The sequence below is a fragment of the Delftia sp. JD2 genome, assembly GCF_001682645.1.
GTDB classification, from domain to species: domain Bacteria; phylum Pseudomonadota; class Gammaproteobacteria; order Burkholderiales; family Burkholderiaceae_C; genus Comamonas; species Comamonas acidovorans.
This window is the reverse complement of sequence record NZ_LFJT01000008.1, coordinates 1-112,501: the sequence shown is the minus strand read 5'-3', so window position 1 is coordinate 112,501 and position 112,501 is coordinate 1. Positions and strand designations below refer to the sequence as shown.

The following is a 112,501-nucleotide window of genomic DNA, read 5'->3' as shown; positions in this document are numbered from 1 at the left end:
GCGGCGCTGATTGCGCGGGCGCAGGAGCATTCGATGCCGCTGCTGCCTGCCGCCGACCATATCGATGCCGCCTGGCACGGCGTGCTGGACCGCATGCTCGATGCCCTGTCGGGCGCCGATGGCCTGCCTGCGCCGCTGCAGCCGCTGCTGCAGGAGCTGCGCGCGCTGGACACGGCCGGGCGTGACGAGATCGCGCAGCGGCTGCTGCAAAAGGAAGTGGCGGCCCGCCACGTGGGCATGGCGCCTTTTGTGATGGCTGCGCTGCAGGTGGTGTTTGCCACGCGCGCCAGCGGCCTGAGCGCACGCGACGTGCCCTATACCGATCCCGCCTCGATCTGCCCCGTCTGCGCCAGCGAGCCCGTGGCCAGCGTGCTGCGCATTGGCGGCAAGGCCGCAGGCCACCGCTACCTGCACTGCGGCACCTGCTGCACGGAGTGGCACATGGTGCGCGTCAAGTGCTCGCACTGCGAGTCGACCAAGGGCGTCGAGTACCAGGGCATCGATGGCGCAGGCGATACCGTGCTGGCCGAGACCTGCGAGGAATGCGGCAGCTACCGCAAGGTGGTCAACCAGGAAAAGGACCCGATGGCCGAGCCCCTGGCCGACGACCTGGCCTCGCTGATGCTGGACCTGCTGATGGGCGAGGAGACGCGCTTTCAGCGCGCCAGCGCCAATCCCCTGCTCTACGTGGCCTTTGCCGAGGAGCAGGACGAGGCCGGCGACGCGCTGATCGACCCCGCCACGCCTGCTGCCTGAACCTTTCGCACGCCATGACCGATACCGCCGCCACCTCTGCCGCATCCCCTGCCGCCTCCCCTGCCCCGTCCGCGCTGCGCCTGCCTGCCGTGGACAAGGTGCTGCTGAGCGCCGACATGCTCGCGCTGCGCGAGCGCCACGGCCTCGATGCCTGCACCCAGGCCGTGCGCGAATCCCTGGCGCAGATGCGAGCCGATGCGCAGGAGCGGCTGCGGTCGGGCGAGCCCGATGCAGGCGCGCCCGGCATCACTGAGGTGGTCCAGGCGGCCGGCCTGCGCCTGGCGCGGCGCTTTGCGCCCCGGCTGCGCACGGTCTTCAACCTCACGGGCACGGTGCTGCACACCAACCTGGGCCGCGCCCTGCTGCCGCAGGAGGCGGTGGACGCCGTGGTGGCCGCCATGACGGCGCCGGCCAACCTGGAGTACGACCTGGAAGACGGCGGCCGTGGCGACCGCGACGACCTGATCGAATCCCTGGTCTGCGAACTCACGGGTGCCGAGGCCTGCACCGTCGTCAACAACAATGCCGCCGCCGTGCTGCTGACCCTGGCCACGCTGGCGGCCGGGCGCGAGGTCATCGTCTCGCGCGGCGAGCTGGTGGAGATCGGCGGCGCCTTCCGCATTCCCGACGTGATGACGCGCGCAGGCGCCACCCTGGTCGAGGTGGGCACCACCAACCGCACCCATGCGCGCGACTACGAAGGCGCTGTCGGCGAACACACAGGCCTGCTCATGAAGGTGCATTGCAGCAACTACGCCATCACCGGCTTCACCAAGGCCGTGAGCGACGCGGAGGTGGCATCCATTGCCCATGCGCACGGCCTGCAGATGGTGGTGGACCTGGGCAGCGGCACCCTGGTCGATCTGCGCGAATGGGGCCTGCCCTACGAGGTCACGGTGCGCGAGACCATCGAGTCGGGCGCCGACATCGTCACCTTCAGCGGCGACAAGCTGCTGGGCGGCCCGCAGGCCGGCCTGATCGTGGGCCGCAAGGACCTGATCGCCCGCATCAAGAAACATCCGCTCAAGCGCGCACTGCGCGTGAGCAAGCTCACCCTGGCCGCGCTGGAGCCCACGCTGCGCCTGTACCTGCACCCCGAAAAGCTGGCCGAGCGCCTGACCACGCTGCGCCTGTTCACACGCCCCCAGGCCGACATGCAGGCCCGCGCGCAGGCCCTGCAGCCGCTGGTGCAGCAGGCGCTGGGCAGCCGCTATGTGGTGGAAACCGCCGAGATGAACAGCCAGATCGGCAGCGGCGCCCTGCCCGTGGAAAACCTGCCCAGCTGGGGCCTGCGCCTGCATCCGGCCGACGGTCGCCAGGCCGGCCGCCAGCTCACCCGGCTTGAAGCAGGCCTGCGCGGCCTGCCCCGCCCCGTCATCGGCCGGCTGCATGAAGACGCTCTGTGGCTGGACCTGCGCTGCCTGGAGGCAGCCGACGAGCCGGCCTTCACCGAACAGCTGCCGCTGCTGCACATCGCCTGAGGACGAACGCATGATCATCGGCACCGCCGGCCACATCGACCACGGCAAGACCACCCTGGTGCGCGCGCTCACGGGCGTGGACACCGACCGACTCAAGGAAGAGAAGGCGCGCGGCATCTCCATCGAGCTGGGCTATGCCTACACGCCGCTGCCCAATGGCGAGGTGCTGGGCATCATCGACGTACCCGGCCACGAAAAATTCGTGCACACCATGGCCGCAGGCGCCGTGGGCATAGACCACGCCCTGCTGGTGGTGGCGGCCGACGACGGCGTCATGCCGCAGACGCGCGAGCACCTGGACATCCTGCAGCTGCTGGGCGTGCGCGAAGCCACCGTGGCGCTGACCAAGGCCGACCGCGCCACGCCCGAGCGGCTGCAGCAGGTGCGCGCCGAGATCGGGGCCCTGCTGGCCCCCACGCCGCTGGCCGGCGCGCCGGTCTTCCCTACCGCGGCAGCCCTGCCTGACGACGCAGGCGTGGCGCAGTTGCGCGAGCACCTCATGGCGCGCGCCCAGTCCATTCCCGCGCGGGCCAGCGACGGACTGTTCCGCCTGGCCGTGGACCGCAGCTTCACGCTGCCTGGCCAGGGCACCGTGGTCACGGGCACCGTGTTCGGCGGCCAGGTGAAAGTGGGCGACACGCTGGTGCACTCGGCCTCGGGCACCGAGGTGCGCGTGCGCAGCCTGCATGCCCAGAACCAGGCCAGCGAACAGGGCCTGGCCGGCCAGCGCTGCGCGCTCAACCTGTCGGGCATTGCCAAGGAAGCCATCACGCGCGGCGACTGGATCGCCGACGCACGGCTGCTGCAGGCCAGCGACCGGATCGACGTGCGCCTGCAACTGCTGGCCGATGCGCCATCACTGGCCCAATGGACGCCTGTGCATGTGCACATCGGTACGGCGCGCTGCACGGCCCACGTGGCCCTGCTGCAGGACCAGCCGCTGGGCCCGGGCGAACAGGCCATCGTCCAACTGGTGCTGGACATGCCCGTACATGCCCAACCAGGCGACCGGCTCATCGTGCGCAATGCCCAGGCCAGCCGCACCATTGCCGGCGGCAGCGTCATTGATCCCTTTGCACCCGCACGCAAGCGCCGCAGCCCCGAGCGCACGGCCTATCTGCAGGCGCTGGAATCGCTGATTGCCACCGGGGACGCCAGCGCGCTGGTGCAAGGCGCGGCGCACGGCATTGCCACGTCGCAGCTCATGCGCCTGACGGGCCGCGCATCGGTGGCCACGGATGCCCGCCTGCACCGCCTCCCCTTGGCCGAGGGCGATACGCTGCTGCTGGGCGAGGCACGCTTGCAGCAGCTGCGCAACCAGGTGCTGGACAGCATGGCGCGCTTCCACGACAAAAGCCCCGACGAGCCCGGCGTGAACGCCGCACGCCTGCGCCGCATGGCACTGTCGGGCCTGGTGCATGCAGGGCATGACGCGCTGTGGAAGGGCCTGCTGCAAGCCCTGCTGCAGGACGGCAGCCTGGCCGCCAGCGGCGCCTGGCTGCACCTGCCCGGCCACAGCGTGCAGCTGTCGGACAGTGAAAAGCAGATCGCCCAGAAACTGCTGCCGGCCATCGAGGCCGGCCGCTACGACCCTCCCTGGGTGCGCGACCTGGCCCGCGACAGCGCCACCGGCGAGGAAACCGTGCGCCAGCTGCTGCGCAAGCTCGCACGCCAGGGCCAATTGTTCCAAGTCACCAAGGACCTGTTCTACACGGCAGCCCGCATGGACGAACTCGCGGCCCTGGTCCGCGAGCTGGCCTCCTCCACCCCCAACGCCGAAATCCAGGCCCACGCCTTCCGCGACGCCACCGGCCTGGGCCGCAAACGCGCCATCCAGATCCTCGAATTCTTCGACCGCATCGGCTACACCCGCCGCCTGCGTGACGCCCACCTGCTGCGCCCCGATGTGCAGTGGACCACTGGTGCCACAGCAAGAATTTGAGGCAAGGGGCCGCTACAATGGCGAGCTTTGCTTCGCCACGGCGCCAGCAACCGGCGCGGCCCAAGGCGAGAGACACCGAGCAAGGGCCGCCCCGCCGCAAGGGTGTCGTCCCCCTCCCCCGCGAAGCGGGTAGAGAGGGGGAAGCGGCGTAAGCCGCTCAGGGGGAGCTTCAAGCCAGAAGGAAAGCATACGCACCCGGTGGTGCGCCCGGGCTTCAAACCCGGTCAGGGGCGTCAGCCGCTCCTGGGTAGGTTCGACTCCTGCTGCTTTCCGCCAATCCCCCGACTCTGATTCCAGCCAGGTTCCGGCTATTGCAAGGGCACGACGATGGCCACGCGGCGGTTCTCCGCCGCATCGCTGGGCACCACGGGCATGGCGCGGCCCAGGCCCTTGACCTCGATATCCTGGCGCGCCAGGCCAGCTTCGGCCAGCACATCGGCCACGGCCTCTGCGCGGCGCAGCGACAGGCGCATGTTGTAGGCATCGCTGCCGCGATCGTCCGTATGGCCTTCCACGCGCAGCCGCTCGATGCCCACGCCCTTGAGGGCACGGCCCAGCTCCAGCACCTTGGTACGCGCCTGGGCGCCGACTTCGGCCGAATCAAAGCCGAACAGCAGCTTGCCCGACATCTGCAGCTCCCAGCCCTGGTCTGCCTGCGCAAAGCCCTGGCTGCGCAGCAACTGCTGCTGTTCTTCGGTCAGCCCCGGTGCCTTGGCCGGCGCCTGCGGCACCGTCTGGCAACCTGCCAGCGCAAGGGCCAGCACTGCGGCCGCACCTGCGCCGCACATCCGGATCCAGCTCCGTCGTTTCAACATGTCATCCTCCTGTGATTCGCTCGGCCTGGCGCATGGCCTTGGCCTGGTACATGGCCTGGTCTGCATGGCGCATCAGCGTCTCCATGCTCTGGCCATGCTTGGGAAAAAGTGCGACGCCCGCGCTGACCGAAGGCTGCAGCACCACGCCGTCGCCAACGACCAGGGGCTCGCGCATGGCGGCCTCTATCTTGTCCTGCACCATCTGCGCGTCGCCACCGCCGCCGATGGGATAGAGCAGGATGGCGAATTCGTCGCCACCCAGGCGGGCGACCAGATCGGTCTCGCGCACCTGCGAGCGCAGCCGGGCACCCACCGCCTTGAGCAGCACATCGCCCACGGCATGGCCGTAGGCATCGTTGACCTGCTTGAAGCGGTCGTTGTCCAGAAACAGCACGGCCAGCTTCTGCCCGCTCTCCGCCGCACTGTCCAGCGCCTGCTGCAGTCGCTGCTCGAAATGCAGGCGGTTGGCCAGCCCCGTGAGGCTGTCGCGCGAAGCCTGCCGCTCCAGCGCCGAATTTTGCTGCTGCAGCCGCTCATGGCGCGTCTGCAGCTCGGCCAGCAGGGCGTTGAAGTTGTCGCCCAACTCCCGCAGCTCGGCAATGCGCGCCAGCGGCACGCGCTGGTCCATGGATCGGTCATGGCGCACGGCCCGGGCCACGCGCGCCAGCTGCTGCAGCGGCTCGGCAATGTCGCGCAGCATGCGGCGCGACTGGCGCAGGCCCACATAGCCGCTGACACCCACGCACAGCACCAGCACGATGAAACCTGCGCCCAGGAAGCGGACCAGGCCCACGCCATCGCTGGCCAGCTGCACACTGCCGACCAGCCTGCCGTCCTGGCGCACATCGGCCTCGGCGCGCGGCAGGCCAATGCCCACGGCCAGCAGCTCCCCGATGCTGGACAGCGCCGAGCCACCATGGCCCGACCACCGCACGAACGGGCGGCCCTCGGCATCGAAGACCTCGGCATGGGCCACGCCTTCGCCACGCAGCAGCTGGTCCAGCACGCGGGCGGCCTCGTCGCGGTCACCGAAGACCAGCGATGCCTCGACCGTATAGGCCAGCGAACGGGCCACCAGATGCAGGTTGTTGGACAGGTACAGACGCAGGGTGGCCACGCCGACGATAAGCAGCAGCGCCCCCGCCAGCGCGATGGCCACCGCCGCCATGCGCAGGTGCGCGCGGCGGATCACGTTGCGCAGGGAGGCATTGCCGGACAGGGACAACTTCATGGCAAGGTCCTGTGGCGCGCCAGTTGCAGCACCTTGGGATTGACACGCAGGCCGCTGCGGGCCACGGAGTCGAGGCTGACCTCGAAGCCCGCGCCCTCGCCACGGCGGCGCAGGCAGAACATGGCGCCGATGCGACACAGCTCGCCCCGCTCGCTGATGGTCAGCAGCGGCCGCCCCGCCAGTTGCTCCATGAGCTTGCGCCAGGCAGCCTCATCGAGCTGGCCGGCATAGATGCCCTCGCATTCGACCAGGGCGCGCGCATCGACGGGCACCACACGCCGCACCTCCAGCCGCTGGCTGCCCACGGTCTGCGGTGCGCCATTGAGCAGGTCGTCGGCATATTCGGTGGAGCCCACCACGCACAGTCGCAGCACGGGGCTTTCCGTGGGCCAGCGCGTATAGCCCAGGATGCCTACGACGGTGCGGGTCACCCCCAGCTCATGCTCATCGGCCGCCGGCTCCGCATGTGCCTGCCCCACCAGCCCGGCCTGCAAGGCCAGCAAGCCCACGACCAGCCAGGCCCGGGCAGACAGGCCTTTGATCCTGCAATCCATGCCCCACCTGCGGTGTGTTTGATGTATGCGATGTGTGCGAGCTGCCAACCAAGGCTCCTTGAACGGAATATCCATGCATTGCGCCACGCTGGCGCACTGAAGCATTTTTTCACATATCGACCCCATCGGGCCGCCGGGACTGTCACGCCGGGGCGCCCGTGATGGGCCAATGCGGCAACGCATCAAAGCGCAGAGGCAGGCAGCCGGTAGTGATAGCCGTAGAGTGCCTGAAAGCCCAGGCTTTCATACAGCCCGCGCGCCACCATGTTGGGCGCACGCACCTGCAGTTCGGCCCATTGCGCTCCCTGCGTCTGCCCCCAGTGCATCAGGCCATGCACCAGCGCCCGGCCCAGTCCCTGGCCGCGCAGCGCAGGCGTGATGAAGATGTCATACAGGCCCACGCAGCCGCGCTCCACGACGGCCAGGCCAAACCCGACCACCTCGCCGCCCACTCCACTGCCCGCTTGCAGCGAAGCAAATGCGGCGGGCCAGGCAATGGACTGCAGCATATGGTGGTGCGCCTGCCTGTGCTGATCCGGCACGGCGCCGGCCTGGGCAAAGCCCTGCAGCCAGGCCGTGCCAGGCTGGGCTTGAATGGCAAGGGTCCAGCCCTGGTCGTTCGCTGGCGGCGCCATGTCCGTCAATGCAGCACGCATCACCAGGGAGGGGTCGGCCAGCAGGTAGCCGGCCTGCGCCAGCTGCGCATCCGCATCGGGACTTGCCAGGGGCGAGAGACGAAAGATGGCAGGCAGGCCCTGGCGCTCGTAGAAGGCCTCGATCTGCGGCAGCAAGGCGCCAAGGCGGGCGCCGGGCTGCTGGGCATTGGCCGAGTTGGCGCGCTTGGTATGGCCCTGCGCGGCGCGCAGCAGCCAGTCGCCGCAGAGCACGGTGCGCTGGGCCGGCCAGGCGTTGAAGCCGCGCTGCTCCACGCCCACCACCGTCTCGGGATCGCATTCCACGGATGCGCGGTCATGAGTGAAAGACTTGGACATGCCCGCTTGTACCATGGCCGCCCGCCGTGCCCGCCCATAATATGGCGCGCCGCCGCGCTGGCGGCAGGCACTCTTTCCCACTACTGCGATCGCCGCCGATCGCCGGATTGCTCCATGACCACAGACACCTCCCAAGCCCCCCGACTCACCTCGCTGTCCCATGGCGGCGGCTGCGGCTGCAAGATCGCGCCGGGCCTGCTGGCGGAGCTGATCGGCAAGAGCGCGCTGCCCAAGCAGTTCTTCCCGGACCTGCTGGTGGGCACGGAGACCGCCGACGACGCCGCCGTCTACCGCATCAACGACGAGCAGGCCATCGTGGCGACCACGGACTTCTTCATGCCCATCGTGGACGACCCGTATGACTTCGGCCGCATCGCCGCGACGAATGCGCTGTCCGACATCTACGCCATGGGCGGCCAGCCCCTGATGGCCCTGGCCATCGTGGGCATGCCCATCAATGTGCTGCCGCACGACACCATTGCCAAGATCCTGGAAGGCGGCGAATCGGTCTGCCGCGATGCCGGCATTCCGCTGGCCGGGGGCCACTCCATCGACTCGGTCGAGCCCATCTACGGCCTGGTCGGCATCGGCATCGTCAACCCCCGCCAGATGAAGCGCAATGCCGACGCCCGGGCCGGCGACGTACTGATCCTGGGCAAGCCGCTGGGCGTGGGCATTCTGTCGGCCGCACTCAAGAAGAACCTGCTGGACGAGGCCGGCTACCGCGCCATGGTGGAAGCAACCACCCTGCTCAACCGCCCCGGCACGGCGCTGGGCAAGATGGACGGCGTGCACGCGCTGACCGATGTGACGGGCTTCGGCCTGCTGGGCCACGGCCTGGAACTGGCACGCGGCGCGGGTCTCACGGCACGCATCGACAGCCACAGCCTGCCCGTGCTGCCCACGGTGCAGGGCTTTGCCGAGCAGGGCGTCATCACGGGCGCCTCGGGCCGCAACTGGGCCTCTTATGGCGCGCAGGTTGCGCTGGGCGCCGGCATCACCGATGCGCAGCGCGCGCTGCTGACCGATCCGCAGACCTCGGGCGGCCTGCTCGTGTCCTGCACGCCGGATGTTGCCGATCAGGTGCTTGCACTGTTTGCCGAGCAGGGCTTTGGCAGTGCCTCCATCGTCGGCCGCATGGAGGCGGGAGAGCCGCGCGTCATCGTGGACTGACGGCCAGCGCATTCCAAAAGCAACGGGGGCCTCGGCCCCCGTTGCTTTTTGCACTCCCGGCGAGCCGCCAGCGAACCGGCGGCCCGTCACCGGGTCACAGGTTGCTTCACTCGCTCACGGTCTGCGTCTTGTAGGCCGGGCTGGCCTGGATGGCGCTGTCGGTGAACGGCAGCTTGAGCCATTGGCGCGCGCCGTAGGCCTTGGTGTAGTCCACGTAGTGGGCCGAGGCCGGGTCGTCAGACAGCGAGAAGGTCAGGAAGGTATGGGCCTCCACACCGGCCGACGGGAAGCTCACAACCTGCATGTAGCTGTTGCCATGCGGCTGGCCATCCATGCTGTAGCCGCCCTGCTCAATCTTGTTTTCCGAGCAGGTGATGGTGAAGTAGCCCACCTCGCCGCAACCGCCATACAGCGCGATCTTCTCGCCGCCGCGCTGCGAGAACAGCACGGTGCCGCGCGCCGCATCCATGGCAAAGCCGCTGGCCTGCACGGCCTTCACTGCTTCGGCGAGCGCCTTTTGCAGCGCCGCCTTGGCCGTGGGCTTGATGCCACGCGGCGTGTTGACGGGGTCGGCCGCATCGAAGGGCACGGCATACAGGTCGGCCGATTTGATCTGGCTGGCCACGCGCTTCCAGAACTCATCCCACACATGGGAGCCCCTGGATGCCGCCGTGCCCGTGCCGTCCCAGGCCTGCAGCGCCGTGCAGGCAGCCGATACGTCCACCGTTTCACCCGCCGAGGACACGGGGCCCGGACAGACCTGGGCCAATGCCTCGTCCTTGAAGCGCGCGCTGTAAACACGGCTGTCCAGCACCATCTGGCGAACGATGTCGCTGGTGGCCAGCTTGCCCGGATAGCCGTCCGTGCCCGCCAGCCGCTGCAGCGCCATGGTGTGGCCCAAGCGCGTGCGCAGGCTCTGGGCCGACGAAGTGGAGCCGAAGATGGCCGGATAGCCGGTCAGCGGCGCCGAGGCATTGGACAGCCAGTAGCTGTCGTTCATGTTGCCCACGTAGTCGCTGCGCAGCAAATTGGGCATACGTGCGGGGCCGATGGCGCCCGCCTGCACCGAATCCGCATCCGAACTCCAGTCGCACTGGCTGCTGCCACCGGCCAGCACCGGCACCTGGGGCAGCGCCGCGTTGATGGCGGCCGAGGCCGGCGTGGCACAGGCCTGCAATTGCGCGGGCGGCACGTTGGGCACGGCGCCTATGTCGGCATACCAGACCTGGGCATTGCCGCGCCCTGCGGCGACGGTGTTGACCCAGGGAATGGCCGACTCCTCCTTCTGGATGCGGATGAACTCGTCCAGCGACTTGGCCTGGTTCCAGCGCAGCCAGTTGCGGAAGGTGCGGTAGTTGTAGGCGTTGATGTCGCGGATGGCGAACACGCTCTGCGTGGTCCAGCCCAGCGCCGGGTCCATGGCGCCCAGGTTGACCACGGGGCCGTGCACGGTCTTGTACAGCGTGCGCGTGACCTGGTCCTGCCCGCCGGAGGCATTGCGCACGCTCACGGTGATCTTGCTGGCCTGCATGGCCTCGGTCTTGCCGTCACGCACATAGCGGGTCGGATCATTGGGCGCCAGCTGGTACATGAACAGGCCGAAGCGCCGCGCCGTGGACACGGTATGGCTCCAGGCCACGTCGTTGTTGAAGCCGATCAGCACCATCGGGATGCCCAGAAAGCTTGCGCCGCTGACATCGATCTCGCCGGGGATCGTGAGCTGCGATTGATAGAAGCGGTCCGGCCCCTTCCAGTACCAATGCGGATTGCCGAACAGCACGCTGCTGCCGCCGCCCGTGGCCTGCTGGCCAAAGCCGTACATGTTGCTGCCGATGCCCGTGGTGCCGCCCACCTGCAATGATGGCGCCACCACCTGCCCCGGCTTGAGCGCGGCCAGCTGCGTCGCGGCCGCCCGGGCCTTCGCCGGCCTGGCCGAGGCCGTTGCTGCCGCAGCCGCTGCAGGTGGCACGGCATTGGCGATCTGGGCCACGAAGTTGCTGTAGCCGCCGGCCAGATTGGCCGTGTACATGCGCCGCCAGATGTCCTGCGCGGTAATGGCCTGCACCCAAGGCTGGCCCGCGCAGGCCGCATTGGTCTTGGCCCCGGCCGGGGTCTCGCGCACCACGCGGTTGTAGCCGGCCACGAAGCCATCGACAAGTTGCTTGAGCTTGTCCGGCTGGGCCTGGATCATGGCGGCCACGGCGTCATCGGAGACGACATGGCGGAAGAAGAAGTCCGAGTCGAGATTGCGCGGCCGGTCGATGGTGCTGTCGTAGACGGCCTGGGCATCGCCGCCCAGGTAGCGCGAGCGCTCCCCGCGGTACGTCAGGAAGGAGTCGGCCATGGTGCACAGGTTGTCCTGCGCCTGGGCATAGCCGGCGCCATAGCCCAGGCCCGTCCAGTCCTTGGCCTTGATGTGCGGAATGCCCATTTCCGTGCGGCGGATCTCCGCGCTGTACTTGCTGCTGGAGCCGTCGCCCGAACCGCCGCAGGCCGCCAAGGCGGCCAGGCAAATCAATGACAGGGGCTTCCATCCACTGCGAACCGCTGGGTACATGCTTTGTCTCCTAGTGTTATGCGTACACAAAGAAAGGCCCCTGTTTGTACGGGGGCCCACAACAGCATAGGAGGGCCGCAAGGGACTGCCTACCCGGCAGTTTCACTAGCAGATGTCAGAGACCCGACAGTGGTTGCGAGGGCTGCAGCGCGCCCCTCAGGCAGCGGATTCGCCCGGCTGGCTCAGGGCCGCCGTCGTGCGCCGGTCGATCTTGCGGCTGAGCACCACCGAGGTGTAGGTCTGCTGAATGCCGTCGATCAGGCCGATGCGGTCCAGCAGCGCATCGAGCTTTTCATTGCTCTCGCAGCGCACGAACACCATGTAGTCGTACTGGCCGCTGACGGCAGAGACCTCCTCGACCTCGGTGAAGCGGTTGAGCGCCTGCATGACCAACGTGGCCGTCTTGGGCTGCACGCGGATGCCGCAATACGCCCGCACGGCAGACTGCTCCACGCGTGCGCCCAGGCGAACGCCGTAGCCGGCGATCACGCCCTCTTGCTCCAGCCTGGCAATGCGCGCCACCACCGTGGTGCGCGCCAGATTCATCTGCCGAGCCAGATGTGCGGTGGAAGCCCGTGCATTGGTCTGCAGCAGACGCAGCAGCTGGCGGTCGGTTTCATCAAGACGGTATTCCATGCGGTTCCCTGGATTTCAACGGCAAGCACTTATGGAGGCTGCCCGGATGTGGTTCCACATTTCGGCAGAGATTCCCCCCAATCCGGCGATTTTATGCGTTGCGCATCGTCGTTCTATCGACAGGAGTTGCACTTTTCCTGGTACCGCGGCGGCAGGAACGGCTCTCCAACCCTCGCCGACCAGCAGCCGCCTCAACTGGCACCACCAGCTCTTGGGATATTCATCAGAAACAAAAGTAACTAATTACAAATTGTTGGTGCAACAGGAAGCAGGGACCACGCAGGGACCTGACTACGGAACCGCATGAATCCTTAGCATGCATCCCATCTTTCCTTCGCAAAAGCTGCTCCAAGCGCACCGCTGCCACTTGCGGCAGTGCTGATCGGGCGTACCGGCGCCTGCGAAACGCTTTCATAGCGTGCTGTATGCAAGATGGATCAGTACTTGCAAATACATGCATTTCCGCTAGATTGATCCCGCAGGCGTAAATTTTGTGTACTCAAGTTACCCCGCACCTCTTGTCTGATCTGCCCCGAGGAGGATTTCCTGTTCCCGCTGCCCGCCGGGCCGCTCGTTCACCACCATGACAAGGGCATGGCCGCCATGCCCGACGAACGCGCGCAGAGTCCGGTGCCTCCATTCGGTCTCCACAGGGGAGACATATGTCACATCGCGCCGCATCCAGAGATCCGTGGAGCCTTCCACAAGCTGCAACGCCCTGGCGGGACAGCTTTGTGCTGGGCGGGGTGCTGTTCCTGTGCTCGGCCGTGGCGCTGGGCCTGCGCTCTCCGGGGCATCTGTCGTCCCTGTGGCTGTCCAACGCCCTGCTCCTGGGCTGGATGCTTCGCAGCCCTGCCTACAGCCATAGACACGGCTGGACGGCTGCCGCCGTTGCCATGGCACTGGCCGAATGGCTTTCCGGCAGTCCGCTGGACCAGACCCTGTGGCTGACCTTTGCCGACCTGGCCGCCGTGGCCTGCGGCTGGGTGATGATGCGGCGCCTGCCGCAGCGGGTGCAGCAGATGCGCTCTCCTTCCTCGGTGCTGCATCTGGTGATGTGCAGCCTGCTGGTGAGCGTGGTCGGAGCCGTGCTGGGCTCGGCGGGCATGCACCATCTCCTGCATTGGCCCTGGCAGCCCATGATGGCCATGTGGTTCAGCAGCGAGTTGATGCACATGACCCTGTTGCTGCCTGTGCTGCTGAGCCTTCCGGCAAAGCTGGAGCCGCTGTCCTGGCGCAGCCAGCCATTCAAACAAACGGCGCAGGCCTTGCTGCCGCTGCTTGCCCTGGCGATTTCCGAATCCATTGCCATCTACCTGGGCGGACCAGGCGCGCTGTCGCTCACCATGCCGGCCATGCTGCTGTGCGCCATGCGCTATCGGCTGTTCGTGGTCGCCCTGCTCAACCTGGTCAGCTGCGCCATCAAGCTGGCCACGTTTTCCCATGTGTTGTTCAGCTCGCCCGGCACCGAGCTGGAGACGACGTTCTCCTTCCGCCTGGGTCTGGCCATGCTGTCGATCGGCCCGCTGGCCGTAGCCTGCACGCTCATGGCTTTCAAGGACATGCTCAGCAAGCTGCGCCATGCAGTGAACCACGATGCGCTGACGGGACTGCTGGCACGCACCAGCTTTCTGGAGCGCGCACAGCGCACGCTGGAGCGCCTGCAGCGCGAGCGCCAGTCAGGCGCCATGCTGATGCTCGACCTGGACCATTTCAAGCATATCAACGACCGCCATGGCCATGCCGCCGGCGACCGGGTGCTGCAGGAAGTCTCGGCCCGCCTGTCGCAGGCGTTGCGCCCGCATGAACTCATAGGCCGCCTGGGCGGCGAGGAGTTTGCGGTGCTGCTGCCCGGTGCCGACTGCGTCACGGCCAGAGCCGTGGCCCAGCGGCTGTGCGAGGCCACGCGCGAAATTCGCATCGACATGAACGATGGCGCAGCCATCTGCCCCACGCTGAGCATTGGCATAGGCTGCACGAACATGGCCTACCCACCGCTGGGTTTGAGTGCCTTGCTGCGCATGGCCGATACGGCGCTGTACCAGGCCAAGGCCAGCGGCCGCGACCGCTACTTCGTGGCCGGCGAGCGGCCGGGCGAGGCCGGTACACCGGCCTTTGCCTGCGAGCATTCCGGGGGCGCCAAGGCGGCCTGACACCAGGCGCCGCCTCGGCGTTTTGCCAGCGCTCAGCGCAGGCGGCGGGCGCCGTTTCCTTCGTCGAGCTTGAAGCCCGCCACGGCCTGCGCCAGCTGCACCGCCTGCTGCTGCAGCGACTGCGCTGCGGCCGTGACCTCTTCCACCAGGGCAGCGTTCTGCTGCGTGACCTGGTCCATCTGGCCGATGGCGCTGCCCACCTCGGCAATGCCACGGCTTTGCTCCTGGCTGGCGTTGCTGATCTCGGCCACCAGCGTGCTGAGCTTGCGCACGCCGTCCACGGCCTGGTCGATGGTGGTGCCCGCATTGCGCACCAGGCGGCTGCCCGTGTCGATCTGGCCCACGGAATCATCGATCAGCGCCTTGATCTCCCTGGCCGCCGTGGCGCTGCGTTGCGCCAGCGTGCGCACCTCGCTGGCGACCACGGCAAATCCCCGACCCTGCTCGCCGGCGCGCGCCGCTTCCACCGCCGCGTTCAGCGCGAGGATGTTGGTCTGGAAGGCAATGGAGTCGATCACGCCGATGATGCTTTCGATCTTGCGGGCCGAGGCCTCGATGCCGCCCATGGTCTGCACCACTTGGCCGACGGCCTCTCCGCCCTGGGTGGCGATCTGCGAGGCGCTGGTGGCCAGCTCGCTGGCCTGGCGCGCATTGGCCGCGTTCTGCTGCACGGTTGCCGTGATCTGTTCCATGGCGGCTGCCGTCTGCTCCAGCGAGCTGGCCTGCTGCTCGGTGCGTGACGACAGGTCCTGGTTGCCACCCGCAATCTCTGCGGACGCCATGCGCACCGATTCCGACGACTCGCGAATGCGCAGCAGCACCGTGGCGATCTTGTCCACGAACTGGTTGAAGGACTGGCCGATCTGCGCCAGCTCATCGCGGCCGGCAGAGGTGAGGCGGCGGGTCAGATCGCCTTCGCCCGAGGCGATGTCCTGCAGCGCATCGCGTGCCACGGCCAGGCGGTTGAGCATGCGGCGCAGCGCCACGGTCAGCAGCACCGCCGCGCCCAGCACGGACAGCACGGTGATGAGGGCGGCCACCTGCAGCAGCGCCCGCACCGAATCCGTGGCCTGTGCGCGGTCGATCACCACGGCCAACGTCCAGGGCGTGCCCTCGACCTTGGCGGCGTAGAGCATCTGCGGCTCGCCATCGAGCACCAGATCGGCGCGGCCGCCCTGCTCGGCCAGGCGCTTGATCAGCGCGGCATCGAGTTCAGGGGCAATCGCGGAAGCGGGCTTGAGCGCCAGCTCGGGCTTGGCGTAGGCCAGCAGGCGGCCTTCGCCATCAATCAGAAAGGCAAAGCTTTTTTCCTGGGGACGGATGGCGGCCACTTTCCTGGACATGGCGGCCAACCGCACATCAGTGCCGACAACGGCCGTGATGGCGCCCGAGCTGCCGACCGGATCGACAAAGCTGATGGTCAGCTCGCCGGTGCTGGCATCGACATAGGCCGGCGTCACGCCTGGCCGGCCTTCGCGCACGGCCTGCTTGAACCAGTCGCGCTGGGTTCCGTCGTAGTTCTCCGGCATGGGATGGGTGAACACGGCGCGCTTGTCGGCATGAACGAAATAGGCGTCATCGAAGCCGCCAGCCTGCTGGCCGGCCAGCAGGAAGGGGATGGGGTCCGGCTGGTCCACCGCCTTCTTCAATGAGCCGGTGATGCGCTGCTTGTCCTGAACCCAGTCGGTCAGTGTGGATGCATGGGCTCGCGTGAGCTGGCCGATGTTTTCGTCGATATCGGACAGCGTGCTGCTGCGCGCCGTCCAGAAGGTGGCCATGGACAGCGCGAACAATGCGGCCACGGTGATTGCTACGCAGATGAGGATCAGGCGGGCACGAAGTGTTTGAAACATGATGCGTAGTGAAGGCAAAACGAGGGCTGTGAATGCCCACCGAGCCTATCCGAGACGCATCGGCCGCCAGAGCTCGAAGAGTGCGTACTTGCCCTTGTAATTGCCTGCTTCTTGCTTGCGAAGAAGCCCGCTGGTTAGCCTCTTCGTGCAGGCACTGCATTGCTGGCAGCGCCGCCCAAACTGCAGTCGTCAGCCTTTTGCAAGAACCAGTCACAAGCTTGAAGGATGCGTGCTATAGTGTCAATTTGTAACACAGACACTTACCGCCCTGGCTGCGGGATTTTTCTGTCGCAAACGCCAGCGCCTTGATTCCAGGACCCTGCCGTTTGCGCCGCGCACCCTGTGTTTTTCCCTCCCTCATATTTTTGGGGTGCACCACGCGGCCTTTTCTTCCCTTGCATGGACTGCCATTGATCGAGAGTGGCTTCCCATCGGGGGCCGGCAGGGAGCCGGGCAAGAAAGTGTTTCACCTTGATACAAAAATGCCGATAAGAAGGCAGATCTGTCATTCAAGGGAAGAGAAACATGAAGCGATGCATCATCAAAGTGGCCGGCGCCTGCTACACAGCCCTGTTCCCCAGCACCTGCGCCGCTGTGGCAGACGCGATGGCCCGGTTTCCATACGCTACAAAAATCAGCGTCCGACTCGCCTAGACTCGGGCAAGATGGGAATCCGTTCTCAGACGGGTTCCAGGCAATACGCCTGTCGTCGTCCGGGTGTTGCGCGGCAGTGTAGGCTCACTTTGCCAAAAGTCTCCTAAGATTCCTTTATATTGGCAGATCAACATTCATTGATATACATGACTACCGACTACAAGACACTGCTGCAGCAGAAAGCCCATCTCGAAGCCCAGATCGCCGAAGTGCTCAAGACCGAGAAGTCCGGAGCCATTGCCCAGGTGCGCACCATCATCGACCAATACGGATTGACCGAGGCCGACGTCTTCCCTTCGTCCAAAGCCAAGGCTGGTGGCGGTTTCCGCGTGGTCGGCGTCCCCAAGTACCGCGACCCGGCCACGGGCGCGACCTGGACCGGCCGTGGCAAGCAGCCCCGCTGGATCGAAGGCAAGGACCGCACTCCCTTCGCCATATGAGGTCCGGCGCAGCCCGCCCCCTGGCAGCCGCCAAGCTGCGACAGAGCCCGCCAAGTGCGGGCTTTTTGCTGCCAGAAGCAACGGGTTAACCCTATTGCTCAGAAGTTACAAATTCTTCAATGTAGTGTAGATGCGTGAACCGATGGGTGCCGGCATGTTTCGGTACCCAAGCAATCACAACAAGGGAAACAGCAGGTATCACACAGGGAACTGTCCTACAGCCCTGCTCTCCAAAATCATGTTGGCCGCGCCTTTGCAGCAAGCGCAAGCCATGTGGATGCAACCACGCAGCTACAAAGTCCAGGCGGCCACTGGAGCGATCCGCAGCCACTACGAACCATTTTCCAGCCGGGCCAGGGAGACTATCTCCTCCCTCCCCTCTCACTGACTTACCCTGGCAGGCCCGCAAGGGCACCGGCTTTTCTCTTCAAGGACCGCCCTCGGGCGGTCCTTTTTTCTGCGTGTGTTATTGCGCCTTGGTGCTGGTCAACGCAAGGCTGGCACGGCATGGCCCACCTTGAACACGGCCACCATGCCCGACAGGCGCTGCGCCTGGTCGCTGAGGGCGGCGGCGGCCGCTGCGGACTCCTCCACGAGGGCCGCGTTTTGCTGCGTCATCTGGTCCAGCTGGCTGACTGCCTGGTTGACCTGGCCAATGCCGTCGCGCTGCTCCGTGGAAGATGCCGTGATCTCGCCGATCATGTCCGAGACCTTGCGCACGCTGCCCACGATGTCGTCCATGACCTGTCCGGCCTGGGCCACCTGGGCCGAGCCTTCCTGCGCGGCATCGACCGAGGTGCTGATCAGCACCTTGATCTCCTTGGCGGCCTCGGCGCTGCGATGGGCCAGGGCCCGCACTTCACCGGCCACCACGGCAAAGCCGCGGCCCTGCTCGCCTGCGCGGGCCGCTTCCACGGCAGCGTTCAGCGCCAGGATGTTGGTCTGGAAGGCAATGGAGTCGATGACACCGATGATGTCGGAGATGCGGCGTGCGCTGTCGCCGATGCGATCCATGCTGGCCACCACATGGCCCACCACGGCGCCGCCGCGCTCGGCGGCCTGGGCGGCGCTGCCGGCCAGATGATTGGCCTGGCGTGCGGTGTCGGCAGCCTGGCCCACGGTGGCGGTCAGTTGCTCCATGCTGGCGGCCGTTTCCTCCAGATTGGACGCCGTCTGCTCGGTGCGCGAAGACAGGTTGTGGTTGCCCGCGGCAATCTCGGTGGATGCGGTGGAGATGGAATGCACGCTGTCACGCACCTCCGTCACCAGCCCGCGCAGCCGCGCCGCCATGCCCGAGACCGAGCGCAGCAGGTGGCCGAACTCGTCCTTGCGGCTGTCATCGGCCGACACCGTGAGGTCGCCCTGGGCGATGGCGTCCGTCAGCTGCACGGCACGTTCCAGGGGGCGGGTGATGGCCCGCGTCAGCACCAAGGCCAGCGCCAGGCCCGCCAGAAGGACCACGCCCTGGACGATCCAGGCCAGCACGCTGGCCTGCTGCCGGGCGGCCTGGGCCTGCTCGCGGGCTGCATCGCGCTGGCTGCGCTGCAGCTGCACGAAGACTTCCAGCGAGTCCACGTAGCGGCCAATGGCGCCCAGGTACTGCTGCTGGACGAACTCGCGGAATGCCGCTGCATCGCCGGTCAACTTGATCTCGCGCGCCCGCTTGTTCAGTGCCAGCACCTCGGTGCGGATGGCTGCAATGCGCTCCAGCGCCGCCTTGTCGGCATCGCTGGCGCCCTTGACGATCTCGGCCTGCAGCTTGGTGATCAGTGCCGAGCCTTCCTTGACCCGGCCGTCGAGCAGGCGGGTCAGTTCCTCATCGGTGGAGGCATTGCTGGCCAGAACCCGCTCGCCCGTGGTCTCCGTTGCGCCCTTCCATTGAATGGCCAGGCTGATGCGACTCTCGTACTCGGACAGCGTCTGCATGCCGTGGTCCATGGCGCGGGCCGCCGCAAACTGTGCCCAAAGCGATACCGCAAGCATCATCGCCAGCAAGCCGCCCAGCGTGCCCCAAAGCTTGGCGGACACGCTCCATTGATCAAATTTCATTCGTAGCACTCTCGTCGGAAAAACCGAATACAGGAAAGGTAAAACAACAGGCCGCGCACATCAGCGGCGACCGTTTTCCGGCGCAACGCCTTGCCATATCGGCATAGGCCACCAATCCGGAAAAGATGACCTGCTCTTTCGTCACAAATGCCCGGGACTTGAGGCCGCCGCACGGGTAGGCCCGATATCGCCAGCCGTGCACAACGCGGAACATGCGCCATGCGGCCGCAAGCGCCGTGGCAACGGATGCAAAATGGACCGGCGCTTCGGAATGCAGCACCATTCAATGCCGCAATCGCGAAGCTGTCGCCACCCGCACCTGCAAGTGCATAACACGCTGTGGATGTGTCACTCGATACCGATCGCCTCTATGTATTGATTGCGCCGCTGAGCATTCTGCTGCTCAGTTGCACGCTGGCCGTGTGCTGGCTGGTGCAGCGGCGCCAGCGCTACCTGCTGTGGATTGCGGGCGGATACGCCCTGGTTTCTCTGGCGCTGGCCTGGCAAAGCCTTGCACCCCGGGAAGAACTGCACCACTGGGCCGTGTTCACGGGCGCCATGTATCTGTTCGGCACCTGGTGCTTCGCGCGCTGCATGGCGGGGCGCTATGGCGTCTCGGCCCATCCCTTGCTGGGGCTGCTCATAGGCGCCGTCGTCCTGGCTGCGCTGTACTACTACAGCCGGGTCCAGGTCGATCTGTGGGTGCGCGTGCACTGGCTCAACACCGGCCTGGGCCTGCTGCAGATGCTGCCGGCGCCCGCCATGCTGCGGCGCCGGCCGCCTCAGGACTGGCTGGAGAGAATGCTCTACTGGTCCTACGTGGTGTTTGCCGGCTACACCGCTGCCCGGCCGCTGCTGGTGCTGGCCCTGGGCAGCACCGATCTCAATGAGATTGCACGCTCCACCTACTGGCTGGTCACCCTGGTCAGCACGCTGTCGTTTGCGCTGCTGTTCACCCTCATGCTGCTGGCATGCACGGTGCGCGATGTCTTCACCGCGCTGCGCGAGGAGCGCAACCACGACTCGCTGACCAACCTGCTCAACCGCCGCGCCTTCCAGGAGGCAGCCGAACTGCGCCTGACCGATCCGCACATGGCCCCGATCTCCGTGCTGATAGGCGACATAGACCACTTCAAGCGCATCAATGACAGCTGGGGGCATGACTGCGGAGACCGTGTATTGCAGGTCGTGGCCCAGACCCTGCAGCAACACGTGCGCAACGACGATCTGGTGTCACGCTTTGGCGGCGAGGAATTCGTGCTGCTGCTGATGCGCACCACGCCCCAGGAGGCCGAGCGCGTGGCCCAGCGCATACGCGCCCAGCTCAGCGCGGACGGCTATGTGCTGGCGGCCGGCCAGCGGGTGACCATCAGCTTCGGCATCGCACCCGTGGCCGCCAACACCGCCTTGACCGATGCGCTGACACGCGCCGACGGCCTGCTGTATGCCGCCAAGCAGGCGGGCCGCGACCGCGTGCATGTGGCCACGGACGCTGCCCGCAGGGTGCCGCAGGCCGTCTGAAACAGGAAGCGCGCAGCACCTTCTTCGCACGCCCATTCGTCGAAATCCGTGGAAAAGAAAAAGCCCGCCAGGGTGTGGCGGGCTTGTTCGCAAAGGCAGGGTGAATGCCTTATTTTTTCGCGTCCTTCAAGACTTCCTTCACATCACCCAGCTTCTTCTGGGCCGTGCCTTCGACCTGCTTGGCAATGCCCTTGGCCTGTTGCTCGGGGCTGTCGATCAACTCGCCAGCCTTTTGCTGCACCTTGCCTGCGGCATCCTTGAGCGTGCCCTTGATCTGATCCGTGTTCATAGTTGCGTCCTTTGCTGCAAGAGCCTTCAAAAAGGGATAGGTTGTTTAACACCCAACGCAACGATACGCGTGGCAAACCGGGGCGCGCGACAGCGCGCTGCAACGATACGCGTGGTCTGAGGCCTACAGCCTCAGGTCTTCTTGCTGGTGCGACGGGCCTGGACGCTGTCCCCCGTGGCCTTGGGCAAAGACGCAGCCTCACCCGCTTCGGCGCGCAGGCGCTTGAGGGCTTCGGTCACCACGGCCTCCTTGTGCGCCTCGAACAGGCCTGCAGCGGCGTCCTTGTGTTCTTGCAGCAAGCGGCACAGGCGCGCGATTTCCTTTTTCAACTCCGCCACATCCAGGTCCGGGCCGGCCTGGGCCGTGTCGCCGGCTTCATCCAATTCGAAGCTGCGCCGTATGCGGGCAACGATTTCGGCATTCATGGAACGGTGGCCTGCCTTTGCCACTTCCGAGATGCGATCGCGCATTCCATCCGGGAAACGGACGATGAAGCGCTCCTGGGTTTCGCTGGGAAAGGGTTTTCGTTGCATTGGGCGATGGTACCTGCCAGATGCAAATTCAGATTCATGCCTAGTTGACATGATTCCAAGTTGGCATAACATTTGAATCGGCCCGACCCAGGCCTGGGCAAGCCAGCACCCATGCCTATGCCCGTGCCGATGCTCGTGCGTACGAGCACTGAACCCCAGACCTATTGCGCAAGAACAGAACCATGCCGGACACAGACATGCCCGCCTCCGCGCGCCTTGCGCAGGCCCTCGCCAGAGCGCCCGATCCGGAGAGCCTGGCGACCGATGCGCTATGCCACATCAGCGCGGCGCTGAGCGTGCTGGAAATGCATGTGGAAAGATCCAACCGCGCCATGGTGGTCGGTGTCCACGACCTGCTGCGCAGCTACCACCTCAAGGCAGACCGTGCCGCTGCAGAGCAGCCGGTCGAGGCGCTGGCCAGCAACGTGCTGCCGCAGATGTCGGCCGACCTTCAAGGCCTGCTGGAAATCATTGACCGCGTGAACGACGACGAGATGGACGACCCCATCCTCTATGCCGTGAGCTACCTGCTCAGGGCGGCCAAGAGATTCTCGGATGCGGCGCCGCAGGCATAGCGGCCTGCGCATCGCCGCCTGACCTCACTCCTCGTTGGTCCACTCCACCCGCGCGCCCAGGCTGCGCAGGTTCTCGACAAAGTGCGGATGCGCACGGCGAATCGGCGTGGCGTTGCGGATCTCCGATCGACCCTCGATGCTGCTGGCGACCATGAACAGCGCAATCGCCACGCGGATGATGTAGGGGCTCTCCACCACGGCCGGCGTCAGCGGATTGCCGCCAAAGGTGACCACGCGGTGCGGGTCCGAAGAAAACACATGGGCACCGAACTTGGACAGCTCGCCCGTCCAGCCCAGCGCGCCGTCATAGATCTTGTTCCAGAACAGCGCATTGCCCTGCGCATGCACACCCAGAGCAATGAAGATGGGCAGCAGATCCACCGGAAAGTACGGCCAGGGAGCGGCTTCCACCTTGGTGAGCACATTGCTGGTGAAAGGCGTCTGCACCTTCAGCGGCCCCGAGCGCAGCGCGCGCGACCAGCCGTTCTTGTGCTCCACCTGCACGCCAAACTTGGCGAAGGTGCGGTCGATCAGCGGAAAGTTGTCCGGCGTGCTGTTGCGCACCTCCACATCGCCGCCCGTGATCGCGCCCAGCGCGAGAAAGGTGGTGATCTCGTGGAAGTCTTCCTCGAAGGTGAAATCGCCGCCGCCCAGCGGCGCACCGCCGCGCACCGTCAGCCGCGAGGTGCCGATGCCGTCAATATCGGCACCCATCATCACCATGAAGCGGCAGAACTCCTGCACATGCGGCTCGCAGGCCGCATTGGTCAGCATGGACTCGCCCTGCGCAGCCACGGCGCACAGCACGAAGTTCTCCGTGGCCGTGACCGAGGCGTAGTCCAGCCAGTGGCGCACGGCCTTGAGCGGCGCGGCACTGTGGATCAGCAGGGAGCCGCTGGCGCGCTCCACCTCTCCGCCAAAGGAGCGAAAGATGTCCACGTGCGGATCGATCTCGCGCACGCCCAGCGTGCAGCCCTTGACGTTGTCCTCCAGCCGCGCCACGCCAAAGCGCGCCAGCAGCGGCGGCACCAGCATGATGGAAGAGCGCATTTCCTCGGGCAGGCGGTGCGAGGACGCGTCAAAGCGCGTGTCGCGGTGGTGCAGCTGCAGCGTGCGCGTGGCCTCGTCCAGTTGCACCTCGCTGCCCAGCGTGCGGAAGATGTCGAGGATCTTGCGCACATCCGTGATGTCCGGCACGCCATGCAGCCGCAGCGGCTGATCGGTCAGCAGCGTGGCGCACAGAATCGGCAGCACGGCATTCTTGTTGGCGGAGGGAACGACGCGGCCGCGCAAAGGCGTGCCGCCGTGGACGATGAGATTGGACATGGGGTGCAGCGCTAGCAGCGATAGGACAACGCGTGATTCTAGGGTTGCCGGGCTGCCCGCAGGCCTTGCAGCGGCAGCACACGCCCGCTGTTTCAACAGGTTTCGTATCCAGGCCGCCTACCCGACAACAAAGCGTCAGCCTCAGCCCTGCACTTCGTGCCCGTAGACGATGAAGCCCCGGTGCTCGGCCACCTGGTCATACAGCGCGCGGCCCGCCTCGTTGGAGGACTGCGTCTGCCAGTACACGCGGCGCGCTCCCGCCTGCGCAGCCTGCGCATAGACCGCACGGATGAGCGACTTGCCAATGCCCTGCTTGCGCCGCCGCGCATCGGCAAACAGATCCTGCAGATAGCACACCGGCTCCAGCCGCGTGGTGCTGCGATGAAACAGGTAGTGCGCCAGGCCGACCAGCTCACCCTCGCTCTCCGCCACGAGCGCAAACACCGGCTCCAGCGGATTGAGGAAGCGCTCCCAGGTGGCCTGTGTGATGCCTTCGGGCAGCGCCGTCTCGCCAGCGCGCCCATAAAAGGCGTTGTAGCCCTGCCAGAGAGGAAGCCATTGGTGGTGATCCGCCTGTGTGACAGGCCGGATCTGAAGCGGAGGAACAAGGGACGACATGGAACTCCTGGCAGACAAATGAAATGGGGACCAGGAATTCTAGGCACGGCAAGCCGCCGCAAAGAGGCTTGCAGGCCACTCCTCGCACCTCTGCGAGGCCTGAGGACGCAGCGCACAGCGCGTCCGCAAAACACATACACGGCGTACAGGCGCGGCCTACATGCGACCTCAGCCTTGGCCCGCACAGAAACACCGCGCAACCAATTGAAATAGAGCCCGTAGGAGAGCACGTACCCAGAAACCTCTCCAAATCATGTGACGGAGATACAAGATGAGTCGAGTCGTTCCGACAGAAAGCTTCAACCCGGACCCGGATGCCCGCTACCACCGCAGCCTGCTGGAAGCCTTTCCCGTGTGCGGCAGCCAGCCTTTGCTGCTGCGCATGGAGCCACGCTCGCCCCTGGGGCGCCTGTACGCGCGGGGCTTGCGCGCCTTGCGGGCCGCATTCGCCACCGAACTGCCGAGAACTTTCTGATGCGACACCTCTTCCTCGTTTTTCTGTGGTCCGCCATCTGCGCCATTTCCTTTGCCGTGGCAATGCTGGCCAGCCCCATGCTCAGCCACGCCATCTGACCGTGCTGCCAGCGCGCGTGCCGTTGCCTGCACCACGCCCATAAAACCATCGGCCATCGCCTTGTCCGTCTCCAATGCGGCTTTATCCGACTCTGGATGCAAATGCCTGCCGCCTACACTGCGCCAGTCCATTTGCTTACAAAGGAATTGCCCGTGAAGAAAAGCACATTGCAGATTCGTCCCGTCGTGGGCGCATTGCTGGTGGGATTTGCCGGGCTTGCAGCCCTTTCCAGCGCCTGGGCCTGTACCCGCCTTGTCTATTTGGGTGCGAATGGCCAGGTCGTGACGGCGCGCTCCATGGATTGGAAAAGCGACATCCTCAGCAATCTATGGGTACTGCCGCGCGGCATGGAGCGCAGTGGCAAGGCCGGCCCCAATTCCCTGCGCTGGACTTCCAGGTACGGCAGCGTTGTCACCTCGGGCTATGACGTGTCCACCACCGATGGAGTCAATGAGGCCGGCCTGAATGCCAACCTGCTATGGCTCGTGGAATCCCAATACCCCGATTTCGGCGCAGGCAGCAAACCCGGCCTGACCATTGCGGCCTGGGCGCAATATGTGCTGGACAACTTCGCCACCGTGAAGGAAGCCGTCGCGGCCCTGGAGAAAGAGCCCTTCACCATCGTCTCGGACAACGTGCCCGGAGAGAACCGCCTGACGACGCTGCACCTCTCGATGTCCGACGCCAGCGGCGACAGCGCGATCGTCGAATACATCAACGGCCAGCAGGTGATACACCACGGCCGTGAATACCAGGTCATGACCAACTCGCCGACCTTCGATCAGCAGCTGGCCCTGAACGCCTATTGGAAGCAAGTGGGCGGCACCACCATGCTGCCCGGCACCAACCGGGCCGCCGACCGCTTTGCCCGAGCATCGTTCTACGTCAACGCCATCCCCAAAAGCCCGGACCCCAACAAGGCGCTTGCCAGCGTCTTCAGCGTGATCCGCAACGCCTCGGTCCCCTACGGCCTGAATACGCCGGAGGAGCCCAATATCTCCTCCACCCGCTGGCGGACCGTGTTCGATCACCAGCGCAAGCTCTATTTCTTCGAGTCGGCCCTGACACCGAATACCTTCTGGGTGGACCTCAAGGCACTGGACTTCAGCAAGCAAACAGGCAAGGTGCTCAAGCTAGACCTGGGACCGGATCAGGACCACACATTCTCGGGCGATGCCACGCGGAATTTTCAGGAATCGGCACCGTTTGAGTTTCTCGGATTGTGAGAATCAACTTCAGGCACAGGCCATGGGCTCGCGCACTGCTGCCTCAATGTTGATTTCGCTTTGTGCTTTGCATAGGAAAAGGCCTCGCATTAATTCGAGGCATTTTTCCATTGAAAATCAAAAATAGCAGAGCTAATTTCCATTGATTAATACCATGATGGTTTATTGACATTCAACTGGAAAAATAAAATCCAATAATCTCAAGCTCAATACATTTGAATTTTCTATTGATTTATTTATATCAATATATAAACAACATCATAACGGTTCCTACAAGCCTAAATCAAGCAATTCATCAATAGACAATATTCAAGCCATCACATAGCATCGCGCTCGCAAAATATATTCATCAAGGGATGAGGAAAAATGCGAGCAACAACATCGAATCAACAAAGATGGATCACGCCTGGGCCTGAACTGCGCAAGGGCATATTGAATGCGCGTCTTCTGGCAGCTTGCGCTGCGTGTCTGGCCCCTGCGGCCTGGGCGGCGCCCTGCGTCAGCGGAACGGTGTACACCGCCGCTGGCGGACCCCAGGTTTGCACCGTACCTGCAGGCATCACGACCATGACCGTCACCCTCATCGGCGGTGGCGGCGGGGGCGTTCTCAGCTCATCCATGGTGACAGGAGGAAACGCCGCCGTTGGCACAGGCAGCTTGGCAGTGACTCCTGCCAACAACCTCCTGATCAGCGTCGGTGGCGGAGGCGCCACTGGAGGGCCTGTCGGCGCAGGGGGCGGTGGAAGCAGCAGCATCATCGACGCATCCGCCCTCACCGTTCTGGCCGTGGCGGGCGGCGGAGGCGGCGCCGGCCGCAACGACACCGCTGGAGTTTCCGGTGGCAATGCGGGAGTGGGCGTCGGAGGTGGCAACGGCAGCAACGGAACGATGGGCAACCCGGCACACACCGGTGGCGCAGGCGGCACGGTGGCTGGCACGGGCGGGGCCGGTGGCATTGGCACCGATGGCACGGGAGGCGCTGGCGGCAGCACCAGCAGCAGGGACGGCAGCACGGCCACAGGCAATGACGGAGGCGGCAGCGGCAGCGGTGTGGGTCCTGCAGGACCAGGAGCCAGTGGCGCCAGCGCCGGCAGCATGGGCCCCGGTTTGGGCGGTGGCGGCGCTGGCGGCGGAGGAGCCGGCGGCTACAACGCCGGTGGCGGCGGCGGCGGCTACGGGGGTGGCGGCGGCGGCGGCGGGAACGCAGGCAACGCTGGCGACATAGGCGGCGCTGGCGGTGGAGGCAGCAGCTACGGCGCCGGAATCACATTCGCAGCAGCCACCAGCGGAGCCGGCATGGGCGGCGCAGGAAATTCGAATGGTGCGGACGGATCCGTTCTGATCACCTTCGCTCCCCCAATCGCGTCAGCCCAGGCCATCCCCACGCTTGGCGAATGGAGCCTGCTGCTGCTGTCGGGCCTGCTGGCCTTGGTCGGCGTAGCCAGAACGCGGCGCCAGCACTGAGGCATGCGCGCCGCCAGCGTTGATGCAGCCCCGACTCAAAAAACAAGGCCCGCAACTGCGGGCCTTTTCTTCGTCTGCCTGTCTACAGGCGGCGCGCGGCGATCTGCAGGCGCTCGGCCAGCGTGGGCTTTGCAGCCAAACGCTCTGCCGTTCCCAGCACACCATCGCGGCCCGTTACCGCCCGCGCTATCAGTGCCGTGCCCAGCGCACCACTCACAACACGGCCCATGCCACTTTCCGTCCGCCGGGCGTGGCGCAGAGCCAATAGGCCAGCACCGAGCACCAGCCAGTGCTCTCCCGTGAATCCCTTGCGAGAGTCATCCCACTTGCGCAGGTCCTGGATCTTTTCTGAAATCGCCATTCATTGCTCCTGTTTCTTCAGAGCTTGCATGGTGCCCCGCCAGCGGGCTGCAGGCTGTCGGTCCCTGAGCAAGATTCCGGTGGCGAGAGTCCTACGGGCGCGTTGTGGGGGGGCCAGCCCCTGTAGTCCAGCTCAATGCGCTCCCACTGGGGGGCTTGCTTCTGTTCCTTGCTCATCCTGCCGAACGTGGCAGGCTTGGGACGGCACCGTCATCTCTGCGGGGCGGCTCGTCGGGTGCTGTCGCACAATGCGCCCGATCGTCTGGTAGCCTGTATGCGAACGGGGCGATATGCGCCTCCTAGAAAGGACCTGCATGCTTTCCAGAATTTGCACAGCTGCATTTGTCGCCTGCCTCACGGTCGTGCAAGTGCCAGCGATGGCTCAGGCGGATGTTCCCTCTACTGCGGTGAACTTCAAGAAAGGCACGTCGAGCGCCACCGTCCAGGGCAAGCTCCAGGGCAACAAGGTGGAGACGCGCGACTACGTGGTGCGCGCGGGCGCCGGGCAGACGATGACCGTGCAGATGGAGACGAAATCCACCTCGACCTACTTCAACGTGCTCCCACCTGGCAGCGATGAAGCGCTGTTCCGCGGCGAAATGGCAGACGCGCCCACTTGGACCGGCGCCTTGCCCGCCAGCGGTGACTACCGTGTGCGAGTCTTCCTCAATCGTGCGGCCGCCCGGCAGGGCAAGTTGTCCGCGTACACGCTCAAAATTTCAGTCGTGAATTGAAGTGGCGCCGCGCCCGCAGACAGCGCGGGCACGCAGCACTATCTGCGTATGAAAAACCTTCCTCGCATCGCACTGGCGGCTCTGCTCGCTCTGCCGATTGCCTCCTTTGCCCAGTCGAGCGTGCAGGTAGGGTTCTCACCCGAAGGTTCCGCCCGCAAGTTGGTGCTGGACACAATCGCCAGCGCCAAGACAAGCATTCAGGTGCTGGCCTACGCCTTCCAGGCTCCTGACATCGCACAGGCACTTGTGGCTGCTCAACAGCGCGGCGTGGACGTGCGCATCGTCGTGGACAAGAAACGCAATGAAGGCAAGACGAGCAAGGCCGCGATGGACCTGGTCGTGCGCGGCGGCGTACAGCTGCGCACCAACGATCATTTCCACATCCACCATGACAAAGCAATGATTGTGGATGGCGATGCAGTAGAAACCGGCTCCTTCAACTACGCGCCGTCAGCCGAGACTGCCAATTCCGAGAATGTAGTGGTCATTCGCGGCATGCCTCAGGTCTCCCTGCAGTACGTGGCGCACTGGCAGTCTCGATGGGATCTTGGCGTTCCCTACAAGCCACGCTGAATGTCAGGTGGCGTGCTGCCCAGTCTTAGCCGATACCGCAGCACTGGCTTACGAGCTGGCAGCCCCGTGAGCCGACTTTCCACCTGGCCCTCACGCACTAGGTACTGCAATGCCCAATCAATTTCCCCCTTGCTGCGGCCCAGAAAGGACCCGCTCGGAATGGAAAACCCATCGCCCGGGGGCCTGGCGCAGAAACCGCAGCAGCACGTCAGTGCCACTGCCCGGGCGACTGACGCCTTGAGGGCGCGGATTGCTGCGCCGCGTGCCCTCTTCCTGCTGCCGGCCTTCCAACTGGCCAGCCATCCAATCCGTGCAGTTCAAGCGGGGCCACCTTCTTGTTTTTGCATGTCGCCGCGGCTCATCTTCGCGGTCTTTATTTCCAAGATGGTCATCTTTCAAACATCCAGAATTGGCGTGGCATTGAGCAGGCCCAGCGTCCACAGCGGCGCGGTCGTGGGCATCGATGTTGACCACCTGGGCCATCGAGCGCGACCGCGCTCTGCAGGCGCAGATGGATGTGAAGCTGGAACTGACCAAGGCGCGCAAGCGCGGGCTGCGTTGGGCCACGGTCTTCGGCTCGGGCACGACCTGGTGCTGGTCGATGACCGCCACAGTGGCTGAGCGCGGCCTTGCCTCGGCCAGCGCGGGCCTCCAGGCGCTGCTCGCGCCAGCTCGTGGGCAGCGTGGGGCCCATGCCAAGGCCTCCCCACCCATCATGATCCTGCGCCCGGCCGGGCCGGCCATCGGCGGTGCTCTGGGGGGTCTGGGGCATGCATTACCTCACGGATGGAGCCCCGTCGAGGCTGTCAGGCTTGGCACGACGTGCTGATGCCCGCGAACTGAGGCTTCACACTGTCGGCTGATAGCAAAGTGCGTTCGCCTACAAGAGAAGCCTCTCAGCAACCCTACTTTGTCGCGGCCAGTTGGCTGATTCTCTGCATTGCGTTGTAGATTTCGCCGGCCATATACGAAGAAATCTTTTCACTGCTCACACCAGGAACGATGGCAGCGCTCCCCTTCTCAGCGGAAGCGCTCCAATGCAGATTGAACAAAAGCTCCTTCATATCGGCAGACTCCATTACATCAGACATCAGCCCGTGAAATTCCGTAATGACCTCCATACGTTTCTCGCCATCCTTCGCCAGCTTGCAAAGCTGCTGAAACCAAGATGCTCGACGCAGGTATTCTAGGAATTCAAGTACTTCCGGTTGATATACATCCTCCTGCCCATCAACCAAAAACTCTTTCCCTGGCGCAAATGTATCACGATAACGGAGAAGCTCCTGTAGCTCATCAGCATTGATGTCAAAATCCAGCGCTGCCAACTTCTTGCGCGGCACCTTTAGCCAGCGTAGTTTCACTTCATGTACATCGCTCGCAATGCGCTGCGGAACCTGGCTCACACCCTTCTCATACATCTGGATATCCTGAACAAGGAGAGGGCGTTTCCCGATCAGGGAGGTTTTTGCCTCCTCACAAGCGCGGATGATCCAGTAAGATTGATCCTTGTCTTTGGCACTGAAGCCCGTGGAACTCCGGGCAATTAACTGAATATTTTCCGCCATTTCCCAAGCCACCACCGCCCAATAGCGGTGATCTGTCAGCTTCTCTCGGGAAGGCGATTCGTCATGAATATACTCGTTCCATGGACCGCTGGGCACAGCCCCAATGGCAGTCACTACTGCGGTTTTTTCACGGGTTCCCAGCCATCCATAGCCATGAGCCTTGCCCCCCTCGAAAACACATAGAGCGTAGTCTTTACTGCTCTCCTCTGATTCAAAACGGACGAGGCTTCCATCTCGTACAAAAGAAGCCAGAGCTTCAAACTGTTCGGATACCTGTTTGGTTATTTTATCAACATCAATCTCATCAATTATCAGCAGAGTTTTTTGATATTTTCCATGCCAGCCAATAGCTGCCATTGCGGCATCCAACGGCATATCCTCGGTTATCCATCCCTTGTCCTGCAGAAGCTTGGAAATCTCCTTGCCTTGCTTCTTGGCAATCCTGATGTTGATTTCAGTCTGACGAAAAGCGATGCCCATTGCCAATTTCCTCTGAATATTTATCGCAAGCCTTGACACAGCTTCAGGCGCACGCATGAAACGCCCTCCCAGGCGCATGCGTTCAAGTTACGAACGCAGCTTCCCGCAGACGGAATATAGCCTCAGAGTACCCTCCGGAAGTTGACGCTTTGTCCAGTCATCAACCACTCGCAGATCTATTCTCAAGCGAAGTCAGCTATTCAGAACCTATCATTCCTCGGGCTCGAAGGAGTTCGACAACTTGACTCTCAGTCATGCTGTACTTCTTGGCCGTCGCGGTGATGGCTTCAGGTGACATGGCGCCCCGCACAGCCGAAGCCCGACCGGCTTTGTCGCCCCGAGTGCGCTTCACTTCTGCGGTGTTGAACTTCACCGGCCCCTCGTCCACGTCCCTGATGTTGGGGTTGTCGGCCATGAACTCCTGGAAGCGCCGCTCCCTGTCCATGTCGCGCTTCACAGTGTCCTTTTCCCCCGGAAGACGAGCCGGGGTCGTTTCACCAATGCCTTCTGCACCTTCACCGGGTCGTAGTCGTATTTGGCCTTGGCGTTGTCGGCACCAGCGGTCGGCACGATGCCCGCGCGCACACCGGGGATCTTGGTTTCCGAGATGGATGGCGCAGCCTCTCTTACGAGGGCTTCGCGGATGCTGGTCAGCTCTCGCTTCTGCTTGAGGCTCTCGGCTTTCTCCTGCATGTTGAGCCCGGGTGCTGCCGCAGCGAGTGCGTCGGCCTCGGCTGCACGCTGGTCGGCATCTTCAGCTCGGCGGTCCGCTTTCAACTGCAGCTGATTGCGGAACTCGTCCTGGCTGTATTGAAAGAGCGCGCCGGGATTCTCCAGAGACTGAAGCATGGCCAATGTCTGCGGCCCGCATCAGAAGAACATGGCCTCAGCGGACATGCCGGCGCCCAAGATGGCGCCCGCCCCTGCGCCGCTGGCGGCCTGGGATTGCTGGTAGGCATTGGGCTGCTGATGTCGCGCAGGGCCTGCCGATAGGCACGCCACGCCTCTGGCACGGGATCGCCCGTCTCCTGGGCGCGCAGCGTCACCCAGTCGCAGGCGGCCACCCGCGACCTGGCCAAGCTGGACAGTGATGGCATCGGCCTGGTGGTGTTCAACTGCCAGGGCGTTGAATCGTTCGCTGGCGTGGACGCCAGCAAGCTGGCCGAAGTCTTCGCTGCCCGTGGCCCACGCAGCTCCACACCTCTGGCAGAAGAGCTGACTGCCGCTATCAAGCTGGCAGGCAAGTCGGACAAGAAGGACTTCGTGATCGTCTTCACCGATGCGTACCCGATGACCGTGCGGCTGCCGCCAAGGTGATCGTGGATGCAGAACGACGATGAACTGACCTTCCTGTTCGTGCAGGTGGTCCACGACCGCGCCGCGACCGACTACCTGCGCGAGCTGGACGACAACCTCAAGGGCGCCAAGTTCGACATCGTGGAAGCCCAGACCGTGGCGGAGGCCGAGTCCTTTGCCAGCACCGCCGACCTCGTACTGGCCGCTATTGGCGATTGACTTATGGTCGATCTCATCCTGCTGACGTTTGTCGGCATATTCGCCACCGGCTTCTGGACCGGCTTCAAGTGCAAACGGCCCTCTGAATTGCTCAAGGCCATGAAGGCCTGGTTCAACTGACTCCCGTGCCCTGGCCAACGCCATCATGCTGGCGCCCTGCCCCAGAACGCCGCCGCGATGGAAAACTACATGACCCTCTCCAAGATCAGTGGCGTTTCACCAATTTACAAGTTGCAAAAAACCAAGTGACCGGGCTGTCGTTGACCATTGTTGGCCGATCAACTCTTGCGCCTACGCCTCAGAAGAAGCCAATACTCATAGTCACTTACAAGCGAACTGGACCTCAGCACCAGCGTACGATGAACCGATCGTGGATGGCTTTGCCGAAGAGCTTTGCACAATCATCTGCTTTCCCTGCTTGGAGCAAAACGCGGCGGCTTCTTTGAGAATCTCCACCTTGGTAGCACTACCGTTGTAGGCCGTCATGTCCTCCTTCTCATACACATAGTTGCCTCCTCCCAAGTCAACGATGCCCGAATTAGTTGCGCAGCCAGCGAGAGAAGCGAGGGCGATGACACTGAGATCCTGCTCAACATGTGCGAGAAGACGCAGTGGCTTGGACGTGCGCCCATTCTCAGCAACTACCGGGAGCCAGCGGTTCGCATTCGGCTCCTGACACGCCAGCAGGCCCGCGCCTTCATCATGGCCTTGCCTCAGGACTGGATGCGGGACATCTGCCGCTTCGCCCTTGCCACTGGCATGCGAAGTGCGGAGATCCTCACGCTGACTTGGTACAAGGTGTATCTCAAGCGCTCGACGGCGTGGGCCAGCGCCAATGCTTCCAAATCGGGTTCCGCGCGAGTGATCCCGCTCAACAGCGAAGCGCTCGACGTGCTGAACGCGCGCCCCAAAGGCGTCAACGTCTTCACGCGGCCTACCGGGGCACCTGTGAAGCAGGTCGATGCGCGAGAATGCTTGCCCGGGCCTTCGCCGCAGCCGGTGTCGAGAATTTCCGCGTCCATGACCTGCGGCACACCTGGGCGAGCTGGCATGTCCGATCCGGCACACCCCTGTTCGTACTGAAGGAGCTGGGAGGCTGGAAGACGCTGGAAATGGTGAAGAAATATGCCCTGGCGCCGGAGCATCTGGCCCAGTACGCAAACGCGGTCATGTTTTAGTCAGAGCAGACCCCCGACGACAAGAAAAAAGCCCCTACGCTTGTGGCGTAAGGGCTTGATTTCGTTGGTATTTAGTTGGTGGGTCCTGCGAGATTCGAACTCGCGACCAACGGATTAAAAGTCCGCTGCTCTACCGACTGAGCTAAAGACCCGAACCACGCTTTGCATGCATCAGATGCTGCTTAGCGAAGACATAGATTCTAGCACCAAAATTTACGCTTCAATTCTTGATGCGGCTCAGTTGATCGATGACCCAGCCTGCGGCGCACTGGCCGAAGGTGGCGGTGACGGCCACTACCGAGCCGTAGCCGTGGCAGTTCAGCGTGCCGTCGCCTTCGATGGCGCAAGAGGCATCGGGCGGGGCGACGGCCTCGCGGCTGAAGACGCAGGCGATGCCGATGCGCTTGCCTTCCTTGGGTGCGCCGTGCTCGCGGCGCAGGCGGTAGCGCAGTTGGGCCAGCAACGGGTCGTGCGTGGTGGCGCTGAGGTCGTCGATATCGACCTTGTGAGCCAGGCGCTTGCCGCCCGCTGCACCCACGGAGATGAAGCATTGCCGCGTGGCGCGCGCATGGGCGGCCATGGCGGTCTTGGCCTTGACCTGGTCGCAGGCGTCGATGACGGCGCCGGCGCCCGGGGGCAGCAGGCGCAGCCAGTTGTCCGGGTCAACGAAGTCGTCGATGCAGTGCACGCGGCAGGCGGGGTTGATCTGGGCGATGCGCTCGCGCATGGCCTCGATCTTGGCCTGGCCCACGGTGGTGGTGAGTGCATGGATCTGGCGGTTGATGTTGGACTCGGCGACATGGTCCATGTCGATGAGGGTGAGTTCACCCACGCCGCTGCGCGCCAGCGCCTCGGCGGTCCAGGAGCCCACGCCGCCGATGCCCACCACGACAACATGCGCGGCGCGGATGCGCGCGGCGCCCGGCACGCCATACAGGCGCTCCAGGCCGCCGAAGCGGCGCTGCAGGTCGGCATCAGAAAAAACAGCGCCTGCTTCAGGCGCTGTCTTGTCTTCTTCCGGAAGGGATGAAGAAGCCGTGTCGTTCATCACTTGAGGCTGGCGAGACGGTTCTTGGCCGCAGCCGTGGCTTCGGCATTCGGATAGGCCTTGATCAGGTCTTCCAGCGTCTTGCGCGCGCCCTTGGTGTCCTTCATCTCGATCTGGCAGTTGGCGATGGACAGTGCCGCCTCCGGCGCCCGGCCGTGCATAGGAGCTGCTGCCAGCAGCGCGCGGAAGTTGGTGATCGCGTCCTTGTAGTTGCGATTGGCGTACTGCGCGTTGCCCAACCAAAAGCGTGCCGAGGGCACGTAGCCGCTCTTGGGCCACTGGTTCAGGAAAGACGAGAACGCCGTGCCGGCTTCGGCAAAGCTGCCTGCGCGGAACTGCGCCAGGGCGGCTTCGAAGTCGCGCTTCTCTGCCGGGTCGGCCGCGAATTCCTGGCCGTCCACCGTCACCGTGACGGGCTCAAACTGGCGCAGGCGCTCGTCCACGCCCTTGGCGATGTCGCGCTGGCCGCGCTGCAGCTCGGCCACATCGCGCAGCAGCTGCTCGTTCTGGCCGCGCAGCTTGGCTTGCTCGGACTTGAGCTGCTCGATCTGCGACTGCAATTCGAGCAGGCCACGGCGCGTTTGCGAGCTTTCCTCGGTCATGCGCTGCTGCGACTGCTGCATGCTGTCGACGCGCTGGCGCATTTCCAGGATGGCGCGGCGCGCCTCGTCATCGCCGAACAGTGCGGCATGGCCGCTGGCGGCGTAGCCGGCCATCAGGCCGGCCGCCAGCAGCGTGCGCAGCGCGGTGCGATGCAGGATCGGGGAGCGCTGCATGTTCATCAACGGTAGGACAGTTCAGCGCGGCGGTTTTGCGCGTAGGCGTCTTCGGAATGGCCTTCGGAGGCAGGCTTTTCCTTGCCGTAGCTCACGGCTTCCATTTGCGCATCGCTGACGCCCAGCAGGCCCAGCGAGCGGCGCACGGCTTCGGCGCGCTTTTGGCCCAGGGCCAGGTTGTATTCGCGGCCGCCGCGCTCGTCGGTGTGGCCTTCGATCTGGACCTTGCGAGCGGAAGATGCCTTCAGGAAGCGTGCATGGGCTTCGATCTGGGGCTGGGCATCGGCCTTGACGACGTAGCTGTCGAAGTCGAAGTAGACGACGCGGCTGACGCCCTGGGGACCTGCCTTGTCGGCGGCCGAGCCGGTCAGGTCCACGCCCGAGATGCCGCTTTGCGAGGTGCTGCCGGTGCCGGCGCCGCTGCCCTGGCCCGTGCTGGTGGCGCCCGCGTCGGTGACCGGGGTTTCGTCAAGTTTGACGCCCGAGCTGCAACCTGCCATGAGTGCGGTGACTGCAAGTGCCAGGGAAAGTCGTTTGATGGTGATCATGAAAAATCTCCGTATGTCCGGGTGGACTTCGTGCTGAGTTGACTGGTTGACTGAAAAGAAATCGGGGAAGCCGGATATCACTGGCGCTGGAACGGACCCCAGTCGGGCTCGCGGATGTCGCCGCCCTGCCCTGCCAGCCGTGCCTTGATCTTGCCGTCGAGCGTGGTGGTCATCAGGGATTCGCGGCCCTGCTGCAGGGTGGCGTAGACGATCAGGCGGCTGTTGGGGGCGAAGCTGGGGCTTTCGTCGGCCGTGGTGTCGGTGATGGCATTCACTGTGCCGGTGCCCAGGTCCATGACGTGGAGCTTGAAGCCCCCGCCCACGCGCGAGACGTAGGCAAGCCACTTTCCATCGGGGCTGACGCTGGGCGAGATGTTGTAGTTGCCGGTGAAGGTGACGCGTTCCGCACTGCCACCCGAGGCCGGCACCTTGTAGATCTGCGGAGCACCGCCACGGTCGCTGACGAAGTAGATGGAGCGGCCGTCGCTGGAAAAGTTCGGCTCGGTGTCGATGCCGCTGCTTTGCATCAGTCGGCGCGGCTCGCCGCCCTGGGCGCTGATCAGGTACAACTGCGAGCCGCCATCGCGGCTGAGCGTGACGGCCAGGGAGTTGCCGTCAGGCGACCAGGCCGGTGCGCTGTTGGAGCCCCGAAAGTTGGCAACCAGGCGCCGGCGGCCACTGGCCACATCGTGTACATAGACCACGGGCTTGCGCGATTCGAAGGACACGTAGGCCAGCTGCGTGCCGGTGGGCGACCAAGCGGGCGAGATGATGGGTTCCGGGCTGGACAGGGCCGACTGGGCGTTCTCGCCATCGGCATCGGCCACCCACAGGCGGTAGTTGCTGCCCGCCTTGGTCACGTAGGCGATGCGTGTGGAGAACACGCCCTTCTCGCCCGTGAGTTTCTCGTAGATGTAGTCGGAGATGCGGTGGGCCACCAGGCGCAGGTCGCCGGTGGTGACGGCAAAGCCCTGGCCCCCCAGGTCCTGGCCCTTGACCACGTCCCAGAGGCGAAAGCGCACGTCGTAGCGGCCATCGGCCAGGCGCGTGATGCTGCCCACGGCCAGCGAGTCAGCGCTCTTTTGGCGCCACATGGCAACGTCGGGGCGTGAGGTTTCGTCCAGTTGCACGCCGGCCGTGTCCACGGCGCGGAATTGACCGCTGCGCTCCAGGTCAGCCTGGATGATGGCCGAGATCTTCTGGGGCGCCTGCCCTTCTCCCTTGAATGCTGCAATGGCGATGGGCAACTGGGTCAGGCCCACGCCCGTCACTTCGACGCGGAACTGGGCCAGCGCGGGAATTGCGGGGGTTGAGGCGAGAGCGGCCAGCAGGGTTCGGCGCGAAGTGCGCGGCACGGCCGCCAGGGAGGAGGGAGAAAGGAGTCGGTCAATAGTCATTGGCATTCATCAATATCTACGGGAAGACCCCGGTACTTGCACAGGTGCGAATGTTACACACACTGGATGCGTCACGATGTAAGAACGTGCACTGTAGGGTCTGTCGGCCCAGGCTTTCTCGATCCCCGCCAGCCGCATCAGTTCCCCATGAGGCAGCCCCAGGCAAGCCCGCCGTAAAATCCGCGCTTCATGCAAGCACCATCCTCACCGCCGCCGGCCCCTGCGCCGTCCGCCGCACCGGCGGCCCTTGATCTCGCCAGCACCCTGACCCTGTCGCAGCGCCTCAAGCGCCTGTCACCCTACTTTGGTGGCCAGCGCCTGGCCTGGACGCTGGCCGTGGCTGCCACGCTGGTGGGCGCGGTCACCGAGCCATTGATCCCTGCCCTGCTGCAGCCGCTGCTGGACAGCGGCTTCACCGACGGCACGCTGCCACTGTGGTCGGTGCCGCTGGCCATCATCGGCGTGTTCCTGGTGCGGGGCCTGTCGCAGTTCGTGGGCCAGTACGCGCTGGCGCGCATTGCCAACGAGGGCATGCTGGCGCTGCGCAAGCGCCTGTTCGAGCGGCTGCTGGCGGCCGATATGGCGCTGTTCTCGCGCCAGTCGGCCTCATCGCTGTCCAATACCGTGGTCTATGAGGTGCAGACCGGCTCCACGCTGCTGGTGCAGGCCATGCTGGGCATCTCGCGCGACGGTTTCACGCTGGTGGCGCTGCTGGGCTACCTGCTGTATCTGAACTGGCAGCTGACGCTGGTGGTGGCGGCCGTGGTGCCGGGCGTGGCCTGGATCATGAAGACGCTGTCGCGCCGCCTGTACCGCATCACCAAGATCAGCCAGGAGGCCACCGATTCCCTGGCCTATGTGGTGGAAGAGAACGTTCTGGCCCACCGCATGGTGCGCCTGCATGGCGCGCAACAGGGCCAGCAAAAGCGCTTTGGCGGCCTGAGCGGGCAGCTGCGCAAGCTGGCCATCAAGGCTACCATCGCCTCGGCGGCCATGACGCCGCTGACCCAGTTGCTGGCCGCCGCCGCACTGTCGGCCGTGATCTGCATTGCGCTGTGGCAAAGCCGGGGTACGGGCGCTGCTGCGGCCAATGTGCAGGATGTGACGGTGGGCAGCTTTGCGGCCTTCATCACGGCCATGCTGATGCTGATTGCCCCTATCCGACGCCTGGCCGATGTGGCCAACCCCATCACGCGTGGCGTGGCGGCGCTGGAGCGGGGCCTGCATCTGCTGGAGGGCTCGGGCGACGAGACCGGCGGCACGCAGGTGCCAGGCAAGGCGCGTGGCGAGATCGAGTTGCGCGACGTGTCCGTGCAGTTTGGCGAGGACAAGGCACCCGCACTGAGCCATGTGGACCTGCGCGTGCGCCCGGGCGAGGTGGTGGCCCTGGTCGGCCCCTCCGGTGCGGGCAAGACCACGCTGGTGAACCTGCTGCCACGCTTTTTGCAGCCCACGGGCGGCCAGTTGCTGCTGGACGGAACGCCCCTGCCCGAATGGGATCTGGCCGCGCTGCGCCAGCAGTTCGCCATGGTCAGCCAGGATGTGGTGATGTTCAACGACACCATTGCCGCCAACGTGGCGCTGGGCGGGGTGGAAGACGAGGCCCAGCTGTGGGCCGCGCTGGATGCCGCCAATCTGGGCTCCCATGTGCGCGGCCTGTCCAACGGCCTGCAGACGGTGGTGGGCCACAACGCCAGCCAGCTGTCGGGGGGCCAGCGCCAGCGGCTGGCGATTGCGCGGGCGCTGTACAAGGATGCGCCCATCCTGATCCTGGACGAGGCCACCTCGGCCCTGGACAACGAATCCGAGCGCCTGGTGCAGGAGGCGCTGACGCGGCTGATGCAGGGCCGCACGACCCTGGTCATCGCCCACCGGCTCTCGACCATCGAGCATGCCGACCGCGTGGTGGTGATGGAGCGCGGCCGCATTGCCGAGCAGGGCACGCATGCCGAGCTGCTGGCGCGGGACGGCCTGTACGCCCGATTGAGCAGGAATCACACAACCTGATGTGGACAGCAGCGGCACCGGCAGTGCCACCCGCCTGGCTTGCTGCTACCAGCTTCCGCGCGAAGGCTGGGTCTTGCGCTCGGCCTTGATGGCCTTGGTGAGTTTGTCCACCATGTATTGGCGGTCCACCTGCCGGGCAAAGTCGGCTGCGGTGAAGCCACGCTGGTTGCGCAGGATGACGTCGGCGCCCTCGGTGATCAGCAGGTCCACCACGGCTTCGCTGCTGTATTGGGCGGCCAGCATCAGCGGGGTGGTGCCGTTGGGCGAGTCGGCGTCGATGTAGGCGCTGTTGTCCAGCAGCAGCTTGACGATGTCCAGCGTCTTGGGCAGGTCGGCCGAGGTGGCGTAGTGCAGCGGTGTCCAGCCAGGGCGGTTGACATCGGCGCCCCGGCGTATGAGTTCCTTGGCCAGGTCCAGGTGGCCTTTGATGCAGGCCATCATCAGCGGCGTTTCGCCCTGCTGGGAGGCCTCGTTGACCTTGATGCCCGGGGATTTGAGCAGCACGTCGAACACGCCCAGCGAGCCCTGGTGCAGGGCCGCTACCAGGCCCGGGCGGCCGCGCGTGTCGCGGGTGTTGGGGTCGAAGCCGCGAAAGATCAGGTTGACCATGGCGCGCTCGTTGTCGCTGATGATGGCGCGCACATAGTCGTCGTACTGGCTGGCATGCGCCAGCCCGCCGCTGGCTGCGGCCAGGGCCACCACGGCCTGGCCGGCCTGGGCCAGCCAGTGGCGCCGGCGCACGTCCACGCCCATGCCCACGCGGCCACTGGCCGCAGCATTCAGTCGCATGCGACAACCCCCTTGAAAAGCTGGTCGAAGTTGGCACTGGTCAGGGCCGCCACGTCCTCCACGGCCATGCCGCGCACCTGTGCAATCTGCTGGGCCACGTACGGCACATACGACGGATTGTTGGTCTTGCCGCGATAGGGAACGGGCGCCAGGTAGGGGCTGTCGGTCTCGATCAGCAGGCGGTCGGCCGGCACGAAGGCGGCCACGTCGCGCAGGTGCTGGGCGTTCTTGAAGGTGACGATGCCCGACATGGAGATGTAGTAGCCCAGGTCCAGCGCCGCACGCGCGACCTCCATGGTTTCGGTGAAGCAGTGGAACACGCCGCCGGCCTGGCCTGCCGAGCCGTCCTCGCCTTCTTCGCGCAGGATGGCCAGCGTGTCATCAGAGGCACTGCGCGTGTGGATGACCAGGGGCTTTTGCGTCTGGCGCGCCGCACGGATGTGCACGCGAAAGCGCTCGCGCTGCCATTCCAGGTCGGCAATGGTGCGCCCGCCCTTGCGGTCTTCCATGCCGTAGTAGTCCAGGCCCGTTTCGCCGATGGCCACCACGCGCGCCAGGGCGGCGCGCTCGACCAGGTCGGCCACGCTGGGCTCGGTCATGTGTTCCGTATCGGGGTGCACGCCCACCGTCGCCCAGAAATTGTCGTGGTCCAGCGCCAGCTGGTGCACGTCGCCGAATTCCTCCATCGTGGTGCAGATGCACAGCGCACGCGTGACGCGCGCGGCCGCCATGGCCTCGCGGATCTCGGGCAGGCGGCTTTGCAGCTCGGGGAAATTCAGATGGCAGTGGGAATCGGTAAACATGGAATCTCGTGGTTCAGAAACAGGCATGCCGACCGGAGAGCATTTCCTCCGTGTCGGCATGCGGGCAGAGGCAGGCGCAGGACTCAGACCGTCTGCGTGGCCTTGTCCGATGCCAGGGCCGAGCCCAGGATGTTCTCGATCTTGGCCTTGAGCTCGGCGGACTTCTCGTCCTTGGGGAACTGTATGCCTATGCCCTGCGTGCGGTTGCCCGAGGCGCGCGCGGGCGTGATCCACGCCACGCGGCCGGCCACGGGATAGCGCTGCGGCTCGTCGGGCAGGGTCAGCAGCACGTAGACATCATCGCCAAGACGGTACTCACGCTGCGTGGGCACGAAAACGCCCCCTTCGGCGAACATGGGAATGTAGGCGGCGTACAGCGCGGCCTTTTCCTTGATCGCCAGTTGCATCACGCTGGGACGGGGTGTGGTGGGTGCGGTGCTCATGGATGGTTTGCAGACATTGGTTCGGTGAGCGGCCGGCGCGATCGGCACCGGGCCCAGGGCTGTAGGTTAACAGGACGGGCTTTCATGTGGCGAAAAGCACCCAGCCGCGCTGCTGCACTGCCGCCACGCCCCGCTCCGCGCCTCATCCCCGGCGCTGACGGGCAGGCTGGCCGGACATGAGCACGCGCCGGGCCTCGGCGGCCAGGGCCTCGGTCATGAGTCCGGCGTTGAAGGGGTGGTCCGCCGTGCGCGCAGCCTGGGCCAGGGCGCGTGACCATTCGGCCAGCAGGCCCATGTCCAGCGGCCGTGACGGCAGGTCGGCCGGCGTGAAGTAGCGCGGCGCGGCGCCTGCGGCCAGGGCCATCAGGTCGTGGCAGATCTTCTGCAAGGCCTCCACGGCATGGGGCGGAGCATAGGCGGCCAGGGCCGCCACATCGCCCTTGGCCAGCGCGCGCGGCAACTGGGACCATGCGGCCATGTCCTTGCCGCCACCGCTGTGCGCCAATGCCAGCGCGTCGCCAGGCCGCCCGCCTGCGGCGCGCAGCGCCACGTCGGCCGCTTCCGGGGCCACGCCCTGCCCCTGCAGCCAGTCCAGGGCCTCTTGCTGATCGGGCCAGGCCATGGTGTGGGTCAGGCAACGGCTGCGGATGGTGGGCAGCAGCTGGTGGGCCGCCTCGCTGGCCAGCACGAAGCGGGCATCGCCCGGCGGCTCCTCCAGCGTCTTGAGCAGCGCATTGGCCGTGATGGCGTTCATCTGCTCGGCCGGGTAGACCAGCACGGCCTTGCCGAGCCCGCGCGCGCTGGTGCGCTGGCAGAACTCCACGGCGTCGCGCATGGCCTCGACACGGATTTCCTTGCTGGGCTTGCGTTTCTTGTCGTCGATGTCGGCCTGGGCCTTTTCGGGCAGCGGCCAGCCCAGCGCCATCATCTGCACCTCGGGCATGAGCACGCACAGATCGGCATGGGCGCGCACGTCGATGGCGTGGCAGCTGCCGCAGTGGCCACAGGCCCCCTGGGGCGACGGCGATTCGCACAGCCAGGCGCGCACCAGCGACAGCGACAGCGCGTACTGGCCCAGGCCGGAAGGCCCCTGCAGCAGCCAGGCGTGGCCGCGCTGGGCCAGCAGGCGCGTGCGTTGCCCGGCGATCCAGGCGGTGTCGGTCTCGGCCGGTTGTGGCAGGGCCTCGCTCATGCGGCACCTGCCTGTCCGCCGACCATGATGGCCAGCCAGCCCCGGCGCACCATGACCTGCGTGATCTGCTGCCAGACCGCATGCCGGCTGGCGTTGGAGTCGATGCGCGCAAAGCGCTGGGGCGCGGCGGCAGCGCGCGCCGCATAGCCCTGGGCCACGCGTGCGAAAAAGCTGCCGGGCTCGGACTCGAAGCGGTCCGGGACACGGGCCGAGGCCAGGCGCTCGGCGGCCACCTCGGCGGGCAGGTCGAACCAGAGCGTCAGGTGGGGCTCGCGCAGCAGATCGGGCTGGGGGGCGGTGCCCGTCTGCACCATACGCTCCAGCGTGGCCAGCGGCTGCAGGTCGAAGCCCCGGCCCGCGCCCTGGTAGGCAAAGGTGGCATCGGTGAAGCGGTCGCAGAGCACGACTTCGCCGCGCGCCAGCGCGGGCTCGATCACCTGCACCAAGTGGTCGCGTCGCGCGGCAAAGGCGATCAGAGCCTCGGTCAGCGGGTCCATGGCGTCGTGCAGCATCAGCGCGCGCAGCTTTTCGGCCAGCGGCGTGCCGCCGGGCTCGCGGGTGAGCGTCACCGTGCGGCCCTGGTCACGGAAAGCCTGGGCCAGCGACGCGATGTGCGAGGACTTGCCGGCGCCATCGATGCCTTCGAAGCTGATGAACAGGCCGGCGGGAGTTGCAGTGGTCATATGGAAAGAGAGGATACGCAAGCGCTGTGCAGAGCGCAGCAGCCCTGGGGGAATATCTCAGGGCTTTTGCCCAGGGCTTTGCTGGCCGCGCTGGTAGCGGTTCACGGCGCGGTTGTGCTCGTCCAGCGAGGCACTGAAATGGCTGGTGCCATCGCCACGCGCCACAAAGTACAGCGCCTTGGTCTGTCCGGGCTGCACGGCGGCCATGAGGGCGGCCTTGCCGGGCATGGCGATGGGCGTGGGCGGCAGGCCCGCGCGGGTGTAGGTGTTCCAGGGAGTATCGGTCTGCAGGTCGCGGCGGCGCAGGTTGCCATCGAATTTCTCGCCCAGGCCGTAGATCACGGTGGGATCGGTCTGCAGCAGCATGCCGATGCGCAGGCGGTTGCTGAAGACACCGGCAATCTGTGCGCGATCGGCCGCGCGGCCGGTTTCCTTCTCGACGATGCTGGCCAGGACCAGCGCTTCGTCGGGCGTCTTGAGCGGCGTGTCGGCCGAGCGCAGCGCCCAGACATCGGCCAGGCGCCGGTCCATGGCGTGCAGGGCGCGGCGCAGCACGGCCAGGTCGGAGCTGCCCTTGGCATAGGTATAGGTATCGGGGAAGAAGCGGCCCTCGGGCGCCACGCCCGCGCGGCCCAGGGCCTGCATGAGGGCAGCGTCGTCCATGCCTGCGCTTTCCTGGCGCAGGAATTCCTCGCGGGCCAGGGCGGCGCGCACCTGGCGCCAGTTCCAGCCTTCCACCAGGGTCAGGGCCTTGAGCGATTCCTCGCCGCGCGCGAGTTTTTGCAGCAGCACATAGGGCGTCAGGCCCGTGGTCAGCTCATAGTTGCCGGCCTTGATCTGCCGGTCCTGCCCCGAGACGCGGAACCAGGCGTACAGCAGCCGCGCATCGGTCTGCACGCCGGCCTTGACCACTTCGCGGGCCACGCCACGCGGCGTGGTGCCGGGCTCGACCTCCAGCTCCAGCGTGGGCTGGGCCAGCGGCAGCGGCTGGTTCAGCCACCACCAGCCGGCACCGGCCAGCACGGCGGCCAGCACCAGCAACATCATCAAAGCGCGAAAGATAAAGCGCACAACCTCGGTCCAAGCAAGCAATAGAGCGGCTGATCATAATTCAGCCATGACCCAGCCTTTACTGAACGGCATTGCTTCCGTTTCCCATCTCGGCGTGATACGCGCCCTCGGCGAAGACGCCGCCCAGTTCCTGCATGGACAGCTGACCAACGACTTCGCGCTGCTGGATCTGCAGCATGCGCGTCTGGCGGCGTTCTGCACGGCCAAGGGGCGCATGCTGGCCAGCTTCATCGGCTTCAAGCGCAGCAAGGACGAGATCCTGCTGCTGTGCGACCGCAGCCTGCTGGCACCCACGCTCAAGCGCCTGTCCATGTTCGTGCTGCGCGCCAAGTGCAAGCTCAGCGACGCCACGGCAGAATTCACGCTGCACGGGCTGGCTGGCGATGCCGCCGCGCAGGCCCTGGGCCGGACAGCCGTGCCCTGGTCCAAGACCGATGACGGCGACGCCAGCCTGATCGCCCTGTACCCGGCCGCCGGCCAGCCGCGCGCCCTGCGCGTGGCGCCCGTGGGCGCGCCCCTGCCCGAAGGCCCTGCACTCAGCGAGGCCGACTGGCTCTGGAGCGAAGTCGCCAGCGGCATTGCCACGCTGTCGGCGCCTGTGGTGGATGCCTTTGTGCCGCAGATGCTCAACTACGAATCGGTGGAGGGCGTGAATTTCAAGAAGGGCTGCTACCCAGGCCAGGAAGTGGTGGCCCGCAGCCAGTTCCGGGGCACGCTCAAGCGCCGCGCCTACCTTGCCCATGCACAGCAGCCGCTGGCCACCGGCATGGAGGTCTTCACGCCCGAGGACCTGGAGCAGGCCACCGGCACCGTGGTCCAGGCCGCCCCGGCGCCTGGCGGGGGCTGGGACGCCATCGTCTCCATGCAGACCAGCTCGGCCGACCAGCCCCTGCTGGCTCATGCCGCCCTGGGCGAAGGCCAGCGCGCCGATGCCGCACAGGCCGTGGCGCTGCAGCTCAAGCCCCTGCCCTACGCGTTGCGCGAGGACATCTGAGATTTGAGCCTTGCACCGCCTGAGCTGCATGCAGCTCAGGCGGTGAGCACTTTCCTCATGGTGATGTGGGGAATGCCGGCCTCTTCATAGGGCTCGCCTTCCGGCGTGAAGCCCGCGCGCAGGTAGAACGACTCGGCATGGCGCTGCGCATGCAGCACGACTTCGCGGTCGCCGCGCTGGCGCGAGGCTTCGACCAGGCTGTCCAGCACGATGCGGCCCCAGCGGCCGCCGCGCACGCTGCGGTCCACGGCCATGCGGCCGATCCTGCCCGCGCCCGGGCTGTCGCTGACCAGGCGGCCGGTGGCAATGGGCTGGCCCAGGCCGTTGTAGACCACGGCGTGGCGGGCCACGGGGTCGAATTCGTCGATCTCGATCTCGCGCGGCACGCCCTGCTCGTGCACGAACACGGCCAGGCGCAGGCGCTCGGCGTCGCGGCCCAGGTCGTTCCAGCTGCCCGATGCCACGCGCACCACGCTCTGGCCGGACTCATAGGCCGTGAGCACGTCGCGCAGCTGCTGCGGCACGGGCAGCGGCTGGCGCGTGGTGGCATCGGCGAACACATAGACCAGTTCCACGGTGTTGAGCAGTTCCATGCCGCGGAAGATGCCGGCCTCGAACAGCAGCGAGGTATTGCCCTGCCTGGCACAACGTATGCCCACATGCAGCACGTCGCCCAGCGTGGCCGATGCGTGGTAGGTGGTGGTAGCCTTCTTGACGAACAGCTCGCCGCCCAGGGCCGCGAAGGACGATTCATAGGGCAGGCCCAGCTGGCGCCAGTAGTCGGTGACGGCCACGTCGGCGTACATCAGGTAGTGGGCGTTGAAGACGATCTTCTGGGCGTCCACTTCGGACCAGCGCACTTCGATGCGTTGCAGCGTGCGGAAATCTTGGCGTTGCATGGGGGTGTTTCTCTCCTGTTGTCTTGGGGTGTCTTGGGGTGTCTTGGGGTGTCTTGGGGTGTCTTGGGGTGCTTTGGTGCGTCTTGGCCTTCAGGCCGCGAAGGCGTCGCTCAAGGCGCGCGCCATGTCGGCATGTGCACGGCGCGCTTCCGCAATGGCGCGGCCCATCTTGACGAATTCATGGGTCACGCCCCGGTAGATCTCCAGGTCCACGGGCACGCCGGACATGCGCAGCTTGTCGGCGTATTCCACGCCCTCATCCACCAGCGGGTCGCATTCGGCCAGGCCTATCCAGGCCGGGGCCACGCCGTCCACGTCAGGCGCCAGCAGCGGGGCAAAGCGCCAGTCCTCGCGGTCGGCGGGGCTGTTGAGGTACTGGGCGAAGAACCAGGTTATGGCCGGCTCGTCGATCACCAGCCCGTGAGCGAAGCGGCGGTGCGAGTCGGTGTCCTGGTTCGCTGTCGTGCCCGGGTAGATCAGCAGTTGCAGGGCCAGCTTGAGGCCGGTGTCGCGCGCATGGATGGCGCAGGCTGCGGCCAGCGTGCCGCCCGCGCTGTCGCCGCCCACGGCCAGGCGCGCAGGGTCGGCGCCCAGCGAGGCCGCCTGCGCGGCCAGCCACTGCAGCGCGTCCCAGGCGTCGTTGTGGGCCGTGGGGAATTTGTGCTCTGGCGCGCGCCGGTAGTCCAGCGAGACCACCATGGCGCCCGACAGATGGGCCAACTGGCGGCACAGCACGTCGTGCGTGGCCACGCTGCCTACGGTGAAGCCGCCGCCGTGCAGGTACAGCAGCACGGGCAGGCCCGTGGCCGGCGCCTGGCTGCGCTCCACGGGCGCATAGAGCCGCGCGGGCAGCAAGGCGCCATCGCGCGCGGGAATCTGCAGATCCTCGACACGCGGCAGAACCGGCTTGGGAATTTCGAGCACGCCGGCCCCCGCCTCGTAGGCGGCACGTGCGCCTTCGGCGCCCAGCTGGTGCAGAGGCGTGCGCGCGGCGCGCTCCATGCGGCGCAGCACATCGCGCATCTGGTGGGTCAGGGACGCCGGCAGCGGCGTGGCATGGGAGGAGGATTCAGTCTGGGGCACGTTCAGGAGCACGTTCAGGGACAGGTTCGGTAGCGACTATCTGGCAAGGCAATTCGGTGGGACCGGCGAGGTGCGGCCGACCAGGCACGGCGCAGCAGGCATTGTGCCGCGAGCACAAGGCCCTGGCAGCCATGCGATGGCAGTGCATGCCCGCGCTGTCGCCCCCGTGACCGCCGCAGCGCCCTCTCAGGGTTTGCTTTGTTTGCAGTGCAGCACGCGCGGTCTAGATTCGGCGCACTCCCCCTGATCCCCACCATGGGCCGCAGCGGCCCGCAACGAGTCACCGACCATGGCCTTCATCAACTACGTCACCCAGATCCAGTTTGACTTCGGCGCCGTGCGCCTGTTGCGCCAGGAGTGCGAGCGCGTGGGCATCACGCGGCCGCTGATCGTCACCGACCAGGGCGTCAAGGCCGCTGGCGTGCTGCAAAAGGCGCTGGATGCGCTGGGCGGCATGCCGCATGCGGTGTTCGACCAGACGCCCTCCAACCCCACCGAGGCCGCCGTGCGCGCGGCCGCTGCGATCTACCAGGAGCAGCGCTGCGACGGCCTGATCGCCGTGGGCGGCGGCAGCGCCATCGACTGCGCCAAGGGCGTGGCGATTGCAGCCACGCACGAAGGGCCGCTATCGCACTACGCCACCATCCAGGGCGGCTCGCCGCGCATCAGCGAGCGCGTGGCCCCGCTGATCGCCGTACCCACCACCAGCGGCACGGGCAGCGAGGTGGCGCGCGGCGCCATCATCATCGTGGACGACCACCGCAAGCTGGGCTTTCACAGCTGGCACCTGGTGCCCCGTGCCGCCATCTGCGACCCGGAACTGACCTACGGCCTGCCCGCCATGCTGACGGCCGCCACGGGCATGGACGCCATCGCCCATTGCATGGAGACCTTCATGGCGGCGGCCTTCAACCCGCCTGCCGACGGCATTGCGCTCGATGGCCTCACGCGCGGCTGGGCCCACATCGAGCGCGCCACGCGCAACGGCCAGGACGCCGAGGCGCGCCGCCAGCTGATGAGCGCCAGCATGCAGGGCGCCATGGCCTTCCAGAAGGGCCTGGGCTGCGTGCACAGCCTCAGCCACAGCCTGGGCGGCGTGAACCCGCGCCTGCACCATGGCACGCTGAACGCCATGTTCTTGCCCGCCGTGGTGCGCTTCAATGCCGAGGCAGAGAGCGTGCGCGCCGAACAGCGCCTGCAGCGCATGGCCCACGCCATGGGCCTGGACTCGGGCAGCGACATTCCCGAAGCCATACGCGACATGAACGCCCGCCTGGGCCTGCCCACGGGCCTGGCCGCCATGGGCGTGGAGCGCGCCCAGTTTGCAGCCGTGATCGGCGGCGCGCTCAAGGACCATTGCCACGGCACGAACCCGCGCCTGGCCAGCGCCGACGACTACGAGCAGATGCTGGCCACCTCGCTGTAAGCGGGACTCAGCCGCCAGCACTAGGCTGGGGTGTTGTCGATGGAGGCTGGGGTGTTGTTTGGGATGCCACTTGCGCCGGAGTTTGTGCCGAAGTCTGCACCGGAGCCGGCGCTGCGCCAGCTTCCATCATCCGGCGCACCTCCACGTTCTGCATCAACTGCTCGGCCATGACGCCCAGCAGCTCCAGATCGGCCGCCGAGACCTCGCGCGGCGCGTCGTCCATGATGCAAAAGCTGCCCAGCACCGTGCCGTGGCGGTTCTTGAGCGGCACGCCCGCGTAAAAGCGCAGCCGCATCGCCTGCAACGCGGGGTTGCCGGCAAATCGGGGGTCGCGCGTGGCGTCATGCACCACCAGGGCGTCACCGCCATGGACCACGTAGGAGCAGATGGACTGCGCACGCGGCATGCCGGCGGAAGCCGGGTCGCCCTGGTCCGCCACCAGCAGGCTGCCGGGCGTGTGCACGCGGTCGGCATCGACCCATGAGACCTGGGCCCATTTCACATCGAAGGCATTGGCGGCCTGCTGGGCTGCCTCGTGGTACAGCGACGGCAGGCCGGGCCCGAGCACGCCGCTGTCGTGCAGCTGGCGCACGCGCTGCGCGTCGTCATCGGGAATGGGCGCGGCCAGGCCCTGGCCTGCCGCGTCAGGCAGGCGCAAGGCATCCACCCACAACTGCAGCTCGCGCAGGCCGGACACGCAGGCGGCGGCGCCGCAGCGGCGCGCGAACTCGGGGTCGGACACCACGGCCGGCGCATTCCACAGCGCCAGCACCACGCGCAGGTGCGGCCAATGGCGGCGCACGCGGCGCATCAGTTGGCGCACCACGGTCTGGGGCTGGGTGCTGAAGACGGACAGCACCAGCAACTGCGCCTCGGCCAGCGCCTGGGCTCCTGCGTGGCCTTGCGGCAGGCCGCCCTGCCCCGGTCCCAGCTGGCGCCATTGCGGGTCGGCGGCCAGAGCCCAGTCCGAGCAACTGACCACGTGGCCGCGCAGCGCCTCGCTGTGCGCCACCATCGCGGCTGCCAGGGCATCGACCTCCCAGCGCGCGCCCACGCAATGGATGCGCAGGGCGCGCGTGGCCAGGGCCGCAGCGGGCGGCGGATGGCTTTCGCGCAGTTCCTCGATCAGGGCATCCATGCCGCTGGACAGGCGCAGCCGGTGTTCGGCCGTGGCCGATTCCAGGTGCTGCTGCGTGGCCAGGCGCAGTGCGGGGATGGCCACCTCGTCATAGAAACCGGCCACTGCGGCCGAGCGTTCGTCCGCCGAGGCGCGCGCCGGCAGCCTTGCGTCCACCAGTTCATGCGCCAGCGTGACCGCGTCTTCCACGTCGTCGGCCAGCAGGCGCTGGTACAGGCGCTGAGCCGGCCCCAGCACGGGCGAGCTGCCCAGCAGCACCTCCATGAATTGCAGCGCCGGGATGTAGCGCCCCAGCACCAGCAGGCAGACCGTCAGCGGAGTGGACAGGATCAGCCCTATCGGCCCCCACAGCGCTGTCCAGAAGGTGGCCGACACGATGATGGACAGCGTGGACAGGCCCGTGCTGCTGCCATACAGCCAGGGCTCGATCAGGTTGTTGCTGATCAGCTCCAGCGCCATGATCAGGCCCAGCGTCATCAGCAGCATCTGCCAGCCCGGGTCCACGGCAAAGGCCAGCGCCAGCGGGAAGGCGGCCGAGATCATGGCCCCCACATAGGGCACGAAACGCATGATGGCCGCCAGCACGCCCCAGAGAATGGCGCCCGGCACGCCAATGAACCACAGCCCCGCCGCCATGGGCAGTCCGTAGGTGATGTTGACGACGAACTGCATGCGCAGGTACTTGCCTATGCGCTGCGAGGCCTCGTCCAGCGCGTCGGTGGCCACGTGCAGGTTGCCGCCCATCAGGCGCAGCAACCGGTCGCGCAGGTCATCGCGGTCCAGCAGGATGAGGATCACGAACAGCAGCACGATGCCGGCCATGGTCACGGGCTCGGCCACGCGGCCCAGCCACTGCAGCATGCGCGCCGTGGGCTTTTGCTCGGGCGACTGGATCTCCACCTTCTGCACGCGGGGCGTGGTGGCGCCGCGCGATATCTCGCGTTCCACGGTGTCATAGGTGCGCAGCGCGCCGTCCCAGGCACTGGGCATGTTGGCGTTCCTGCGCAGGCTGCGCAGCTTGTCGCGGATGGTGTTCTGGTAGGTGGGCAGATCGGCGCTGAGCTGCTGCACCTGGCTGCCCAGATAGGTACCCATTCCCGCCAGCGTCGCCAGCGCCATGACCACCACCAGCAGCGTGGCCGCCATGCGCGGCATGCCCCAGCGCTTGAGCCGGGAGACGGCCGGATCCAGCAAAAAACCGAACAACAGCGCCAGCGCCAGCGGAATCAGCAGCCCTTGGCCGAAATACAGGCCGGCAATGACGATGCTGGCCACCAGCAGCCCGGTGAGCAGGCGCAGCGCAGGCACCATGTCGGCCAGCTGTGCCAGGCCCGGCAGTGCCGAACGCACGCTGCGCGCGAAATCGGCATGGGTGGCGGCATGGGCGGCGGAATTAGCGGCTGCATTGGCAGCATTGCCGCCTTCGGCGGCGGCAGGAAGGGCCTGCCGTGAAGGCGACGGCGCAGGGTCGGAATGTGGGTTCATGGAAACGGGATGTCAGGGCTTGGATGCAGGTATGGATACTGCCTCACATCCGCATATCGGGGGATTGCACAGCGCGCCGCAGGCCTGCCCTGTCAGCGAGCACCGCAATTGCCGGAACGCCGTTGCCGCCGGCGCATCGGCCCGATCACCAGCGCACACGCACCACGGTACCCCCACCGGCCCGCGGCAGGATATCCAGCACAGCCCCGATGGCATGGGCGCGGCGATGCATGCCTGCCAGGCCCAGGCCCTGCAGGCCAAGCGGGATGGCACCCTGCGCAGGGCCACGGCCAGGGCCAGGGCCGGGGCCGGGGCCAGGATCGGAAGGCAGGCCGCAGCCGTCATCTTCCACGCGCAGTTCCCAGTGCAATGCACGCCGGGCATCGCGGCCAGGGCTTGCAGCATCTGCACGATCCACCGGCTCCAGCACCAGCCACAGCGTGGTGGCGCGCGCATGCTGCAGCGCATTGCTCACGGCCTCCTGGGCGATGGCCAGCAACTGCTGGGACGGCTGGCCACGCGGCAGGTCTGGCAGGTCTTGCAAGACTGGCAGGTCCGGCACCCCGCGCAGCCCGGCGGCGGCATGCGGATCGGCCACGCTCCAGCAGATGCGCATGCCGCGCCGGTCCAGCACGGGCTGCAGCCGGTGGCGCAGGCGCGCCAGCCGCACGGGCAAGGCGTCTTCCATGGCGTCCATGGCATCCACCATGAGCCGCAGGTCCAGCAAGCCCTGCTCCAGCAATTCCTGCGCCTGGCGCTGGCGGGTCTCGCGCGGGTCCAGCAAGGCCATGGCATGCACCAGCAGCCCGCCCACGCCGTCGTGCAGGTCGGCGGCAATGCGCCGGCGCTCGGCCTGCACTTCGCGCGAGGGCCGGGGACTGCGCCGGCGCCGCCACAGCAGCAGCCTGTGCAGTCGCCGGGCGCCCATGGCGCACAGCAGCGCCGTGGATACCAGCAGGGCCAGGCTGGCCAGGCTCAGCCACGGCGGGGCCTGGGCGCCCGCCTGCCAGAGCCAGGCGCACAGACCCAGCATCTGCAGCAGGCCCAGGGCCAGGCAGATGGCCAGCGTGCGAAGGGGATCTTTCATGGCCAAGCCGTGCCAGGCGCGGCCGCCATGGCCCGGGCGGCGGCAGACCGCTGCGGGCAGGACGCCGCCCCAGGATCAGAACAGGCCGCGCAGCGATGCAAAGCGTACCGCCTGGGCGCGTGTGCGCACCTGCAGCTTGCGGTAGATGTTCTTGATGTGCGTGTTGACCGTCATGGCGCTGATCATCAGGCGCGAGCCGATCTCGGCGCTGGTGTAGCCGCTGGCCACCATGCGCAGCACCTCGCGCTCGCGGGTGGACAGGCGGTCTGCCTCGTCGGGCGTGCGGCGCTTGGGCTCGGCGCCCTGGGTCTTGTCGAAGCGCTGCAGCAACCTGCGCGCCAGGCTGGGGGTGACGGATGCGCCGCCATTGGCCACCTGCAGCACGGCCTGCGGATAGTTGCCGAACCAGGAGTTCTTGACGAGGTAGCCCGTGGCGCCCAGCTCGAAGGCGCGCAGCACCTGTTCGTCGTTTTCCATCACGGAGATGATGACGGCCTCGGCCGTGGGCCGCACGGTCTTCATCATGTCCAGCAGCTCGAAGCCCTCGCCGTCACCCAGGTTCAGGTCCACCAGCATCACGTCGAATTCATGCTGGCGGATGGCCTTGCGCCCGTCGCGCACGCTGCCGGCTTGGGCCACGACCAGGGTGCGCGGGTCGTTCATGATTTCCTGCGCAATGACCATGCGGATATGGGCATCGTCGTCCACCAGCAGCACCCGCACGGGCTTGTCGGGCTGGCCCGCCAGGTAGTCGGGCCACATGGCAGAGCTCAGACCTGTGCCCAGCATGCCCTGGGCGCGAGGGGACTCGGCGATCAGGGGTCGGGCATCGGCGGGAACGTCGGATGGATTCATGCTGCTCTCCTCAAATGTCACGCCATGTGTATGACGCAACCGATCACAGACTTGCCTTTCCACATTAAGAGAAATCGCAACCGATATCCACAATCTTTGACGAAGTTTGTGAAAGATTGCGTAGATTACAAATTAACACCTTTGTGTGAGGAATCGACTACGGAGTTTCCTGAGCGCCGGCCCGGCGGATCTTGCGGATCCAGCCACCGCGCACCGCGCCTCCAATCCCGCCCTGTGACAAAGGCCGATCCCGCCTTTGTTGCCGCCGCCGGCCTCAGTTGCGTGCACTTCGATACACCAGGTTGCCCAAAAGCCACCGCACCCGCCGAAACGGCGGCCCCAAGCAAAGCTGCAACCGTAAATTTTCTGTCGTTACACCTTGAAACTACCCAGATCCATTCATCGCGCACGGCTGACGCTTTAACGCGATGCAGCCTGCCTGCAAACGGCTTGGGTGGGTAAGTACCCGGCAAGTGGATCAGCGCTCATGGCTACCCCGGACAAGAGATGGAACGGACGGATCTCCCCGAGCACATTGGAGTCCAGACAACGAGCAGGGGTCCAGGGAGACAAAGCCGGAAACCTCCGCAAAGTGTCTGCAAAACGGGTGCTTACACACCTCTTCCTGATAGTCCGATTCTTCATCAAGGAGCCATCATGAAATCGCTTGCAATTCTTTCCCTGAGCTTGATCGCAACAGCTGCCATGGCAGGCCCCATGGGTGGTGGCGGCGGTGGCGGCAGCGGCGGCGGCAGCAGCAGCTCCCAGATCGAAATCAATGGCCCCAGCGTTCAGGTCACCCTGCTGAACAGGAGCGGCGTGCTGAACGTGGCAACGGGTGGTGGCAAGGCCTCCCAGAACCTGGCCAGCAATGCAGGCAACGTGACCATCGATCGCAGTGGCAGCTCGCTGCAGGTCGTCGCAGCCACCGGCAGCGGCATCCTGAACAAGGCCGATGGCTATAGCGCAGTGGCCGTCAACAACCTGGCCTCCAACTATGGCGAAGTGGACGTGAAGAGCACTTCGATCCAGGTGGTGGCTGCCAAGAACTCCGGCATCATCAACTACGCCGGCAACGGTTCCATGGCAGTGCAGAACATCTCCAGCAACAACGGCTGCGTGACCTGCTACAACAACCACTGAGCCTGGCTGCCGGACGAAGGAAACTGCCGGGCGGCCCCAGGCCACCCGGCGGCACCTTCCCGGCGAAGACCCAGCTCACCGCACCAGGAGAGCCCACCATGCACACCGCCGCCCATCTCTGTTCGGCTGCCCTATTGGCCTGGCTCGCCCTCGGAGCGAACCCCCTTCATGCAGCGGCCCCCGGCGAAGACCCGGTGGTGCTGAACAAGCCCGTCGACTACCTCAGGCTGCCCACGGCCAAGCAGCCGACATCGTCGGGGCTGGACACCGTCACCGACATCCCCATCAATGTCAAGGCCAAGATCGCGCGCTACGAAGCCATGTCCATGACCAATGCGCCCGGTATCTCCACCGAGGCGAACGTGGTGACCACGACCACGACGAGCAGCACGGGCATGCAGCGCACCTGCACCCAGGACCTGGCCAGCAACACCAACGCCAGCGCATTCAACCGCTACGGGCCCCAGACCAAGGACCAGATCGTGGTCCTCAAGGGCGACCTGGTCAACGTCTGCCGCTAGCGCGACACCGGGCGGCCAGCCTTCGGGCCGCCCACCATTTCTCGATCCCCCATTTCCGGCGCCGACGCCCGTGCGCGCCTGTGCCCTGGCTCGCCGTTTTCCAGCAGAGGTCCATCATGCGCAACCGCCTTCCATCGCCAGGACTTCCCCGCCCCGATGCCGCGCTGCAGCCGGCACTCGGCGGCCATGCGGACGACCGTGGGACTTTCCGCCAGCGATGGTCCGGCAGACAGGGTTGCATGCGGGCCATTGCCTGCGCCGTCTCTGCCTCCATCGTGCTGCTGTCGGGCTGCGCGCCGCTGGATGCACGCAAGGACGCCAAGTACCTGGACAAGGTCTATGCGGCCGACCGCCCCGTGGTGCGGCCGGTGCGCTCGATATCGAGCTTTTCCGACTCGCTGATGTGCATGGACAGGATGTTTCGCAACAGCCACATGCCCACGGTGCTGATCACCAGCAAGCAGTTGCCCGACTACTCGGGCCGCGTGGCCGTGGCCGCCAAGGAGATGGTGGTCACCGCCCTGTCCCAGATGTCGCGCGTCAGCAGTGCCTTCCGCTACGTGGACTATGAGGTGGACATCGCCCGCCAGGATACGGTGCAGAACCTCACCACCATCTTGCTCAACAACAACCAGATCCAGCTGCAGCGTCCCGCCCTGTATGTGTCGGGCGCCGTGTCCTTCATGGACCAGAACGTGCTGCGCAACAACGTGGACATAGGCACCAGCGCCTCGCGCCTGGAAACCGGCTACAGCGCCAACCGCAGCGGCGCCGTGCTGGGCATGGAGCTGCACCTGGGCGACTTCCGCACGCGCACCATCATCCCGGGCCTGGATTCGGCCAACGAGGTCGTCATCGGCAACGGCAGCCAGGGGCTGGACCTGTCCGGCCGCATCGGCTCCTACGGCGTGCAGTTCAGCGTGGGCCGCGACTATGCCCAGGGCTCGGGCCCGGCCGTGCGCACCCTGGTCGAGCTGGGCATGATCGAGCTGCTGGGCAAATGGTCGCGCCTGCCCTACTGGCAGTGCCTGACGCTGGACCAGACCCACCCCGACTTCCAGCGCCAGCTGCGCGACTGGTACGAGGAAGGCGAAGCCGGCATCCACCAGGAGCTGGTGCGCCAGTCGCTGATCAGCAAGGGCTATCTGCCGCCGGACGCCCCGGCCTTCACCGCAGGCAACCCGCAGTGGCGCGAGGCCATAGGGCGCTTCCAGGCCGACAGCGGCATGGTGGTCAACGGCGTGGTGGACTTCAACACCTATGAACGCGCACTGCGCGACTTCGTGGCCGTGGGCGCCGATGGGCACATCACGCGCATCGGCTGGAACACCAAGAGCGCTGCGCCGGTCACCACCGCCTCCGAGAACGTGGCCGTGGGCACGGGCGACTACCGCTACGGCGCCCCCGCGCCCGACCGCAAGCTGGACCTGTGGGTGGAGAACATCACGCCCACCCGCACCTCCTTCGAGACGGGTGAGCAGCTCTTCCTGTCCACCACCGTGTCGCGTGCCTCCTACCTGTCGTGCTTCATGGCGGGCGCCGATGGCGAGGTCACCCGGCTGGTGCCCAACGACGTGAACCGCTCGGGCTGGATCACCGCCGCCCAGTCCGTGCGCCTGCCCGACTGGATGAGCCCCAACCCCGGCTATGTGATCAACGCCGGCCCTCCCGGCAAGGAAGGCGTGGCCTGCTTCGCCACCGAGCAGAACATGACCGACAAGCTGCCCACGCTGCTGCAGGGCAAGGCCTTCATCGCCATCCCGGGCATGCGCTCCCTGGAGGATGTCAACCAGTACATGGCCAGCTCGCTGGGCGCAGACGGGTACACCGGCTCGGCCCGCTTCTGGCAGGTGGTGCCGGCCCAGGCCAAGCGCTGATGCACGGTGCGGAACACAAGCCAACCAGAGGCACCTGCCATGCCCTCCAGCGCTCATGAAACCTCGCCGCGGCGGCGCCGCGGGCTGCGCCTGACCGCCAGGCTTGTGCTGCCCGGGCTGCTGGTGGTGCTGCCCGGTCTGGCGCCCGCCGTGCTGCCGCATGTGCAGGCGGCAGCCCGCTTCACGCCGGTCATGCCCATCCGGGTGGCGACGGCCAGCGTGTACGGCTCCCAGCCGGGCACCAGCAACATCACTTCGACCTCGGATACCGCCCAGCAACGGGCCCTGTCCCAACTGCGCAGCCGCGCCGAAGGCAAGGGCGTGAGCCCAGCCACGCAGCGCGAGGCGCAATGGGTCATGGGCCTGCTGGCACTGCATGGCATTGCCATGGCCCAGGACGGGCCACAGGCCAGGAACTGGTTCGAGCGTGCCCAGCGCGCCGGCCATCCGCTGGCCAGCGCGGGACTGGCCTGGTGCGCCATGGACGGCTGCGGCCAGCCCCCCGATCCACCGGCCGCAAGGCCCTGGATCGCCCAGCTGGCCAAGACCGACCCGGCCCGTGCGCAATACCTGGAATGGCTGCTGGCACGGCGCTTGGCGCCGCTGTCCACGGCCGAGCCCGTGGGCGAGGCCTTGACCGTGGCAGGCACGCCCGACCAGGAGCTGCTGCAGCGCGCGGCGCGTTCGGGCAGCCCCGGCGCCCAGCTGGAATGGGGCCTGGCCCTGCTCGCGCAGGACGAGCCCGAGGCCGCCCTGCGCCAGTTCCGCGCGGCGGCGCCACGCTCATCCAGCGCGGCGACCAATGCGCAGATGCTGGGCGACCGCATGCGGCCCGCGGGCCAGCTGGTGTCGGCCCAGGGCACGTCTGCCCCGCCTGCGGCGCAGGGGCCGCAACGGCTGCAGCGCACGCCGGAGTTGCGGGGCTCGCCCAGCGAGCAGGACATCCAGGTGCGCCAGCCCGTCACGGCCCAGCAGCAGTGGGAGCAGGCCCAGCGCTATCACCGTGGCGAAGGCGTGCCGGCCAACTACACCGAGGCCCTGCGCCTGTACCAGCAGGCGGCGTCCCACGGCCATGTGGCATCGCGGCGCATGCTGGAGTTGATCTATTCGCGCCCCGCACAGGGCGGCGGTGTGGACATTGGCTGGATGCAGCAGCTGGCACGCATCGACCCCATGACCATGCAGCCCATGGCGCCCATCAGCCCTGCGCCCTACCGGCGCGACCCCACGCCGCTTTTCGACATGGTGCCGGCGCCCTGGCACCGGAACTGACGCAGGCCCCGGGTCCTGCCCTAAAGCAGCACATCCAGGCCCGTGTCGGCCATCCAGTCCACCGGGTCCTGGCGCAGCACCATGTCGATGTCCAGGCCCAGGGCCACCCCCACTTCGCCGGGAAAGCTCACGGCCAGCGCGCGCTCGCCCCATTGCGCCTCGCGCGATCGGGCGCGCCAGGCGGCGATGTGCAGCACGCAGGCCAGGGGATCGAAGCCGGGCTGGGCCAGCGGCGCGTGCAGGTGCTGCAGCGCGTCGGCCAGCAGCGGCGGAAGGTTCCAGCGCCGGGCCAGGCCTGCGCTGACATGGCTGTATGCGTAGCCGCACAGCCGCATCTCCAGTTCGGCACGGCGCGGGTCCAGCGGGCCGACCAGCTCGGAGATGGTGGCCGCGCGGCCGGGATCGATCATGTGCATGGCCAGCTCGCCCAGCCCGTGCAGCAGGCCTGCCGCATAGGCCGCCGTGGGGCTGGCCTGTACCGTGCCGGCCAGCGCGCGGGCCACGCGTGCGGCATCCACGCTGTAGCGCCAGAAGGCCGGCATGGCCACGCCCGGCACGGCATGGGTGCCCACGCCCAGCGGCATGCCCCGCACGATCTGTCGCAACTGCGCGGGCGCCAGCAGGGCCAGCGCCTCCGGAATGCCGGTGACACGGCCCGCCATGCCGAAGACCGGGCCGTTGGCCTGCGCCAGCAGCCCGGCAGCGAGCGCGGGGTCGGCCGCGAACAGCTGGCTCAGCCGGCGCAGGCTGGGCTGCTCGGGCACCAGCTCGCGCAGCAGCAGCGCCACAATGCGCGGCTGCGCCGGCAGGGCCAGCGTCTGGGTCAACAGCGTCTGCAGATCCAGTGCGTGCGCAGCCATCGCGTTTCCTGCCTTGCCCTGCCCGGCCTTACTTGCGGGTCTGCAGCTTGGCGAAGGCCGAGGCCATGGCCGACTGCTGCGCCGGCTCGGGCGCGCGGCGCTGGCCGCCCTGATGGCCCTGGCTGCCCCGGCCTGCGCTCTCGAAGCGGTTGTCACGGGGGCCGTCGCGGCGCGCGGGCGCCGCATCCAGCTTCATGGTCAGGCTGATGCGCTTGCGCGCCACATCGACCTCCAGCACCTTGACCTTGACGATCTGGCCGGTCTTGACGACCTCGCGCGCGTCCTCGATGAACTTGTGGCTCATCTGGCTGACGTGGACCAGGCCATCCTGGTGCACGCCCAGGTCCACGAAGGCGCCGAACTGGGCCACGTTGCTGACCGTGCCCTCCAGCGTCATGCCTTCCTTGAGGTCCTTGATGTCTTCCACGCCGTCATTGAAGCGGGCGACGACGAAGTCCGGGCGCGGATCGCGGCCGGGCTTTTCCAGCTCGCCCAGGATGTCCTTGATGGTGATGGCACCGAACTGCTCGTTCACGAACTGCTCGGCCTTCAGGCCCTTGAGCACCTCGGAGCGGCCCATGAGCTGGTCCACGCTCTTGCCCGTGGTGGCAATGATGCGTTCGACCACGGGATAGGTTTCCGGGTGCACGCCCGTCATGTCCAGCGGGTTGTCGCCGCCGCGGATGCGCAGAAAGCCTGCGGACTGCTCGAAGGTCTTGGCGCCCAGGCCGGCCACGTCCATCAGCTGCTTGCGGCTCTTGAAGGAGCCGTTGGCATCGCGCCAGCGCACCACCGACTTGGCCACGCTGCCCGACAGGCCCGAGACGCGCGACAGCAGCGGCGCCGAGGCCGTGTTCAGGTCCACGCCCACGGAGTTCACGCAGTCCTCGACCACGGCGTCGAGCTGGCGCGCCAGCTCGCTTTGGTTCACGTCGTGCTGGTACTGGCCCACGCCGATGCTCTTGGGGTCGATCTTGACCAGCTCGGCCAGCGGGTCCTGCAGGCGGCGCGCAATGCTGGCGGCGCCGCGCAGGCTCACGTCCACATCGGGCATTTCCTGCGAGGCGAACTCGCTGGCGGAATACACGGAAGCGCCGGCCTCGCTGACCACGACCTTCTCGATCTGGCGGTCGGCCTTGCTGGCGATCTTGATCAGGTCGGCCGCCAGCTTGTCGGTCTCGCGGCTGGCCGTGCCGTTGCCGATGGCAATCAGGTTGATCTGGTGCTTTTCGACCAGGCGGGCCAGCACGGCCAGGGAGCCGTCCCAGTCGCGGCGCGGCTCATGCGGGTAGATGGTGGTGGTGTCCACCAGCTTGCCCGTGCTGTCCACCACGGCCACCTTGACACCCGTGCGGATGCCCGGGTCCAGGCCGATGACGGCGCGCTGGCCCGCAGGCGCGGCCAGCAGCAGGTCGCGCAGGTTGTCGCCAAAGACCTTGATGGCCACCTTCTCGGCGTCTTCGCGCAGGCGCGAGAACAGGTCCCGCTCGGTGGACAGGCTCAGCTTGACGCGCCAGGTCCAGGCCACGCACTTGCGGATCAGGTCGTCGCTGGCGCGCTTGGCGTGGCTCCAGCCCAGGTGCAGGGCGATCTTGCCTTCGGCCAGGCTGGGCTGGCCGGGCTCGGGCTCCACGGGAAGAACCAGCTTGGCCTCGAGGATTTCCAGCGCGCGGCCGCGGAACACGGCCAGGGCGCGGTGCGAGGGCACGCGGCCAATCGGTTCGTCGTACTCGAAATAGTCGCGGAACTTGGCGACCTCGGGGTCGTTCTCGTTCTTGGACTCGATCTTCTTGGAGCGCAGCAGGCCGTCTTCCCACAGCCATTCGCGCAGCTTCTGCACCAGCGCCGGGTCTTCGGCCCAGCGCTCGGACAGGATGTCGCGCACGCCATCGAGCACGGCGAACGTGGTGGAGAAATCGGGGCCCGGCTTGCCGTCGTCCAGGGTGGTGGCGGGCTTGCAGAAGGCCTCGGCCTCCTTGTGCGGGTCCAGCGTGGGGTCGGCAAACAGCTTGTCGGCCAGCGGCTCGATGCCGAATTCCTTGGCAATCTGGCCCTTGGTGCGGCGCTTTTGCTTGAATGGCAGGTAGATGTCCTCCAGCTCCTGCTTGGTGGGCGCATTGGCAATGGCCAGGCGCAGCGCATCGGTCAGCTTGCCCTGCTCGTCGATGGCCTTGAGCACCGTGCCCCGGCGGTCTTCCAGCTCGCGCAGATAGCCCAGGCGTTCGTCGAGCTGGCGCAATTGCGCGTCGTCCAGGCCGCCGGTCACTTCCTTGCGGTAGCGGGCGACGAACGGAACCGTGGCTCCGCCATCAAGCAATTCGACCGCAGCACCCACTTGCTGCGGCTTGACATTCAGTTCTGCGGCGATTTGGCCAATGATTTTTTGCATTCGAGAGGCGCCCCGTGGCGTGGAATCCGGAAAGCGGCCAAGTGTGCCACACGCGATTCGGGCCGGGCCGCTCACGGCCCGCCCGCAAATGCAAGCATTTCTTGCAGTCCAATGAATTCAAGGGCTTGCAGCATGAAGCCGGAAGGGCACGGGAATGGCCGATAGGACAAGCCCGGCTTTCAGGGCCGCACATCCACGATCTGCATCATTCCCAGGTCCTCATGGTCCAGCGCATGGCAATGCCAGACGAACTTGCCGTGGAAATCCGCGAACCGCATGCGAAAGGTGATGCTGCCCTTGGTGACCCCCGCCGCCCCGCTGCTGCCCGTGCCCGGCGGCACGGGCAGGGTGTCGGCCCAGAACGGCGTCACCGGCGCGCCGTTGACCCTGACCACATAGCAGTCGTTGACGTGGATGTGAAAGGGATGCGGGTAGCCGTTGTAGTTGTAGACCGTCCACTCCTCCACCGCATTGAAGGGCACGGTCTGCACAGGCGTGAGGCTGGAATGGATGGGCGACATGCCCAGCGGCATGGCCTCAGTGCCCACCGCAAACACCGATCGGTTGCCGCCCACCTTCAGCACCCAGCTCTCGCCGGCCGGCATGGGCGCCAGGGCCGGGTCGCGCACGCCCTTGTCCTCGTCGTCGGCCAGCACGGCCAGGCGCAGGACGCGCTGCACGCCACCATGGCTGGCCAGTTCGGCATCGGTGATGGGAGTGTAGTCGCCGGGCCGGCGCAGCAGGGCCGGGTCGGGCACGCGGGCCTGCACGGGCTCGCCCTGGACCACCACCCGGGCCAGCACCTCCTCGAAGGGCTCGTTGCCGCTTGGCCGGTGAAAGGACGGGCACGCGGCCGCGCGCAGGAAATACTCGCCCGGCGCCATCGATGCCTGCACCACCATGGACAGGCGCCCGCCCGGGTAGATGTAGTTGCCGGGCCAGTCGCGCATGTCCAGCGGCTGCCCGGCCGTCTGCCGGCTCAGCGGCCGGTAGATGCCGCCGTAATGGTTGCCGTCGCGGCCATAGACATTCATCACATGCCCGTCCAGCACGGGATGCAGCGGGTAGAACGATGAAGGATTGACAATGTGCCAATGCTGCACCTCGCCGGGCCGCATCACGATGGTGGGCTGGTAGGCGCCGTTGAGCAAAAAGGCGCCGGCCGGATTCTGCATCGAGTCTTCCAGCGTATCGGTGCGGCCCTTGGCGTTGACGGTGAGCTTGTGGGCGAACAGCACGCGCTCGCGCATGTTCACGCTGGCACGGAACGGGTCCTGCGCATCGGCCACGATGATGGCGCCGAACATGCCGCTGGAGACCTGGGCATTGGTGGCGCCGTGCAGATGCGGGTGGTACCAGTAGATGCCGCAACTGTGGTCGTCGGGCAGATGGATCTCGTGGTAGCGCGTGGCGCCTGGCGCGATGCCGGCATCCGGCCCGTCCACCACGTAGTCGCCAAACACGCCGGGCCGTATCTCGCGCGGGTCCACGTGCAGGCCGTGGAAATGCATGTTGGTGCTGTTCTGGTGGTTGAGCAGCGCCCAGTCCGAGCCCTGGGGCGAGGCCGGCAGCTGGTTGTGCACCCACATCTTCAGCGTGTCGCCGGGGCGCAACCACAGCGTGGGCGCCGTGTATCGCCCATTGAAGCTGCGCAGCTCCAGACGCCGCCCGGGCTGCCGATCGGCCGGATAGCGGGCCCAGCGCGCAATGTCGCTGTCCGGCAGGTCCATGTCCATGGATGCATAGCCCACGTTCAGGTGCAGCTCCAGCACGCCGTTGACGGAGCGCAGCGCCTGCGGCTCGGGCAGATCGTCGCGCGGCCCGCCTCCACCGCCGCAGCCGGGCAGCACGGCGCCCGCCGTCAGCAGGGCGCCCCATTGCAGCAGCGCCCTGCGGTTCAGGCCCGGGGCAGGCATTGAATGCTCCTGGTGCAGATGCTTCACAGGGCCTCCTTTGCCGTGCCGGCGAATGCGTTGGTTTCGGTCAGGTCATTGAGGGCGTGCAAGGCCAGCGCATGGGGGCGGGACTGGGCCTGGGCCCCGTCCTCGCCCTGGCAGGCGCCATGGCGGTTGTCGCCCCAGGCCCAGCAGCGCCCGCCGTGCTCCAGCGCCAGCACATGCGTGCCGCCCACGCTGATCTGCTGCACCGCCGCCAGGCCGGGCACGGCGTGAAAGCCCGCGCGGGGTGCCGCATCGCCCTGGCCCAGCTGGCCCAGGCCATTCCAGCCCCAGGCCAGCACCTGCCCGCCCTGCGTGGTCGCCGCCGAAAAATGCAGGCCCGCCGCCAGACTGCTGAGGCGCTCAGGCACGGCAATGCGCACGGGGCCGGGGCTGTAGGCCGCCTGCAGCCCCTGGTCCAGCTGGCCCTGGTGGTTGGAGCCCCAGCCCCACAGCCGCCCCTTCTCATCCAGCGCCAGGCTGTGCGTGGCCCCCGCCGCCACCGCCACCACGGCCGCAGCGCCCTGCGGCAGCACCACGCGCTGCGCACGGCTGCGCTGCACCAGATCGCCCTGCCCCAGTTGGCCAGCCGCATTGGCGCCCCAGGACCAGACCTGCCCCCTGGCATCCAGCGCCAGCGCATGGCCCATGCCCACGGACACGCTGCGCACGGAGGGCAGGCCCTGCACGCGCTGCGCACCGGGCATGGCATCCGACCATCCCCAGAGTGCGCCTTCGCGGTCCTGCACATAGGCCTGCTGCTCACCCGCCCAGATGCGCCGCACCCCGGCATCCTGCCGGCCCAATGCCAAAGGCCTGGGCACGGCGCCCGCGGCATCGCGGACCTGGGGCGCAACGGCATAGGCCTGGCCATCCGCCCAGGCCAGCAGCGAATGGCCCGCGTCCATCAGCCCCTCCCAACGCGTGCCACGGGGGCTCAGGCGCTGGGGCACGGGCTGGGAAAAGCTGCGGTGGCCGATGCGCGTGGCATCGGGCGCACAGACCTCGGCAGCATCCACGCCTTCGGGCAGGGTGCGCAACACCTCCAGATTGCCCCAGGCGAATACGCCCTCCGATGTGATGAGCACGGACCGCTGCGGGCCCGCCACTACCTGTTCTATGGTCAGCATCACCCTCTCCTTTGCGTGTTTCGCGTGTTTCGCGTGTCTTGGGGCACCCCGACACGGCGGTACAGCTGCCCGTGAGGTGTCAGTGCGGATTGTTCAAAGGAAGCGGGTGGGTGGCAATCACTGAAAACTGTGATTCCTCAAGAGCGCCTTAGGCTCCGTCAATCGATACCGCCCCAGGCCTGCGACGCGGCATTGGCCTCCAGGCACATCGCCAGTGCGGCCGGGGCCTGCGTGGCCTGAGTGCCTACGCGGGCTGCGCTGGCGCAGCGGCATCATGGACAATCCATGCTCCAGCCCATGCAAGACGATCTGTTTGGCGCGCCGCCCTCGCCGCCGCCGTCCCCACCCTCTTCAGCCCCGGTCCCGCCTGGCGGCAGCAAGCCGGCATCCCGCAAGGCCGTCGGCGCCGTGCAGCTGGCGCCCCAGGCCCTGCAATGGCAGGCGCTGGCGGACCAGCTTCCGCAGGGCTTGCGCATGGGGGTCTCCACCTGGTCCTACCCGGGCTGGGAAGGTTTGATCTGGGATGGCGCCTATGACAAAAGCGTGCTCGCCAAGAAGGGACTGGAGGCCTATGGCCGGCATCCGCTGATGCGAACGGTCTGCGTGGACCGCAGCTTCTGGAGGCCGTTGACGGCCAGCCAGTACCTGGCCTTCGCGGGCCAGGTGCCGGCCGATTTCCGCTTCGTGGTCAAGTGCCCTTCGGTGGTCACCGATGCGCAGGTCCGCGACGAGGATGGCAAGGGCATGTCGCTGAACCCCGTGTTCCTTCAACCCGATCTGGCCGTGACCAGCTTCGTCGAGCCCACGCTCGAAGGGCTGGGCGAGCAGCTCGGCGTGCTGGTGTTCCAGCTCAGTCCCATGACCTGGGGCCTGCTGAGCCGTCCCACCGAACTGCTGGCGCGGCTGCAGGCCATGCTGGACGCGGTGCGAGCGGCGCTGGCCGCCCATCCGCTGGGCGCGCAGATCATCGTGGCGGTGGAAGTGCGCGACCCGGAGCTTTTGACGCCCGAGCTGGCGGACACGCTGCGCGCTGCGGGCGCCACCTTCTGCCTGGGGCTGCACGGCAAGATGCCGCCCATCGAAGAGCAATTGGTTTTTCTGCGGCGGCTGTGGCCCAGCCCCCTGGTCTGCCGCTGGAACCTGAACCGCGAGTTCGGGGCCTACGGCTACCCCGATGCGCAAACCAAGCACGATCCCTTTGACGAGATCCGCACGCCCGATGTGCACACGCGCTCCATCCTCGCCAAGACCATCGACGGCATCACCAGCCGCGGGCTGCCCGCCTTTGTGACGGTGAGCAACGATGCCGAAGGCTGCGCGCCGCGCTCCATCGCGCTGCTGGCCGAGGCCGTGGTGCAAGCGCAGGCGGCCCGGATTCAGCGCTTGCCGTAGGCGCGCTCCACGCGGGCCACGCGCAACTCATAGTGCTCGTACCAGGCGTCCTTGCCCAGTTGCTGGGCGACCAGGTGCTCGGCATCCTGCTTCCAGCGCGCAATGGATTCGGCCGTGGACCAGTACGACACGGTGATGCCGAAACCGTCCTCGCCGCGCGTGCTTTCCGCGCCCAGGAAGCCCTGCTGCTGCGCGGCCAGGTCCACCATGCGCTGGGCCATGAGGCCGTAGCCATCATCGTCGTCCGGCGTTCTGCGCGACGAGAAGATGACGGCGTAGTAAGGCGGCTCGGGGGTGTTGGCAAAGGGGCTCATCGTGGTCGGGGCGGCATGTTCTGCGGGACCGCGCAATACACCGCCCGCGCTCAGGAATTCGCCGGTGCCGAGGCGGACGACGCCTGCACCTGCTCGCCGCCCAGCACCTTCCACAGCGTGACGCGGTTGAGCTGCTCGGACAGGCGCAGGCCGATCAGGGTCTGCTGGGCCGTGTAGAGGCTGCGCTGCGCATCCAGCACGGTCAGGTAGTTGTCCACGCCGGCCTTGAAGCGGGCCTCGGACAGGTCGAAGGCCTTTTGCGTGGCGGCGACCATGCTGGTCTGGGCGGCCAGGCGCTCGTCCCACTGCGCGCGGTCGGCCAGCACGTCGGCGGTTTCGCGGAAGGCCGTCTGCACGGCCTTCTCGTACTGGGCGATGGCGATGCGCTGGATGGCCTCGGCCACCTGCACGCCCGCACGGTTGCGGCCACCGTCGAAGATGGGCAGGCGCACCAGGGGGATGAAGCTCCAGGTGCTGCTGCTGCCGCCAAAGAGGCCATCGAGCTCGCGGCTGCCCGAGCCCACGCTGGCCGTGAGGCTGATGGTGGGGAACATGGCAGCGCGTGCGGCGCCGATGTTGGCCTCCATGGCGCGCAGGTTGTTCTCGGCGGCCTGGATGTCGGGGCGCACCAGCAGCACGCTGGAGGGCAGCGGTGCAGGCACGGGCTGCAGCGCGGCCGCGGGCCGGGCATCGGCGCGCAGCGTGGCGGCGCCGGGCAGCAGGGCCTCGGGCAGCGGGCCGCCCACCAGCAATTGCAGGGCGTTGCGGTCACGCTCCACCTGGGAGGTGAAGCTGGCCACGTCGCCGCGCGCCGTGTCCACCGTGGTCTGGTTCTGTGCCAGCACCAGGCCCGATGTGGAGCCAATCTCGTGCATGCGCCGTGTCAGCTCGTAGGCCTTCTCGCGGCTGGCCAGGGTGTCGCGCGCCAGCTGCAGGCGGGCCTGGTCGGCCGCCAGCGTGAGCCAGCCATTGGCCACATCGGCCACCAGGCCGATCTGCACATTGCGCCGGTTCTGCTCGCTTTGCAGGAACTGCTGCAGCGCCGCCTCGCTGAGGTTGCGCACGCGGCCCCACAGGTCGATCTCATAGCTGGCAAAGCCCAGCTGGGCCGTGTACTGGGTGCTGACCGAGGCCGCCTGGGTGGCGCTGGTCATGCCGGCGGCCGTGCGCGCACGGCTGGCCTGTGCCTGGGCGGTGACGCTGGGCAGCAGGTCGGCGCGCGTGATGCCGTACTGGGCACGCGCGCGTTCGATGCTTTCCACGGCCACGCGCAGGTCGCGGTTGTTGGCCAGGGCCAGCGCAATGACCTCGCGCAGCTGCTGGGACTGCACCCAGCCCAGCGCGGCGGCGGCCTGCAGGCTGGCCTCGTCGGCCTGGGCCGGCGTTGCGGCCGTGCTGCCCACGGTATCGGGCACGGGCATGTCGGGCGTGCGGTGCTGCGGCGCGAGGTTGCAGCCGGTCAGCAGCGCCGCCAGCGCCGCCGCTGCGGCCAGTGCGGAGACATTCGTTGGGCGCCTCATGCTGCGCTCTCCTTTGCGGTATGCGGTGAATCAGGTGATCCGGCAGTGGGCTGGGGCGCGTCGTCCTCAGTGCGCGAATGGCTCTTGAACCAGCTGCGGATCAGCAGGAAGAACACGGGCACCAGGAAGATGCCCAGCACCGTGGAGGCCAGCATGCCGCCGAGCACGGCCGTGCCGATGGCATTGCGCCCGCCCGCGCCGGCCCCCGTGCCGATGGCCAGCGGAATGACGCCGAAGCCGAAGGCCAGCGAGGTCATCAAGATGGGGCGCAGGCGCAGGCGCACGGCCGAGACCACCGCGTCGAAGATGCTCTTGCCCTGCTCCTGCAGCTGCACCGCGAATTCCACGATCAGGATGGCGTTCTTGGACGCCAGGCCCACCGTGGTCAGCAGGCCCACCTGGAAGTACACGTCGTTCGTCAGCCCGCGCGTGTAGGTGGCGGCCAGCGCGCCCACCACGCCCAGCGGCACGGCCAGCATCACCGACAGCGGCACGGTCCAGCTTTCGTACAGCGCCGCCAGGCACAGGAACACGAAGAGGATGGAGATGGCGTACAGCAGCGGCGCCTGGGCGCCGGACTGACGCTCCTGTAGCGAGGCGCCGGTCCACTCGTAGCCTATGCCGGCCGGCAGGGTGCGCAGGATGTCCTCCACGATCTGCATGGCCGTGCCCGAGCTGACGCCGGAGGCGGCGCGGCCTTCCATTTCGTAGGCCGGGTTGCCGTTGTAGCGCATGAGCTGGGGCGAGCCGTAGGCCCAGTAGCTGCTGGAGAACGAACTGAACGGCACCATCTCGCCCTTGGCGTTGCGTACCGTCCATTTGGCGATGTCCTGGGGCAGCATGCGGTGCGGCGCATCGCCCTGGATGTAGACGCGCTTGACGCGCTCGTTGTTCAGGAAGTCGTTGACATAGGTGCCGCCCATGGCGCTGGACAGCACGCTGTTGATGTCGGTGTACGACAGGCCCAGTGCGGCGGCCTTGCGGTCGTCGATGTCCAGGCGCAGCTCGCTGGCGTCTTCCAGGTTGGTCATGCGCAGATTGGTGAGCTCGGGTCGCTTGCGGGCCTCGGTCAGGAATTTCTCCTTGGCCTCCAGCAGCGCCTGGTGACCCAGGCCGTTCATGTCCTTGATCATGAAGTTGAAGCCCGAGCTGGAGCCCAGGCCGCGCACGGCCGGCGGCAGCACGACCAGCACGCGCGCATCGCGGATGGCGGACAGGTCTTTGGTCGCGCGGTGCGCGATCTCGGAGGCCGACTGGCCGGGCAGCGGACGCTCCTCCCAGGTCTTCAGCCGCACGAAGGCGCGTGCCGAGGCCTGGTCGCCGTTCAGGCCCGAGACCTGGTAGAAGCTCACCACGTCGGGCTGCTTGGCAAAGTAGTCGCGCACCTCGTCGAGCACACCCTGCAGCCGCGTATCGGCCGCGCCCGAAGGCAGGTTGATGTTGACGAAGACGAAGCCCTGGTCCTCGTCCGGCAGGAAGGAAGTGGGCAGGCGCGCCATCAGCAGCCAGACCACGCCGCAGACGGCCAGGAAGATCAGCATCATGCGCTTGGCGCGGCGCAGCGAGTAGGCCACCGTGCCCTGGTAGCGCGCAGCCGTGGCGTCGAAATGGTGGTTGAACCAGCGAAAGAACCGGTCATTCACCCCCAGGATGCCGCTGCGGATGGGCCGGTCATGCCCTGCCCCGCCCCCTGCGGGCGGCTTGAGCAGCGTGGCGCACAGCGCCGGCGTCAGCGTCAGCGCCACGAACACCGACAGCGCCATGGCCGCGACGATGGTGATGGAGAACTGCCGGTAGATCACGCCCGTGGAGCCGCCGAAGAAGGCCATGGGCACGAACACGGCCGACAGCGTCACGCCGATGCCCACCAGGGCCGGCGTGATCTCGCGCATGGACTGGCGCGTGGCCTGCTTGGGCGACATGCCCGTCTCGTGCATCACGCGCTCGACGTTCTCCACCACGACGATGGCATCGTCCACCAGCAGGCCGATGGCCAGCACCATGGCGAACATGGTCAGCGTATTGATCGAGTACCCGGCCAGCGACAGCACGCCGAAGGTGCCCAGCAGCACCACGGGCACGGCGATGGCGGGGATCATCGTGGCGCGGAAGTTCTGCAGGAAGATGAACATCACGATGACCACGAGGATCATGGCCTCGCCCAGCGCGCTGACCACTTCCTTGATGGAGGCGCGCACGAAGGGCGTGGAGTCCGAGCTGACGAAGTAGTCGATCTCGTTGGGGAAGAACGGCTTGAGCTCGGCCAGCTTGGCGGCGATGGTGTCGGCCACCTGCATGGCATTGGCGCCATCGGCCAGCACGATGCCCATGCCCGCGCCGGGCAGTCCGTTGAGCTTGGCCTTGATGGTCAGGTTGTCGGCTCCCAGCTCCACGCGGGCCACGTCCTTCATGAGCACCACCGAGCCGTCCAGCGAGGACTTGAGCACGATATCTTCGAACTGCTCCACCGTCTTGAGCTTGGTGCGCGCCGTGATGGTGGCGTTGAGCTGCTGGTCGGAGACGGCGGGCAGCGCGCCCAGCTGGCCGGCCGAGACCTGGGCGTTCTGCGAGTTCAGCGCATTGACCAGGTCCGACGGCATCAACGCGTACTTCTCCATCTTGGCCGGGTCCATCCAGATGCGCATCGCATAGTTGGTGCCGAAGACGTTGACATCGCCCACGCCGTCGAGGCGGCCGATCACATCGACCAGGTTGCTGGTCAGGTAGTCGCCGATGTCGACCGCGGTCATGGCCGGGTCCTTGGAGAAGAAGCTGTAGGTGACCAGGAAGTCCTGGCCGCCCTTGTTCACGAACACACCCCGGCTCTTGACCGCGTCGGGCAGGCGGTTCACGGCGGACTGCAGCTTGTTTTGCACCTGCACCTGGGCCACGTCGATGTTGGTGCCCGGCGCAAAGGTCAGCGTGGTGCGCGCACGGCCCGAGGCGTCGGACGTGGAGCTCATGTAGAGCATGTTGTCGATGCCCTTGAGCTGCTGCTCGATGATCTGGGTCACCGAGTTCTCGACCGTCTCGGCCGAGGCGCCCGTGTACTGCGCGCCGATGGTCACGCGCGGCGGCGCGATGTCGGGGTATTGCTCCAGCGGCAGCGTGAAGATGGACAGCGCGCCGCCCAGCATGATGACGATGGCGATGACCCACGCGAAGATGGGCCGGTTGATGAAGAACTGAGCCATGTGACGGGTTCCTGCGGCTTAGCCGGCGGCCGGAGCAGGAGCCGCTGCCGGTGCTGGTGCAGGAGCTGGAGCAGGCGCCTTGTCCGCAGCGCCAGGTGCTGCCGGCCCTTCGGCCGGCTTGCCCTTGCGGGCCTGGGCCTTGGCGCGCAGGTCCACCTCCACGGCGCGCACCTTGTCGCCGGGCTTGATGCGCTGGAAGCCATCGACCACCACGCGTTCGCCGGCCGACAGTCCGTCCTGCAGCAGCCACATATTGCCCACGGCACGGTCGATGTTCACGGGCCGGCGCTCGATCACGTCGTCGGCCTTGGCCACCAGCACGCTGGCCTTGCCGGTCAGGTCGCGCGTCACCGACTGCTGGGGCACCAGCAGCGCCTCGGGCGCCAGGCCCGTGGGCAGCAGCGCCTGCACATACATGCCGGGCATGAGAACGCCCTGCGGGTTGGGCACCACGGCGCGCAGCGTCACGCTGCCCGTGGTGGCATTGACGATCACGCCGGCAAACTGCAGCTTGCCCTGGTGGCTGTAGTCCGTGCCATCGTCCAGGCGGATGCGCACGGCCACCTTGTCGCCCTCCACCTTCTGGAAGCGCCCGGCATCCCAATCGCGCTTGAGCTGCAGCAGCTCGCTGGTGGACTGGGTGAAGTCCACATACATGGGGTCCAGCTGCACGATGGAGGTCAGCGCCTCGGTCTGGTTGGCCGTCACCAGCGCGCCCGGCGTCACGGTGGACAGGCTGATGCGCCCGCTGATGGGCGCCTCGATGCGGCTGTACTTGAGGTTGATGCGCGCGGTCTCCAGATTGGCCTTGGCCACGGCCACGTCAGAGCGCGACTGGGCGGCAGCGGCCTGGCTTTCCTCGAAGGCCTGCTGGCTGATGGCATCGATCTTGACCAGCTCGGCGTTGCGCCGCGCCGTGGCCTCCAGCGTGCGGGCGCTGGCCTCCGACTTGGCCACGGCCGCCTGGGCGCTGGCCTCGGTGGCGCGCAGCGAGGCCGCGTCGATCTGGTAGAGCTGCTGGCCCTGGCGCACCAGGGCGCCCTCGGTGAACAAGCGCTTTTGCACGATGCCCGATACCTGGGGCCGCACCTCGGCGGTCAGCGAGGCGCGCGTGCGGCCCGGCAGCGTGGCGTCCAGCTGCTGGCTTTGCTTTTGCAGCGTGACCACGCCCACCTCGGTCGCGGCCTTGGCCGTGGCGGCAGGTGCGGCATCCTTCTTGGAGCAGGCCGCAAGGCTTGCGGCCAGCGCCAGTGCGCACAGCACGGCGGTGCCGATGCGCCGGCCGCCGGCCGGCGAGGCGGAAGCTTGTACGTGCCCTGCGCCGGGCTGGGAATCGGAAGGCGCCGCAAGGCGCGGGCTCGGCGAAAAGGGCACGTCAGAAATCATGGGAGCAGCGAAGTCGTTGGGGGCATCGCACGATTGTGCAGTGCCCATATTTCTTGTTTGTAAAGCGGATGGCATGCCACCGAAATCTCCTGGCAAGTCCATCCAGGATGATGCATGTGTCGGAGCGCGCCGACACATGCAAGTTCAATGCCATTTACGGGCCTGTTCAGTGCTTAGGCACGGGTGCCGTGCGCACGCGCAGCAGGCTGAACACGCCCGCCATGGCCGCAAAGCAGCCCGCCACGGCCAGGGCCACGATTTCGGCATGGCCGCCATGCCCGCCCGCGAAGGTGAAGATGGTGGCCAGCACCACGGCGCCCAGGGTCTGCCCCGTGAGCCGCGCCGAACTCAGCATGCCGCCGGCCGCGCCGCTGCGCGCCAGAGGCGCCGTGGTCACGATGGTGTGGTTGTTGGGCGACTGGTACAGCGCAAAGCCGCTGCCCGCCAGCAGCATGCGCCAGACCATGTCCACGGCCGAAGGCGCGTCGGGCATGGCCGCCAGCGCCCACAGCCCGCAGGCGAACATGGCCATGCCGATGCCGCCCAGCAGCCCGTCCGCATAGCGGCCGATGAGCCGGCCCGCGATGGGCGCCGTCAGCACCGTGGCCAGCGGCCAGGCCGTGATCAGCAGCCCGGCCTCGATGGGCGACATGCCGTGCGACTCCAGCAGCAGGAACGGCAGCGCCAGGTAGGCCAGCATCTGCGCGCAAAAGGCACTGACCGATCCGCACATGGACAGCGCAAACACCGGAATGCGCAGCAGGTCCACCGGCAGCAGCGGCGCGGGCAGGCGCCACTGGCGGCGCACATACCAGGCGCCCACCAGCAGGCCCGCGCCCAGAAGCCACCAGCCCGAAGGCAGGGAAGAATCGGCACCGCCGGCGCGCACGCCCAGCTGCTCGCCGCCCAGGAAGATCAGGCTGAACATGAGGATGTTGAGCAGCACATCCAGCGGCGACAGCCGCGCCCCTGCATGGCCGGCCACGGCATTGGCCGGCAGCGCGCGGCGCCCCAGCCACAGCGTGAACAGGCCCAGCGGCAGATTGGCCGCAAACAGCCAGGGCCAGCTGGCCACCGACAGAATCGCCGCCGCCACCGAGGGCCCGGCCATGGATGCCGTCGCCACCACCAGCGAATTCACGGCCATGCCCCGGCCCAGCAGGGCACGCGGATAGATCAGCCGCACCAGGGCGGCGTTGACGCTCATCACACCCGCAGCGCCCAGGCCCTGCAGCGCCCGCGCCGCCACCAGCGTGGGCAGCGACGTGGCCAGCATGGCCGCCAGCGAGGCCAGGGAAAACACCAGCATGCCCACCAGGTACACACGGCGGTAGCCCAGGCGTTCGCCCAGGGCCGCCAGCGGCAGCAGCAGCACCAGGCTGGCAAGCTGGTAGGAATTGACCACCCACAGCGTATGGGCCGAGCTGGCCTGCAGCTCGCGCGCCATGGCCGGCAGTGCCAGATTGACCAGGGTGCTGTCCAGCACCGACAGCGTCAGCCCCAGGATGATGACCAGCATCGCCTGGCCGCGAGGGCCTGACGGAAGTCCATCGTGGACAGGCGCAGCCTCTGCCGCGGGTACCAGGCTCATGAATGGTCCTTTGCGCCCACGCGATGGGCACGCGCACCGCCCAGCGTGATCCAGGCCAGGGCCACACCGATCAGCGCGCCCGTGGCCATGCCCACCACCATGGGCAGGGGCTTGCCCGTGGAGAACAGGCCCACGATCTGCATGGCCGCGGCGCCCGACAGCATCTGCAGCGTGCCCAGCAGCGCCGAGGCCGTGCCGGCAATGGCGCCGTGCTCCTCCAGCGCCAGCACCGAGGTCGTCGGAATCACCAGCCCCATCAGCGCGCTGGCCACGAAGTACAGGCCGATCAGTACGGCCAGCCGCTCACCGCCCAGCAGGTAGTACGACAGCAGCGACAGCATCACCAGGCCCGAGCCGGTGGCCGCCACCTTGACCACGCGCACCAGCCCGAAGCGCTGGCCCAGCCAGCCCGTGAACTGCGCCGCGCCGATGAAGGCGATGGCGTTGAGCCCGAAGGCCAGGCTGTACTGGGTGGAGCTCAGTCCGTAGTAATTGATCAGCACAAAGGGGGAGCCAGCCAGGTAGACGAAAAAGCCCGCCATGGCGCAGCCGCCGATGAAGACCAGGCCCAGGTAATGCCAGTCGCGCAGCAGCACGCCGTAGGCGCGCAGTGCGCCGGCCACGCTGCTGTCCAGCCGCGCGGCGGCCCCGCGCGTTTCCTTCAGGCCCATGAACACGGCCACCAGGCCGATCACGGCCGCCACGGCCACGGCCCAGAACACGCCGCGCCAGCTGCTCACGGCAATCACGCCGCTGCCGGCCAGCGGCGCCAGGATGGGAGAGACGCTGAACACCAGCATCAGCAGCGACATCATGCGGGCCGCCGCGTGGCCGGTGTGCAGGTCGCGCACCACGGCGCGCGGCACGGCCATGCCGGCGGCCGCGCCCAGGCCCTGGATGAAGCGCAGCACCACCAGCGTCTCGATGCTGGTGGCCATGGCGCAGCCCACGCTGGCCAGCGCGAAAACGGTCAGGCCGAAGTACAGCGGCGGCTTGCGCCCCACCATGTCCGAGACCGGCCCGTACAGCAGCTGGCCCACGCCCAGCGAGAGGAAGAAGGCCGTCAGGCTGGCCTGCACCGCGCCCACCTGGGCGCCCAGGCTGCTGCCGATCTGGGGCAGCGCGGGCAGGTACATGTCGATGGCAAACGGACCGATGGCCGAGAGCAGGCCCAGGATCAGCACCAGGCGCAGTGTGTGGGAATCAGGGGAAGCGGGAGAAGAGGAAGGCATAGACGCAGACATAGACGCGCCATTGTGGCGGCAAGCGCGCGGGGCTGCAGGAGGCTGCTCACATTTCCTGGGCATGCAGCCCCGCGCACCTGGCGGTGGCGGCTTGCCGTGGCACAAATTCAGAAGCCCGCAATCCTGTTACGCTCTGAAACGAGATTGCCACCCGAGAGGCCAACCCACCTTTTCATCGCTGCAACTGCCATCGCCATCGCCATCGCCACTGCAACACACCATGCGCCCATCCCTGCCTTCCCTTCCACCGGCCCTGAATGCATTGCCAGGGCCCCTGCTCGCCGCCCTGCTGCTGGGTGTCTGCACGCTGGGTTCTGCCCAGGCAGCGCAGCGAGAGACACAGCAGGAGGCACAGCGCGGCCCCAGGCCCGGCGCCGCTCCTGTGCTGGAAGTATCCGAAGACGGCCGCGACGTGATCGACCGGCGCGCCCGCCTGCTGTGGCCGCGCTGCGTGGAAGGCATGCAGTGGAATGGCAAGACCTGCACGGGCCTGCCGGAGCTGTTCACACACAAGCAGGCGCAGGCCCTGGCCGCCGAGCGGGCCAAGCAGGACGGCGTGCGCTGGCGCCTGCCGCGCGTCAACGAGATGCGCCGGCTGATCTCGCGCGATATACGGCCGCAAGGCCTGTCGCCCGAGCTGTTTCCGGGCGCGCCGCGCGGCTGGCACTGGACGGGCACGGCAGCCGTGAACGCGCGGCCCGTCAATCCCTACAACTACAGCAACATCTCGGGCAGCGCCGGTACGCAGCTGTCGGCCCAGCAGGCCTGGGCGATTGACCTCGACAGCCTGGAGACGCGACCCGACATGGGGCGCGGCAACCAGCTCATGGTGCGGCTGGTGCGGCCCCTGCCCTCCGCGCCGCCCGATGAAAAGGCCGAGGCACCCGCTAGGCCAGCCCCCCACAGGCCGGACCCGGACGAGGAGGACTGACGCTCAGGCCGCGCGCAGCGAGGCCTTCAAGCTGGCGCCCAGTTCGGGCTTGTGCGCGAACGGGTCGGTGGGATTGCGCCCCTGCACCACATCTTCCATGCGGGTCTGGACCGAGCCCAGCGCCTGCGGATGGCTGTAGATGTAGAACTGGTTGGCCGCAATGGCGTCGAAGACCTTCTGCGCCACATCGGTGGCCGTGACCTTGCCCGAGCCCACGGCCTTCTCGCTCATGGCCTGGCCGATCTTCTGGCTGGCCGTCAGCGGCTGGGCGGCCAGATGGCTGGGCCGGTTGCGCTCGCTGTGGCTGATGCCCGTGGGCACGAAGAAGGGGCACAGCACGCTGGCGCTGATCTGGTCGGAGACCAGGGCCAGGTCCTGGTAGAGCGTCTCGGTCAGGCTCACCACGGCATGCTTGCTGACGTTGTAGATGCCCATGTTGGGAGGCGCCAGCAGCCCGGCCATGCTGGCCGTGTTGACGATGTGGCCCTCGAAGGACGGGTCGGCCTTGGCCGCCTCCAGCATCATGGGCGTGAACAGCCGCACGCCGTGGATCACGCCCCAGAGGTTGACGCCCAGCACCCACTGCCAATCTTCCAGCGTGCTCTCCCAGACCAGCCCGCCCGCGCCCACGCCTGCGTTGTTGAACACGAAGTGCGGCGCGCCGAACTGCTGGCGCACCTCATCGGCCAGGGCCTGCATCTGGGCTGCGTCGGACACATCCACGCGGCGCGCCAGCACGCGCACGCCCTGCCCTTCGAACTCGGCGGCAGCCCTGTCCAGCGCTTCCTGCTGCACATCGACCAGCACCAGGTTCATGCCCAGCTTCGCGCCGATGCGCGCGCACTCCAGGCCGAAGCCCGAGCCCGCGCCCGTCAACACCGCCGTCTTGCCCTTGAAGTTCTTGATCATTCCCTTGTCTCCTGGTTTTTGTGGTGGTTCAGATCAATTTGACGAGTTGCTTTCCGAAGTTCTTGCCCTTGAGCAAGCCCAGGAAGGCCGAGGGTGCGGAGGCAATGCCTTCGGCAATGCTCTCGCGCGGGCGCAGCTTGCCGGTGCCCACCAGGCGGCCCAGTTCCTGCAGTGCCTCGGGCCAGACTTCCATGTGCTCGCTGACGATGAAGCCTTCGATGCGGATGCGGTTGATCAGGATGAGCGCGGGATTGGTCATGGGCAGCGGCGTGCCGTCGTAGCCGGCGATCATTCCGCACAGCGCGATGCGCGCAAAGGCATTGGTGCGCAGCAGCACGGCGTCGAGGATGTAGCCGCCCACGTTCTCGAAGTAGCCGTCGATGCCCTGCGGGCAGGCGTCCTTGAGCGCCTTGGCCATGGTCTTGGTGTCGGGGTGCTCGCGGTAGTCGATGCAGGCGTCGAAGCCCAGCTCCTCGGTGGCGTAGCGGCACTTCTCGGGGCCGCCCGCAATGCCCACCACGCGGCAGCCGCGCGCCTTGGCCAGCGCCGCGAAGGCGCTGCCCACGGCGCCCGTGGCGGCGCTGACCACCACGGTCTCGCCGGCCTTGGGGGCGATGATCTTGACCAGGCCGTACCAGGCCGTCACGCCGGGCATGCCCACGGCGCCCAGGTAGTGCGACAGCGGCACATGGGTGGTGTCCACCTTGCGCAGCATGCCGGGCGCATCGCCATCGACCACGCTGTACTCCTGCCAGCCGCCCATGCCCACGACCTTGTCGCCCACCGCAAACTTGGGATGGCGGCTTTCCACCACCTCGCCCACGGTGCCGCCGATCATGACCTCGCCCAGCGGCTGCGGCTGGGCGTAGCTCTTGCTGTCATTCATGCGGCCGCGCATGTAGGGGTCCAGGCTCAGGTAGTGGTGGCGCACCAGCACCTGGCCTTCGGCCAGCGCGGGGGTCTCGGTCTTGGCAAGGCGGAAATTGCTTTCCACGGCTTCGCCCTCGGGGCGGTTGTCGAGCAGGATCTGCTGGTTCACGGGCATGGGAAAACCTCCGGTGGCATCACAAACAATGGAACCAGTTCCCGGTGCTGCCGGGGCTGGCGTGTGGCATTGGGTATCTGGCAGATTCGCCGTGCGGATCAGTCCGTGGCGAGGGTTGTCTCGGCGGCGGCCGGCTTGGCCACGCGCGGCATGTACTTGAACGTTCCGGTCGCATGGCTGCACAGCCGGCCCGAGGCATCGAACACGCGCGCCTCGGTATAGGCCATGGAACGCGTGCGGTGCAGCACCACGCCCTTGGCCACCAGGGGGCCGCGCGCCGGCTGCATGAAGCTGGTCTTCATCTCGATGGTCACGCAGCCCATGTCGCGCTGCAGGCTGCGCGCGGCAACGGCCATGGTCACGTCCAGCAGGGTCATGGTGGCGCCGCCGTGGGTCACGTCAAAGGTGTTCAGGTGCTCGGGACGCGCCTCGAAGCGCAGTTCGGACTCCCCGTCCTCCATGCGGTGCAGGGTGAAACCCAGGTGGTCGACAAAGGGGATGGGGTGGCCAAAATCCAGCACGAAATTCTCCAGTTCAGATCGCAATGCAGGCGAGCATAAGGGCGCCCGAAGGCACCATGGCGCGCGGCGGCACGATCTGCGGGAAAAACTGTCACCTCGGCAGCAGCGCCGCTGCGGCTCAACCGCCCACCAGGGCGCTGACGCCGCCGTCCACGGCCACCCACTGGCCCGTGATGTGCTTGCCCGCGTCGCTGGCGTACAGCAGGGTCAGGCCCTTGAGGTCTTCGTCGTCGCCCAGGCGGCGCAGCGGGGCGTGGGATTTCATTTCATCCTCGCCCAGGGTCTCGATCAGCACGCTGGCCATCTTGGTCTTGAAGAAGCCCGGGCAGATGGCGTTGACGTTGATGCCGTGCACGCCCCACTCGCCGGCCAGCGCGCGCGTGAAGTTGATGACCGCGCCCTTGGAGGTGTTGTAGGCAATGGTCTTCATGCCCAGCGGGTTGCCGCCCAGCCCTGCGATGGAGGCCAGGTTGATGATGCGCCCGGTCTTGCGCGGGATCATGCTGCGCCGCGCGATCTGCTGGCTCAGCAGGAAGTAGCCGCGCACGTTGAGATTCATCACCTTGTCCCAGGCAGCCACCGGGTGCTCCTCGGCCGGCGCGCCCCAGCTGGCGCCTGCGTTGTTGATGAGGATGTCCACCTGGCCCAGGCGCTCCAGGGTCTCGGCGGCCAGGCGCTCGATGTCGGCCTCGTTGGCGCAGTCGGCGGCGATCCAGCGGGCGTCGATGCCTGCGGCCTGCAGCTCGGCAGCGGCTTCCTCCAGGTCGGCGGCCTTGCGCGAACTCAGCATGATCCTGGCGCCCGCCTCGCCCAGCGCATGGGCCATCTGCAGGCCCAGGCCGCGCGAGCCGCCGGTCACCAGAGCGGTCTTGCCGGTGAGGTCGAAAAGTTGCTGCACATTGCGAGTCATTCGTCTGTCTCCTGCGCCGGGTCTTGTGTTCCGGTCATGGTTGGAATGGAGGGCGGCCATCCCCAAGCGGAACAGCCTGCAGCGGCGATTGTGCAAGCCGCCCCGCCGTGCCGCATGTCACATGCGTGTCCGGCCCGTCAATCCCCGAACAGCGAGCGCGTGCCGCCCCAGGCCGCACCCTCGATCTCCAGCATGCGCAGCTTGGTCAGCGCGCCGCCGCCGCCCGAAAAACCGCCCGGCTGGGCGCCGGCAGCCAGCACGCGGTGGCAGGGAATCACGGGCGCAAAAGGGTTGAGGCCCAGCGCCTGCCCCACGGCGCGCGAAAGGCCCACCTCGCCCAACTCGCGCGCAATCTCGCCATAGGTGCGCGTATGGCCGGGCGCAATGGCGCGCGTCAGGTCATAGACGCGGCGGTGAAAGTCCGACACGCCGTGCCAGTCCAGCCCCAGCCCGGCCAGATCCGGCAGTGCCTCGCCTGCGGGCAGCATGCGCCGTGATCGCAGATCGGGCAGCACCGGGCCGTCACGCAACTGCTGTGCGCTGGGCGCGGAAGGCTCCAAGGTCCATTCGCCATGGCCCGCCATGAGCACCTGCACGCCGGCAATGGCCTGTGCCACGCTGGCCGGCAGGTCCTCGGCCCGCGCCGCTGCGGCGTAGCTGCCCGGTCTGCGCAATTGCACGCCGCGCAGCATGCGCGTGCGCGTGGCGGCCGGGCCGTCCACCTCGGGCAACTGAAAGGCCACCAGGCCGCAGGCGCCCCAGGCCACGCCGCAGGGTCCCACGCGCGTGGCAAACAGCGCATGGCCCGTGGCTTCGGGGTCCCAGGCCGGGCTGCCCGTGGTCGATTCATTCGTCATGGCGATGGTTTTCTCCTTGCAGGCGATTGTGGCCGCATGACTGCATCCGCTGCCCGGCAGCGACCCCACCGGGATAACACTGTAAAAAAACACCGGAAAAATACTGGATGCGCAGCCAGTTAATACTGTATATTTCGCCAGTCATCATCCTCATCTCGTGAACCATGGACATGCAAGAAGCCGCCTTCACCGTCACCTTGTGTGACTACCCCAACCTGCCCGAGCAGGAACGCAACAAGGCCGAGGCACGCTATGCCCGCGTGCTCGAACGCCAGCTCGGCAGCGCCGAGCAGGTCAGTGAAACCCTGTACCTGGTAGAGGGCCTGGAAGACACGCCCCCTGAAGAAATCAGCGACGACGCCAAGCTCGCCTTCGCCCGCTGGATGAAGGCTGCGCGCGCCGCCACCGAGGCCGGCATGCAGGGCCTGGGCGACGGCGAATGCAGTTTCTTCGAGGTGCGGCGCGGCTGGCGGCATTGAGCCTGCCCACAGCACCGCTGAATGGGGCCTGAAACCAGGTTTGCCCGGGTTTGCCTGGGCAAGGCCCCAAACTGCATACACTGGCAGACCTTTTCGTCGACCCCTGCCTGGAACCATACGGTCCCATACGGTTCCACCCGGCACACCCGGCGCCCCTGCCAGATCCAGCCTCTCCCATGCAAGCCCTGCTCGACGCCATCGCCCGGATGGCCCTGCCCTCCGACGCCCAACGCATCTTCCACGGCCGTGGTGGCCTGTACCCGGGCTGCGAGCATCTGGTGCTCGACGCCTTCCCGCCCGTGCTGGTGCTCACCAGCTTCCAGCCGCTGGACGATGACGCCCTGGCCTCCATCGGCACGGCGCTGTCACTGCGCTGGCGCGAACTGGCACCGGACCAGCCCCTGAACTGGGTCTACCAGCTGCGCCAGCCCGCCGCGCCCGCCGAAACGCGGCTCATGGCCGGCGAGGTGCCGGACCCCCACATCGTCACCGAGGCCGGCACGCGCTACCGCGTGCAGGTGCTGCGCGGCCAGAACCACGGCCTGTTCCTGGACATGGCCGAAGGCCGGCGCTGGGTGCACGCGCATGTCGCCAACCATCCCGAGCACCGCCACGGCATCAAGGTGCTCAACCTGTTCGCCTATACCTGCGCCTTTTCGGTGGTGGCCCTGCAGGCCGGGGCGCGCCATGTGATGAACATGGACATGGCCCAGGGCGCGCTGGCCACGGGCCAGCAGAACCACCGGCTCAACGATCTGTCGGGCGCCAGCTTCCTGGCCCACGACATCTTCAGCAGCTGGGGCAAGATCACGCGCGGCGGGCCCTACCACCTGATCGTGGTGGACCCGCCCAGCTACCAGAAGGGCAGCTTCGTCGCCACCAAGGACTATGCCCGCCTGATGCGCCGCCTGCCCGACCTGCTGCGCCCCGGCGGCCATGTGCTGCTGTGCCTGAACGCGCCGGAGATGGGCACGCAGTTCCTGACATCGCAGATGCAGGAAGTGGCGCCCGAGCTGGAGTTCGTCGAGCGCCTGGCCAACCCGGCCACCTTCGCCGACATCGACGCCGAGCGCAGTCTCAAGGTGCTGGTTTACAAGGCACCAGACACGGCCGACACGGCTTCCTGACCCGCCCGGCCCTTGAGCGCACGGCGCCCCGCATAGACGGCGGCCGGGCCCAGTTCGCGCTCGATGCGCAGCAGCCGGTTGTACTTGGCCGTGCGGTCGGCGCGCGACAGCGAGCCGGTCTTGATCATGGCGCACTGGGCCGCCACGGCCAGGTCGGCAATGCTGGTGTCCTCGGTCTCGCCCGAGCGGTGCGACATCACCACGCCGTAGCCCGCGCCATGCGCCAGGCGCAGCACGTCCCAGGTTTCGGTCAGCGTGCCGATCTGGTTGATCTTGACCAGGATGGCGTTGCCCACGCCCCGGGCAATGCCGCCCTCGAACAGGCCGGGGTTCGTGCAGAACACATCGTCGCCCACCAGCTGGCAGCGTCCGCCCAGGCGCCGGCCCAGGGCCTGCCAGCCCTCGATATCGTCCTCGGCCATGCCGTCCTCGATGGAGACGATGGGGTAGTGCTCCACCAGTTGCGCCAGGTAGTCCACCTGCTGCTGGCGGCTGCGCACCAGGCCCTCGCCCGCGTAGCGGTAGCCGTCCTCGCCATGGAATTCACTGGCGGCAGGGTCCAGGGCCAGGGCGATGTCCCTGCCGGGGCGCAGGCCGGCGCGCTCGATGGCGGCCATCAGGTGGTCCAGCGCCTCGGGCGCGCTGCGCAGGGCGGGCGCAAATCCGCCCTCGTCGCCCACGTTGACGCTGTGGCCTGCGGACTTGAGGGCATGGCGCAGCGTGTGGAAGACCTCGGCGCCCATGCGCAGCGCCTCTCCGAAGCTGTCCGCCCCCACCGGCAGCAGCATGAACTCCTGGAAGTCCAGCGGATTGTCGGCATGGGCGCCGCCGTTGATGACATTGATCATGGGCACGGGCAGCACGCGCGCCTGGGCGCCGCCCATGTGCCGCCACAGCGGCATGCGCTGGCTGGCCGCCGCCGCGCGGGCCACGGCCAGCGACACGCCCAGCAGCGCGTTGGCGCCCAGCCGGCTTTTGCCGGGCGTGCCGTCCAGCGCCATCATGGCCGTGTCGATGCGGCCCTGGGCGTCGGCCCGCATGCCGCGCAGCAGATCGCGCAGCTCGGTGTTGACGGCCTGCACCGCCCCCAGCACGCCCTTGCCCAGGTGGCGCGAGGCATCGCCGTCGCGCCGCTCCAGCGCCTCGTGCCGCCCCGTGGAGGCGCCCGAGGGCACCAGGGCCAGGCCGCGCGCGCCGTCCTCCAGCTCGACCTCGACCTCCACGGTGGGATGACCCCGGCTGTCCAGCGCCTCATGGGCCGCGATATCGGTGATCTGCATGGAAACTCCTTTTCGTCAAGAAATTGAACTGTGCAAAGGAGCTGGCAAGCCTGCACAACTCCAATGAACAGGCCTCCATGCTAGAAATCACGGCGATGCGGGACAATGCAGTTTTTCTGCCCATGCGTCAGCTTTTCTGACGAATTGATTGCCATGAGACAACTGCCACCGCTGGCCGCCCTGCGCGCCTTCGAGGCCATTGCCCGCACCGGCTCGGTGACCCGCGCGGCCGAGGAACTGTGCCGCAGCCACGGTGCCATCAGCCGCCATCTGCGCCTGCTGCAGGAGCACGCGGGCGCGGCGCTGTTCGAGAAAGAAGGCACGGGTTTGCGCCTGACCGAGGCCGGCGCCGCCTTCCATGCCTCGGTGCGCACGGCCTTCGACCAGCTGGAGGCCGCCTATGCCCAGCTGGCGCGCGACAGTCAGGCGCCGGGGCTGCATGTGGCCTGCAGCGCCACCTTTGCCATGCGCTGGCTGGTGCCGCAGCTGGCGGTGTTCTACCGCAGCCACCCGCATATCCGCATCCGCCTGTCCATGACCTCGGCGCGCGAGATGCGCCACGAGGGCGCCGACCTGATCATTGCCTGGGACCTGTCCACCTACGCCGAGGCCGACCGCCGCCGCGCCATCGAACTGGCGCCCGTGCACTTCGGCGCCGTGTGCACGCCGGCCTATGCTCGGCGCCGGCCCGCCAATCGCGCGCGCATTGCACATGAGTACACGGCCAGCGCCTGGAACCAGTGGGAAGCCCTCACGGGCCAGCCCGTGGCCCTGGGCGAGACGCTGGCGTTCCCCCACACCCACCTGTGCATAGAGGCGGCACTGTCGGGCCTGGGCGTTGCCCTGGTGGAGCAGCGGCTGATCGCACGCGAGCTCAAGGAGGGGCTGCTGGTGGCGCTCCATGGCTTCGTACCCTTCGAGGGCGGCCTGCGCGCCGTGCCCGCTGCAGGGCGTGCGCTGCCGGCCCAGGCGGGGGTCTTCATCGAATGGATGCGCGGCGCGCTGGCCGCCGTGCCGGCATAGGCCAGACGGCCTAAGCCCTGCCCCACTCCCGCAGCCGCCGGTACAGCAGCCCGCGCGAGACGCCCAGCATGCGGGCGGCCTGCGAGATATTGCCCTGGCAGCGGGCCAGGGCCTGCTCGATCAGCTCGCGGCTGGCCTCGCCCAGGGAAGACGGTGCCTCGGACGGCGCCTCGGCGGGCGGTGGCAGGGCCTCGATGGCCGGCAGCACCTCCTCGACCTGGGAAGATACCTCATCCAGCCTCGCCTCCATCCACAGCGTCAGCCCCGTGGGCAGCATCTGCGGGCGCGCCTGGCCGTGGTGGGCCAGCTCCAGCAACTGGTTCAGGCCCAGGCCGAAGACTTCCTCTGCGGCCAGCCCCTCGGCGGGCCGGCGCGGGCTGTCGAACAACTGGGCACCCACGCCGTTGAACCAGCGCACCATGCCTTCGCCATCCACGGCGGCCAGCCCTTCCAGCGGCGTGCCGAACATGCTGCGGCTGGACTGGAAGCGCAGCAGCAGGTGCATGCGGGCAGCGCCCACCAGCAGCCGGTTCTCGATGCAGGTGGCGTACATGTGGGCCATGGCGCCTGCGTCGAAGCGAAAGGGGCCCGCCTCGCTGCTCAGGTCCAGCATGGCCACGGTGCGCCCGCTGGCGTCGCGCACGGGCGCGGCCGCGCAGTGCAGCGAGGCCAGGCAGCGAAAGAAATGCTCGCCGCCACGCACATGGCAGACCTCGCCCGTGCGTACGGCCACGCCAGGTGCGCCCGTGCCCACGGCATCCTCGGCGATGTTCACGCCCACGCGTGCGGCCGTCAGCAGCAGCGGGCCGTCGCCCGGCGTGGGGCGCGAGGCGATCAGCACCACGCCCTCGCTGCAGGTGAGCATGGCGCGCGCCTGGCTGCCCGCGATCACGGTCTCGAGTTCGGCGATGGGGTCGCGCGCCGCCTCGATCAGCGCGCGGTTGTGGGTCAGCAAGGTGGCCGTGCGGATCTTGCTGACCGGGTCGAAGCTGATCTTCTCGTCGGGGCTGCGGCTGGCGCCCAGGCAGCGCGTCCAGGACTGCAGCACGGGCTCGGACACCAGGCCCGAGGGGCGCTCGCCGCGCTCGAAATAGCGCTCGCGCGCCAGCGCCACCCGGTCCTGGCGCGTGGCATAGAAGGGGTTGGAGGGCAGTGGGGCGGGAGGCGGCTGTTGCATGACGGACATCAAAACTGCCGCGATTGTTGTTCCGCCACGGCACAGGACAGCACTAGGGAAATCACCCGTGTTGGAACGGATTGCCGGGCTCGGTAACCTCGGGCATCGCCACAGGCCCGCCCGCAATGACACGCTCCCCACACAGCACAAGACACACCCGGCCCGCCCTGTCCACCCTGGGCGCCGCACTGGCCTGTACGCTGCACGCCTTGCACGCGCTACCCGCCCACGCGGCAAACGCAGCGCAGGACTCCAGCGAGGCCCTGCTCGCCCCCGTGGTCATCACGGCCAGCCAGCCCGGCGCCGGCCCCGACCTGTGGCGCGCCACCGCCGCCATCGACAGCGTGGAAGGCGCCGTGCTGCGAGACGGGCAGATGCAGATCAACCTGTCCGAGAGCCTGGCGCGCGTGCCGGGCCTGGTGGTGCTGAACCGCCAGAACTTCGCCCAGGACCTGCAGATCTCGGTGCGCGGCTTCGGTGCGCGCTCCACCTTTGGCGTGCGCGGGCTGCGCCTGTACGTGGACGGCATTCCGGCAGGCGCGCCCGACGGCCAGGGCCAGGCCGCCAACTTCACGCTGGGCAACGCCGCGCGCCTGGACGTGGTGCGCGGCCCGGCCGCCGTGCTCTACGGCAACAGCGCAGGCGGCGCACTGCTGCTGTACACCGAAGATGGCGAGGAACCCGGCCTGTGGCGCAGCGGCATGGCCGTGGGGCCGGACGGGCTGTGGCGCCTGTCCACCCAGCTGCGCGGCACGATCGGTGGCGGAAAGCCGGACCAGGCGGATGGCGGCTCCGCCCCCTGGCGATATGCCATCCACATCGAGCGCTTCGCCACCGACGGCATGCGCCCCCAATCGGCCGCCGACCGCAGCACGGCCCACATGAAGCTGTCACGCAAACAGGGCGACGACCAGTGGCTGCTGCAGTACCAGGAGCAGCGTGCCAGCGCCCAGGACCCGCTGGGCCTGACACGCGCCGAGTTCGAGGCCGACCCCGGCCAGACCACGGCCAGCGCGCTGCGCTTCAATACGCGCAAAAGCGTACGCCAGCGCCAGCTGGGCGCCGCCTGGCAGCACCAGTTCGGCGCGGGCCAGCGCCTGGAGCTCGTGGCCTATGCGGGTACGCGCTCCGTGCTGCAGTACCAGTCCATTCCCGTGGCCACGCAGGCACCGCCCTCGCATTCAGGCGGCGTGATCGACCTGGACCGCGACTACGCGGGCATGAACCTGCGCTGGCGCAGCACCTACGAGGATGTGGCTGGCGGCCGGCTGGACTGGTCGGCGGGCCTGGCCTACGACTGGCAGGGCGAGACCCGGCGCGGCTACGAGAACTTCATCGGCAGCCAGCTCGGCGTGCAGGGCCGGCTGCGCCGCGACGAACGCAACCAGGCGCGCTCCGCCGACCCCTACCTGCAGGCCGAGTGGAGCACGCAGAGTCTGGGCCTGAGCGCCGGCCTGCGCCAGGCGCGCGTGCGCTACCGCTCCGAGGACCACTACATCGCAGCCGGCAATGGCGACGACAGCGGCAGCATGGCCTGGCGCGGCTGGCTGCCCTCGCTGGGCCTGCGCGTGAACCTGCTGCCGGACCTGGTGGCCCACGCATCGGTGGGCCGGGGCATGGAAACGCCCACGCTCAACGAAGTGGCCTACCGGCCCGGCGGCCAAAATGGCATGAACAGCGGCCTGAACACCGGCCTGGCCGCCAGCGCCCACAACACCGTCGAGGTCGGCCTGCGCGGGCGCCACGGCAACGCGGGCTGGAACCTCACGCTGTTCGAGACCCATACCCAGCGCGAACTCACCGTGCTGTCCAACACGGGCGGGCGCGCCACCTACCAGAACGCAGGCCGCACGCTGCGCCGGGGGCTGGAATTCTCGGGCAACGCCCAGTGGGGGCCGCTCACGGCCAGCACCGCCCTGACCCTGCTGCAGGCCCGCTACCGCGACAGCTTCCTGACCTGCGAGGCCACGCCCTGCACCACGCCCACCGCCCCGGTGGATGCCGGCGCGCGCCTGGCCGGCACCGCGCCGCGCCGCCTGTGGAGCGAGCTGGCCTGGCAGCTGTCGCCGCAATGGACCTGGACCGTGGACATGCTGCACAGCGGCCCCGTGGCCGTGAACGACCGCAACACCGACCGCGCGGCCGGCTACACCGTCTGGGGCTCCAGCCTGCGCTGGTCACGGCAATGGCAGCAGTGGAGTGCCCAGACCTTTGTGCGGCTGGACAACCTGTTCGACCGGCGCTTTGCAGGGTCGGTCATCGTCAACGAGGGCAACCAGCGGTACTTCGAGCCGGGTGCAGGACGCGCGCTGTCGGCCGGGGTGACGGTCGGCCGGACGTTCTGAGCTGTTCCACGGCGGTACACATCCGCCCCCGGGAAAGTCCGAATGTTGTGACCCGAGGCCGCTTTTTTTATCGTCTCCCACATGGTGCCCTTGCCCCCAGCGCCATGCACGCAAAAACAAACCACACAGGAGACGAGACAACATGAAGACCCACGTGCTTTCCTCCACGCTGCTGGCCGCCGGCCTGGTGCTGGCTCTGCCTGGAGCCGCGCTGGCACAGGCAGGCCTGCCAAGCAAAGGCTCGCCCGAGCACATACGCGCCGTCACCTCGCGCATCGACTCGCAGAGCATCCGCGACAACGCGCGCAGCTCCAAGGACTGGCCCAGCTACGGCATGGACTACAGCGAGACGCGCTTTTCCAAACTCAGGCAGCTGGACACGGCCAATGTGAAGCGGCTGGGCCTGGTCTGGTCGTATGACCTGGAATCCACGCGCGGCGTGGAGTCCACGCCCGTGGTGGTCGATGGAATCATGTACGTCACGGCCAGCTGGAGCGTGGTGCATGCGGTGGACGTGCGCACCGGCAAGCGCCTGTGGAGCTACGACCCCGGCGTGGACCGCGCCAACGGCTTCAAGGGCTGCTGCGACGTGGTCAACCGGGGCGTGGCGGTCTACAAGGGCAAGGTGTATGTGGGCGCCTTCGATGGCCGCCTGGTGGCGCTGGACGCGGCCACGGGCCAGAAGGTCTGGGAGCAGGACACCATCATCGACCGCGCCTTCTCGTACACCATCACGGGCGCGCCGCGCGTCATCAAGGGCAAGGTGCTGATCGGCAACGGCGGCGCCGAGTACGGGGTGCGCGGCTATGTCACGGCCTATGACGCCGAGACCGGCGCGCAGCAGTGGCGCTGGTTCACCGTGCCAGGCGATCCGTCCAAGCCGTTCGAGAACGAGGCCATGGCCCGCGCCGCCAAGACCTGGGACCCGGCCGGCAAGTGGTGGGAGGCCGGTGGCGGCGGCACGGCCTGGGACACCATGGCCTATGACCCCGAGCTCAACCTCATGTACATCGGCACGGGCAACGGCTCGCCCTGGGCGCAAGCCAAGCGCAGCCCGGCCGGTGGCGACAACCTGTACCTGGCCAGCATCGTGGCGCTGAACCCCGATACGGGCGAGTACGTCTGGCACTACCAGGAAACGCCGGGCGACAGCTGGGACTTCACCTCCACCCAGCCCATGGTGCTGGCCGACATCAAGATCGGCGGCAAGCCGCGCAAGGTCATCCTGCATGCGCCCAAGAACGGCTTCTTCTTCGTCATCGACCGCACCAACGGCCAGTTCATCTCGGCCAAGAACTTCGTCGATGTGAACTGGGCCAGCGGCTACGACGCCAAGGGCCGGCCCATCGAGACGCCGATTGCGCGCAGCGGCGACCGCGCCCGCGACGTGATCCCCAGCCCCTTCGGCGCGCACAACTGGCATTCCATGTCCTACAGCCCCGACACGGGACTGGCCTACCTGCCGGCCCAGCATGTGCCGCTGACCCTGCAGGACAACAAGAACTGGAAGTTCAACGGCGGCTCCCTGCCCGAGCCGCACAGCAATATCGGCTGGAACACGGCCACGCTGGTCAACATGGAGCCGCCCAAGAGCACGCCCTTCGGCCGTCTGATCGCCTGGGACCCGGTGGCGCAAAAGGAGCGCTGGCGCGTGGAGCATGCCTCGCCCTGGAACGGCGGCACGCTGGCCACGGCGGGCAACCTGGTGTTCCAGGGCACGGCCGACGGCCGCTTCGTAGCCTATGACGCGCGCAACGGCAAGAAGCTCTGGGAAAAGCCCACGGGCACGGGCGTGGTGGCCGCACCCATCACCTATGAGGTCGATGGCCGGCAGTACGTCTCCATCGCCGTGGGCTGGGGCGGCGTCTACGGCCTGGCCGCGCGCCACACCGAGCGCAAGGGCCCGGGCACGGTCTACACCTTCGCGCTGGACGGCAAGGCCGAGGCGCCTGCCTTCGTCGCCTACCAGCAGGGCAAGCTGCTGCAGGGCGTGCCCTACGACAAGAGCCTGGTGGCCGAAGGCACGGCCCTGTATGTCAGCAACTGCGCCTTCTGCCACGGCGTGCCCGGCGTGGACCGGGGCGGCAACCTGCCCAACCTGGGCTACCTGGACCCGGCCTATATCGAGCACCTGGACAAGTTCATCTTCAAGGGCCCGGCCATGTCGCGCGGCATGCCGGACTTCACGGGCAAGCTGAGCATGGAAGACGTGGAAAAGATCAAGGCCTTCATCCAGGGCACGGCCGACGCGGTGCGGCCCAAGTAAGCGGCTCCCGCCCCGCTTCCTCTCTCTCCCCCACAACCCCCACAGGCACCTCCCCGGCCCTGCTGTCCTGCAGCAGGCCTGGGCAGGGCTTTGCCTGAAAACTCCGGACCGGACTCTTCGCCATGCCATCCAAGCCCTTCACCCGCGCATCCCTGGCCCTGGCAGCCATGGCCGCATGCGCCACCTTCAATGCCCACGCCGTCGATATCGACGCGGGCGACTACACCGCCCTGCCTCCGGGCACCACGCTGGGCATGGTCTATTACCAGCACGCCACGCGGGACAGCCTCTATGCCAATGGCGAGCAGGCGCCCATACGGCCGAGGCTGACCTCGGACATCGGCATAGCGCGCGGCGTGCACTTCATGAAGCTGGGCGACTATGTGATCGACCCGCAGTTCCTGCTGCCCTTCGGGCGCCTGTCGGCCTCGCGCGATATCGCGGCCATGGGCAGCAATACCGGCGTGGGCGACCTGATGCTGGCCGCCACCCTGTGGCTGACAAAGCCCGGCGACAAGGAGCACTTCGGCATCACCCCCTTTGTCTGGCTGCCCACGGGCCAGTACAACCGCAACGACCCGCTGAGCCTGGGCGAGAACCGCTGGAAGGCCGCCCTGCAGGCCGGCTGGATCAAGCCGCTGGGCAAGAGCGTGACCATGGACCTGGCGGCCGATGTCACCGTCTTCGGCAAGAACGACGACTTCGGCGCCCACAGCGCCACGCTCAAGCAAAAGGCGCAGTTCCAGTTCCAGGGCCTGCTGCGCTACCACCTGTCGGATACCTCGGACCTGCGCCTGGGCCTGTCGCACCTGACGGGCGGCGAGACCCAGGTCAACGGCGTGTCGCAAGGCGACCGCCAGTCCACCACCAAGGTCTCTTTCGGCGGCGCGGTGTTTGTCGCGCCCAAGACGCAGTTGCTGGCCACCGTGGGCCGCGACCTGCATGTGCGCCAGGGCTTCAAGGAGAACGCCCGCATCAACCTGCGCCTGCTGCAGGTTTTCTGAATCCACACCCCCTGTCCCCTGTCCACCACCAAGGAGCACACCATGAACCTCAGCGACATCCAGCACCAGATCACCGAGCGCGCCAGCGCCTTCCTCAACCGGGGCACGCATGACCTCTTCATCGACGGCCAATGGGTGGCGGCGCAGACCGGCCAGCGCCTGTCCACCGTCAACCCGGCCACCGAGGCCGTGATCGCCGAAGTCGCCAGCGCCGGCCCGGCCGACGTGGACCTGGCCGTGCGCGCCGCCCACCGCGCGCTGCACCTGGGCCCCTGGGGCCGCATGCGCCCCGTGGAGCGCGAGCGCCTGATGCTGCGCCTGGCCGACCTCATGGAGACCCATGCCCAGGCCCTGGCCGAGGTCGAATCGCTGGACAACGGCAAATCCGCCGCCATTGCGCGCGCCGTGGACATCGCCATGGCCATCGACTCCATCCGCTACATGGCCGGCTGGGCCACCAAGATCGAAGGCATGACGCACGAGCACTCCGTGCCCTTCGCGCCCGAGGCCCAGATGTTCACCTACACCCGGCGCGAGCCCGTGGGCGTGGTAGCCGCCGTCGTGCCCTGGAACTTCCCCCTGCTCATGGCCACCTGGAAGCTGGCGCCCGCGCTGGCCGCCGGCTGTACCCTGGTGCTCAAGCCCGCCGAGCAGACGCCGCTGACCGCGCTGATGCTGGCCGAGCTGATCCAGGAAGCGGGCTTTCCGCCCGGCGTGTTCAACGTGGTCACGGGCGACGGCCCCGGCACGGGTGCGCCCCTGGTCTCGCACCCGCTGGTCAACAAGGTCAGCTTCACGGGCTCGACCGAAGTGGGCAAGCTCATCGGCCATGCCTGCATGGACAACATGACGCGCATCACGCTGGAGCTGGGCGGCAAGTCCCCCGTCATCGTGCTGGACGACTGCGACCCGGCCACGGCGGCGGCGGGTGCGGCCAATGCCATCTTCTTCAACCACGGCCAGGTCTGCTGCGCGGGCTCGCGCCTGTACGTGCACAAGAGCATGTTCGACCGCGTGGTGGCCGACGTGGCCGACCAGGCCGCCCAGCTCACCCTGGGCCATGGCCTGGACCCCAGCGCGCAGATGGGCCCGCTGGTCTCGCAGGAGCAGATGGAGCGCGTCTGCAGCTACATCGACATAGGCCGCAGCCAGGGCGCCGAGGTGGTGACGGGCGGCGCCCGCTCAGGCCAGCGCGGCTACTTCGTGCAGCCCACGGTGATGACCGGCGTGCAGCACGACCACCGCGTGGCCCGCGAGGAAATCTTCGGCCCCGTGCTCGTGGCCATGCCCTATGACGACCTCGACGAAGTCGCCGCATGGGCCAACGACACGCCCTACGGCCTGGGCGCCAGCATCTGGTCCAACAACCTGTCCAAGGTCCACCGGCTGATCCCCAAGATCCAGTCCGGCACGGTCTGGGTCAACTGCCACAGCACCCTGGACCCGGGCATGCCCTTCGGCGGCTACAAGCAGTCCGGCATGGGCCGCGACATGGGCCGCACGGCGCTGGATGCCTATCTGGAGACCAAGTCGGTGTTCATCAATCTGTGAGGGCTGCTGCCGGCCTGCAGCTTTTGTGCAGGCCGGCAGCGGGGGCTTGTCGGAAAGCACGGATTCAGATCATTCCGATATCTTTTCACTGCGCACCCCTGCACACTTCCCCGCTTTCCACGCCATGCCGCCTGCAGTGCGGCACAGAAAGAGAGGGAGACCATGGATCGTCGATGGATCGCAGGGCTGTCATGGCTCTTCATCGCCTGGACCTGCCAGGCGCAGGACGGGGGCAAGGCCGACAGGCCCACGCCCGAACAGGCCCGCCAGGAGGCAGCGCGCTGGAGCCACACCGCCGTGGCCGACATCCAGCGAATGCACCAGATGATCCGGGAGGCACATCCCGCCGTTCTCGACCCTGGCGCAAGTGCTTTTCACCAGTGGTTCAGCGAGGGATACGACCAGGCCATGGCGCTGGCTGGGCGCGCAGCCACGGAGCAGCAGGCCTTTGCCGCGCTGCGCTTCTACACCACCGGATACCGGGACGGCCATCTGGCCATATGGCGCAACCACCATGCCGCCACGCCTGTGCGCACGACCTGGGCAGGCTGGGCCGTGCAGCGCCAGGCAGGCCGCTACCGCGTCTCGGGCCGCGCTGCGCAATGGCCGATCGATACGCCGCAGGTGGGGGAGCAGGTACTGTCGTGCGACGGCATCCCCATCGACGATCTGCTCACTGACAAAGTGGCGCCCTTCGTGAACCGGCTCGTGCACCTGGAGGGAACGAAGTCCGATCTGGCATGGCACCTGACCCGCGAATCGCCCAGCGCCCCGCTGTGGGAGCCGCTCAGGGTGCGTCAATGCACGACCCGCTCCGCCGCTGGCGAAATCCGGAGTTTCAACCTGGCATGGCAGCCGCTGGACGACAAGGACGCCCGTGCCCTGGCGCGGCCCCGGGCACCGCGCCAGGGCATCAAGGAAGTGCGACCGGGAGTGCAGTGGGTCCAAGCGTCCAACTTCATGCCATCGTCCGAGAAGGCCATGGCCGCCTTCGAGAAAATGCTGGAGGGCATCCGGCAGGCAGGAGATGCGCAGGCCGTGGTGCTCGATGTGCGCGGCAATGGCGGGGGCAACTCCCTGCTCGGCTACCGCATCCTGATGGCCCTGCTGACAGATGCCATCACGGCAGGCGCCACGCAGCACTCCCAAGCCAGGGCTTACTGGCGTGTCTCCGCCATGGCCCTGGAGGCGTTCGAAGAGCGCAGGACACAGCTCCTGCGCACGGAAGGCGCCGGCAGCCTGGTCTACCAGTTCACACAGCAGATGGCCTCGCTGATGGGGGATGCCGCATCGCGCGGGGAAGATTTTGTCGAGCAGCCGCAGGTCGATGAAACGCACAAGGAGTTGCAGCAAGACACCGCCGCTGCACGCGCAAACCCCTTCAAGGGCAAGCTGGTGCTGGTCACGGATGCCCAATGCCAGAGCGCCTGCCTGGATTTCGTGAGTGCGGCGCTGCAGATTTCGGGCATCGTGCACGCGGGCAGCATGACCGGCACGGACACGCAGTACACCGACGTGGCCGACAAGGCACTTTCGCCCACAGTGACGTTCCGCGTCCCCCTCAAGGTCTGGAAGAACCACGGACGCCAGGACAAGGAGGGCAAGCCCTACCTGCCGCAGTTCGTCTTCGACGGCGACCTTGCCGACACCGCCGCCGTGCAGGCCTGGGTGCTGGACAGCATCCTGCCCACGGCAGGAAACATCCAGCTGGATTGAACAGAGGCAGGCTTTGAGGAGATCGGATGATGCGAAGCAGGTCCCATGACGACGCCATGGCCGAGCTGTACCGCAGCGATCCGGTCATAGCCCATGGCCATCGAGACCATCAACGCCATCCTGGCCGATGGCGACCCGGCAGAGCTGGGGATCGTGATGCGCCAGTTGGCCCTGGCGTACCTGCCCACACAGCTTCCCCCTACTCCGAATACCCCTTGGGCCATCCCCCCGGCCGGTCGCAGCATTCCTCCCAGCCCAGCTTGCGCGAGGTGTGGCCTATGCCGGGGTTGAAGGTGTTGGTCGGGTCCAGTTCGCGGTAGAAGCCCGCCAGCGCGGGCTTGGCCACGTAGAGGTGGCCCACGTTGTGCTCGGCCGGGTACTCGGCACGGCGTGCGTCCAGCAGTTCCCACATGCGGTGCTCCATGGCCAGCGGGTCCACGCCCTTCTTGACGATGTAGTCCTGGTGGAAGACATGGCAGAAGAAGTGGCCGTAGTAGAGCTTGTGGACCATGTCGCGCTCGACCTCGGCGGGCAGTTGCTCCACCCATTCGCGGTCGTTGCGGCGCAGGGCCACGTCCAGGGCCACGATGTCCTCGACCTGGGCGCGATGCACCTCGCGGTAGCGGATGGCCGCGCCCGCGATGGCGAAGCGGTGCAGGAAGGCCTTGCGCCCCTCGTCGGCATCGCACTCGAACCAGCCGCCCGTGGTGCTGCCGCTGAAGTGCCGCGTGAGGAATTCACGCGTGGCCTCGGCCGTGTCGTTGGACACGCGCACCAGCAGGTGGTGCTCGTAGCGGTCGCGCCACTGGCGCATGCGCGCGGGCAGGTGGCTGGGCAGCAGGTTGGTCAGCACCTGGATCACGCAGTCGGTGACGCCGCGCAGGCCGAAGCGCTCGAAGAAGCCGTCCATGCGGCTCTTGAGGGCGAAGGCGGCCGGCACCCTGGCCGTGCCGAAGCGGTCGATCAGCAGGAAGGTGTCCTTGCCGTATTTCTCGCCGATGTCGTAGGCCGTGCGGTGGATGTACTCACCCGCGATCGGCAGGCGCGGCAGCGCGGTCAGCAGCTCGCGGCGCACGGCCGTGAGGTCGTCGGGCGCATTGCTGCCTATATAGAAGACGGTGCTGGGCTCCTTGGGAAAGGTGTCCAGCCGCACGGCGAACAGGCACAGCTTGCCGGCCGAGCCCGAGGCCTCGAACAGGCGCGAAGGGTCGGCGTTGAAGCGCGCGGGCGTGTCCTCGTCCACGGCGCGCACGGCCTCGGCATAGCGCGGGTCGGAGGCGGCGCGCTGCGCATCGTGGGCGATGTCGGCTTCGGTGTAGTCGCCGTTTTGCAGCCGCGTGAGGATTTCCTCGGGCGTGCGGCCCAGGGCGATGCCCAGGTGGTTGACGAGTTCCAGCGAGCCGTCGTCGCAGACGCGCGCGTACAGCGCCAGCTCGGTGTAAGCCGGGCCGCGCCGCACCAGGGCACCGCCCGAGTTGTTGCAGATGCCGCCCAGCACCGAGGCGCCGATGCACGACGAGCCGATCACCGAATGCGGCTCGCGCCCCAGCGGTGCCAGCGCCTGCTCCAGCCGGTCCAGCGTGGCGCCGGGCAGGCAGACCACCTGGGCGCCGCCGCCAATGACCTGCACGCCGGTGATGCGCAAGGTGTTGATGAGCACGATCTCGCGGTCGTAGTCCGCGCCGTCGGGCGTGGAGCCGCCCGTCAGGCCCGTGTTGGCGGCCTGCATGATGACGATGCGCCCGGCCGCCACGGCGGCCTGCACCACCTTCCACTGCTCCAGCAGCGTCGCGGGCCGCACTACGGCCAGCACCGGGCCCTCGCCCGTGCGGTGGCCCTTGCGGAAGCGGCGCGTGGCCTGGTCGTCGGTGAGCACATGGGCGGCGCCCACGGCTTCGCGCAACTGCAGCAGCAGGGCCTCGCGGGAGACGACCGGAGTCTGCAGCGCGCTCATGGCTGGCGCACCAGCAGGTCGCCGGTGATGTCGGATACCTTGCTCACGCTGGTCAGCGTCATGGCCACGCGCATTTCCTTCTCCAATAGTTCCAGCAGGTGCTTGACGCCCGCCTCGCCGGAGGTGGCCAGGGCGTAGATGAAGGCGCGGCCGATCATGGCGCAGTCGGCGCCCAGGGCGATGGCGCGCACCACGTCCAGGCCGTTGCGGATGCCGGAGTCGGCCAGGATCTTGATCTGGCCCTTGACCGCATCGGCAATGGCCGGCAGCGCGCGGGCCGAGGACAGCACGCCGTCGAGCTGGCGGCCGCCATGGTTGGAGACGATGATGCCGTCGGCGCCAAAGCGCACGGCGTCCTTGGCGTCCTCAGGGTCGAGGATGCCCTTGATGACCATGGGCCCCTTCCAGAAGGTGCGTATCCATTCGAGGTCCTTCCAGGAGATGGAGGGATCGAAGTTGGCGCCCAGCCAGCCGATGTAGTCGGCCAGGCCCGTGGGGCTGCCCCGGTAGGCCGAGATGTTGCCCAGGTCATGCGGGCGGCCCAGCAGGCCCACGTCCATGGACCAGGCCGGGTGCGTGACCGACTGCCAGTAGCGGCGCATGGCGGCATTCGGGCCGCTCATGCCCGAATGCGCATCGCGGTAGCGCGCGCCGGGCACGGGCATGTCCACGGTGAAGACCAGGGTGGAGCAGCCGGCCGCCTGGGCACGCTCCAGCGCGTTCTGCATGAAGCCCCGGTCTTTGAGCACATAGAGCTGGAACCACATGGGGCGCTTGATCTTGGGCGCCACCTCTTCGATGGGGCAGACCGAAACCGTGGACATGGTGAAAGGAATGCCATGGGCGTCGGCCGCGCGCGCGGCCTGCACCTCGCCGCGGCGGCGGTACATGCCCGTCAGGCCCACGGGCGACAGCGCCACGGGGATGGACAGCTTCTCGCCGAACAGCTCGATGCTGGTGTCCAGCCGGCTCATGTCCTTGAGCACGCGCTGGCGCAGCGCCACGGCGGCCAGGTCTTCCACGTTGCGGCGCAGCGTCTGCTCGGCATAGGCGCCGCCGTCGATGTAGTGGAACAGGAAAGGCGGCAGGCGCTTTTGCGCCGCTGCGCGGTAGTCGGAGGTGGAGGAGATGATCATGATGGGTGTCTCATGTCTTTCGTATCAGGTCTGAAGTGGGCAGCAGCGCGGGCGCGGCGTCCAGAGGCAGCCGCATGGAGCGCTCGCGCCGCGCGCGGTCCTCGTCCAGGCGCTGGATGGTGGTGCGCACATGCTCCAGGTGCTCGCCGATGCATTCGCGGGCGCGCTGCGGGTCGCCGTCCAGGATGGCCTGCATGAGGCTCTGGTGCTGCACGGTCAGCTCCTGCAGGGTCTGGGGCGCGCTCAGGCGGAACATGTCGTGGCGGTTGCGCTCCACCGTGGACAGCACCACGGTGAACAGGCTGTGCATGACCTGCACCAGCACCAGGTTGTGCGAGGCCTCGGCAATGGCCAGGTGGAACTGCGCATCGGCACGCGCCGCCAGCTCGGCGTGGCCGCTTTGCTGGTGCTGGATCATCACCTCGAAGCAGCGCTGGATATGGTCCTTGTCGCGCTCCGTGGCGCGCTGGGCGGCCAGCCAGGCCGTGCTGGTCTCCAGCGCGTGGCGGGTTTCCAGCACGTCGTAGCGGTAGTGGGAGTCGGACTCCATCAGGCCGGCCAGCGGCCGCATGGCGTCCTTGAGCCAGTCCGCAGGCTCGGCAGCCGGCGCCGGCTCCTGCAGGTAAGTGCCATCGCCGCGCCGCGCCGCCAGCACGCCCTGGCTGGTGAGTTTCTGTATGGCCTCGCGCACCGAGGTGCGCGAGACTCCCAGCTCGGCCGCCAGTTGCCGTTCCGCGGGCAGCCGCTGTCCGGGCTGCACTCCGCTGGCCTGCACCAGGGCAAGCAATTTCTCGACAACTTGATCGGCAACGCGCATGGGGATTCTCAGAATTGGTTTTCAGTGATTCACGGCGCTATGCGCCAGCCTCATCGCATGAAACCCGCACTGCCCAAGCCAGGGACACCGAGCAAGGGCCGCCCCGCCGCGAGGGTGTCGTCCCCCTCCCCCGCGAAGCGGGTAGAGAGGGGGAAGGCGCGCAGCGACTCAGGGGGTGTTTCATGTCAATACCCAGGAATCATCCACGTAAACACATAGGCTTGCAGCGTCGTGATCACCCCGATGATCACGGCGAACATCAGGCTGTGCTTGACCGTGAAGCGGAACAGGTCCGACTCCCGGCCTGCCAGGCCCACGGCCGCGCAGGCAATGGCGATGGACTGGGGCGAGATCATCTTGCCCGTCACGCCGCCCGTGGTGTTGGCCGCCACCGTGAGCACCTGGGGCAGGCCCAGCTGCTGCGCCGTGGTGGCCTGCAGCGCGGCGAACAGCGCGTTGGCCGAAGTGTCCGAGCCCGTGAGGAACACGCCGATCCAGCCCAGGAAGGGCGAGAAGAACGTGAACGCCTGGCCCGTGTGTGCCAGCGCCAGGGCCAGCGTGGCCGACAGGCCCGAGTAGTTGGCCACGAAGGCGAAGGCCAGCACCATGCCGATGGAGTAGATCGGCACGGCCAGTTCCCTGAAGGTCTCGCCCAGCGTGGCAACGGCCTTGGCGGGAGACAGGCGCGTGAAGGTGATGGTGATCAGCGCCGCGATCAGGATGGCCGTGCCGGTGGCCAGCAACCAGTTGAAGGTGTAGACCGCGCCGTAGGGCGCAGCGGCGGCCACGACGGGGGGCGTCTTCTCCACCAGGTTGTGCAGGAAGGGCACGGGGATGTTGATGACGGTGGAGGCCAGCGGGCCGCCTGCGGCGAACAGCGCCTTGAAGGGCTTGATGCTCCAGATCGTCACCATGGCCGTGAGGATGATGAAGGGCGACCAGGCCTTGATGACGGCGCCTGCTGTCAGCGGTGCACCGGAGGTGATGGCCGGTGCTGCAACTGCCGCAGCCTTGCCGCCCTCGCCTTCCGTGTCGAAACGGAAGATGCGCTTGGGTTGCCAGACCTTGAGGAACAGCGTCAGCGCCACCAGCGAGACGATGGCCGAGGTAATGTCCGGCAGCTCGGGGCCGATGAAGTTGGCCGTGAGGAACTGCACCACGGCGAAGGAGCCGCCGCCCACCAGCACCGCAGGCCAGGTTTCCCTGACGCCGCGCCAGCCGTCCATGATGGCCATCAGCCAGAACAGCACGAGCACCGTCATGAAGGGCAGCTGGCGGCCGGCCATCTGGCCGATGGCGAATGCATCCACGCCCGAGACCTGCCCCGCCACGATGATGGGAATGCCCATGGCGCCGAAGGCCACGGGCGCCGTGTTGGCGATCAGGCACAGCCCGGCCGCGTACAGCGGCTTGAAGCCCAGGCCCACCAGCAGCGCGGCCGTGATGGCCACGGGCGCGCCGAAGCCGGCCGCGCCCTCCAGGAAGGCGCCGAAGCAAAAGCCCACCAGGATGAGCTGCAGCCGCTGGTCGGGCGTGACCGACAGGATGGACGAGCGGATCACGTCGAACTGCCCCGTCTTGACCGAAATCTTGTAGAGGAACACGGCCGCCACGATGATCCAGGCGATGGGCCACAGGCCGTAGAAGAAGCCGTACACGGCCGAGGCCAGTGCCGCGCTCACGGGCATCTTGTAGAACAGCAGCGCCACGCCCAGCGCCAGCGCCACGGTGACGGTGCCGGCCTGGTAGCCCTTGAGACGGAACCTGGTCAGCGCCAGGAAGAAAAAGATGATGGGAATCAGCGCGATCAGCGCCGAGATCCAGATGTTCCCGGCGGGATCGTAGTTCTGCTGCCAGATGGTTTGCATGACCGTGTCTCTAGATGATGGGGAGGGCGCGGTAAGCGCCCCTTGTCGGCCACTCCCTCTCGTCGCAGCGTTGGCATGCGGTGCGATCCGCACAGGATGTCTGCTGGCTGGCTGCAACGGTGACCGGGAGTGTTCCCCGCGCTGGCGCCTTGTGGGCCATTGGCAAATTGGTCCAACCAATTAAACCAAAATTCAGACCATTGCGCGAAGTGGTGCGATTCTCAGAGCTTTCAAGTGAGCAGATGAACAGGGTAAACACCTAAAAGAGTGCAGATAATGCACCACGATGTTTATTGGTCAGACCAATCATGGATGTTTTGGTGCAACGCATATTCAAGTCCCCGCCAGGCAAGGCCCCAGGCGGTGCACAAACGCAGCGCACGCGGGAAAAAGATCGGCGGCAGCGCTGTGCCCGCAGGTCCGGCGCTCATGCCTGACGTCCCCAACGGAAAAGCCCGCTCCCTACAATGCAGCCTCAGCGGTCGGTGTACCGCCCTTGTACCTTCGGCGCCCGGTCATCCCGGGCGCCCATTAAACCGCCGTGTATCCGGACGGCGGTGGCTGATTGAACGGAGCCCATCCATGAACCACATTCCTGCGCGCCGCTCGGCGCTGCGCCAGACGGCTGCCTGCGTGCTGGCCGCCTCCTCCCTGTCCAGCCTGCCTGCGCTGGCCGCCGAACCCGCCGTGCTGCGCGTCTCGGCCATCCCGGATGAAGCTCCCACCGAGCTGCAGCGCAAGTTCGAGCCGCTGGGCAAGTACCTCTCGGCCCAGACCGGCATGAAGGTGGTGTTCACGCCCGTGACCGACTACGCCGCCGTGGTCGAGTCGCTGGCCACGCGCAAGCTGGACCTGGCCTGGCTGGGCGGCTTCACCTTCGTGCAGGCCAAGATCCGCACCAACGGCACGGCCATCCCCATCGTGCAGCGCGAGGAAGACGCCAAGTTCACCTCCAAGTTCATCACGGCCAACCCCGCCATCAAGACCCTGGCCGACCTCAAGGGCAAGAGCTTTGCCTTTGGCGCGCCCTCGTCCACCTCGGGCAGCCTGATGCCGCGCTTTTTCCTGCAGCAGGACGGCATCAACCCCGAGAAGGACTTCAAGACCGTGGCCTTCTCCGGCGCGCATGACGCCACCGTGGCCTTCGTGGCCGCAGGCAAGGCCGAGGCCGGCGTGCTCAACGCATCGGTCTGGGACAAGCTGGTGGAGAGCAAGAAGGTCGATACCAGCAAGGTGCGCGTGTTCGCCACCACGCCGCCCTACTTCGACTACAACTGGACCGTGCGCGGCGACCTGGACCCGGCCCTGGTCAAGAAGCTGACCGACGCCTTCCTGGCGCTGGACCCGGCCAAGCCCGAGCACAAGGCCATCCTGGAGCTGCAGCGCGCCGCGCGCTTCGTGCCCACCCAGGCCTCGAACTACGAAGGCATCGAGGCTGCCGCCAAGTCGGCCGGCCTGCTCAAGTAAGCCGCAGCAGGCGCAATCCATGAGCTTTGAACTGCAAGGCGTGGGCCTGACCCACGCCGGCGGCGGCATTGCGCTGCGCGGCGTGACGCTGGCCGCACGCCAGGGCGAGGCCATTGCGCTGATCGGCCCCTCGGGCGCGGGCAAGACCACGCTGCTGTCCGTCATCGGTACGGCGCTGGCGCCCAGCCAGGGCCGGCGCAGCGTGCTGGGCGACGAGGTGCCTGCGTCCAGCGCGGGCGCCCCGCGGCTGCTGCGCGCGCGCATCGGCACGGTGCATCAGGCGCCGCCCATCCCGCCGCGCCAGCGCGTGGTCACGGCCGTGCTGGCCGGGCGGCTTGGCCGGTGGCCGGCCTGGAAGGCGCTGGCCTCGCTGATCTACCCCCAGGACATTGCCGGCGCGCGCGAGGCCCTGGCCCGAGTGCAGCTGGCAGACAAGCTGTTCGCGCGCTGCCACCAGCTCTCTGGCGGGCAGCTGCAGCGCGTGGGCATCGCCCGCGTGCTCTACCAGCAGGCCGAGCTCATCCTGGCCGACGAGCCCGTGGCCGCGCTGGACCCGGCCCTGGCCCTGTCCACCGTGCAACTGCTGGTGCACGAAGCGGCCGCGCGCGGCGCCACCCTGGTCGCCAGCCTGCATGCCGTGGACCTGGCGCTGGCCTGCTTTGCGCGCATCGTGGGCATCCGCGATGGCGCCATCGCCTTCGACCTGCCGGCGGCTGAAGTCACGCAGGAACACCTGCGTGCGCTGTATGGGTCCGAGCATCCTGGAGATGATCCCTCCGGCACTGCATGGACACCCGCGCCCGCCGCCTTTGCCGCACCGCTGTCCGCATCCGCATGCCGTTGAGTTCCGATCTGCACGCGCTGCGTGACCCCGCCGCGCCCCGCCGCCTCGGCGCCCTGGTGCTGGCCGCCGTCGTTCTGTGGCCGCTGTTCCAGGGCGCGGGCTTCAGCCTGGGTGCGCTGTTCGATCCCGGCAACCTGCAGGTCATAGGCCGCTTTCTGGCCACGTTTCTGCCGCCCGAGACCGGGCGCGACTTCCTCGGCTACCTGGGCCGCGCCACGCTGGAGACCCTGGCCATTGCCACGGCCGGCATGGCCCTGGCCTTTGTGCTGGCCGTGCCGCTGGCCTACCTCGTCACGGGCGCCGCGCGCGAGCGGCGCGCGCTCAACCCCGTCACGCGCGGCCTGCTCACCATCCTGCGCGGCGTGCCCGAACTGGTCTGGGCCCTGGTCTTCGTGCGCGTCTTCGGCCTGGGGCCGGCCGCTGGCGTGCTGGCCCTGGGATTGACCTATGGCGGCATGCTGGCCAAGGTCTATGCGGAAATCCTGGAATCGGCCGACCCCGCACCCGCACGCGCCCTGGCGCAGGCCGGCGTGCGCCGGCCGCTGGCCATGCTCTATGGCCTGCTGCCCCAGGCCGCGCGCGAGCTGACCTCGTACACCGTCTACCGCTGGGAGTGCGCCATACGCGCCTCGGTGGTCATGGGCTTTGTGGGCGCGGGCGGCCTGGGCCAGCTCATGGACCAGGCCATGAAGATGCTCAACGGCGGCGAGGCCTCCACCATCTTGCTGACCTTCATGCTGCTGGTCTGGGGCGCCGACCTGCTCTCGCGCGGCCTGCGCCGCGCGCTGGACACGCCACCCGCCGCGCGTGCCAGCGCCTGGGGCTGGCGCAGCGCCCTCACCTGCGCCGCCCTGGCGCTGGGCGTGGCCGCCAGCTTTGCCATGCTGGAGATGGACATGCCCTCGCTGTTCACCGGCGCGGCGGGCCGGTCCATGCTGGAGTTCGTCATCAGCTTCTTCCCGCCCGACACCAGCGCCGAATGGCTGCGCAAGGTGGCCGTGGGCGTGTGGGAGACGCTGGCGATCTCCGTGGTCGGCACCCTGCTGGCGGCCGTGCTGGGCCTGCTGCTGGCGTTGCCGCGCTGGCGCGCTCCCTGGAGCCTGGTGCTCAACGTGCTGCGCTCCGTGCCCGAGCTGGTCTGGGCCACCATCACCGCCCTGGCCGTGGGCCTGGGCCCGTTCGCAGGCGCGCTGGCGCTGGCGCTGCACACGGCCGGCGTGCTGGGGCGCCTGTATGCCGAGGCCCTGCAGAACCAGCCCGCCGCCCCCACCCAAGCGCTGCGCCTGTCCGGCAGCGGCCGCGCTATGGCCTTCCTCTACGCGACGCTGCCCGGCGCCGCGCCGCAGTTGCTGGCCTATACGCTGTACCGCTGGGAGATGAACATCCGCATGGCCGCCATCCTGGGCTTCGTGGGCGCGGGCGGGCTGGGGCAGCTGCTGTACTTCGAGCTGTCGCTGTTCCACTACGCCCAGGCCAGCACCGTCATCATCGCCATGCTGGCGCTGTCCGTGGCCGTGGACTGGGCCAGCGCGGCGCTGCGCAGGCGCATGGGTTAGGTGGTGGAGGCCGCGGCGCCCTCGCCTTCCACCTCGACCAGGTAGTCGATCAGCGCCCGCAGCTTCAGCGGCACATGGCGCGTGGGCGCATAGACCGCATGCACCACGCGCGGCGCGTACTTGCCGCACAGCGCCCAGCCCGGCAGCACGGGCGCCAGCTGCCCGGCCTGCAGCGCCGCCTGCGCCGCAAAGTCGGCCACCACGCCTATGCCCGGCCCCTGCTGCAGCGCGTGGATGATGCCCAGGCTGCTGGCAATGGTGATGGGCGTATTCACCAGCAGCCGCGTGGCGGGCGCGGCCGCAGGGTGGAGCGGGCGCAATTCCACCTCGTTCTGGAACTGCCCGTAGCCCAGGCTGATGAAGGGATGCGCCAGCAGTTGCCCGGGCTCCGTGATCTGCGCATACCGCGCCAGATAGCCGGGCGTGGCCACCAGCACATAGCGGATGGTCTTGAGCGGCCGCGCCACCAGCCCCGGCGCGATCTGGCCCGGCACGCTGATGCGCAGGCCCAGGTCCAGCCCCTCGGCCACCAGGTCCACCATGCGGTCCGTCATGTCCACCTGCACCTGAACCTCGGGCCAGCGCGCGCAAAAGCCCGGCAGCAGTAGTGACAGCCAGAGATCGCCCAGCACGGCCGGGGCGCTGATCTTCAGCAGCCCGCGCGGCTGCTGGCGCAGCTGGCCGGCCAGCGCCTGCACGGCCTGTGCATCCGCCACCAGCCGCAGGCAGGCCTGGTGGATCTCGGCCCCCGCCTCGGTCAGCGACAGCGAGCGCGTGGTGCGCTGCATGAGCCGCAGCCCGAAGTGCGCCTCCAGCCGCCCCACGCTGCGGCTCACGGCCGAGGTCGTCAGCCCCAATTGCCGGGCCGCGCCCGCAAAGCTCTGGTGCTCCACCACGCGGGCGAAGACCAGCATTTCATCCAGGGGCATGGCGGTATCGGGCAAGGCGCTATTCCGGTATTTGTTGCATGGCAGGCAATATTAATTTGAATGACTGGTGGATTGTTGATTGATTGCAAGGTCCGCAAGATACGCCCATGCGCTCCATACCGAAGCGCGCCCAGGAATCGACACCATGTCCCACAGCCCCGGCCTCACCTCTGCAACCTCACCCACACGGTCCCGAACCAGCCAGGGCGGCACCTGGCGCATGCTGCTGGCCATGGCGCTTTCGGGCACCATCGGCCTGCTCGTCGTGGAAAGCGCGCTGCCGCCGCTGCTGGTCGTATTCGCCCGCTGCGTGCTGGGCGCACTGGGCCTGGGCCTGTGGCTGGCCTGGCGGCGTGAATGGGTCAGACCCCAAGGCCGGGAATGGCTGTGGCTGGCCGGGGGCGGCATCGCCCTGGTATTGAACTGGGTCGCCCTCTTCAGCGCCTACCACTACAGCTCCATCGCCGTGGCCACCGTGGTCTATCACGTGCAGCCCTTCATGCTGCTGGCTCTTTCGGCGCTGCAGGGCGAGCCCGTCGAACGCCGCAAGCTGCCCTGGCTGCTGCTGGCCCTGCTGGGTGTGGCGCTGAGCAGCGGCCTGGTCGGGCTGGACGGCATGGATGCATCGCATGCTGGAACAGGCGCGTGGGTCGGCGTGGCCCTGGCCCTGCTGGCCGCCGCACTCTACGCAGGCACCACGGTGGCCACGCGCCGCCTGGGCCACATGCCCTCGGCCCAGATCGCCATGCTGCAGATGCTGGCGGGCGGACTGGTGCTGAGCCTGTGGGCCCTGCCACTGCTCACCCATATCGCAGCAGCCAGCCCTCAATTGCTGTCAGCGCGGGCCGCCTCCATGGTGCTGACCCTGGGGCTGGTCCATACGGCCTTCATGTACACGGTGATGTATGCCGCATTCCAGCGGCTGCCGGCGCCCGCAATTGCGGCACTGTCCTTCGTCTACCCCGCCATGGCCTTGCTGGTGGACCTGGCCTGGTTTGGCGCTGTTCCGTCAGCCGCACAGTGGGTCGGGATGGGCTGCATTGTGGTGGCGGTGCTGGGGCATCGGCTCACGGGCCAATCCTGACGGTCCAGCGCAAACAAGCCGAACGTAATCTGGTGCGAACGCCCAGGTTTTCCGGAGCACGATCAGAATCGTTTTCGGCCTGATCGGAAAAACATGATCGACATCAAAACCCCAAAACCATCATCCTCGTCACGAGAAATCCACTACCCCAATAGCGGATTCTCAAAATAGACGAGAGAGTTCAAATTTACCGTGCGAAATAGCATGCACCTGCGAAATTCGTGCAATAGAGTAACTGCAGGATCAGAGACAAAGGTCTTTACCCCAAGATCCTGAAGTTACCACGGATTTTAAGGAAACCAGATCAACCGGAAACTGTCAATCATCAATTTTTCTTGATGATGTAGCTGGGGCTGGTAACAATGTTCGCATAAGGATCAATCCTCATGCAATTGGAGGATGAGGGGTTTGTGCTCAGAGTCGTCCATCCGGCAGGACCTGGCTCACAGGCCTCAAGCTGGTAACCCGAGGGCGCATTGCTGATGAAGGCATGCGTCGTGTTCAGAGCCCACGTGATACCGCCTACACTACTGTGCAGTGTGCACTTTCCGCCAACAGCTTTCTTGACCCAATGCCCCGGCGCAGGATTGGCTCCATTACACTCAGTTCTTGTCTGCAACGTATATCCGCCATCCAGCCACATATAGGCATGGTTTTGCAGCAACAACGGTGGCTGTCCATTTTCGTTGATGAAGTAGGCTACGATTTTATGCCTTTTCCCATCACGTTCGGCATATGGCACATCCAGAGTTCCACTGAAACCGTGCACACCGGAGTCTCCGCATATATTTCCTACCGCCTGCTCGCGTGGGATATTTGCATGCAAAGCACCTAGGAATTTATTATCTGCACTACCGCTCCAGAAGTGAACCCATCCGGAAACGCCAGGCGTTGCCGGATTACACGCCCATCCTTCTATGTGAGCGCCATCGGTATAGGTATTGGACGTGGAACCGATCCACCCTTCCGCCAATGCATTCGACGACAAGAAAGAAGCAAAAACTACCGCACAACCAACATATGCAATCTTCATTACGGAAATCTCCTCAAGTACAATAATTTTAAAACCACACCGACTTAATTTTATTTTTTCAACTCCTTTCATTTCATGCGCTCAGTATATTTTCCCATATACCATTCCCACTGAGTTTCAAAAATTAGTTGGCACACTCACTTAAGACACCTAACAAGCATCATTGCTCTGTCGTATTTTTCTCAACTGCGTCGAGGCGACAAGCCTAACTCGGTATGAAGATTTTTGCAAACCCCCATTTTTTCCCTGGACAAACAGTTAGCAAACCAATAATTATCCAACATGCAAAATAAGCACTCACTCACCACAATACAATCTATAGCCTTGACTGTGGGTGCCACAAGCACGAATGCAATGCAAGCCCCATTCACTCATCGTTTCCTTACCAAAGGCGAAGTGGGGGTATCGATGGCGAATGGCACGACCATGCATCTCACGTCCCTCATGGAGATGGTCATGTTGAGGTCATGTTGACGAAAGAGATTCTCTATGAATACGATCGGTGCGATCGACGAAGAGATACAACATCTCACTTTCAGGCCAGCCAATGACATGGGCATCTGCCGCAAATATGGTGGTGCACTGCCTCAGTTCGCCGGGCACAACAATAGGACAACTGATTTCCCGGGGCGACGAGGTTATGGCAAGCGCCTTGTACCGTATGCACATTTCACCATACCCTCCCACGTGCATCTCTTCATCTTGCTCTCCCGCTGAATGTGGCTCTACGCACGATCTCTACGCAGAGGGGCGGCACGGATACTTCGCGTGCCGGATCCGGTGCGTGCCCGATCCAGCCTGCCGCACTTTCCTTTATCTATCCGGCCATGATATTGCTGGTAGACCTGACCCGCTTCACCGTCGGGCCATGGGCCACGCAATGGGCCGGCATGGCCAGCACCATGGCAGCAGTGCTGGCGGCCGGCTGGTGGAAATAACTGAAAGCCGACACCCCAAGACTGCGTTGCGGGAACACCAGAACAATCTGAGCCAGCCATAGAAACCGTTGAAATCTCTGAACCTTCTTGGTGACCACCGGCTTCCAGGCAAAGCCAATACTTATAAAGGCCCGTCCATGTTCTGCCTGAAGCGAAATCTCCCCGTCTGAGGCCGCGTGCTGCGCGGCGCCGCCGCCCTTGCCCTCTTGCTCGCCGCCATGATGCTGGACAAGCTGCCCCTTCTGCCCAGGATCGCTGCTTTAATGGCTCCCAATGGCTGCTGTCCGGACGTTCTGCGCGCTGGCTGATGGGTCTTCTTCAAACCTGTTAGCAAGACGACTGCAAAAGCTCAGGCCCGGACGCAACTTCCCGGCCTTGCCATTGGTCTGCCGCCGGTGCCTCCCATTGCGGCGCTTTTATGGGTCACCGCGCAGGCGGTGCACTTCGCTGCCACTGGGCGTGACGGAATGCAGGACATTTCTGCGATTCATCAATCCTTCATGAACCCAAGTCAATTGTTTCAACATATTTCAATCAGCAGAGTCTGTCGTACATTTCGAATTATTTCTATCTAATAAACCTGTATGCTGTGCCGGTTTTCCAGCCACCCGCAACCAGTCGGAATAAAGAGGGAGAAATGAGTTGGCCACTATCGAAAAAGGATTGATGGTAGACAAAAGCGTCGAAGTCAAGACCTATCCGTCAATAGAGCACGGCGCCTTGCTGTCCGTCACATCCATCGTGCTACACCGCACTGACTCGTCCACGGCCGCCAGCGTGCTCAATGCCTACAAGAGCGGCCAGAAGACGGGGGCGCACTTTCTGATCGAGAAGGACGGGAAGATCTACCAAACCGCCAGTCTGGAAAAGATCTGCTGGCATGTGGGAATTCTTCAGCCGCGCTGCGTCAACGAGAGCACCTGCGATCCCACGGAACTCAAGAACATCAATGCCCTGCTGCACCAAAAGGGCCTGAGCTTCAGCAAGCGGGCCAAGAATGTGTCATCGCACGAGAACACAAAGGCCTATCCGTTGCGTTATCCGGCCAACAGCGACTCCGTGGGCATCGAGGTGGTGGGCCGTTTCCTGCCATCGACCAAGGATTACGAGGCGCCCACCCAATCGCAGCTGTTCCAGACCAAATGGCTGACCCAGCAATTGGTGGACCACTACAAGCTCAAGCTTCTGTCCGATGTCTACTCCCACGGCGCCATTGCCCGCAAGGAAGCGACCGAAGGCGCCCAATTGCTGCGCTACATCTTCACGGGAGCCTGAGCCATGCCATCCAGCCAGCTTTTCAACAATCCCTCTCGCAGCCTGCGCATTACCGCCTGGGCTGCCGTGATGCTGTGCCTGCATGCGCCGCTGCAGGCCTCATCTACTTCCACATCCACGCCCAAACACGCGGCCAAGGCGGCGCCCATTTCCGTCATCGGCCCGGTCAACCGGTCCGTAGGCACGGGCGAGACCATGGGATGCGAGAAAGTCAGCCTGGACGCCGCCGACGTGGCCCGCTATTTCGCGACGGCAAAGCAAGTTTCGGCTGGCAGCTTCCATGAGGAAGCCATCATCCTGCCCTGCAGTTTCAGCGGACGGCTGCTGCGCTCGGGCAAAGTCTATGAATGGAACATCAACGCAGCCGGTGCCGGCTACCTGCGCAGTGAAGATGGTGAACAGGACCTGCGCTACCTGTGCCGCAAGGCCTGCGAGAAGGCATTGCCGCAGTTGACGGGGCTTTGACCTGTTGTTCAGACATTGTCTACAAAGGCGTCTTATCACTCCGATTGAGTGGCGCCCCATCCTCCTGTCAAACACAGCGGATACGATGGCGCCTTCCGCAATATTCCCAACAGACCATGGACCGACTGATTTCCCAAGGAATGCATTCCTTCAGCCAGGGCGACCACGCGCGCATGCATGCGCTATGGTCCGGCACCACGGTTTTCAGCCATCTGGACAACGAAGCGATTGCCAGCCTCTTGACCAGCATTCAGGCCACTGCCGAATCAGGCCAGGGTAGCGAATGGTCATGGCTGATGCTGTGCCTGGTGTATCTCGATTCCAGTGACCAATTCACCGAGGACCGCAGTGCGGCATTGCGCCAAGTCGGCGAATGGGCGCAGCGCGCACTGGCAATGTCACCAGGCAATGCCTATGGACACCGCTATTTGGGCAGTGCCCACTATTGGCTGGACGAACCCGAGCCCGCGCTGGCGGCCTACCGCAAGTCTCATGCCTTGCAGCCCCAGGTGGACTTGCAAGCCCGCATTTTCGAGATGGAGCATGCCGTGCCCTGGCGCAGCATCTTTTCCTATCCCGAGTTGGCTGATAGCCCGGCGGCACCCGACTACTACACGGCCGGCGTGACCGTGGGCAAGTGGAAGCGCCCCGACACGGATGCAGCGGCCCTGCAGGAAATCGAGCGCCTGCAGACCACACTCTACGAACGCTGTCTGGAGCGCTTCGCCAGCGCCGGCACGCCGGCAAACGGCCAGGAGGCCGCGCCCACCGCGCTGGACATCCACACCTATGCCATGTGCTGCAACAACCTGGGCGTGCTGTACAACGCGCAGGAACAGTACGAGCAGGCGGCCGCCGTCCTCGAAGCCGGGCTGCAGCAGACCTGTTTCCAGGCCCTGCTGGAAAACCTGCGCCATGCCTATCGGCAACTGGGGAACCGCAAGCAAGCCACCGACCTGTCACTGCTGCTGATGGAGGACTACGCGCTTGATACCGGCCTGTATCTGGACTGCGCGCAGACCGCATGCGCCTATCTCAACGAGACCAGCCACCACCAGGACGTCCTCGACATCGTGGCCGAAGCCGAGCGCCGCTATGCGCAGCTTTCGCCGCAGCAACAGCAAGCGCAATGGGAAGTTCGCAGCATGAGCTTCGTTCATGCGCACAAGGTCACCGCCCTCAGGGCCCTGGGCCAGCTCAAGGCCTCGCACCTTCAGCCTGAACTGGTCGAGATCGCCCTGCGCCACGATCCGGGCGATGCCCAATTGCTCGGCATACGCGCCCACATGCAGGGAGCCCGGCAGCAGGTGGGTGGAAAAGGCCGATTCTGGTCGCGCCTGTTCGGCTGAACAACGCCGGGCGACCGGGCCACCAAGAAATGTAGGGCACCCAAGATGCTGGCAACCCTCAGAAAACCCCCAGCGCCAGCCCGGCCCCCATCGCCTCCCCCAACGCCCGGCACTGCTCCAGCTCAGCTGCGGCAATCCGCTTGGGTGCCAGGATGGCTTCGGTGGTCTGGGCGTGGGTGCAGATGATCAGGGGCTCGGCCACGGGCTTGAGGCGCCAGCCGGTGGCGATGCGGGCGATCTGGCGGGCGGCGTTCTGGCCGTCGCTGCCCGCGCAGATGAGGCTGGCATAGGGCCGGCCATTGAGGTGATCCAGCGCCGCGTAGTAGCTGCGGTCGAAGAAGTCCTTGAGCTGCCCGCTGATGGCGGCCAGGTTTTCCGGGGTGGCGAAGAGGTAGCCGTCGGCGGACAGCACATCGTCGGGGCCGGCCTCGGAGGCGTGCAGCAGGCGCACCTGCACGCCCTGGCCTTCGGCCGCTGCGCCGTCGCGCGCGGCCTCGGCCATCTGGCGGGTGCCGCCGGTCATGGAGTGGTAGACGATCAGCAGGGTCTTGCTTGCGTTCATGCCGCGAGCATAGACCGATGGTGGGAGAACCGGGCAGCTCCCGCCACGGAGCGGGTCAGGTAACCCCCCTGCCGGCCCCATCCGTCAGCGATGCCACGGAAGGCCTGATCCATTGCGGATCATCGAGCTGCCTTTGAATGCAGTCGCGCAACCATTGATGCGCGGGATCCGCCTGATGGCGCGGATGCCAGGCCATGCGCATGGGCTGCACCTGCACGTCGATGGGCAGGGCAAACACCACCAGCCCCAGCGATGCGGCCATGCCATGCGCCGTGCGTGTCGGCACGCAGGCCACCAGGTCGGTGCGGGAGGCCGCAATCAGGGCCGAGAACGAACTGGGCACCAGCAGCGCCAGTTGCCGCTGCAGGCCCAGCGCCTCCAGGGCAGCGTCCACGGGCGAGCTTTCGCCCGGGCGCTGGGTGATGCCGACGTGGCGCGCGGCGGCGAACTGCTCGGCGCTCAGCCGTTGCGACTTTCTGGCGGACTTCAACAGGGGATGGCCGGCGCGCACGACGCCCACCAGGATCTGCTCCGATATCACCAGGCTCTCGGTTTCCGGGTCCATGCTGCGAAAGCTGCCCACATCCAGGTCGATGCGGCCTTCGCGCAGGGCCCCCGGGTCGGCATGGGTTTCGGGCAGGAACTGCAGGCTGGCCAGCGGCATTTCCGCCTCCAGCGCACGCGAGAGGCTGGCACCGAAGACGACGGCAATGCCTTCGGGCGCCCGCACCACGAAGCGGCGGCCCAGGCCAGCAAGAAGCACCCCGTGCCC

At 66.9% G+C, this 112,501-nt stretch carries 101 protein-coding genes, 2 tRNA genes and 2 pseudogenes (1 of these 105 cut by a window edge); 45 read left to right on the top strand and 60 right to left on the bottom strand.

The annotated features are described in order from the left end of the window. The 4 genes from fdhE to ACM14_RS06815 all read left to right on the top strand — a co-directional run. Nucleotides 1-756 carry the 3' portion of a formate dehydrogenase accessory protein FdhE gene (gene fdhE / locus ACM14_RS06830; protein WP_065345705.1) on the top strand. It extends 219 nt beyond the left edge of the window, so the window shows 756 of its 975 coding nt (coding positions 220-975); its start codon lies beyond the left edge, outside the window; its stop codon occupies nt 754-756. 14 nt (nt 757-770) lie between these two features. Then, nucleotides 771-2,237 (top strand): L-seryl-tRNA(Sec) selenium transferase, encoded by a 1,467-nt coding sequence (gene selA / locus ACM14_RS06825; protein WP_065345704.1) that lies wholly within the window; start codon nt 771-773, stop codon nt 2,235-2,237. A 10-nt stretch (nt 2,238-2,247) separates the two neighbouring features. After that, nucleotides 2,248-4,179, top strand: a complete 1,932-nt coding sequence (gene selB / locus ACM14_RS06820; protein ID WP_065345703.1) for a selenocysteine-specific translation elongation factor — start codon at nt 2,248-2,250, stop codon at nt 4,177-4,179. A 180-nt stretch (nt 4,180-4,359) separates the two neighbouring features. Then, a tRNA-Sec gene (locus ACM14_RS06815) sits at nt 4,360-4,455 on the top strand. 32 nt (nt 4,456-4,487) lie between these two features. Here the strand turns inward: ACM14_RS06815 and ACM14_RS06810 are convergent. The 4 genes from ACM14_RS06810 to ACM14_RS06795 form a co-directional block, all read right to left on the bottom strand. Next, on the bottom strand, nt 4,488-4,994 hold the full coding sequence (locus tag ACM14_RS06810; protein WP_065345702.1) for an OmpA family protein: 507 nt from the start codon (nt 4,992-4,994) through the stop codon (nt 4,488-4,490). A gap of 1 nt (nt 4,995) precedes the next feature. Further along, a complete protein-coding gene (locus tag ACM14_RS06805; RefSeq protein ID WP_013802667.1) occupies nt 4,996-6,225 on the bottom strand; it encodes a sensor domain-containing diguanylate cyclase in 1,230 nt (409 codons plus the stop codon). Further along, nucleotides 6,222-6,779 (bottom strand): YfiR family protein, encoded by a 558-nt coding sequence (locus tag ACM14_RS06800; RefSeq protein WP_013802668.1) that lies wholly within the window; start codon nt 6,777-6,779, stop codon nt 6,222-6,224. The genes ACM14_RS06805 and ACM14_RS06800 overlap by 4 nt, the downstream gene beginning before the upstream one ends. Before the next feature lie 182 nt (nt 6,780-6,961). Continuing rightward, nucleotides 6,962-7,786 (bottom strand): N-acetyltransferase, encoded by an 825-nt coding sequence (locus tag ACM14_RS06795; protein WP_065345701.1) that lies wholly within the window; start codon nt 7,784-7,786, stop codon nt 6,962-6,964. 99 nt (nt 7,787-7,885) lie between these two features. On the opposite strand from ACM14_RS06795, the gene selD reads away from it, so the two are divergent. After that, nucleotides 7,886-8,944, top strand: a complete 1,059-nt coding sequence (gene selD / locus ACM14_RS06790; protein WP_065345700.1) for a selenide, water dikinase SelD — start codon at nt 7,886-7,888, stop codon at nt 8,942-8,944. 106 nt (nt 8,945-9,050) lie between these two features. Here selD and ACM14_RS06785 read toward each other — a convergent pair whose 3' ends face one another. Then, nucleotides 9,051-11,501: a penicillin acylase family protein gene (locus tag ACM14_RS06785; RefSeq protein ID WP_065345699.1), complete on the bottom strand. Its 2,451-nt coding sequence runs from the start codon at nt 11,499-11,501 to the stop codon at nt 9,051-9,053. 156 nt (nt 11,502-11,657) lie between these two features. Next, the gene (locus ACM14_RS06780; RefSeq protein WP_012205315.1) at nt 11,658-12,137 is read right to left on the bottom strand and encodes an Lrp/AsnC family transcriptional regulator; all 480 of its coding nucleotides are present in this window, start codon (nt 12,135-12,137) and stop codon (nt 11,658-11,660) included. 662 nt (nt 12,138-12,799) lie between these two features. On the opposite strand from ACM14_RS06780, the gene ACM14_RS06775 reads away from it, so the two are divergent. After that, the gene (locus tag ACM14_RS06775; RefSeq protein WP_065345698.1) at nt 12,800-14,290 is read left to right on the top strand and encodes a diguanylate cyclase; all 1,491 of its coding nucleotides are present in this window, start codon (nt 12,800-12,802) and stop codon (nt 14,288-14,290) included. Between the two features lie 32 nt (nt 14,291-14,322). Here the strand turns inward: ACM14_RS06775 and ACM14_RS06770 are convergent, their stop codons facing one another. Beyond that, nucleotides 14,323-16,143: a methyl-accepting chemotaxis protein gene (locus ACM14_RS06770; RefSeq protein WP_013802673.1), complete on the bottom strand. Its 1,821-nt coding sequence runs from the start codon at nt 16,141-16,143 to the stop codon at nt 14,323-14,325. 800 nt (nt 16,144-16,943) lie between these two features. On the opposite strand from ACM14_RS06770, the gene ACM14_RS06765 reads away from it, so the two are divergent. Next, complete coding sequence (locus ACM14_RS06765; RefSeq protein ID WP_012205312.1) at nt 16,944-17,237, top strand: H-NS family nucleoid-associated regulatory protein; 294 nt, start codon at nt 16,944-16,946, stop codon at nt 17,235-17,237. A gap of 486 nt (nt 17,238-17,723) precedes the next feature. Here ACM14_RS06765 and ACM14_RS06760 read toward each other — a convergent pair whose 3' ends face one another. Continuing rightward, nucleotides 17,724-19,286: a methyl-accepting chemotaxis protein gene (locus ACM14_RS06760; protein ID WP_065345697.1), complete on the bottom strand. Its 1,563-nt coding sequence runs from the start codon at nt 19,284-19,286 to the stop codon at nt 17,724-17,726. Beyond that, entirely contained in the window at nt 19,276-19,569 is a 294-nt protein-coding gene (locus ACM14_RS31420) for a hypothetical protein (RefSeq protein ID WP_139093386.1), read from the bottom strand. The genes ACM14_RS06760 and ACM14_RS31420 overlap by 11 nt, the downstream gene beginning before the upstream one ends. Before the next feature lie 56 nt (nt 19,570-19,625). Here ACM14_RS31420 and ACM14_RS06755 point away from each other — a divergent pair, with 56 nt between their 5' ends. After that, nucleotides 19,626-20,807 (top strand): diguanylate cyclase, encoded by a 1,182-nt coding sequence (locus ACM14_RS06755; RefSeq protein WP_065345696.1) that lies wholly within the window; start codon nt 19,626-19,628, stop codon nt 20,805-20,807. A gap of 109 nt (nt 20,808-20,916) precedes the next feature. On the opposite strand, the gene ACM14_RS06750 is transcribed toward ACM14_RS06755, so the two are convergent. Both ACM14_RS06750 and ACM14_RS06745 read right to left on the bottom strand, forming a co-directional pair. After that, nucleotides 20,917-21,096, bottom strand: a complete 180-nt coding sequence (locus ACM14_RS06750; protein WP_012205309.1) for a CsbD family protein — start codon at nt 21,094-21,096, stop codon at nt 20,917-20,919. Between the two features lie 131 nt (nt 21,097-21,227). Next, nucleotides 21,228-21,629 (bottom strand): Arc family DNA-binding protein, encoded by a 402-nt coding sequence (locus tag ACM14_RS06745; protein WP_063326307.1) that lies wholly within the window; start codon nt 21,627-21,629, stop codon nt 21,228-21,230. A gap of 182 nt (nt 21,630-21,811) precedes the next feature. Here ACM14_RS06745 and ACM14_RS06740 point away from each other — a divergent pair, with 182 nt between their 5' ends. Next, nucleotides 21,812-22,204, top strand: coding sequence for a hypothetical protein (locus ACM14_RS06740; protein ID WP_082848165.1), 393 nt, complete (start codon nt 21,812-21,814; stop codon nt 22,202-22,204). A 24-nt stretch (nt 22,205-22,228) separates the two neighbouring features. Here the strand turns inward: ACM14_RS06740 and ACM14_RS06735 are convergent, their stop codons facing one another. Then, complete coding sequence (locus ACM14_RS06735; RefSeq protein ID WP_013802678.1) at nt 22,229-23,530, bottom strand: UDP-N-acetylglucosamine 1-carboxyvinyltransferase; 1,302 nt, start codon at nt 23,528-23,530, stop codon at nt 22,229-22,231. 141 nt (nt 23,531-23,671) lie between these two features. Further along, a complete protein-coding gene (locus ACM14_RS06730) occupies nt 23,672-24,148 on the bottom strand; it encodes a GNAT family N-acetyltransferase (RefSeq protein ID WP_012205305.1) in 477 nt (158 codons plus the stop codon). 271 nt (nt 24,149-24,419) lie between these two features. Here ACM14_RS06730 and ACM14_RS06725 point away from each other — a divergent pair, with 271 nt between their 5' ends. The 3 genes from ACM14_RS06725 (at nt 24,420) to ACM14_RS32610 (ending at nt 27,412) form a co-directional block, all read left to right on the top strand. Beyond that, nucleotides 24,420-24,623 (top strand): hypothetical protein, encoded by a 204-nt coding sequence (locus ACM14_RS06725; protein ID WP_065345695.1) that lies wholly within the window; start codon nt 24,420-24,422, stop codon nt 24,621-24,623. A gap of 251 nt (nt 24,624-24,874) precedes the next feature. Then, complete coding sequence (locus ACM14_RS06720) at nt 24,875-25,948, top strand: linear amide C-N hydrolase (RefSeq protein WP_065345731.1); 1,074 nt, start codon at nt 24,875-24,877, stop codon at nt 25,946-25,948. 567 nt (nt 25,949-26,515) lie between these two features. Then, on the top strand, nt 26,516-27,412 hold the full coding sequence (locus ACM14_RS32610) for an IPTL-CTERM sorting domain-containing protein (RefSeq protein ID WP_302621856.1): 897 nt from the start codon (nt 26,516-26,518) through the stop codon (nt 27,410-27,412). Between the two features lie 82 nt (nt 27,413-27,494). On the opposite strand, the gene ACM14_RS06710 is transcribed toward ACM14_RS32610, so the two are convergent. After that, on the bottom strand, nt 27,495-27,773 hold the full coding sequence (locus ACM14_RS06710; protein WP_034392940.1) for a hypothetical protein: 279 nt from the start codon (nt 27,771-27,773) through the stop codon (nt 27,495-27,497). Between the two features lie 313 nt (nt 27,774-28,086). On the opposite strand from ACM14_RS06710, the gene ACM14_RS06705 reads away from it, so the two are divergent. The 3 genes from ACM14_RS06705 to ACM14_RS06695 all read left to right on the top strand — a co-directional run bounded on the left by ACM14_RS06705 (nt 28,087) and on the right by ACM14_RS06695 (nt 29,908). Beyond that, on the top strand, nt 28,087-28,506 hold the full coding sequence (locus ACM14_RS06705) for a hypothetical protein (protein WP_065345693.1): 420 nt from the start codon (nt 28,087-28,089) through the stop codon (nt 28,504-28,506). A gap of 48 nt (nt 28,507-28,554) precedes the next feature. Beyond that, nucleotides 28,555-29,079 (top strand): phospholipase D family protein, encoded by a 525-nt coding sequence (locus ACM14_RS06700; protein WP_065345692.1) that lies wholly within the window; start codon nt 28,555-28,557, stop codon nt 29,077-29,079. Nucleotides 29,080-29,542: 463 nt separating this feature from the next. After that, on the top strand, nt 29,543-29,908 hold the full coding sequence (locus ACM14_RS06695; protein ID WP_065345691.1) for a hypothetical protein: 366 nt from the start codon (nt 29,543-29,545) through the stop codon (nt 29,906-29,908). 76 nt (nt 29,909-29,984) lie between these two features. Here ACM14_RS06695 and ACM14_RS06690 read toward each other — a convergent pair whose 3' ends face one another. From ACM14_RS06690 to ACM14_RS32720, 4 genes are all read right to left on the bottom strand, one after another. Next, on the bottom strand, nt 29,985-31,124 hold the full coding sequence (locus ACM14_RS06690) for a hypothetical protein (RefSeq protein WP_254662010.1): 1,140 nt from the start codon (nt 31,122-31,124) through the stop codon (nt 29,985-29,987). 196 nt (nt 31,125-31,320) lie between these two features. Then, nucleotides 31,321-31,539: a hypothetical protein gene (locus ACM14_RS06685; protein ID WP_139093385.1), complete on the bottom strand. Its 219-nt coding sequence runs from the start codon at nt 31,537-31,539 to the stop codon at nt 31,321-31,323. 38 nt (nt 31,540-31,577) lie between these two features. Next, nucleotides 31,578-31,973 carry a hypothetical protein gene (locus ACM14_RS06680; protein WP_065345689.1) on the bottom strand — a complete coding sequence of 132 codons (396 nt, stop codon included), beginning with the start codon at nt 31,971-31,973 and terminating at the stop codon, nt 31,578-31,580. Then, on the bottom strand, nt 31,898-32,221 hold the full coding sequence (locus ACM14_RS32720) for a phage tail assembly chaperone (RefSeq protein ID WP_084027321.1): 324 nt from the start codon (nt 32,219-32,221) through the stop codon (nt 31,898-31,900). Before ACM14_RS32720 ends, ACM14_RS06680 begins: the two co-directional genes overlap by 76 nt. Nucleotides 32,222-32,228: 7 nt before the next feature. Between ACM14_RS32720 and ACM14_RS06675 the strand changes: the two genes are divergently transcribed. Next, entirely contained in the window at nt 32,229-32,441 is a 213-nt protein-coding gene (locus tag ACM14_RS06675; protein ID WP_065345688.1) for a hypothetical protein, read from the top strand. Nucleotides 32,442-32,447: 6 nt separating this feature from the next. Then, entirely contained in the window at nt 32,448-32,639 is a 192-nt protein-coding gene (locus tag ACM14_RS06670) for a hypothetical protein (RefSeq protein ID WP_065345687.1), read from the top strand. Between the two features lie 321 nt (nt 32,640-32,960). On the opposite strand, the gene ACM14_RS32020 is transcribed toward ACM14_RS06670, so the two are convergent. After that, nucleotides 32,961-33,125 carry a hypothetical protein gene (locus ACM14_RS32020; protein WP_175403245.1) on the bottom strand — a complete coding sequence of 55 codons (165 nt, stop codon included), beginning with the start codon at nt 33,123-33,125 and terminating at the stop codon, nt 32,961-32,963. Nucleotides 33,126-33,233: 108 nt separating this feature from the next. Between ACM14_RS32020 and ACM14_RS32715 the strand changes: the two are divergent. After that, nucleotides 33,234-33,479: pseudogene (locus ACM14_RS32715) on the top strand (site-specific integrase); the annotation flags it as partial. Nucleotides 33,480-33,610: 131 nt separating this feature from the next. Next, entirely contained in the window at nt 33,611-33,817 is a 207-nt protein-coding gene (locus tag ACM14_RS06665) for a tyrosine-type recombinase/integrase (protein ID WP_254662009.1), read from the top strand. Nucleotides 33,818-33,893: 76 nt separating this feature from the next. Here the strand turns inward: ACM14_RS06665 and ACM14_RS06660 are convergent. From ACM14_RS06660 to tolB, 5 genes are all read right to left on the bottom strand, one after another. Beyond that, nucleotides 33,894-33,969: transfer RNA gene (locus tag ACM14_RS06660), tRNA-Lys, on the bottom strand. A 68-nt stretch (nt 33,970-34,037) separates the two neighbouring features. Then, on the bottom strand, nt 34,038-34,865 hold the full coding sequence (locus ACM14_RS06655) for a ThiF family adenylyltransferase (RefSeq protein ID WP_065345686.1): 828 nt from the start codon (nt 34,863-34,865) through the stop codon (nt 34,038-34,040). Next, nucleotides 34,865-35,647, bottom strand: coding sequence for a tol-pal system protein YbgF (gene ybgF / locus ACM14_RS06650; RefSeq protein ID WP_012205234.1), 783 nt, complete (start codon nt 35,645-35,647; stop codon nt 34,865-34,867). The genes ACM14_RS06655 and ybgF overlap by 1 nt, the downstream gene beginning before the upstream one ends. Further along, nucleotides 35,647-36,189 (bottom strand): peptidoglycan-associated lipoprotein Pal, encoded by a 543-nt coding sequence (gene pal, locus ACM14_RS06645; protein WP_013802696.1) that lies wholly within the window; start codon nt 36,187-36,189, stop codon nt 35,647-35,649. Before pal ends, ybgF begins: the two co-directional genes overlap by 1 nt. 77 nt (nt 36,190-36,266) lie before the next feature. Next, entirely contained in the window at nt 36,267-37,586 is a 1,320-nt protein-coding gene (gene tolB / locus ACM14_RS06640) for a Tol-Pal system beta propeller repeat protein TolB (RefSeq protein WP_013802697.1), read from the bottom strand. A gap of 189 nt (nt 37,587-37,775) precedes the next feature. Between tolB and msbA the strand changes: the two genes are divergently transcribed. Then, nucleotides 37,776-39,593 (top strand): lipid A export permease/ATP-binding protein MsbA, encoded by a 1,818-nt coding sequence (gene msbA, locus ACM14_RS06635; protein ID WP_013802698.1) that lies wholly within the window; start codon nt 37,776-37,778, stop codon nt 39,591-39,593. A gap of 45 nt (nt 39,594-39,638) precedes the next feature. Here msbA and ACM14_RS06630 read toward each other — a convergent pair whose 3' ends face one another. The 6 genes from ACM14_RS06630 to mltG form a co-directional block, all read right to left on the bottom strand. Further along, nucleotides 39,639-40,382, bottom strand: a complete 744-nt coding sequence (locus tag ACM14_RS06630; RefSeq protein WP_065345685.1) for an ankyrin repeat domain-containing protein — start codon at nt 40,380-40,382, stop codon at nt 39,639-39,641. Continuing rightward, complete coding sequence (locus ACM14_RS06625) at nt 40,373-41,185, bottom strand: TatD family hydrolase (protein ID WP_034392844.1); 813 nt, start codon at nt 41,183-41,185, stop codon at nt 40,373-40,375. Before ACM14_RS06625 ends, ACM14_RS06630 begins: the two co-directional genes overlap by 10 nt. Before the next feature lie 83 nt (nt 41,186-41,268). Next, nucleotides 41,269-41,628: a PilZ domain-containing protein gene (locus tag ACM14_RS06620; protein ID WP_012205228.1), complete on the bottom strand. Its 360-nt coding sequence runs from the start codon at nt 41,626-41,628 to the stop codon at nt 41,269-41,271. Nucleotides 41,629-41,770: 142 nt separating this feature from the next. Beyond that, on the bottom strand, nt 41,771-42,820 hold the full coding sequence (locus ACM14_RS06615) for a DNA polymerase III subunit delta' (protein ID WP_065345684.1): 1,050 nt from the start codon (nt 42,818-42,820) through the stop codon (nt 41,771-41,773). Further along, nucleotides 42,817-43,503, bottom strand: coding sequence for a dTMP kinase (gene tmk, locus ACM14_RS06610; RefSeq protein WP_012205226.1), 687 nt, complete (start codon nt 43,501-43,503; stop codon nt 42,817-42,819). The genes ACM14_RS06615 and tmk overlap by 4 nt, the downstream gene beginning before the upstream one ends. A 57-nt stretch (nt 43,504-43,560) precedes the next feature. Then, complete coding sequence (gene mltG / locus ACM14_RS06605) at nt 43,561-44,574, bottom strand: endolytic transglycosylase MltG (protein WP_084027324.1); 1,014 nt, start codon at nt 44,572-44,574, stop codon at nt 43,561-43,563. A gap of 46 nt (nt 44,575-44,620) precedes the next feature. Here mltG and ACM14_RS06600 point away from each other — a divergent pair, with 46 nt between their 5' ends. Continuing rightward, nucleotides 44,621-45,568 (top strand): folate-binding protein YgfZ, encoded by a 948-nt coding sequence (locus ACM14_RS06600; protein ID WP_065345683.1) that lies wholly within the window; start codon nt 44,621-44,623, stop codon nt 45,566-45,568. Between the two features lie 35 nt (nt 45,569-45,603). On the opposite strand, the gene ACM14_RS06595 is transcribed toward ACM14_RS06600, so the two are convergent. Next, nucleotides 45,604-46,467, bottom strand: a complete 864-nt coding sequence (locus tag ACM14_RS06595; RefSeq protein ID WP_065345682.1) for a YbgC/FadM family acyl-CoA thioesterase — start codon at nt 46,465-46,467, stop codon at nt 45,604-45,606. Between the two features lie 90 nt (nt 46,468-46,557). Next, nucleotides 46,558-47,562 (bottom strand): alpha/beta hydrolase, encoded by a 1,005-nt coding sequence (locus tag ACM14_RS06590; protein WP_043820892.1) that lies wholly within the window; start codon nt 47,560-47,562, stop codon nt 46,558-46,560. A 277-nt stretch (nt 47,563-47,839) separates the two neighbouring features. Here ACM14_RS06590 and ACM14_RS06585 point away from each other — a divergent pair, with 277 nt between their 5' ends. Then, nucleotides 47,840-48,976, top strand: a complete 1,137-nt coding sequence (locus tag ACM14_RS06585; protein WP_065345681.1) for an iron-containing alcohol dehydrogenase — start codon at nt 47,840-47,842, stop codon at nt 48,974-48,976. 7 nt (nt 48,977-48,983) lie between these two features. Here the strand turns inward: ACM14_RS06585 and ACM14_RS06580 are convergent, their stop codons facing one another. The 3 genes from ACM14_RS06580 to ACM14_RS06570 all read right to left on the bottom strand — a co-directional run bounded on the left by ACM14_RS06580 (nt 48,984) and on the right by ACM14_RS06570 (nt 53,541). After that, on the bottom strand, nt 48,984-51,599 hold the full coding sequence (locus tag ACM14_RS06580; protein ID WP_065345680.1) for an AI-2E family transporter: 2,616 nt from the start codon (nt 51,597-51,599) through the stop codon (nt 48,984-48,986). Between the two features lie 145 nt (nt 51,600-51,744). Beyond that, nucleotides 51,745-52,686, bottom strand: a complete 942-nt coding sequence (locus ACM14_RS06575) for a sensor histidine kinase (protein WP_254662008.1) — start codon at nt 52,684-52,686, stop codon at nt 51,745-51,747. Between the two features lie 75 nt (nt 52,687-52,761). Then, nucleotides 52,762-53,541, bottom strand: coding sequence for a response regulator transcription factor (locus ACM14_RS06570; protein ID WP_012205218.1), 780 nt, complete (start codon nt 53,539-53,541; stop codon nt 52,762-52,764). A 657-nt stretch (nt 53,542-54,198) separates the two neighbouring features. Between ACM14_RS06570 and ACM14_RS06565 the strand changes: the two genes are divergently transcribed. The 4 genes from ACM14_RS06565 to ACM14_RS06550 all read left to right on the top strand — a co-directional run bounded on the left by ACM14_RS06565 (nt 54,199) and on the right by ACM14_RS06550 (nt 58,354). Further along, nucleotides 54,199-54,684, top strand: a complete 486-nt coding sequence (locus ACM14_RS06565; RefSeq protein ID WP_012205217.1) for a hypothetical protein — start codon at nt 54,199-54,201, stop codon at nt 54,682-54,684. A gap of 197 nt (nt 54,685-54,881) precedes the next feature. Further along, nucleotides 54,882-55,205, top strand: a complete 324-nt coding sequence (locus ACM14_RS06560; RefSeq protein WP_224985943.1) for a hypothetical protein — start codon at nt 54,882-54,884, stop codon at nt 55,203-55,205. Between the two features lie 239 nt (nt 55,206-55,444). Further along, entirely contained in the window at nt 55,445-57,082 is a 1,638-nt protein-coding gene (locus ACM14_RS06555) for a DUF4384 domain-containing protein (protein ID WP_065345678.1), read from the top strand. A 39-nt stretch (nt 57,083-57,121) separates the two neighbouring features. After that, nucleotides 57,122-58,354: an SEL1-like repeat protein gene (locus ACM14_RS06550; RefSeq protein ID WP_065345677.1), complete on the top strand. Its 1,233-nt coding sequence runs from the start codon at nt 57,122-57,124 to the stop codon at nt 58,352-58,354. Nucleotides 58,355-58,374: 20 nt separating this feature from the next. Here ACM14_RS06550 and ACM14_RS06545 read toward each other — a convergent pair whose 3' ends face one another. The 4 genes from ACM14_RS06545 to ACM14_RS06530 all read right to left on the bottom strand — a co-directional run bounded on the left by ACM14_RS06545 (nt 58,375) and on the right by ACM14_RS06530 (nt 64,670). Then, nucleotides 58,375-59,214, bottom strand: a complete 840-nt coding sequence (locus tag ACM14_RS06545; RefSeq protein ID WP_043820881.1) for an HDOD domain-containing protein — start codon at nt 59,212-59,214, stop codon at nt 58,375-58,377. Between the two features lie 28 nt (nt 59,215-59,242). Next, nucleotides 59,243-61,603, bottom strand: a complete 2,361-nt coding sequence (locus tag ACM14_RS06540; protein ID WP_065345676.1) for a Tex family protein — start codon at nt 61,601-61,603, stop codon at nt 59,243-59,245. Between the two features lie 179 nt (nt 61,604-61,782). After that, nucleotides 61,783-63,519, bottom strand: a complete 1,737-nt coding sequence (locus ACM14_RS06535; RefSeq protein WP_063326329.1) for a multicopper oxidase family protein — start codon at nt 63,517-63,519, stop codon at nt 61,783-61,785. Nucleotides 63,520-63,542: 23 nt separating this feature from the next. Then, the gene (locus ACM14_RS06530; protein ID WP_065345675.1) at nt 63,543-64,670 is read right to left on the bottom strand and encodes a chromosome condensation regulator; all 1,128 of its coding nucleotides are present in this window, start codon (nt 64,668-64,670) and stop codon (nt 63,543-63,545) included. Nucleotides 64,671-64,967: 297 nt separating this feature from the next. On the opposite strand from ACM14_RS06530, the gene ACM14_RS06525 reads away from it, so the two are divergent. Further along, nucleotides 64,968-66,062 (top strand): DUF72 domain-containing protein, encoded by a 1,095-nt coding sequence (locus ACM14_RS06525; protein WP_065345728.1) that lies wholly within the window; start codon nt 64,968-64,970, stop codon nt 66,060-66,062. Here the strand turns inward: ACM14_RS06525 and ACM14_RS06520 are convergent. The 6 genes from ACM14_RS06520 to ACM14_RS06495 form a co-directional block, all read right to left on the bottom strand. Then, nucleotides 66,047-66,376, bottom strand: coding sequence for an antibiotic biosynthesis monooxygenase (locus ACM14_RS06520; RefSeq protein ID WP_016446802.1), 330 nt, complete (start codon nt 66,374-66,376; stop codon nt 66,047-66,049). The two genes, ACM14_RS06525 and ACM14_RS06520, sit on opposite strands and share 16 nt — an antisense overlap. A gap of 50 nt (nt 66,377-66,426) precedes the next feature. Then, nucleotides 66,427-67,896 carry an efflux transporter outer membrane subunit gene (locus tag ACM14_RS06515; protein ID WP_065345674.1) on the bottom strand — a complete coding sequence of 490 codons (1,470 nt, stop codon included), beginning with the start codon at nt 67,894-67,896 and terminating at the stop codon, nt 66,427-66,429. Continuing rightward, complete coding sequence (locus tag ACM14_RS06510; RefSeq protein WP_043820874.1) at nt 67,893-71,090, bottom strand: efflux RND transporter permease subunit; 3,198 nt, start codon at nt 71,088-71,090, stop codon at nt 67,893-67,895. Before ACM14_RS06510 ends, ACM14_RS06515 begins: the two co-directional genes overlap by 4 nt. Before the next feature lie 18 nt (nt 71,091-71,108). Next, nucleotides 71,109-72,476: an efflux RND transporter periplasmic adaptor subunit gene (locus ACM14_RS06505; protein WP_065345727.1), complete on the bottom strand. Its 1,368-nt coding sequence runs from the start codon at nt 72,474-72,476 to the stop codon at nt 71,109-71,111. A gap of 166 nt (nt 72,477-72,642) precedes the next feature. After that, nucleotides 72,643-74,067, bottom strand: a complete 1,425-nt coding sequence (locus ACM14_RS06500) for an MFS transporter (RefSeq protein ID WP_065345673.1) — start codon at nt 74,065-74,067, stop codon at nt 72,643-72,645. Further along, on the bottom strand, nt 74,064-75,299 hold the full coding sequence (locus tag ACM14_RS06495) for a multidrug effflux MFS transporter (RefSeq protein WP_013802722.1): 1,236 nt from the start codon (nt 75,297-75,299) through the stop codon (nt 74,064-74,066). The genes ACM14_RS06500 and ACM14_RS06495 overlap by 4 nt, the downstream gene beginning before the upstream one ends. Before the next feature lie 232 nt (nt 75,300-75,531). On the opposite strand from ACM14_RS06495, the gene ACM14_RS06490 reads away from it, so the two are divergent. After that, nucleotides 75,532-76,242, top strand: a complete 711-nt coding sequence (locus tag ACM14_RS06490; RefSeq protein WP_043820868.1) for a DUF1566 domain-containing protein — start codon at nt 75,532-75,534, stop codon at nt 76,240-76,242. Nucleotides 76,243-76,245: 3 nt separating this feature from the next. Here the strand turns inward: ACM14_RS06490 and ACM14_RS06485 are convergent, their stop codons facing one another. From ACM14_RS06485 to ACM14_RS06465, 5 genes are all read right to left on the bottom strand, one after another. Next, entirely contained in the window at nt 76,246-77,151 is a 906-nt protein-coding gene (locus tag ACM14_RS06485; protein ID WP_065345672.1) for an SDR family oxidoreductase, read from the bottom strand. A 28-nt stretch (nt 77,152-77,179) separates the two neighbouring features. After that, nucleotides 77,180-78,196: an NADP-dependent oxidoreductase gene (locus ACM14_RS06480; protein WP_013802725.1), complete on the bottom strand. Its 1,017-nt coding sequence runs from the start codon at nt 78,194-78,196 to the stop codon at nt 77,180-77,182. Between the two features lie 98 nt (nt 78,197-78,294). Then, nucleotides 78,295-78,717 (bottom strand): PaaI family thioesterase, encoded by a 423-nt coding sequence (locus ACM14_RS06475; RefSeq protein WP_016446794.1) that lies wholly within the window; start codon nt 78,715-78,717, stop codon nt 78,295-78,297. A 118-nt stretch (nt 78,718-78,835) separates the two neighbouring features. Further along, nucleotides 78,836-79,627 carry an SDR family oxidoreductase gene (locus ACM14_RS06470; RefSeq protein WP_012205198.1) on the bottom strand — a complete coding sequence of 264 codons (792 nt, stop codon included), beginning with the start codon at nt 79,625-79,627 and terminating at the stop codon, nt 78,836-78,838. A 137-nt stretch (nt 79,628-79,764) separates the two neighbouring features. Beyond that, nucleotides 79,765-80,484, bottom strand: coding sequence for a methylated-DNA--[protein]-cysteine S-methyltransferase (locus ACM14_RS06465; protein WP_065345671.1), 720 nt, complete (start codon nt 80,482-80,484; stop codon nt 79,765-79,767). A gap of 164 nt (nt 80,485-80,648) precedes the next feature. On the opposite strand from ACM14_RS06465, the gene ACM14_RS06460 reads away from it, so the two are divergent. Further along, nucleotides 80,649-80,963: a hypothetical protein gene (locus ACM14_RS06460; protein ID WP_013802728.1), complete on the top strand. Its 315-nt coding sequence runs from the start codon at nt 80,649-80,651 to the stop codon at nt 80,961-80,963. A gap of 176 nt (nt 80,964-81,139) precedes the next feature. After that, nucleotides 81,140-82,090, top strand: a complete 951-nt coding sequence (locus ACM14_RS06455; RefSeq protein ID WP_065345670.1) for a class I SAM-dependent methyltransferase — start codon at nt 81,140-81,142, stop codon at nt 82,088-82,090. Here the strand turns inward: ACM14_RS06455 and eno are convergent. Further along, the gene (gene eno, locus ACM14_RS06450; RefSeq protein WP_065345669.1) at nt 82,054-83,370 is read right to left on the bottom strand and encodes a phosphopyruvate hydratase; all 1,317 of its coding nucleotides are present in this window, start codon (nt 83,368-83,370) and stop codon (nt 82,054-82,056) included. The two genes, ACM14_RS06455 and eno, sit on opposite strands and share 37 nt — an antisense overlap. 105 nt (nt 83,371-83,475) lie before the next feature. Here eno and ACM14_RS06445 point away from each other — a divergent pair, with 105 nt between their 5' ends. Further along, the gene (locus tag ACM14_RS06445; protein WP_065345668.1) at nt 83,476-84,393 is read left to right on the top strand and encodes a LysR substrate-binding domain-containing protein; all 918 of its coding nucleotides are present in this window, start codon (nt 83,476-83,478) and stop codon (nt 84,391-84,393) included. Between the two features lie 10 nt (nt 84,394-84,403). Here the strand turns inward: ACM14_RS06445 and ACM14_RS06440 are convergent, their stop codons facing one another. Beyond that, nucleotides 84,404-85,570 (bottom strand): helix-turn-helix domain-containing protein, encoded by a 1,167-nt coding sequence (locus tag ACM14_RS06440; protein WP_254662007.1) that lies wholly within the window; start codon nt 85,568-85,570, stop codon nt 84,404-84,406. A gap of 125 nt (nt 85,571-85,695) precedes the next feature. Between ACM14_RS06440 and ACM14_RS06435 the strand changes: the two genes are divergently transcribed. The 6 genes and pseudogenes from ACM14_RS06435 to ACM14_RS32370 form a co-directional block, all read left to right on the top strand. Next, the gene (locus ACM14_RS06435; protein WP_065345666.1) at nt 85,696-87,915 is read left to right on the top strand and encodes a TonB-dependent receptor; all 2,220 of its coding nucleotides are present in this window, start codon (nt 85,696-85,698) and stop codon (nt 87,913-87,915) included. A 142-nt stretch (nt 87,916-88,057) separates the two neighbouring features. Next, nucleotides 88,058-90,181: a PQQ-dependent dehydrogenase, methanol/ethanol family gene (locus ACM14_RS06430; protein ID WP_065345665.1), complete on the top strand. Its 2,124-nt coding sequence runs from the start codon at nt 88,058-88,060 to the stop codon at nt 90,179-90,181. A 122-nt stretch (nt 90,182-90,303) separates the two neighbouring features. After that, complete coding sequence (locus tag ACM14_RS06425; RefSeq protein WP_065345664.1) at nt 90,304-91,185, top strand: transporter; 882 nt, start codon at nt 90,304-90,306, stop codon at nt 91,183-91,185. 42 nt (nt 91,186-91,227) lie between these two features. Further along, nucleotides 91,228-92,736 (top strand): aldehyde dehydrogenase family protein, encoded by a 1,509-nt coding sequence (locus ACM14_RS06420; protein WP_065345663.1) that lies wholly within the window; start codon nt 91,228-91,230, stop codon nt 92,734-92,736. Nucleotides 92,737-92,898: 162 nt separating this feature from the next. Next, entirely contained in the window at nt 92,899-94,452 is a 1,554-nt protein-coding gene (locus ACM14_RS06415; protein ID WP_254662006.1) for a S41 family peptidase, read from the top strand. 29 nt (nt 94,453-94,481) lie between these two features. Beyond that, nucleotides 94,482-94,632 (top strand): annotated as a pseudogene (locus tag ACM14_RS32370) (transcriptional regulator); the annotation flags it as partial. Between the two features lie 19 nt (nt 94,633-94,651). Here the strand turns inward: ACM14_RS32370 and dld are convergent. The 4 genes from dld to lldP all read right to left on the bottom strand — a co-directional run bounded on the left by dld (nt 94,652) and on the right by lldP (nt 100,227). Beyond that, nucleotides 94,652-96,406, bottom strand: coding sequence for a D-lactate dehydrogenase (gene dld / locus ACM14_RS06410; protein ID WP_065345661.1), 1,755 nt, complete (start codon nt 96,404-96,406; stop codon nt 94,652-94,654). Next, entirely contained in the window at nt 96,403-97,542 is a 1,140-nt protein-coding gene (gene lldD, locus ACM14_RS06405) for an FMN-dependent L-lactate dehydrogenase LldD (protein WP_065345660.1), read from the bottom strand. Before lldD ends, dld begins: the two co-directional genes overlap by 4 nt. A gap of 10 nt (nt 97,543-97,552) precedes the next feature. After that, entirely contained in the window at nt 97,553-98,359 is an 807-nt protein-coding gene (lldR, locus tag ACM14_RS06400; RefSeq protein ID WP_063326343.1) for a transcriptional regulator LldR, read from the bottom strand. A 185-nt stretch (nt 98,360-98,544) separates the two neighbouring features. Then, nucleotides 98,545-100,227: an L-lactate permease gene (gene lldP / locus ACM14_RS06395; RefSeq protein ID WP_065345659.1), complete on the bottom strand. Its 1,683-nt coding sequence runs from the start codon at nt 100,225-100,227 to the stop codon at nt 98,545-98,547. Nucleotides 100,228-100,809: 582 nt separating this feature from the next. Here lldP and ACM14_RS06390 point away from each other — a divergent pair. The 3 genes from ACM14_RS06390 to ACM14_RS06380 are packed head-to-tail and all read left to right on the top strand — an operon-like array spanning nt 100,810 to nt 104,094. After that, nucleotides 100,810-101,694 (top strand): putative selenate ABC transporter substrate-binding protein, encoded by an 885-nt coding sequence (locus tag ACM14_RS06390; protein WP_065345658.1) that lies wholly within the window; start codon nt 100,810-100,812, stop codon nt 101,692-101,694. A 19-nt stretch (nt 101,695-101,713) separates the two neighbouring features. Next, entirely contained in the window at nt 101,714-102,538 is an 825-nt protein-coding gene (locus tag ACM14_RS06385) for a phosphonate ABC transporter ATP-binding protein (RefSeq protein ID WP_065345657.1), read from the top strand. Next, nucleotides 102,529-104,094: an ABC transporter permease gene (locus tag ACM14_RS06380; protein WP_065345726.1), complete on the top strand. Its 1,566-nt coding sequence runs from the start codon at nt 102,529-102,531 to the stop codon at nt 104,092-104,094. The genes ACM14_RS06385 and ACM14_RS06380 overlap by 10 nt, the downstream gene beginning before the upstream one ends. On the opposite strand, the gene ACM14_RS06375 is transcribed toward ACM14_RS06380, so the two are convergent. Beyond that, nucleotides 104,091-105,023: a LysR family transcriptional regulator gene (locus ACM14_RS06375; protein WP_065345725.1), complete on the bottom strand. Its 933-nt coding sequence runs from the start codon at nt 105,021-105,023 to the stop codon at nt 104,091-104,093. The two genes, ACM14_RS06380 and ACM14_RS06375, sit on opposite strands and share 4 nt — an antisense overlap. A 145-nt stretch (nt 105,024-105,168) precedes the next feature. Here ACM14_RS06375 and ACM14_RS06370 point away from each other — a divergent pair, with 145 nt between their 5' ends. Then, nucleotides 105,169-106,107, top strand: coding sequence for a DMT family transporter (locus tag ACM14_RS06370; RefSeq protein WP_065345656.1), 939 nt, complete (start codon nt 105,169-105,171; stop codon nt 106,105-106,107). A 325-nt stretch (nt 106,108-106,432) separates the two neighbouring features. On the opposite strand, the gene ACM14_RS30500 is transcribed toward ACM14_RS06370, so the two are convergent. Then, nucleotides 106,433-107,212, bottom strand: coding sequence for a hypothetical protein (locus ACM14_RS30500; protein WP_227468592.1), 780 nt, complete (start codon nt 107,210-107,212; stop codon nt 106,433-106,435). Between the two features lie 417 nt (nt 107,213-107,629). Between ACM14_RS30500 and ACM14_RS31410 the strand changes: the two genes are divergently transcribed. The 4 genes from ACM14_RS31410 to ACM14_RS06350 all read left to right on the top strand — a co-directional run bounded on the left by ACM14_RS31410 (nt 107,630) and on the right by ACM14_RS06350 (nt 111,167). Next, the gene (locus tag ACM14_RS31410) at nt 107,630-107,857 is read left to right on the top strand and encodes a hypothetical protein (RefSeq protein ID WP_139093384.1); all 228 of its coding nucleotides are present in this window, start codon (nt 107,630-107,632) and stop codon (nt 107,855-107,857) included. A gap of 887 nt (nt 107,858-108,744) precedes the next feature. After that, complete coding sequence (locus ACM14_RS06360; RefSeq protein WP_013802750.1) at nt 108,745-109,353, top strand: peptidoglycan recognition family protein; 609 nt, start codon at nt 108,745-108,747, stop codon at nt 109,351-109,353. Between the two features lie 3 nt (nt 109,354-109,356). After that, a complete protein-coding gene (locus ACM14_RS06355) occupies nt 109,357-109,818 on the top strand; it encodes a hypothetical protein (protein WP_065345655.1) in 462 nt (153 codons plus the stop codon). 140 nt (nt 109,819-109,958) lie between these two features. Then, on the top strand, nt 109,959-111,167 hold the full coding sequence (locus ACM14_RS06350; protein WP_254662005.1) for a hypothetical protein: 1,209 nt from the start codon (nt 109,959-109,961) through the stop codon (nt 111,165-111,167). A 58-nt stretch (nt 111,168-111,225) separates the two neighbouring features. On the opposite strand, the gene ACM14_RS06345 is transcribed toward ACM14_RS06350, so the two are convergent. Continuing rightward, on the bottom strand, nt 111,226-111,729 hold the full coding sequence (locus ACM14_RS06345) for a flavodoxin family protein (RefSeq protein ID WP_013802753.1): 504 nt from the start codon (nt 111,727-111,729) through the stop codon (nt 111,226-111,228). Nucleotides 111,730-111,784: 55 nt separating this feature from the next. Beyond that, nucleotides 111,785-112,501 (bottom strand): LysR substrate-binding domain-containing protein (locus ACM14_RS06340; protein ID WP_065345653.1); only part of this gene is annotated, 717 nt, incomplete at its 5' end.

Excerpts from the sequence above, each read along its gene's own strand:
- selA (WP_065345704.1), top strand. The coding sequence starts at position 771 with ATGACCGATACCGCCGCCACCTCTGCCGCATCCCCTGCCGCCTCCCCT.
- selB (WP_065345703.1), top strand. The coding sequence starts at position 2,248 with ATGATCATCGGCACCGCCGGCCACATCGACCACGGCAAGACCACCCTG.
- ACM14_RS06810 (WP_065345702.1), bottom strand. The coding sequence starts at position 4,994 with ATGTTGAAACGACGGAGCTGGATCCGGATGTGCGGCGCAGGTGCGGCC.
- ACM14_RS06805 (WP_013802667.1), bottom strand. The coding sequence starts at position 6,225 with ATGAAGTTGTCCCTGTCCGGCAATGCCTCCCTGCGCAACGTGATCCGC.
- ACM14_RS06800 (WP_013802668.1), bottom strand. The coding sequence starts at position 6,779 with ATGGATTGCAGGATCAAAGGCCTGTCTGCCCGGGCCTGGCTGGTCGTG.
- ACM14_RS06795 (WP_065345701.1), bottom strand. The coding sequence starts at position 7,786 with ATGGTACAAGCGGGCATGTCCAAGTCTTTCACTCATGACCGCGCATCC.
- selD (WP_065345700.1), top strand. The coding sequence starts at position 7,886 with ATGACCACAGACACCTCCCAAGCCCCCCGACTCACCTCGCTGTCCCAT.
- ACM14_RS06785 (WP_065345699.1), bottom strand. The coding sequence starts at position 11,501 with ATGTACCCAGCGGTTCGCAGTGGATGGAAGCCCCTGTCATTGATTTGC.
- ACM14_RS06780 (WP_012205315.1), bottom strand. The coding sequence starts at position 12,137 with ATGGAATACCGTCTTGATGAAACCGACCGCCAGCTGCTGCGTCTGCTG.
- ACM14_RS06775 (WP_065345698.1), top strand. The coding sequence starts at position 12,800 with ATGTCACATCGCGCCGCATCCAGAGATCCGTGGAGCCTTCCACAAGCT.
- ACM14_RS06770 (WP_013802673.1), bottom strand. The coding sequence starts at position 16,143 with ATGTTTCAAACACTTCGTGCCCGCCTGATCCTCATCTGCGTAGCAATC.
- ACM14_RS06765 (WP_012205312.1), top strand. The coding sequence starts at position 16,944 with ATGACTACCGACTACAAGACACTGCTGCAGCAGAAAGCCCATCTCGAA.
- ACM14_RS06760 (WP_065345697.1), bottom strand. The coding sequence starts at position 19,286 with ATGAAATTTGATCAATGGAGCGTGTCCGCCAAGCTTTGGGGCACGCTG.
- ACM14_RS31420 (WP_139093386.1), bottom strand. The coding sequence starts at position 19,569 with ATGGTGCTGCATTCCGAAGCGCCGGTCCATTTTGCATCCGTTGCCACG.
- ACM14_RS06750 (WP_012205309.1), bottom strand. The coding sequence starts at position 21,096 with ATGAACACGGATCAGATCAAGGGCACGCTCAAGGATGCCGCAGGCAAG.
- ACM14_RS06745 (WP_063326307.1), bottom strand. The coding sequence starts at position 21,629 with ATGCAACGAAAACCCTTTCCCAGCGAAACCCAGGAGCGCTTCATCGTC.
- ACM14_RS06740 (WP_082848165.1), top strand. The coding sequence starts at position 21,812 with ATGCCGGACACAGACATGCCCGCCTCCGCGCGCCTTGCGCAGGCCCTC.
- ACM14_RS06735 (WP_013802678.1), bottom strand. The coding sequence starts at position 23,530 with ATGTCCAATCTCATCGTCCACGGCGGCACGCCTTTGCGCGGCCGCGTC.
- ACM14_RS06730 (WP_012205305.1), bottom strand. The coding sequence starts at position 24,148 with ATGTCGTCCCTTGTTCCTCCGCTTCAGATCCGGCCTGTCACACAGGCG.
- ACM14_RS06725 (WP_065345695.1), top strand. The coding sequence starts at position 24,420 with ATGAGTCGAGTCGTTCCGACAGAAAGCTTCAACCCGGACCCGGATGCC.
- ACM14_RS32610 (WP_302621856.1), top strand. The coding sequence starts at position 26,516 with ATGACCGTCACCCTCATCGGCGGTGGCGGCGGGGGCGTTCTCAGCTCA.
- ACM14_RS06710 (WP_034392940.1), bottom strand. The coding sequence starts at position 27,773 with ATGGCGATTTCAGAAAAGATCCAGGACCTGCGCAAGTGGGATGACTCT.
- ACM14_RS06705 (WP_065345693.1), top strand. The coding sequence starts at position 28,087 with ATGCTTTCCAGAATTTGCACAGCTGCATTTGTCGCCTGCCTCACGGTC.
- ACM14_RS06700 (WP_065345692.1), top strand. The coding sequence starts at position 28,555 with ATGAAAAACCTTCCTCGCATCGCACTGGCGGCTCTGCTCGCTCTGCCG.
- ACM14_RS06695 (WP_065345691.1), top strand. The coding sequence starts at position 29,543 with ATGTTGACCACCTGGGCCATCGAGCGCGACCGCGCTCTGCAGGCGCAG.
- ACM14_RS06690 (WP_254662010.1), bottom strand. The coding sequence starts at position 31,124 with ATGGGCATCGCTTTTCGTCAGACTGAAATCAACATCAGGATTGCCAAG.
- ACM14_RS06685 (WP_139093385.1), bottom strand. The coding sequence starts at position 31,539 with ATGGCCGACAACCCCAACATCAGGGACGTGGACGAGGGGCCGGTGAAG.
- ACM14_RS06680 (WP_065345689.1), bottom strand. The coding sequence starts at position 31,973 with ATGCTTCAGTCTCTGGAGAATCCCGGCGCGCTCTTTCAATACAGCCAG.
- ACM14_RS32720 (WP_084027321.1), bottom strand. The coding sequence starts at position 32,221 with ATGCCATCACTGTCCAGCTTGGCCAGGTCGCGGGTGGCCGCCTGCGAC.
- ACM14_RS06670 (WP_065345687.1), top strand. The coding sequence starts at position 32,448 with ATGCAGAACGACGATGAACTGACCTTCCTGTTCGTGCAGGTGGTCCAC.
- ACM14_RS32020 (WP_175403245.1), bottom strand. The coding sequence starts at position 33,125 with ATGACGGCCTACAACGGTAGTGCTACCAAGGTGGAGATTCTCAAAGAA.
- ACM14_RS06665 (WP_254662009.1), top strand. The coding sequence starts at position 33,611 with ATGCTTGCCCGGGCCTTCGCCGCAGCCGGTGTCGAGAATTTCCGCGTC.
- ACM14_RS06655 (WP_065345686.1), bottom strand. The coding sequence starts at position 34,865 with ATGAACGACACGGCTTCTTCATCCCTTCCGGAAGAAGACAAGACAGCG.
- ybgF (WP_012205234.1), bottom strand. The coding sequence starts at position 35,647 with ATGAACATGCAGCGCTCCCCGATCCTGCATCGCACCGCGCTGCGCACG.
- pal (WP_013802696.1), bottom strand. The coding sequence starts at position 36,189 with ATGATCACCATCAAACGACTTTCCCTGGCACTTGCAGTCACCGCACTC.
- tolB (WP_013802697.1), bottom strand. The coding sequence starts at position 37,586 with ATGACTATTGACCGACTCCTTTCTCCCTCCTCCCTGGCGGCCGTGCCG.
- msbA (WP_013802698.1), top strand. The coding sequence starts at position 37,776 with ATGCAAGCACCATCCTCACCGCCGCCGGCCCCTGCGCCGTCCGCCGCA.
- ACM14_RS06630 (WP_065345685.1), bottom strand. The coding sequence starts at position 40,382 with ATGCGACTGAATGCTGCGGCCAGTGGCCGCGTGGGCATGGGCGTGGAC.
- ACM14_RS06625 (WP_034392844.1), bottom strand. The coding sequence starts at position 41,185 with ATGTTTACCGATTCCCACTGCCATCTGAATTTCCCCGAGCTGCAAAGC.
- ACM14_RS06620 (WP_012205228.1), bottom strand. The coding sequence starts at position 41,628 with ATGAGCACCGCACCCACCACACCCCGTCCCAGCGTGATGCAACTGGCG.
- ACM14_RS06615 (WP_065345684.1), bottom strand. The coding sequence starts at position 42,820 with ATGAGCGAGGCCCTGCCACAACCGGCCGAGACCGACACCGCCTGGATC.
- tmk (WP_012205226.1), bottom strand. The coding sequence starts at position 43,503 with ATGACCACTGCAACTCCCGCCGGCCTGTTCATCAGCTTCGAAGGCATC.
- ACM14_RS06600 (WP_065345683.1), top strand. The coding sequence starts at position 44,621 with ATGACCCAGCCTTTACTGAACGGCATTGCTTCCGTTTCCCATCTCGGC.
- ACM14_RS06595 (WP_065345682.1), bottom strand. The coding sequence starts at position 46,467 with ATGCAACGCCAAGATTTCCGCACGCTGCAACGCATCGAAGTGCGCTGG.
- ACM14_RS06585 (WP_065345681.1), top strand. The coding sequence starts at position 47,840 with ATGGCCTTCATCAACTACGTCACCCAGATCCAGTTTGACTTCGGCGCC.
- ACM14_RS06580 (WP_065345680.1), bottom strand. The coding sequence starts at position 51,599 with ATGAACCCACATTCCGACCCTGCGCCGTCGCCTTCACGGCAGGCCCTT.
- ACM14_RS06575 (WP_254662008.1), bottom strand. The coding sequence starts at position 52,686 with ATGAAAGATCCCCTTCGCACGCTGGCCATCTGCCTGGCCCTGGGCCTG.
- ACM14_RS06570 (WP_012205218.1), bottom strand. The coding sequence starts at position 53,541 with ATGAATCCATCCGACGTTCCCGCCGATGCCCGACCCCTGATCGCCGAG.
- ACM14_RS06565 (WP_012205217.1), top strand. The coding sequence starts at position 54,199 with ATGAAATCGCTTGCAATTCTTTCCCTGAGCTTGATCGCAACAGCTGCC.
- ACM14_RS06555 (WP_065345678.1), top strand. The coding sequence starts at position 55,445 with ATGCGGGCCATTGCCTGCGCCGTCTCTGCCTCCATCGTGCTGCTGTCG.
- ACM14_RS06550 (WP_065345677.1), top strand. The coding sequence starts at position 57,122 with ATGCCCTCCAGCGCTCATGAAACCTCGCCGCGGCGGCGCCGCGGGCTG.
- ACM14_RS06545 (WP_043820881.1), bottom strand. The coding sequence starts at position 59,214 with ATGGCTGCGCACGCACTGGATCTGCAGACGCTGTTGACCCAGACGCTG.
- ACM14_RS06540 (WP_065345676.1), bottom strand. The coding sequence starts at position 61,603 with ATGCAAAAAATCATTGGCCAAATCGCCGCAGAACTGAATGTCAAGCCG.
- ACM14_RS06535 (WP_063326329.1), bottom strand. The coding sequence starts at position 63,519 with ATGCCTGCCCCGGGCCTGAACCGCAGGGCGCTGCTGCAATGGGGCGCC.
- ACM14_RS06530 (WP_065345675.1), bottom strand. The coding sequence starts at position 64,670 with ATGCTGACCATAGAACAGGTAGTGGCGGGCCCGCAGCGGTCCGTGCTC.
- ACM14_RS06525 (WP_065345728.1), top strand. The coding sequence starts at position 64,968 with ATGCAAGACGATCTGTTTGGCGCGCCGCCCTCGCCGCCGCCGTCCCCA.
- ACM14_RS06520 (WP_016446802.1), bottom strand. The coding sequence starts at position 66,376 with ATGAGCCCCTTTGCCAACACCCCCGAGCCGCCTTACTACGCCGTCATC.
- ACM14_RS06515 (WP_065345674.1), bottom strand. The coding sequence starts at position 67,896 with ATGAGGCGCCCAACGAATGTCTCCGCACTGGCCGCAGCGGCGGCGCTG.
- ACM14_RS06510 (WP_043820874.1), bottom strand. The coding sequence starts at position 71,090 with ATGGCTCAGTTCTTCATCAACCGGCCCATCTTCGCGTGGGTCATCGCC.
- ACM14_RS06505 (WP_065345727.1), bottom strand. The coding sequence starts at position 72,476 with ATGATTTCTGACGTGCCCTTTTCGCCGAGCCCGCGCCTTGCGGCGCCT.
- ACM14_RS06500 (WP_065345673.1), bottom strand. The coding sequence starts at position 74,067 with ATGAGCCTGGTACCCGCGGCAGAGGCTGCGCCTGTCCACGATGGACTT.
- ACM14_RS06495 (WP_013802722.1), bottom strand. The coding sequence starts at position 75,299 with ATGCCTTCCTCTTCTCCCGCTTCCCCTGATTCCCACACACTGCGCCTG.
- ACM14_RS06490 (WP_043820868.1), top strand. The coding sequence starts at position 75,532 with ATGCGCCCATCCCTGCCTTCCCTTCCACCGGCCCTGAATGCATTGCCA.
- ACM14_RS06485 (WP_065345672.1), bottom strand. The coding sequence starts at position 77,151 with ATGATCAAGAACTTCAAGGGCAAGACGGCGGTGTTGACGGGCGCGGGC.
- ACM14_RS06480 (WP_013802725.1), bottom strand. The coding sequence starts at position 78,196 with ATGCCCGTGAACCAGCAGATCCTGCTCGACAACCGCCCCGAGGGCGAA.
- ACM14_RS06470 (WP_012205198.1), bottom strand. The coding sequence starts at position 79,627 with ATGACTCGCAATGTGCAGCAACTTTTCGACCTCACCGGCAAGACCGCT.
- ACM14_RS06465 (WP_065345671.1), bottom strand. The coding sequence starts at position 80,484 with ATGACGAATGAATCGACCACGGGCAGCCCGGCCTGGGACCCCGAAGCC.
- ACM14_RS06460 (WP_013802728.1), top strand. The coding sequence starts at position 80,649 with ATGGACATGCAAGAAGCCGCCTTCACCGTCACCTTGTGTGACTACCCC.
- ACM14_RS06455 (WP_065345670.1), top strand. The coding sequence starts at position 81,140 with ATGCAAGCCCTGCTCGACGCCATCGCCCGGATGGCCCTGCCCTCCGAC.
- eno (WP_065345669.1), bottom strand. The coding sequence starts at position 83,370 with ATGCAGATCACCGATATCGCGGCCCATGAGGCGCTGGACAGCCGGGGT.
- ACM14_RS06445 (WP_065345668.1), top strand. The coding sequence starts at position 83,476 with ATGCAGTTTTTCTGCCCATGCGTCAGCTTTTCTGACGAATTGATTGCC.
- ACM14_RS06440 (WP_254662007.1), bottom strand. The coding sequence starts at position 85,570 with ATGCAACAGCCGCCTCCCGCCCCACTGCCCTCCAACCCCTTCTATGCC.
- ACM14_RS06435 (WP_065345666.1), top strand. The coding sequence starts at position 85,696 with ATGACACGCTCCCCACACAGCACAAGACACACCCGGCCCGCCCTGTCC.
- ACM14_RS06430 (WP_065345665.1), top strand. The coding sequence starts at position 88,058 with ATGAAGACCCACGTGCTTTCCTCCACGCTGCTGGCCGCCGGCCTGGTG.
- ACM14_RS06425 (WP_065345664.1), top strand. The coding sequence starts at position 90,304 with ATGCCATCCAAGCCCTTCACCCGCGCATCCCTGGCCCTGGCAGCCATG.
- ACM14_RS06420 (WP_065345663.1), top strand. The coding sequence starts at position 91,228 with ATGAACCTCAGCGACATCCAGCACCAGATCACCGAGCGCGCCAGCGCC.
- ACM14_RS06415 (WP_254662006.1), top strand. The coding sequence starts at position 92,899 with ATGGATCGTCGATGGATCGCAGGGCTGTCATGGCTCTTCATCGCCTGG.
- dld (WP_065345661.1), bottom strand. The coding sequence starts at position 96,406 with ATGAGCGCGCTGCAGACTCCGGTCGTCTCCCGCGAGGCCCTGCTGCTG.
- lldD (WP_065345660.1), bottom strand. The coding sequence starts at position 97,542 with ATGATCATCTCCTCCACCTCCGACTACCGCGCAGCGGCGCAAAAGCGC.
- lldR (WP_063326343.1), bottom strand. The coding sequence starts at position 98,359 with ATGCGCGTTGCCGATCAAGTTGTCGAGAAATTGCTTGCCCTGGTGCAG.
- lldP (WP_065345659.1), bottom strand. The coding sequence starts at position 100,227 with ATGCAAACCATCTGGCAGCAGAACTACGATCCCGCCGGGAACATCTGG.
- ACM14_RS06390 (WP_065345658.1), top strand. The coding sequence starts at position 100,810 with ATGAACCACATTCCTGCGCGCCGCTCGGCGCTGCGCCAGACGGCTGCC.
- ACM14_RS06385 (WP_065345657.1), top strand. The coding sequence starts at position 101,714 with ATGAGCTTTGAACTGCAAGGCGTGGGCCTGACCCACGCCGGCGGCGGC.
- ACM14_RS06380 (WP_065345726.1), top strand. The coding sequence starts at position 102,529 with ATGCCGTTGAGTTCCGATCTGCACGCGCTGCGTGACCCCGCCGCGCCC.
- ACM14_RS06375 (WP_065345725.1), bottom strand. The coding sequence starts at position 105,023 with ATGCCCCTGGATGAAATGCTGGTCTTCGCCCGCGTGGTGGAGCACCAG.
- ACM14_RS06370 (WP_065345656.1), top strand. The coding sequence starts at position 105,169 with ATGTCCCACAGCCCCGGCCTCACCTCTGCAACCTCACCCACACGGTCC.
- ACM14_RS30500 (WP_227468592.1), bottom strand. The coding sequence starts at position 107,212 with ATGAAAGGAGTTGAAAAAATAAAATTAAGTCGGTGTGGTTTTAAAATT.
- ACM14_RS31410 (WP_139093384.1), top strand. The coding sequence starts at position 107,630 with ATGAATACGATCGGTGCGATCGACGAAGAGATACAACATCTCACTTTC.
- ACM14_RS06360 (WP_013802750.1), top strand. The coding sequence starts at position 108,745 with ATGGTAGACAAAAGCGTCGAAGTCAAGACCTATCCGTCAATAGAGCAC.
- ACM14_RS06355 (WP_065345655.1), top strand. The coding sequence starts at position 109,357 with ATGCCATCCAGCCAGCTTTTCAACAATCCCTCTCGCAGCCTGCGCATT.
- ACM14_RS06350 (WP_254662005.1), top strand. The coding sequence starts at position 109,959 with ATGCATTCCTTCAGCCAGGGCGACCACGCGCGCATGCATGCGCTATGG.
- ACM14_RS06345 (WP_013802753.1), bottom strand. The coding sequence starts at position 111,729 with ATGAACGCAAGCAAGACCCTGCTGATCGTCTACCACTCCATGACCGGC.